This window comes from Actinoplanes sp. 13 (genome assembly GCF_056134165.1).
This window is the reverse complement of record NZ_JBVYOQ010000018.1, coordinates 1-113,756: the sequence shown is the minus strand read 5'-3', so window position 1 is coordinate 113,756 and position 113,756 is coordinate 1. Positions and strand designations below refer to the sequence as shown.

At 70.6% G+C, this 113,756-nt stretch carries 103 protein-coding genes and 2 tRNA genes (1 of these 105 running past the window's edge); 59 read left to right on the top strand and 46 right to left on the bottom strand.

Annotated features, from left to right (window positions below):
• From AC0NH5_RS29070 to AC0NH5_RS29005, 14 genes are all read left to right on the top strand, one after another.
• Positions 1–105, top strand: the 3' portion of a protein-coding gene (locus tag AC0NH5_RS29070) for an RNA polymerase sigma factor (protein WP_474409837.1). 489 nt of this gene lie to the left of the window's left edge; only the last 105 of its 594 coding nucleotides appear in the window; its start codon lies beyond the left edge, outside the window; its stop codon occupies positions 103–105.
• Positions 102–932 (top strand): zf-HC2 domain-containing protein, encoded by an 831-nt coding sequence (locus AC0NH5_RS29065; RefSeq protein ID WP_474409835.1) that lies wholly within the window; start codon positions 102–104, stop codon positions 930–932. Before AC0NH5_RS29070 ends, AC0NH5_RS29065 begins: the two co-directional genes overlap by 4 nt.
• On the top strand, positions 929–1,789 hold the full coding sequence (locus tag AC0NH5_RS29060; protein ID WP_474409834.1) for an ABC transporter ATP-binding protein: 861 nt from the start codon (positions 929–931) through the stop codon (positions 1,787–1,789). The genes AC0NH5_RS29065 and AC0NH5_RS29060 overlap by 4 nt, the downstream gene beginning before the upstream one ends.
• Positions 1,786–3,282: a hypothetical protein gene (locus AC0NH5_RS29055; protein WP_474409833.1), complete on the top strand. Its 1,497-nt coding sequence runs from the start codon at positions 1,786–1,788 to the stop codon at positions 3,280–3,282. The genes AC0NH5_RS29060 and AC0NH5_RS29055 overlap by 4 nt, the downstream gene beginning before the upstream one ends.
• A 56-nt stretch (positions 3,283–3,338) precedes the next feature.
• Positions 3,339–4,007, top strand: coding sequence for a hypothetical protein (locus AC0NH5_RS29050; RefSeq protein ID WP_474409831.1), 669 nt, complete (start codon positions 3,339–3,341; stop codon positions 4,005–4,007).
• 33 nt (positions 4,008–4,040) lie between these two features.
• On the top strand, positions 4,041–5,777 hold the full coding sequence (locus tag AC0NH5_RS29045) for an HSP90 family protein (RefSeq protein WP_474409829.1): 1,737 nt from the start codon (positions 4,041–4,043) through the stop codon (positions 5,775–5,777).
• On the top strand, positions 5,777–8,551 hold the full coding sequence (locus tag AC0NH5_RS29040; RefSeq protein ID WP_474409827.1) for a tetratricopeptide repeat protein: 2,775 nt from the start codon (positions 5,777–5,779) through the stop codon (positions 8,549–8,551). Before AC0NH5_RS29045 ends, AC0NH5_RS29040 begins: the two co-directional genes overlap by 1 nt.
• A 48-nt stretch (positions 8,552–8,599) precedes the next feature.
• Positions 8,600–9,205 (top strand): TetR/AcrR family transcriptional regulator, encoded by a 606-nt coding sequence (locus AC0NH5_RS29035; RefSeq protein ID WP_474409825.1) that lies wholly within the window; start codon positions 8,600–8,602, stop codon positions 9,203–9,205.
• 139 nt (positions 9,206–9,344) lie between these two features.
• Positions 9,345–10,679, top strand: a complete 1,335-nt coding sequence (locus tag AC0NH5_RS29030; protein ID WP_474409823.1) for an acetyl-CoA carboxylase biotin carboxylase subunit — start codon at positions 9,345–9,347, stop codon at positions 10,677–10,679.
• Positions 10,680–10,688: 9 nt separating this feature from the next.
• On the top strand, positions 10,689–11,594 hold the full coding sequence (locus tag AC0NH5_RS29025; RefSeq protein ID WP_474409821.1) for a hydroxymethylglutaryl-CoA lyase: 906 nt from the start codon (positions 10,689–10,691) through the stop codon (positions 11,592–11,594).
• Positions 11,595–11,879: 285 nt separating this feature from the next.
• Positions 11,880–12,845: a hypothetical protein gene (locus AC0NH5_RS29020; RefSeq protein WP_474409819.1), complete on the top strand. Its 966-nt coding sequence runs from the start codon at positions 11,880–11,882 to the stop codon at positions 12,843–12,845.
• A 294-nt stretch (positions 12,846–13,139) separates the two neighbouring features.
• Positions 13,140–14,447, top strand: a complete 1,308-nt coding sequence (locus tag AC0NH5_RS29015) for a chaplin family protein (RefSeq protein ID WP_474409817.1) — start codon at positions 13,140–13,142, stop codon at positions 14,445–14,447.
• Positions 14,448–14,658: 211 nt separating this feature from the next.
• Positions 14,659–16,188: an acyl-CoA carboxylase subunit beta gene (locus tag AC0NH5_RS29010; protein ID WP_474409815.1), complete on the top strand. Its 1,530-nt coding sequence runs from the start codon at positions 14,659–14,661 to the stop codon at positions 16,186–16,188.
• 11 nt (positions 16,189–16,199) lie between these two features.
• A complete protein-coding gene (locus AC0NH5_RS29005; protein WP_474409813.1) occupies positions 16,200–17,357 on the top strand; it encodes an acyl-CoA dehydrogenase family protein in 1,158 nt (385 codons plus the stop codon).
• A 60-nt stretch (positions 17,358–17,417) separates the two neighbouring features.
• Here the strand turns inward: AC0NH5_RS29005 and AC0NH5_RS29000 are convergent, their stop codons facing one another.
• Entirely contained in the window at positions 17,418–17,909 is a 492-nt protein-coding gene (locus AC0NH5_RS29000; protein WP_474409811.1) for a MarR family winged helix-turn-helix transcriptional regulator, read from the bottom strand.
• Positions 17,910–18,008: 99 nt separating this feature from the next.
• Between AC0NH5_RS29000 and AC0NH5_RS28995 the strand changes: the two genes are divergently transcribed.
• Together AC0NH5_RS28995 and AC0NH5_RS28990 are read left to right on the top strand one after the other, a co-directional pair.
• Positions 18,009–18,581 (top strand): YceI family protein, encoded by a 573-nt coding sequence (locus tag AC0NH5_RS28995; RefSeq protein WP_474409809.1) that lies wholly within the window; start codon positions 18,009–18,011, stop codon positions 18,579–18,581.
• A gap of 186 nt (positions 18,582–18,767) precedes the next feature.
• On the top strand, positions 18,768–20,246 hold the full coding sequence (locus AC0NH5_RS28990) for a glutamate-cysteine ligase family protein (RefSeq protein WP_474409807.1): 1,479 nt from the start codon (positions 18,768–18,770) through the stop codon (positions 20,244–20,246).
• 14 nt (positions 20,247–20,260) lie between these two features.
• On the opposite strand, the gene AC0NH5_RS28985 is transcribed toward AC0NH5_RS28990, so the two are convergent.
• Positions 20,261–21,493 carry a Hansenula MRAKII killer toxin-resistant protein 1 gene (locus AC0NH5_RS28985; protein ID WP_474409806.1) on the bottom strand — a complete coding sequence of 411 codons (1,233 nt, stop codon included), beginning with the start codon at positions 21,491–21,493 and terminating at the stop codon, positions 20,261–20,263.
• Positions 21,494–21,780: 287 nt separating this feature from the next.
• Between AC0NH5_RS28985 and AC0NH5_RS28980 the strand changes: the two genes are divergently transcribed.
• A complete protein-coding gene (locus AC0NH5_RS28980; protein WP_474409804.1) occupies positions 21,781–22,353 on the top strand; it encodes a PASTA domain-containing protein in 573 nt (190 codons plus the stop codon).
• Positions 22,354–22,364: 11 nt separating this feature from the next.
• Here AC0NH5_RS28980 and AC0NH5_RS28975 read toward each other — a convergent pair whose 3' ends face one another.
• A complete protein-coding gene (locus AC0NH5_RS28975; protein ID WP_474409802.1) occupies positions 22,365–22,667 on the bottom strand; it encodes a hypothetical protein in 303 nt (100 codons plus the stop codon).
• 393 nt (positions 22,668–23,060) lie between these two features.
• Here AC0NH5_RS28975 and AC0NH5_RS28970 point away from each other — a divergent pair, with 393 nt between their 5' ends.
• The 3 genes from AC0NH5_RS28970 (at position 23,061) to AC0NH5_RS28960 (ending at position 24,773) form a co-directional block, all read left to right on the top strand.
• Complete coding sequence (locus tag AC0NH5_RS28970; RefSeq protein ID WP_474409800.1) at positions 23,061–23,942, top strand: helix-turn-helix domain-containing protein; 882 nt, start codon at positions 23,061–23,063, stop codon at positions 23,940–23,942.
• Positions 23,912–24,130, top strand: coding sequence for a DUF397 domain-containing protein (locus AC0NH5_RS28965; RefSeq protein ID WP_474409914.1), 219 nt, complete (start codon positions 23,912–23,914; stop codon positions 24,128–24,130). The genes AC0NH5_RS28970 and AC0NH5_RS28965 overlap by 31 nt, the downstream gene beginning before the upstream one ends.
• Positions 24,131–24,326: 196 nt before the next feature.
• Complete coding sequence (locus AC0NH5_RS28960; protein WP_474409799.1) at positions 24,327–24,773, top strand: hypothetical protein; 447 nt, start codon at positions 24,327–24,329, stop codon at positions 24,771–24,773.
• On the opposite strand, the gene AC0NH5_RS28955 is transcribed toward AC0NH5_RS28960, so the two are convergent.
• From AC0NH5_RS28955 to AC0NH5_RS28945, 3 genes are all read right to left on the bottom strand, one after another.
• Positions 24,774–25,379 (bottom strand): hypothetical protein, encoded by a 606-nt coding sequence (locus AC0NH5_RS28955; protein WP_474409797.1) that lies wholly within the window; start codon positions 25,377–25,379, stop codon positions 24,774–24,776.
• Positions 25,380–25,473: 94 nt separating this feature from the next.
• Positions 25,474–26,292, bottom strand: coding sequence for a WecB/TagA/CpsF family glycosyltransferase (locus AC0NH5_RS28950; RefSeq protein ID WP_474409796.1), 819 nt, complete (start codon positions 26,290–26,292; stop codon positions 25,474–25,476).
• Between the two features lie 274 nt (positions 26,293–26,566).
• Positions 26,567–26,649 (bottom strand) — tRNA-Leu (locus AC0NH5_RS28945).
• Between the two features lie 230 nt (positions 26,650–26,879).
• On the opposite strand from AC0NH5_RS28945, the gene AC0NH5_RS28940 reads away from it, so the two are divergent.
• From AC0NH5_RS28940 to pknB, 7 genes are all read left to right on the top strand, one after another.
• The gene (locus tag AC0NH5_RS28940) at positions 26,880–27,668 is read left to right on the top strand and encodes an FhaA domain-containing protein (RefSeq protein WP_474409794.1); all 789 of its coding nucleotides are present in this window, start codon (positions 26,880–26,882) and stop codon (positions 27,666–27,668) included.
• Positions 27,669–27,673: 5 nt separating this feature from the next.
• Positions 27,674–28,156, top strand: a complete 483-nt coding sequence (locus AC0NH5_RS28935; RefSeq protein ID WP_474409792.1) for an FHA domain-containing protein FhaB/FipA — start codon at positions 27,674–27,676, stop codon at positions 28,154–28,156.
• Entirely contained in the window at positions 28,153–29,523 is a 1,371-nt protein-coding gene (locus tag AC0NH5_RS28930; RefSeq protein ID WP_474409790.1) for a PP2C family protein-serine/threonine phosphatase, read from the top strand. Before AC0NH5_RS28935 ends, AC0NH5_RS28930 begins: the two co-directional genes overlap by 4 nt.
• Before the next feature lie 76 nt (positions 29,524–29,599).
• The gene (locus tag AC0NH5_RS28925) at positions 29,600–31,057 is read left to right on the top strand and encodes an FtsW/RodA/SpoVE family cell cycle protein (RefSeq protein ID WP_474409913.1); all 1,458 of its coding nucleotides are present in this window, start codon (positions 29,600–29,602) and stop codon (positions 31,055–31,057) included.
• Positions 31,054–32,559, top strand: coding sequence for a peptidoglycan D,D-transpeptidase FtsI family protein (locus tag AC0NH5_RS28920; RefSeq protein ID WP_474409789.1), 1,506 nt, complete (start codon positions 31,054–31,056; stop codon positions 32,557–32,559). The genes AC0NH5_RS28925 and AC0NH5_RS28920 overlap by 4 nt, the downstream gene beginning before the upstream one ends.
• A gap of 1 nt (position 32,560) precedes the next feature.
• Positions 32,561–33,967, top strand: coding sequence for a serine/threonine-protein kinase (locus AC0NH5_RS28915; protein WP_474409787.1), 1,407 nt, complete (start codon positions 32,561–32,563; stop codon positions 33,965–33,967).
• Entirely contained in the window at positions 33,964–35,751 is a 1,788-nt protein-coding gene (gene pknB / locus AC0NH5_RS28910) for a Stk1 family PASTA domain-containing Ser/Thr kinase (protein ID WP_474409786.1), read from the top strand. The genes AC0NH5_RS28915 and pknB overlap by 4 nt, the downstream gene beginning before the upstream one ends.
• Before the next feature lie 53 nt (positions 35,752–35,804).
• Here the strand turns inward: pknB and AC0NH5_RS28905 are convergent, their stop codons facing one another.
• Genes AC0NH5_RS28905 through AC0NH5_RS28890 form a run of 4 tightly spaced genes read right to left on the bottom strand, consistent with a single transcriptional unit; the run spans position 35,805 to position 39,913 of the window.
• Positions 35,805–36,455: an aminodeoxychorismate/anthranilate synthase component II gene (locus AC0NH5_RS28905; protein WP_474409784.1), complete on the bottom strand. Its 651-nt coding sequence runs from the start codon at positions 36,453–36,455 to the stop codon at positions 35,805–35,807.
• Between the two features lie 4 nt (positions 36,456–36,459).
• A complete protein-coding gene (locus tag AC0NH5_RS28900) occupies positions 36,460–36,726 on the bottom strand; it encodes a hypothetical protein (protein WP_474409783.1) in 267 nt (88 codons plus the stop codon).
• Complete coding sequence (locus AC0NH5_RS28895) at positions 36,726–39,107, bottom strand: class E sortase (RefSeq protein WP_474409781.1); 2,382 nt, start codon at positions 39,105–39,107, stop codon at positions 36,726–36,728. Before AC0NH5_RS28895 ends, AC0NH5_RS28900 begins: the two co-directional genes overlap by 1 nt.
• Positions 39,107–39,913, bottom strand: coding sequence for a DUF881 domain-containing protein (locus AC0NH5_RS28890; RefSeq protein ID WP_474409779.1), 807 nt, complete (start codon positions 39,911–39,913; stop codon positions 39,107–39,109). Before AC0NH5_RS28890 ends, AC0NH5_RS28895 begins: the two co-directional genes overlap by 1 nt.
• Before the next feature lie 198 nt (positions 39,914–40,111).
• Between AC0NH5_RS28890 and AC0NH5_RS28885 the strand changes: the two genes are divergently transcribed.
• Positions 40,112–40,378 (top strand): cell division protein CrgA, encoded by a 267-nt coding sequence (locus AC0NH5_RS28885; protein WP_474409777.1) that lies wholly within the window; start codon positions 40,112–40,114, stop codon positions 40,376–40,378.
• 175 nt (positions 40,379–40,553) lie between these two features.
• On the top strand, positions 40,554–42,701 hold the full coding sequence (locus AC0NH5_RS28880; RefSeq protein ID WP_474409775.1) for a (Fe-S)-binding protein: 2,148 nt from the start codon (positions 40,554–40,556) through the stop codon (positions 42,699–42,701).
• A 50-nt stretch (positions 42,702–42,751) separates the two neighbouring features.
• On the opposite strand, the gene AC0NH5_RS28875 is transcribed toward AC0NH5_RS28880, so the two are convergent.
• Entirely contained in the window at positions 42,752–43,444 is a 693-nt protein-coding gene (locus tag AC0NH5_RS28875; protein ID WP_474409773.1) for a GOLPH3/VPS74 family protein, read from the bottom strand.
• Positions 43,445–43,530: 86 nt separating this feature from the next.
• Between AC0NH5_RS28875 and AC0NH5_RS28870 the strand changes: the two genes are divergently transcribed.
• From AC0NH5_RS28870 to AC0NH5_RS28860, 3 genes are all read left to right on the top strand, one after another.
• Positions 43,531–44,865 (top strand): hemolysin family protein, encoded by a 1,335-nt coding sequence (locus AC0NH5_RS28870; protein ID WP_474409771.1) that lies wholly within the window; start codon positions 43,531–43,533, stop codon positions 44,863–44,865.
• Complete coding sequence (locus AC0NH5_RS28865) at positions 44,858–45,898, top strand: hemolysin family protein (protein ID WP_474409769.1); 1,041 nt, start codon at positions 44,858–44,860, stop codon at positions 45,896–45,898. The genes AC0NH5_RS28870 and AC0NH5_RS28865 overlap by 8 nt, the downstream gene beginning before the upstream one ends.
• Positions 45,899–45,998: 100 nt before the next feature.
• Entirely contained in the window at positions 45,999–46,838 is an 840-nt protein-coding gene (locus tag AC0NH5_RS28860) for a LamG-like jellyroll fold domain-containing protein (RefSeq protein ID WP_474409768.1), read from the top strand.
• Positions 46,839–46,959: 121 nt separating this feature from the next.
• Here AC0NH5_RS28860 and AC0NH5_RS28855 read toward each other — a convergent pair whose 3' ends face one another.
• Both AC0NH5_RS28855 and AC0NH5_RS28850 read right to left on the bottom strand, forming a co-directional pair.
• Entirely contained in the window at positions 46,960–48,165 is a 1,206-nt protein-coding gene (locus AC0NH5_RS28855) for a helix-turn-helix domain-containing protein (RefSeq protein WP_474409766.1), read from the bottom strand.
• 55 nt (positions 48,166–48,220) lie between these two features.
• Complete coding sequence (locus AC0NH5_RS28850) at positions 48,221–48,373, bottom strand: hypothetical protein (protein WP_474409764.1); 153 nt, start codon at positions 48,371–48,373, stop codon at positions 48,221–48,223.
• A gap of 58 nt (positions 48,374–48,431) precedes the next feature.
• On the opposite strand from AC0NH5_RS28850, the gene AC0NH5_RS28845 reads away from it, so the two are divergent.
• Complete coding sequence (locus tag AC0NH5_RS28845) at positions 48,432–49,142, top strand: SDR family oxidoreductase (RefSeq protein WP_474409762.1); 711 nt, start codon at positions 48,432–48,434, stop codon at positions 49,140–49,142.
• A gap of 319 nt (positions 49,143–49,461) precedes the next feature.
• Positions 49,462–49,755 (top strand): hypothetical protein, encoded by a 294-nt coding sequence (locus AC0NH5_RS28840; protein ID WP_474409760.1) that lies wholly within the window; start codon positions 49,462–49,464, stop codon positions 49,753–49,755.
• Positions 49,756–50,081: 326 nt separating this feature from the next.
• Here the strand turns inward: AC0NH5_RS28840 and AC0NH5_RS28835 are convergent.
• Both AC0NH5_RS28835 and AC0NH5_RS28830 read right to left on the bottom strand, forming a co-directional pair.
• A tRNA-Gly gene (locus tag AC0NH5_RS28835) sits at positions 50,082–50,152 on the bottom strand.
• Positions 50,153–50,264: 112 nt separating this feature from the next.
• Entirely contained in the window at positions 50,265–50,771 is a 507-nt protein-coding gene (locus AC0NH5_RS28830) for a pyridoxamine 5'-phosphate oxidase family protein (RefSeq protein ID WP_474409758.1), read from the bottom strand.
• Between the two features lie 75 nt (positions 50,772–50,846).
• On the opposite strand from AC0NH5_RS28830, the gene dcd reads away from it, so the two are divergent.
• Positions 50,847–51,425, top strand: a complete 579-nt coding sequence (dcd, locus tag AC0NH5_RS28825; protein ID WP_474409756.1) for a dCTP deaminase — start codon at positions 50,847–50,849, stop codon at positions 51,423–51,425.
• Here dcd and AC0NH5_RS28820 read toward each other — a convergent pair.
• Positions 51,422–51,883: a YcxB family protein gene (locus AC0NH5_RS28820; protein WP_474409754.1), complete on the bottom strand. Its 462-nt coding sequence runs from the start codon at positions 51,881–51,883 to the stop codon at positions 51,422–51,424. The genes dcd and AC0NH5_RS28820 overlap by 4 nt on opposite strands.
• Before the next feature lie 116 nt (positions 51,884–51,999).
• On the opposite strand from AC0NH5_RS28820, the gene AC0NH5_RS28815 reads away from it, so the two are divergent.
• Positions 52,000–52,284 (top strand): YciI family protein, encoded by a 285-nt coding sequence (locus AC0NH5_RS28815; RefSeq protein WP_474409912.1) that lies wholly within the window; start codon positions 52,000–52,002, stop codon positions 52,282–52,284.
• A gap of 63 nt (positions 52,285–52,347) precedes the next feature.
• On the opposite strand, the gene AC0NH5_RS28810 is transcribed toward AC0NH5_RS28815, so the two are convergent.
• A complete protein-coding gene (locus AC0NH5_RS28810) occupies positions 52,348–52,884 on the bottom strand; it encodes a phosphoribosyltransferase (RefSeq protein ID WP_474409752.1) in 537 nt (178 codons plus the stop codon).
• Positions 52,885–53,008: 124 nt separating this feature from the next.
• On the opposite strand from AC0NH5_RS28810, the gene AC0NH5_RS28805 reads away from it, so the two are divergent.
• Positions 53,009–54,136 (top strand): PP2C family protein-serine/threonine phosphatase, encoded by a 1,128-nt coding sequence (locus AC0NH5_RS28805; RefSeq protein WP_474409750.1) that lies wholly within the window; start codon positions 53,009–53,011, stop codon positions 54,134–54,136.
• On the opposite strand, the gene AC0NH5_RS28800 is transcribed toward AC0NH5_RS28805, so the two are convergent.
• The gene (locus tag AC0NH5_RS28800; RefSeq protein WP_474409748.1) at positions 54,133–54,288 is read right to left on the bottom strand and encodes a hypothetical protein; all 156 of its coding nucleotides are present in this window, start codon (positions 54,286–54,288) and stop codon (positions 54,133–54,135) included. The two genes, AC0NH5_RS28805 and AC0NH5_RS28800, sit on opposite strands and share 4 nt — an antisense overlap.
• 285 nt (positions 54,289–54,573) lie before the next feature.
• Between AC0NH5_RS28800 and AC0NH5_RS28795 the strand changes: the two genes are divergently transcribed.
• Both AC0NH5_RS28795 and AC0NH5_RS28790 read left to right on the top strand, forming a co-directional pair.
• Positions 54,574–56,430, top strand: coding sequence for an acyl-CoA dehydrogenase (locus AC0NH5_RS28795; protein ID WP_474409746.1), 1,857 nt, complete (start codon positions 54,574–54,576; stop codon positions 56,428–56,430).
• Between the two features lie 221 nt (positions 56,431–56,651).
• Entirely contained in the window at positions 56,652–59,168 is a 2,517-nt protein-coding gene (locus tag AC0NH5_RS28790) for an Ig-like domain-containing protein (protein WP_474409744.1), read from the top strand.
• A 6-nt stretch (positions 59,169–59,174) separates the two neighbouring features.
• On the opposite strand, the gene AC0NH5_RS28785 is transcribed toward AC0NH5_RS28790, so the two are convergent.
• Positions 59,175–59,693, bottom strand: a complete 519-nt coding sequence (locus AC0NH5_RS28785) for a SixA phosphatase family protein (RefSeq protein WP_474409743.1) — start codon at positions 59,691–59,693, stop codon at positions 59,175–59,177.
• Between the two features lie 114 nt (positions 59,694–59,807).
• On the opposite strand from AC0NH5_RS28785, the gene AC0NH5_RS28780 reads away from it, so the two are divergent.
• Entirely contained in the window at positions 59,808–60,089 is a 282-nt protein-coding gene (locus AC0NH5_RS28780; RefSeq protein ID WP_474409741.1) for a DUF6458 family protein, read from the top strand.
• A gap of 313 nt (positions 60,090–60,402) precedes the next feature.
• Here the strand turns inward: AC0NH5_RS28780 and trhA are convergent, their stop codons facing one another.
• A complete protein-coding gene (gene trhA, locus AC0NH5_RS28775; RefSeq protein ID WP_474409740.1) occupies positions 60,403–61,077 on the bottom strand; it encodes a PAQR family membrane homeostasis protein TrhA in 675 nt (224 codons plus the stop codon).
• 76 nt (positions 61,078–61,153) lie between these two features.
• On the opposite strand from trhA, the gene AC0NH5_RS28770 reads away from it, so the two are divergent.
• Genes AC0NH5_RS28770 through AC0NH5_RS28760 form a run of 3 tightly spaced genes read left to right on the top strand, consistent with a single transcriptional unit; the run spans position 61,154 to position 63,334 of the window.
• Complete coding sequence (locus tag AC0NH5_RS28770; protein ID WP_474409739.1) at positions 61,154–61,759, top strand: 5-oxoprolinase subunit B family protein; 606 nt, start codon at positions 61,154–61,156, stop codon at positions 61,757–61,759.
• Entirely contained in the window at positions 61,756–62,586 is an 831-nt protein-coding gene (locus AC0NH5_RS28765; protein ID WP_474409738.1) for a 5-oxoprolinase subunit C family protein, read from the top strand. Before AC0NH5_RS28770 ends, AC0NH5_RS28765 begins: the two co-directional genes overlap by 4 nt.
• Positions 62,582–63,334, top strand: coding sequence for a LamB/YcsF family protein (locus AC0NH5_RS28760; RefSeq protein WP_474409911.1), 753 nt, complete (start codon positions 62,582–62,584; stop codon positions 63,332–63,334). The genes AC0NH5_RS28765 and AC0NH5_RS28760 overlap by 5 nt, the downstream gene beginning before the upstream one ends.
• Here AC0NH5_RS28760 and AC0NH5_RS28755 read toward each other — a convergent pair.
• The 7 genes from AC0NH5_RS28755 to pdhA all read right to left on the bottom strand — a co-directional run bounded on the left by AC0NH5_RS28755 (position 63,324) and on the right by pdhA (position 73,636).
• Entirely contained in the window at positions 63,324–63,737 is a 414-nt protein-coding gene (locus AC0NH5_RS28755; RefSeq protein ID WP_474409736.1) for a hypothetical protein, read from the bottom strand. The genes AC0NH5_RS28760 and AC0NH5_RS28755 overlap by 11 nt on opposite strands.
• A 178-nt stretch (positions 63,738–63,915) precedes the next feature.
• The gene (locus AC0NH5_RS28750; RefSeq protein WP_474409735.1) at positions 63,916–65,727 is read right to left on the bottom strand and encodes an NHL domain-containing thioredoxin family protein; all 1,812 of its coding nucleotides are present in this window, start codon (positions 65,725–65,727) and stop codon (positions 63,916–63,918) included.
• Positions 65,728–65,839: 112 nt separating this feature from the next.
• Entirely contained in the window at positions 65,840–69,343 is a 3,504-nt protein-coding gene (locus tag AC0NH5_RS28745; protein WP_474409734.1) for an LppU/SCO3897 family protein, read from the bottom strand.
• 348 nt (positions 69,344–69,691) lie between these two features.
• Positions 69,692–69,832 carry a hypothetical protein gene (locus AC0NH5_RS28740; protein ID WP_474409732.1) on the bottom strand — a complete coding sequence of 47 codons (141 nt, stop codon included), beginning with the start codon at positions 69,830–69,832 and terminating at the stop codon, positions 69,692–69,694.
• A gap of 200 nt (positions 69,833–70,032) precedes the next feature.
• Positions 70,033–71,502 (bottom strand): dihydrolipoamide acetyltransferase family protein, encoded by a 1,470-nt coding sequence (locus AC0NH5_RS28735; protein ID WP_474409731.1) that lies wholly within the window; start codon positions 71,500–71,502, stop codon positions 70,033–70,035.
• A 5-nt stretch (positions 71,503–71,507) separates the two neighbouring features.
• The gene (locus AC0NH5_RS28730; RefSeq protein WP_474409730.1) at positions 71,508–72,497 is read right to left on the bottom strand and encodes an alpha-ketoacid dehydrogenase subunit beta; all 990 of its coding nucleotides are present in this window, start codon (positions 72,495–72,497) and stop codon (positions 71,508–71,510) included.
• Positions 72,497–73,636, bottom strand: a complete 1,140-nt coding sequence (gene pdhA, locus AC0NH5_RS28725; protein WP_474409729.1) for a pyruvate dehydrogenase (acetyl-transferring) E1 component subunit alpha — start codon at positions 73,634–73,636, stop codon at positions 72,497–72,499. The genes AC0NH5_RS28730 and pdhA overlap by 1 nt, the downstream gene beginning before the upstream one ends.
• A 1,310-nt stretch (positions 73,637–74,946) precedes the next feature.
• Between pdhA and AC0NH5_RS28720 the strand changes: the two genes are divergently transcribed.
• Positions 74,947–75,204 carry a hypothetical protein gene (locus AC0NH5_RS28720; protein WP_474409728.1) on the top strand — a complete coding sequence of 86 codons (258 nt, stop codon included), beginning with the start codon at positions 74,947–74,949 and terminating at the stop codon, positions 75,202–75,204.
• 17 nt (positions 75,205–75,221) lie between these two features.
• Here the strand turns inward: AC0NH5_RS28720 and AC0NH5_RS28715 are convergent, their stop codons facing one another.
• Genes AC0NH5_RS28715 through AC0NH5_RS28705 form a run of 3 tightly spaced genes read right to left on the bottom strand, consistent with a single transcriptional unit; the run spans position 75,222 to position 79,999 of the window.
• The gene (locus tag AC0NH5_RS28715) at positions 75,222–76,421 is read right to left on the bottom strand and encodes a hypothetical protein (RefSeq protein WP_474409727.1); all 1,200 of its coding nucleotides are present in this window, start codon (positions 76,419–76,421) and stop codon (positions 75,222–75,224) included.
• A 33-nt stretch (positions 76,422–76,454) separates the two neighbouring features.
• The gene (locus AC0NH5_RS28710) at positions 76,455–78,134 is read right to left on the bottom strand and encodes a GTPase (protein WP_474409725.1); all 1,680 of its coding nucleotides are present in this window, start codon (positions 78,132–78,134) and stop codon (positions 76,455–76,457) included.
• Positions 78,131–79,999 carry an ABC transporter gene (locus tag AC0NH5_RS28705; RefSeq protein ID WP_474409724.1) on the bottom strand — a complete coding sequence of 623 codons (1,869 nt, stop codon included), beginning with the start codon at positions 79,997–79,999 and terminating at the stop codon, positions 78,131–78,133. The genes AC0NH5_RS28710 and AC0NH5_RS28705 overlap by 4 nt, the downstream gene beginning before the upstream one ends.
• Before the next feature lie 231 nt (positions 80,000–80,230).
• On the opposite strand from AC0NH5_RS28705, the gene dnaK reads away from it, so the two are divergent.
• The 4 genes from dnaK (at position 80,231) to AC0NH5_RS28685 (ending at position 84,445) form a co-directional block, all read left to right on the top strand.
• A complete protein-coding gene (dnaK, locus tag AC0NH5_RS28700) occupies positions 80,231–82,105 on the top strand; it encodes a molecular chaperone DnaK (RefSeq protein ID WP_474409723.1) in 1,875 nt (624 codons plus the stop codon).
• Positions 82,102–82,719 (top strand): nucleotide exchange factor GrpE, encoded by a 618-nt coding sequence (grpE, locus tag AC0NH5_RS28695; RefSeq protein WP_474409722.1) that lies wholly within the window; start codon positions 82,102–82,104, stop codon positions 82,717–82,719. Before dnaK ends, grpE begins: the two co-directional genes overlap by 4 nt.
• A gap of 71 nt (positions 82,720–82,790) precedes the next feature.
• Positions 82,791–83,981, top strand: a complete 1,191-nt coding sequence (gene dnaJ, locus AC0NH5_RS28690; RefSeq protein ID WP_474409720.1) for a molecular chaperone DnaJ — start codon at positions 82,791–82,793, stop codon at positions 83,979–83,981.
• Positions 83,982–84,001: 20 nt separating this feature from the next.
• On the top strand, positions 84,002–84,445 hold the full coding sequence (locus AC0NH5_RS28685; protein ID WP_474409718.1) for a heat shock protein transcriptional repressor HspR: 444 nt from the start codon (positions 84,002–84,004) through the stop codon (positions 84,443–84,445).
• Positions 84,446–84,509: 64 nt separating this feature from the next.
• Here AC0NH5_RS28685 and AC0NH5_RS28680 read toward each other — a convergent pair whose 3' ends face one another.
• The 4 genes from AC0NH5_RS28680 to AC0NH5_RS28665 all read right to left on the bottom strand — a co-directional run bounded on the left by AC0NH5_RS28680 (position 84,510) and on the right by AC0NH5_RS28665 (position 88,101).
• Positions 84,510–84,956, bottom strand: a complete 447-nt coding sequence (locus AC0NH5_RS28680; RefSeq protein WP_474409717.1) for a hypothetical protein — start codon at positions 84,954–84,956, stop codon at positions 84,510–84,512.
• Between the two features lie 187 nt (positions 84,957–85,143).
• A complete protein-coding gene (locus AC0NH5_RS28675; protein ID WP_474409910.1) occupies positions 85,144–86,289 on the bottom strand; it encodes a cation:proton antiporter in 1,146 nt (381 codons plus the stop codon).
• Positions 86,290–86,354: 65 nt separating this feature from the next.
• Positions 86,355–86,852, bottom strand: a complete 498-nt coding sequence (locus AC0NH5_RS28670) for a cation:proton antiporter regulatory subunit (RefSeq protein WP_474409716.1) — start codon at positions 86,850–86,852, stop codon at positions 86,355–86,357.
• Positions 86,853–86,901: 49 nt separating this feature from the next.
• Positions 86,902–88,101 carry a sugar efflux transporter gene (locus tag AC0NH5_RS28665; RefSeq protein WP_474409715.1) on the bottom strand — a complete coding sequence of 400 codons (1,200 nt, stop codon included), beginning with the start codon at positions 88,099–88,101 and terminating at the stop codon, positions 86,902–86,904.
• A 151-nt stretch (positions 88,102–88,252) separates the two neighbouring features.
• Here AC0NH5_RS28665 and clpB point away from each other — a divergent pair, with 151 nt between their 5' ends.
• Positions 88,253–90,838 (top strand): ATP-dependent chaperone ClpB, encoded by a 2,586-nt coding sequence (gene clpB, locus AC0NH5_RS28660; RefSeq protein WP_474409713.1) that lies wholly within the window; start codon positions 88,253–88,255, stop codon positions 90,836–90,838.
• A 48-nt stretch (positions 90,839–90,886) separates the two neighbouring features.
• Here the strand turns inward: clpB and AC0NH5_RS28655 are convergent, their stop codons facing one another.
• Positions 90,887–91,060 (bottom strand): hypothetical protein, encoded by a 174-nt coding sequence (locus tag AC0NH5_RS28655; RefSeq protein ID WP_474409712.1) that lies wholly within the window; start codon positions 91,058–91,060, stop codon positions 90,887–90,889.
• A 343-nt stretch (positions 91,061–91,403) separates the two neighbouring features.
• Between AC0NH5_RS28655 and AC0NH5_RS28650 the strand changes: the two genes are divergently transcribed.
• The 5 genes from AC0NH5_RS28650 (at position 91,404) to AC0NH5_RS28630 (ending at position 96,902) form a co-directional block, all read left to right on the top strand.
• On the top strand, positions 91,404–92,510 hold the full coding sequence (locus AC0NH5_RS28650; RefSeq protein WP_474409710.1) for a hypothetical protein: 1,107 nt from the start codon (positions 91,404–91,406) through the stop codon (positions 92,508–92,510).
• 102 nt (positions 92,511–92,612) lie between these two features.
• Positions 92,613–93,971, top strand: coding sequence for a hypothetical protein (locus AC0NH5_RS28645; protein WP_474409709.1), 1,359 nt, complete (start codon positions 92,613–92,615; stop codon positions 93,969–93,971).
• Positions 93,972–94,793: 822 nt separating this feature from the next.
• On the top strand, positions 94,794–95,171 hold the full coding sequence (locus AC0NH5_RS28640) for an ArsR/SmtB family transcription factor (protein ID WP_092549981.1): 378 nt from the start codon (positions 94,794–94,796) through the stop codon (positions 95,169–95,171).
• A gap of 80 nt (positions 95,172–95,251) precedes the next feature.
• Complete coding sequence (locus AC0NH5_RS28635; RefSeq protein ID WP_474409707.1) at positions 95,252–95,926, top strand: class II aldolase/adducin family protein; 675 nt, start codon at positions 95,252–95,254, stop codon at positions 95,924–95,926.
• A 202-nt stretch (positions 95,927–96,128) separates the two neighbouring features.
• Complete coding sequence (locus tag AC0NH5_RS28630; RefSeq protein WP_474409706.1) at positions 96,129–96,902, top strand: DedA family protein; 774 nt, start codon at positions 96,129–96,131, stop codon at positions 96,900–96,902.
• Positions 96,903–96,977: 75 nt separating this feature from the next.
• Here the strand turns inward: AC0NH5_RS28630 and AC0NH5_RS28625 are convergent, their stop codons facing one another.
• From AC0NH5_RS28625 to AC0NH5_RS28610, 4 genes are all read right to left on the bottom strand, one after another.
• On the bottom strand, positions 96,978–99,476 hold the full coding sequence (locus tag AC0NH5_RS28625; protein ID WP_474409705.1) for a polynucleotide kinase-phosphatase: 2,499 nt from the start codon (positions 99,474–99,476) through the stop codon (positions 96,978–96,980).
• A complete protein-coding gene (locus tag AC0NH5_RS28620; RefSeq protein WP_474409704.1) occupies positions 99,473–100,852 on the bottom strand; it encodes a 3' terminal RNA ribose 2'-O-methyltransferase Hen1 in 1,380 nt (459 codons plus the stop codon). The genes AC0NH5_RS28625 and AC0NH5_RS28620 overlap by 4 nt, the downstream gene beginning before the upstream one ends.
• Positions 100,853–100,969: 117 nt before the next feature.
• On the bottom strand, positions 100,970–101,155 hold the full coding sequence (locus tag AC0NH5_RS28615; RefSeq protein WP_474409703.1) for a hypothetical protein: 186 nt from the start codon (positions 101,153–101,155) through the stop codon (positions 100,970–100,972).
• A gap of 104 nt (positions 101,156–101,259) precedes the next feature.
• The gene (locus AC0NH5_RS28610) at positions 101,260–102,762 is read right to left on the bottom strand and encodes a hypothetical protein (protein WP_474409702.1); all 1,503 of its coding nucleotides are present in this window, start codon (positions 102,760–102,762) and stop codon (positions 101,260–101,262) included.
• A 157-nt stretch (positions 102,763–102,919) separates the two neighbouring features.
• On the opposite strand from AC0NH5_RS28610, the gene fbaA reads away from it, so the two are divergent.
• Positions 102,920–103,945: a class II fructose-bisphosphate aldolase gene (gene fbaA / locus AC0NH5_RS28605; protein WP_474409700.1), complete on the top strand. Its 1,026-nt coding sequence runs from the start codon at positions 102,920–102,922 to the stop codon at positions 103,943–103,945.
• Positions 103,946–104,049: 104 nt separating this feature from the next.
• Complete coding sequence (locus AC0NH5_RS28600) at positions 104,050–104,571, top strand: hypothetical protein (protein WP_474409699.1); 522 nt, start codon at positions 104,050–104,052, stop codon at positions 104,569–104,571.
• A gap of 24 nt (positions 104,572–104,595) precedes the next feature.
• On the opposite strand, the gene AC0NH5_RS28595 is transcribed toward AC0NH5_RS28600, so the two are convergent.
• Genes AC0NH5_RS28595 through AC0NH5_RS28580 form a run of 4 tightly spaced genes read right to left on the bottom strand, consistent with a single transcriptional unit; the run spans position 104,596 to position 106,678 of the window.
• The gene (locus tag AC0NH5_RS28595) at positions 104,596–104,781 is read right to left on the bottom strand and encodes a hypothetical protein (RefSeq protein WP_474409697.1); all 186 of its coding nucleotides are present in this window, start codon (positions 104,779–104,781) and stop codon (positions 104,596–104,598) included.
• Positions 104,782–104,829: 48 nt separating this feature from the next.
• Positions 104,830–105,090 carry a hypothetical protein gene (locus AC0NH5_RS28590; protein ID WP_474409696.1) on the bottom strand — a complete coding sequence of 87 codons (261 nt, stop codon included), beginning with the start codon at positions 105,088–105,090 and terminating at the stop codon, positions 104,830–104,832.
• Between the two features lie 36 nt (positions 105,091–105,126).
• Positions 105,127–105,462, bottom strand: coding sequence for a hypothetical protein (locus AC0NH5_RS28585; RefSeq protein ID WP_474409695.1), 336 nt, complete (start codon positions 105,460–105,462; stop codon positions 105,127–105,129).
• A 28-nt stretch (positions 105,463–105,490) separates the two neighbouring features.
• Positions 105,491–106,678, bottom strand: coding sequence for an LOG family protein (locus AC0NH5_RS28580; RefSeq protein WP_474409694.1), 1,188 nt, complete (start codon positions 106,676–106,678; stop codon positions 105,491–105,493).
• Positions 106,679–106,740: 62 nt separating this feature from the next.
• Between AC0NH5_RS28580 and AC0NH5_RS28575 the strand changes: the two genes are divergently transcribed.
• On the top strand, positions 106,741–107,730 hold the full coding sequence (locus AC0NH5_RS28575) for an ADP-ribosylglycohydrolase family protein (RefSeq protein WP_474409693.1): 990 nt from the start codon (positions 106,741–106,743) through the stop codon (positions 107,728–107,730).
• Positions 107,731–107,819: 89 nt separating this feature from the next.
• Positions 107,820–108,233 carry a DUF3151 domain-containing protein gene (locus AC0NH5_RS28570; RefSeq protein WP_474409692.1) on the top strand — a complete coding sequence of 138 codons (414 nt, stop codon included), beginning with the start codon at positions 107,820–107,822 and terminating at the stop codon, positions 108,231–108,233.
• A gap of 118 nt (positions 108,234–108,351) precedes the next feature.
• Here AC0NH5_RS28570 and AC0NH5_RS28565 read toward each other — a convergent pair whose 3' ends face one another.
• From AC0NH5_RS28565 to AC0NH5_RS28555, 3 genes are read right to left on the bottom strand one after another with little or no spacing between them, the layout of a single operon-like run.
• Positions 108,352–109,923 carry a MinD/ParA family ATP-binding protein gene (locus AC0NH5_RS28565; protein ID WP_474409690.1) on the bottom strand — a complete coding sequence of 524 codons (1,572 nt, stop codon included), beginning with the start codon at positions 109,921–109,923 and terminating at the stop codon, positions 108,352–108,354.
• Between the two features lie 44 nt (positions 109,924–109,967).
• Entirely contained in the window at positions 109,968–110,912 is a 945-nt protein-coding gene (locus AC0NH5_RS28560; protein ID WP_474409689.1) for a diacylglycerol kinase family protein, read from the bottom strand.
• A 1-nt stretch (position 110,913) separates the two neighbouring features.
• Positions 110,914–112,206 (bottom strand): adenylosuccinate synthase, encoded by a 1,293-nt coding sequence (locus AC0NH5_RS28555; RefSeq protein ID WP_474409688.1) that lies wholly within the window; start codon positions 112,204–112,206, stop codon positions 110,914–110,916.
• Between the two features lie 92 nt (positions 112,207–112,298).
• On the opposite strand from AC0NH5_RS28555, the gene purD reads away from it, so the two are divergent.
• Complete coding sequence (gene purD, locus AC0NH5_RS28550; protein WP_474409687.1) at positions 112,299–113,543, top strand: phosphoribosylamine--glycine ligase; 1,245 nt, start codon at positions 112,299–112,301, stop codon at positions 113,541–113,543.
• The last annotated feature ends 213 nt before the right edge of the window (positions 113,544–113,756 follow it).

Below are 113,756 nucleotides of genomic sequence, written 5' to 3'. Positions count from 1 at the left end.
GGTCTCACCGTGCGCGAGGCCGCGCGACTGGCCGGCATTCCGGAGGGCACCGCCAAGACCCGCCTCATGCGGGCGCGGACCAGGTTGAGGGAGCTGCTGGCATGACCGACTGGCACATCGATCCCACCCTCCAGCGACAGTACGAGCAGGGTGATCTCCCGCCCAGCCGGCTGATGGCCGTCGAGGCGCACATGCTCGGCTGCGGCCCGTGCCGCTCCCGGGTGCCGGTCGACATCACGTGGCTGACCGGCAACTGGGAGATCGTGTTCGACACGATCCATGCGCCACGAGTCGGCCCCGTCCAACGGCTGTTGATCCGGGCCGGCCTGCCCGAGCACCGGATCCGGCTGCTCGCCGCCACGCCGGCTCTGCGCTGGTCGTGGCTGGCCGCGACGGCTGCCGTGCTGGTCCTCGCGGTGGTCGCGGCCTGGCTCGGCGGCTCCGGGTCCGACATGGTGAGCGTGCCGTTCCTGACGCTCGCGCCGATCCTGCCGGTGATCGCCGTCGCGGGGGCCTACGGTCCGCCGGCCGATCCGATGCACGAGATCACCGGGACGACTCCGGCAGCCGGCCCCGCGCTGGTGCTCTGGCGGGCCGTGTCGGTGATCGCGGTGGCGGTGGCGATGGCGGCGGTCGCCGGGGTGCTGCTGCCCGGACCGGCCTGGCATGCGGCAGCGTGGCTGTTGCCCGCGCTCCTGCTCTGCACCGGCACGCTGGCGGTGGCCACCGTCCTCCCGCTCCCGGTTGCCGCGGGCGTGTTCGGAGGCCTCTGGCTCACCGGATTGTCTGGTGTCGCCCTGGCGCAGCGGGAGGTTCTCGTGCCGGTGGTGTTCGGGCCGGCCGCTCAGCTGAGCTATCTCACCGCGGCCGCGGTGGCCGCCGCGATTCTGATCCAGCGGCGCCGCCGCTTCGACCCGGGAGCCACTCGATGATCACTGTTACGGTTCATGGGCTGGGGAAACACTATGGCGCGACGACAGCGCTCGACTCCGTCGACCTGGAGATCCGGTCGGGGGTGACCGGGCTGCTCGGCCCGAACGGCGCGGGCAAGAGCACACTGCTGCGCTGCCTGGCCACCGCGCTCGCTCCGGACACCGGGTCGATCCGGATCAGTGGGTTCGACCCCGCGACGCCCCGTGAGCGCACCGAGGTGCGCCGCCGGATCGGCTACCTGCCGCAGAACCCGGGGCTCTATCCGAATTTCTCCGCCTACGACCTGCTCGATTACGTGGCGGTGCTCAAGGAGCTGACCGACGCGCGGCTGCGGCGGGCCGAGGTCCGCCGGGTGCTCGACGAGGTCGACCTCGCCGACCGGGCCAGGACGAAGGTGCGCAAGCTCTCCGGTGGCATGCGGCAGCGGCTCGGGCTCGCGCAGGCGCTGCTGGGTGACCCGGCGCTGGTGATCCTCGACGAGCCGACGGTCGGTCTCGACCCGGAGCAGCGGATGGGGTTCCGGGCGCTCGTCTCGCGGCTCGGCGAGCGGCGCACGGTGTTGCTCTCCACCCACCAGACGGAGGACGTCGGCGCACTGTGCGAACGGGTCGTGGTGATGAACGCCGGCCGGGTGGTTTTCGAGGGCGCGCCGCGTGACCTGGCGGCCGTGGCCGAGGGCCAGGTGTGGCTCTCCGAGAACGCCCCGGTCGGCAACACGGCGTATTGGCGCAATGCCGACGGGCTCTACCGGACGATCGGCCGCCGGCCGGACGGCGCCGAGGCGGCACGGCCGTCCATCGAGGACGGCTACCTGTTGTTGCTCGGCACTTCCGTGGCCCGCGAGGCAGTCCGATGACCGTCACGGCGGATCGGGTGGAGCGGCCGGCGCCGGCCGCCTCGGTCGCGACGAGGGCCCTGGCTCGGGCGGAGGCGCGGCGGTTGTGGCGCAGCCCGTTCTACCGCGGCGGCGTGCTGCTGACGATCGCGCTCACGGTCGCCTGGTCCTGGACCCGGATGCCGACGTGGGACACCTTCGCCCAGAGTTCCGGGATGGCCTCGCTGGTCCTGTCCGCCGCGATGCTGATCGCCACCCATCTGGCCGCGAGCCGTGACCATCGTGCGGGCGCCCAGGAGTGCACCATCACGATGCCGATCGGTCCGGCCCGGCGAGAACTGGCCCGGTTCGTGGCGGTGCCGATCGCGGCAGTGACCGGCGCGGTCAGCTGCCTGGTGGAGTTACTGCTGCTGGCGCCGACCTGGCCGGTGGGACGGTTCGACCCGTGGGCGGTCGCGGTCGTCGTGGTGATCCCGGCGATCGGCGCGGCCGTCGGATCCCTGGCCGGTGGCGTTCTGCCCGGTGTTGCCGTCGGCCCCCTCACCGTGGCGGCGCTCGCCGTGCTGATGTTTTCCCTGCTCGTCCTCCCGTCGTCGCCGAACGACCTGCCGACGGCCCTGTGGCCGGTGCCGGAGCCGCCGTGGGGCGTCGGCGCGGACCGTCCGACCGACTGGCACATGCTCTATCTGTGCGGGCTGCTCGTCATGGTCATCGGCGTGACGATGTGGCGGAGGCGGCCGGTGGTGGCGGCTCTGACAGTCGTGGTGGCGGTCGCGTTGTCGGCTCTCGCGGTGCAGCGCCAGGTCGAGGAGACGCCGTGGGAGATCCGTCTGGAGGACACCGTCGCCCTCACCGGCGTCGCTGTTCTCGACTGCCGGACCCATCATGAGGTGCGCTACTGCTCCTTGCCCCACTACGCGGGATGGACGACGTATTGGCGGGAGGCTGTGGAGCCGGTGGCCGACCGCCTCCCGGCCGGTGCGCGGCGCCCGGTGGTGCGGCAGCTCGCTGACATGGACGATCTGGAACCGATGACGCCGGGCCAGCCGGAGATCACCACGTCGACCGTCTGGGGACGGACCGGCCGATGGGCGGAGCAGTCACGGAAGAACATGACGAGCTACTACGCGGCTGCGGCCGTCGGGCTCGCCCGCCGGGACGCGGCGGTGACCGGCAGCTGTGACGGCGCCGGCCAGCACCGCACCGTGGCCGGGCTCTGGCTGATGGGCCAGGCCGGGCCGGCGGACGCCCACCGGCTTCTGCGGAGCGGCGATCTGCGGCTGCCGATGGTGCGGTACGGGGCGGCCGAGACGGAGGCCGCGCTCGCGCTGCTGGCGAGACCACGTGACGAGGTCACCCGTCATCTCGCCACGCACTGGGCAGACCTGCTCGACCCGGAGTCGACGGCGCTGGCCGGCCTCGGCGTGACCCTCACCCCGCCGCGGCTGGAGGCGGCGCCGGGCGCAGTGGTGGCCGGTGAAGGTCCGTCTCACGACGCCGGTGTCTGTCGATGAGTGACCTCCTGACAGGACACCCCCCGCGTGCGGTGTCATGGACCCTCCTGCGCGAAGTGTCACGAAACCTCTGGCGTGCGGTGTCGTGGTGGCCCTTGGCGGCCGCGGTGCCGCTGGCGGTGCTGGCCCAGGTCCCGGTGCTGTTGGCGGAGCCGCCGAACCGGGCGGCGCTGACCGGGGCGTGGCTGGCAGCCGGCGTGCTCGGGGCGGGGGCCGCGTTCGCACTTCCGGACGCCATGACGTCCACAGTGATCACTCCGGTGCCGCGGTGGATCCGTCAGTGGCTGCGGACCCTGCTGACGGTTCTGCCGGCGGCTCTCGTCTGGGCCCTGCTCCGGCTGGGAGTCGGGCAGATCGCTCAGCCCGCGGTCACCGGGTCCTGGTTCGTCGTCCTCCAGGCGGCGGTGTGCGGGTTGCTGCCGGTGGCCGGCGCTGCGATCGCAGCCCGGCACCGTGACGCCGCGACGGGTGCCCTGGCCGGGCCGGCCGTGCAGGGGGTCGTGCTGGTCGGCACACTTTTCTGCACCGGCCGGGCCTCCCCCTGGTCGGTGCCGGACGGCGACTGGACGGCGGCCCATCAGAGCTGGCTGATCGCGCTCGGCCTGGTGCTGGCCGCGCTGCTGCTCGCCAACCGGGAGACGCCCACCGTCCGGCCGGCGAAGCGAAATCGCGTGCGCACGGCAGATGTGACGCGGGACGGCGCGGCCATCGGCAAACCGACCTGATTTTGTCGGTGCCAACCGGTACCGTCCCGCACCGTGAGCAACACGTTCCAGGTCGACCTCCGGGGCATCGTCGATCTGCTCAGCCACCATCTGTACGCGAGCCCACGCGTCTACATCCGCGAGCTGCTGCAGAACGCCGTCGATGCGATCACCGCGGTCGGCCCGGAGCACACCGGCACCGTGGCGATCGTCACCGGCGACACGTTGCGGATCAGCGACAACGGGATCGGTCTCACCGAGGCCCAGGTGCACGAGCTGCTGGCCACCATCGGCCGCAGCTCGAAGCGTGACGAGCTCGGTTTCGCCCGGCACGAGTTCCTCGGCCAGTTCGGCATCGGGTTGCTCTCCTGCTTCATGGTCGCTGACGAGATCCGGGTGCACACCCGGCGGGAGGACGCGCCTCCGGTCCTGTGGACCGGTTTCTCCGACGGTCGTTACGAGGTGCGCCCCGGCCCGGAGCGCGAGCCCGGCACCACGGTCACCCTCCTGCCGCGCCGCGGCGCCGAGCACTTCCTGACCAGCCGGACCGTGACCGAGCTGGCCGGTCAGTACGGTTCGTTGCTCCCCGTCGAGGTCTCCGTCGACGGGCACGTCGTCACCGGTGGCGGCCTGCCGTGGGAGCTGCCCCAGCAGGCCCGGATGGCGTGGGCGGAGAGGACCCTCGGGTTCCGCCCGTTCGACGTGATCGACCTGAACGTGCCGGCGGCCGGGCTCACCGGCGCCGCGTTCATCCTGTCCACCCCGGTGAACCCGGCGAGCCGGGGCGGGCACCGGGTCTACCTGAAGCGGATGCTGCTGGCCGAGAGCGTCGAGGGCCTGCTGCCGGAGTGGGCGTTCTTCGCCCGGTGCGTGGTGGACAGCGCCGAGCTGCGTCCCACCGCGAGCCGGGAGTCGCTCTACGACGACGGCCAGCTCGCCGAGACCCGGGAGGCGATCGCCGACCAGATCCGGGGCTGGCTGGTGCGGCTGGCGGCCACCGACCCGCGCCGGCTCGGCGAGTTCCTGCGCGTGCACCACCTGGGCGTCAAGGCCCTGGCTCTGCATGACGACGAGATGTTGCGCCTGGTCGAGCAGTGGTACCCGATGCAGACCAACATGGGGGAGATCACGCTCGCCGAGTTCCGCGAGCGGTACGGAGTGTTGCGCTACGCCGCCACCGCCGACGAGTTCCGGCAGCTGGCCGCGGTCGCCGCGGCTCAGGACGTCGGCCTCATCAACGGTGGGTACGTCTATGACGCCGAGCTGATCGAACGGCTCGCGAAGACAGATCCGCAGGTCCGGGTGGAGCGCCTCGACCCGACCGACCTGACCACCCGGTTCCTCCCGCTGGACGCCGAGACCGAGCTGCGGCTGCGCCCGTTCCTGGCCGCGGCCCAGCGCCGGCTCGACCGGCTCGGCTGCGAGGTCGTGGTGCGGGCGTTCGACCCGGTCACCCTGCCCGCGCTCTATCTGGTCAGCCGGGCGGCCGCGTTCCACGACGACTTCACCGCAAGCCGCGACCAGGCCGACGATCTGTGGGGCGGTGTGCTCGACGCGCTGTCGCAGACCGTCCCGACCGACCGGCCGCAGCTCGTGCTCAACCACCGCAACCCCCTGGTCCGCCGGGTGGCCGCCCTCGGTGACGCGGAGCTGGCCGGCCTGGCCGTCGAGTCGCTGTACGGGCAGGCGCTGCTGCTCGGCCACCATCCGATCCGGCCGTCCGACGCGGCGCTGCTGACCACGTCGTTCCTCGGCCTGCTGGACCGCGCCGTTCCTGGGGAGGACGCCTGATGAAGACCGCTGACGAGCTTTGGGGATTGTTGTCCCAGGCGGAGGACCTGCCGTTCGGTGCGGCACAGATCGCCCTGGTCGAGCAGGTGCTCCGGCACGCCGACGCGACCGGCGACCCGCAGCTGGCCTTCTACAGCCGGCTGCTGGCCACGAACGCCTATGTCTACGGTGGCGAGCCGGTGAAGGCGTTCCCCACCTTCTCCTGGTGTGTCGCCGACTTCGACCGCAACCCCCAGCCGTACCACCAGCGCTGGATGCACAGCCTGCTCTGGCTCTTCAAGACGATGGTCAACTCGCTGACCGATTTCCCCGAGGTGCCGCTGGCCCGCACCAGCGCCGTCCTGGACGACATGGAGCGGCGGTACAGGGAGCACGGCCAGGGTCTGCAGGCCGTCTACAAGCACCGCTATCTGGTGGCCCGGCACGTCGGTCACCTGACGGAGGCGGAGGACTGGTTCGAGAAGTGGCAGTCCACGCCGCGTGACTCGCTCTCCGACTGCGCCGGGTGCGACCCGACCACCCTGCTCCGGCACCTGAGCGACAGCGAGCGTTACGACGAGGCCGTCGAGCGTGGGGTGGCGACGCTCGCCGAGGAGCTGAACTGTGCCGAGCAGCCGCAGGGCATCCTGAGCGAGTTGATGGTGCCTTACCTGCGGGTGGGGCGGCTCGACGACTCTGCCGACGCGCATCGCCGTGCCTATCTGATCGAGCGGAACAACCTCGCCGACCTGTGGGGCATCGCCGACCACATCCGGTTCTGTGCGCGGACCGGGAACGAGCACCGTGGTCTGGAGATCCTGCAGCGGCACATCGACTGGCTGGACCGGGCGCCGTCGCCGGCCTCGGCGATGCAGTTCGCGGCGGCCGGTGCCGCCCTGCTGGGCCGGGTCGCCGAGCTCGGGCACGGTGGCTCCCCGATCCGCCGTGCCGGACGCGATGACGTCACCGCCGCGGCGCTGGCCGAGGAACTCGCGACGGTGGCAACCGATCTGGCCGCCCGGTTCGACGAGCGCAACGGCACCGACCGGCAGAGCACGCTGATCAACGAGGTGCTGACCGAGAAGCCGTACGGTGTCGAGCTCAACCTCTCGGCCACCGCCCGGCGCCGTGCCCCCGTGGTGGTCAGCCCGGCCGTCCAGCCGGCGCCGGCGCCGATCGAGGTCCCGCAGGTCTCCGCCGCCGAGCTGCTCGACCTCGCCGACCAGCACTGGGAGGACGATCGGTACGACGCCATGTCCGCCGTCCTGGACGCTTTCGAAGCGCGGTTCGGCGAGCCCGAGGACGCGCTGCTCGCGGCGCGGCTCTGGCGAGCGCGTGGCCAGCGGCTGCGGGAGGGCGACGACCAGGTCGGCTGTGTCGCCGCGTGGGAGCGTGCGCTGGAGTTCTACGAGCAGGCCGGCGACATCGCCCAGGCGGTCAAGCTGCGGTCCCGGCTCGGCCTGGACCGGGTTTTCGCCGGGGCGCCGGCGGAGGGCCTGGCCGCGGTCGAGGCCGAGGTGGCCCATTTCGGCGAGCGGGGTGGTCCGCGCGACCGTGCCGCCGCGTGGATGCGGCTGTCCCGGATGTACGCGGCTCTGGACCGGCACGACGAGGCCAACGAGGCGATCGATCGGGCCGACCAGCACCTCGAGGTGGAGCCCGATGCGCGGCGGCGCGCCCACCACGCGATGGTGCGCGCTCAGGTCCGGGGTGCGGCACACCGGCACGAGGAGGCGTTGGAGGCTGCCCGCGGCGGGTGGGAGTTCTTCCGGGCGCACGGCCCGGCCCGGCTGAGCGCCTTCGCCGCGGCGGTGGTCGGCCAGCTCAGCGCGAATCCGGTGGAGGCGGTGACGGCTCTCGACGAGACGCTGGCCACCGGGGTGCCCGGTGCCGAGATGACCGCCCGGGTGCACCGGGCCCGCGCGTTGATGCAGCTGGACCGGGCTGCCGAGGCCGTCGACGATCTGGTCGAGGTGGTGGCGCTCTGCGCCGAGAGCGGGCTGGACGAGGGCGGTGTGTTCGCCCGGCAGGACCTCGCGCAGGCGTACCGCCTGTCCGGTCGGCTCACCGAGGCGGTCGAGGTGGCCGAGGAGGCGCTGCTGGGTTTCGAGCGGCTCGGCTTCGAGGAGCCGGCCAACGACACCCGGTTCCTGCTCGCCGCCGTTTACCGTGATCTCGACGACACCACCCGCGCGCTCGCCGTCTATCGCGACCTGCTCGAACGGCTGGCGGACAATCCAGCGGGCCGGGGGCAGATCGGTGAGCAGGCGGGTCAGCTTCTCTACGACCTGGATCGGGACAGCGAGGCCGCCCTGACCTTCCGGGCCGCCGCCGATGCGCTCCGTGAGTCCGGCGACCCGGTGGGCGAGCTGCGCCTGTTGCGCCGCCGGTTGATGGCCCACAACTACGCCGACGAGGTGGACGAGGCCGAGGAGGTCATCCGGCTGGCCGCCCAGCGGTACGCCGAGCTTCCCGCTGAGGCGGCCGATGAGCCGGAAGTGCGGTGGGGCAGGTCCATCTTCGCCTTCGAGGTCGGTAATCTGCTGATGCGCCGTGGCCGCTTCGGCGAGGCGGTGCCGCACTTGCGGGGCGCCCCGGAGCGGCTGCGGGAGATCGGCGCCGGCGACGACGCCGACCGGGTGGCGGGCATGCTCGCCGAGGCGCTGCTCCGGTCGGGTTCGGCCGGCGAGGCCCGGCAGATCCTGGAGGCGGTGCTGGCGGGCCGGGACCTGGAGTCCGCCGGGCTGGAGTGGGCCGCCGAGCTGTACGCGGAGGCTCGAGCCGCCGAAGATTAGGCTGAACGACCGTTAAGTGAGGGCTTGACATCGGGTTACAGTTGCCGAGTGACGACGGTTGAACAGCGGCATCGGACCACCCCGCCGGCGCCTCGGCGGCGGTCCCGCCGCGACGAGATCCTCGAGATCGCGGTGGGACTCTTCGCGTCCCGTGGTTACCACGGTGTGTCGATGGACGACATCGGCTCCGCCGCCGGCGTCACCGGCCCAGCCCTCTATCACCACTTCGCCGGCAAGGAGGCGATGCTGGTCGCCGCGCTGATCCCGGTCAGCGAGGGCCTGCTGGCCGGCGGTCAGGAACGGGTCGCCCGCCACCCTGACAAGGCCGAGGCGGCGCTGGCCGATCTGATCGACTTCCACGTGGACTTCGCCTTGGCGAACCCCGCGGTGATCGCCCTGCACCTGCACGAGCTGGACCGCCTTCCCGAGGAGCCGCGCCGGCAGATTCGCCGGCTCCAGCGGCTCTACGTCGAGGAGTGGGTCGCCGTGCTCTCCCGGGTGCGCCCCGAGCTGGAGGCTGCGGAGGCCCGGGTGCTGGCACACGCCGCGTTCGGCCTGATGAACTCGACGCCGTTCCTCGGCGGCGAGGTGGAACGCCGCCGCCGGGCGGACCTGTTGCGCGACGCCGCGATGCACGCGCTGACCGGCCACTAGAAAATAGGGACCCGGCCCGGCGCGGCGGCCGCTGCCGCACAACGACGACGACCCTCGCGCTCGGGCCGCACCATCGGCAGCGCCCGTTACGGACAGGAGACCCCTGCCGCGGGCGGAGGAACCGACAGAAGAGAGCGCCATGATCGAGTCGTTGCTCGTCGCCAACCGGGGTGAGATCGCCCGCCGGATCATCCGCACCGCGAAGCGGCTGGGGATCCGGACGATCGCCGTTCACTCCGAGGCTGACGCGGAGATGCCCAACGTCCGTGAGGCCGACGAGGCCGTCTGTGTCGGGCCGGCGAACCCCGCCCAGAGTTACCGCAACACCGAGGCGATCCTGGCGGCCGCGAAGTCGACCGGCGCCCAGGCCATCCACCCCGGCTACGGCTTTCTCAGCGAGAACGCCGACTTCGCCCGCGCGGTCGAGGCCAACGGCCTGGTCTGGGTCGGCCCCGGCGCCGACGCGATCACCGCGATGGGCGACAAGATCAATGCGCGCAACCTGATGGCCGCGGCCGGCGTGCCGGTCGCGCCGGGCACGCGGGAGCCGGCGGCAACGGCCGAGGCCGCCCTGGAGGCGGCTGCCGCGATCGGCTTCCCGGTCATGGTGAAGGCGGCGGCCGGCGGCGGCGGGATGGGCATGGCGGTGGCCACCGACGAGGCCACCCTGCGCACCGAGCACGAGAAGGTCCGCGCCTTCGCCGAGCGGATGTTCGGTGACGGGTCCGTGCTGATCGAGCGCTACTTTCCCCGGGTACGTCACGTCGAGGTGCAGATCCTCGGTCTCGCCGACGGCCGGGTGATCGCCCTCTCCGAGCGGGAGTGTTCGGTGCAGCGGCGCAACCAGAAGCTCGTCGAGGAGGCGCCGTCGCCGGCGGTCGGCCCCGAGCTGCGGGAACGTCTCCTGGCAGCAGCCGTGAAAGCTGGCGAAGCGGTTAATTACCGCAATGCGGGCACTGTGGAGTGTCTGCTCGACCCGGCCGCCGGTGAGTTCTTCTTCCTGGAGATGAACACCCGGCTTCAGGTGGAGCACCCGATCACCGAGATCATTCACGGCATCGACCTGGTCGAGCAGCAACTGCGGATCGCCTCCGGGCTGGCCCCCAATGTGGATCTCGCATCGGCCACCAGCGGTCACGCGATCGAGCTGCGGATCAACGCGGAGGACCCGAAGCGCTTCCTGCCCGGCCCCGGGAAGGTCGCGACCTGGGTCGAGCCGTCCGGCGAGGCGGTACGCGTCGACTCCGGTTATGCCGAGGGGACCACGGTCACCCCGTTCTACGACTCCCTGATGGCGAAGCTGATCATCTCCGGCTCCGATCGGGCGGAAGCGATCGCCCGGGCGCGTGCCGCGGTCGCCGGATTCCAGATCGCCGGCCCGAAGAACAACCTTCCGTTCTTCGCCGAGTTGCTGGAGAACCAGGAGTTCCTCTCCGGCGACTACGACACCGGCATCGTCTCCCGGATGCGGTGAGCGGACGACATGAGCGAACCGAAGAGCAGCGCACCCGTCAGTGCGGTCTCCATCCGCGAGGTGGCGCCCCGCGACGGCCTGCAGAACGAGGAGCCGATCCCGGCCGATGCGAAGGTGCAGCTGATCGACGCGCTGAGCCGGACCGGCGTGCGGCGCATCGAAGCCGTCTCGTTCGTGCACCCCAAGGCCATTCCGCAGATGGCCGACGCGGACGAGGTCTGGGCGCGGGCCTGGCACAACCCGGACGTGCGTTACTCGGCACTGATCCCCAACTCCCGTGGCGCCCAGCGGGCCATCGCGGCCGGTTTTCGGGAGATCGAGGTGGTGGTGTCGGCGAGCGACACCCACAACCGGCGCAATCTGAACCGGTCGACCGAGGAGTCGCTGGACGACATCGCCCAGCTGATCCCGCTGGTGCACGACGCGGGCGCGACACTCGAGGTGATCGTCGCGACCAGCTTCGGCTGCCCGTTCGAGGGTGACATCGATCCGGACCGGGTGGCCGGCATCGTGGCCCGGGTCCGCGCCGACGGCGCAGATCGCATCGCCTTCGGCGACACGACCGGCATGGGAACCCCGCGGCGGGTGCGTGACCTGCTCTCCGCGGTGCGCCCTGATCTCCTGCACTTCCACAACACCAGGGGTACGGGCCTGGCGAACATCCTCACCGCGCTGGAGCTCGGGGTGACCGAGTTCGACGCCAGCGCGGGTGGTCTGGGCGGGTGCCCGTACGCGCCGGGCGCCTCGGGGAACGTGGCCACCGAGGAGGTCGTGCACATGCTGCATGACATGGGGATCGATACCGGAATTGATCTCGATCAGCTGATCGAGGCGGCTGGACTGGCTGAACGCCTGGTCGGCCGATTCTTGCCATCGGGAGTCCTGCGCGCGGGTCCCCGAACGCGCACTGTGTGATTCTCGCCCCTCTTTCCTACGATCATTTTTCCGATTTGCCCGCGTGACTTTCGGATCGCTCCCGTCGTTACCAATACCGAGTGGCCAATATCGCCTGTTCCTGCCTCATAGGTGGCGAAGTAGGTGTATAAGCCACCGGTCGACAACAACGACGAGGGGTGAGTCATGGCGGGCTGGGAGGTCGAGCGCGAAGCGCGCACGGCGTGCCGCCTGTCGGTCGCCCATGGCGTCTCCCCGCTCATGCCGTCCCAAAGCCAGGGGACGGAGCGGCGACCGGAGCGCCGCGTGGGACGTACCGGTTCCCGGTGGGTCCTGCGTGCACTCGTCGTCGGTGGCCTGGCCGGGGCAGCGTGGCTGCTCACCGGCTCCGCCGCACACGCGGCCGACCACGAGCGCGAGCCGGAAGGCTCGCTGCTCGGGTCCGCGCTGCACAGTGTCGCGTCGGTGGCCGGCGACGAACCCCAGGTCGGCGAACTCCTGAAGGCGGCCGTCCAGCCGCTGGAGTCCACACCGAGAGCCCACCGGCGTCCCGCCGTGACGTCGATCCTCACGGCACCGGAACGGGTGCTGTCCGAGCCGGTGGAAGCGCTCGACAAGGTCGTGCACGACGGAACCGCGATCGACGCGGAACCCGTCGGCGCGGTCATGCGTACGGTGTCCGCCCTGCCGCGTACCAGCGACGGGACAGCGGACCACCGGGCCGGGACCGAGCCGGCGGCGACCGCCGCGGACGTCGTGACCGAGCCGGCGGCGGCCGTACCGGCCGATATCGTGCCGGTTGAAGCGCCGGTGGAAGCGCCGGTGCGGGTCACACCGGCTGCCGTCCCCGACGAGGTGACTCCCCGCAAGGGCACCGACCGCGCCCGGGTGGAGGCGCCGTCGGAACCGCTCGCCGAGGCGAGCGACAGCACCCGTGCCTCACGTGCCCCGATCGGCTCTCCCCGGGTCCGGCACGACGAGGCAGGCTCCAGGTCCCACGTTCATCGGCATGCTCCGGCCGCCCGGCCGGCAACGCCGGAGACGATCCGCGAGGACGAGCCCGGCGACCAGCCGGAACCGGTGCGGATGAACCTCGGGACAGTCAGCGGCATCCCGGCCGGTGGGCCGGGAGCGTCTCCGGAGGTCGGCTCGGCAGCCGTCCTACCGGCCCGGTCCGGGAACAGCGCGGTGGACCACCACCTGCGCCGGCCCGCGACCGATGTCGAGGTCCGGCGGCACGACGCCGAGGCCCCGACCGTCTCACCTGACTGAGTGAGGGCCCGACGGCCGAAGCCCCCTGGCCGTCGCTTCCCACCGGCGCTTCGGCACCGCGTCCGGGCCACGTGATTCCCCAACCGTTTGCGCACAAGCGGCGAATCCCGGGACCGCCGGAGAACATCACTTTCCACTGCTCGAAGCGCCGGCACATGGGCGCGGTCGACAGGCGGAGTCAGGGCCGGAGAAACGCGCCAGGGCACCGCTGCGCCCGAAAACGGATTCCGGAACCAATTCAATTTAATACGCGGAAATTATTGTGCTGACCATTGCGAAAGGCATCTCTTTCTCATGAAGAAGACGTGGGTCCGTAAGACTCTCAGCGTCGGCGTCCTGGCCGCCGGTGCTCTCCTGTTCGCCCCCGCCGCCGCCCAGGCCGACGAGATCGGCCAGCTGACCGCCGGCAACAGCGGCATCGGCACCGGGAACCAGATCTCCCTGCCGGTCACCGTGCCGGTCAACCTGGTCGGCAACTCGGCCGCCGTGGCCGGGTTCTCCCAGGCCCGGGGCGTCGGCAACAACGTCCTGCTGGAGCACGGCCGCGACGGTGGCGGCACCGACGTGGACCAGCTCAGCGCCGGCAACTCCGGCGTGCTGACCGGCAACCAGATCTCCGTTCCGATCACCGTGCCGGTGAACGTCTCCGGCAACTCGGCCGCCGTGCTCGGCAAGTCGACCGGTGTCGGCGTCGGCAACAACGTGCTCTTCCAGGAGAGTGCCCGTTCCGAGAGCGGCTTCCGGCACAACGACGGTCGCGACGGTGGCGTGAACAGCGTCGGCCAGATCGCCGCCGGCAACTCCGGGTTCCTGACCGGCAACCAGCTCTCGGTGCCGGTGACGGTTCCGATCAACGCCTGTGGCAACTCGCTCGCGCTGCTCGGCGCCAGCCAGGGCGTCGGCGTCTGCAACAACGTGGTCGGCGTGCCGAACAGCCGCAAGTCGGGCTGGAACCTGGAGAGCAAGAAGGGCAAGCACGCCGAGAACGGCTGCTGCGACAGCGACCGTGACCGCGGCCGGGGCACCCGGGTCGGCCAGCTCAGCGCCGGCAACCGCGGCTTCCTGACCGGCAACCAGATCTCGGCGCCGATCACCGTTCCGATCAACGCCTGCGGCAACTCGCTCGGCGCGCTGCTCGGCAGCTCGACCGCGGTCGGTTCCTGCAACAACGTCATCATGGACGGCGACACCGGCCGCAAGCAGATCCGCTGGATCAAGCCGGGCCACGGTAAGCCGATCTTCGGTGACGACGTCTGGGGCGACGACGGCGTCCGTGGCGACCACGGCCACCGGCCGTACCCGGGCCGTCCCGACGTCGACGACGACAAGGGCGGCTACGGTCCCGACGACGACGGTGACGTTCGTGGCGACAAGGGCTACAACGACACCAAGCCGGACGCGGTCGACAACGACGGTTACGGCGACACCAAGCCGGACGCGGTCGACAACGACGGTTACGGCGACACCAAGCCGGACAAGTACGGCACCAAGACCGGTGGCCGGGCGACCGAGAACTCCCCGGTCGGCGACCTGACCGAGCGTCTCGGCGGCGTCGGCAGCACCGACCTCGGTGGGCTCAACGTGCTCCAGGCCGTTCGCTGACCTGAGGCAACAGATCCGGGTCGCGCCGTCCTGGGCGTGACTCGCGCCGGGCCGCTGCGGCGCCGGTGACCGCCGGAGCTTCTCCACAGCGCCGGTAGCAGTGCAACGCCACGGGAGTCCTCGCCTTCGCGAGGACTCCCGTTCGGCGTTGCCGGGAGCCGTTCGGTGAGCTAGCCTAACGCTCGTTAAGGATAACGACCGTTAAGGACGGGTGGTCATGGACGGCGACGCACTGGCCGGAGTGCGCAAGCGTGTGCTGGCCGGCGGCGCCGAGCGGTACCACGCCGCGAACGCCGCCAAGGGCAAGCTCTTCGCCCGGGAACGGGTCGCGCTGCTGGTCGACGAGGGCTCCTTCGTCGAGGACGGGCTCTATGCCAACAGTCTGGCCGACGGGTTGCCCGCCGACGGCGTGATCACCGGAGTCGCCCGGATCGACGGCCGGGACGTCTGCGTGATGGCCAACGACTCCACGGTCAAGGCCGGCTCCTGGGGTGCACGCACGGTCGAAAAGATCATCAGGATCATCGAGCGGGCGTACCGGCAGGGTGTGCCGATGGTCTACCTGGTGGACTCGGCCGGCGCCCGGATCACCGACCAGGTCGACCTCTTCCCCGGCCCCCGCGGCGCCGGGAAGATTTTCCACAACCAGGTCAAGGCCTCCGGCTCGATCCCCCAGGTGTGCGCGCTGTTCGGGCCCTCAGCCGCGGGCGGGGCGTACATTCCGGCCTTCTGCGACGTGGTCGCCATGGTCGAGGGCAACGCCAGCATGTACCTCGGCTCCGACCGCATGGTCGAGATGGTCACCGGGGAGAAGACCACCCTCGAGGCGATGGGCGGCGCCCGGGTGCACTGCGCCGAGTCCGGCGTCGGCCACTTCCTGTGCAAGACCGAGCAGGACGCGCTCGACGTGGTCCGCACCTACCTGTCGTACCTGCCGGCCAACTGGACTGCGAACCCGCCTGCGGCGGCGAGCGCGGAGCCTGCCGGTGTCGATCTGGCCGCGCTGGTTCCGGCCAGCGAGCGGCAGGCCTTCGACATGCGGCGGTACGTGAAAGGTCTGGTGGACGAGGGCTCGTTCTTCGAGATCCACGCGCTGTGGGCGCGAGAGCTCACCGTGGGGTTCGCCCGCCTGAACGGCGAGGTGATCGGCGTGGTGGGCAACAACTCGATGTTCAAGGGCGGGGTGCTCTTCGTCGACTCCGCCGACAAGGCCACCCGCTTCGTCCAACTCTGTGATGCTTTCAATGTGCCGTTGCTCTTCCTGACCGACGTCCCCGGCTTCATGGTCGGCACGGCTGTGGAGAAGCAGGGCATCATCCGGCACGGCGCCAAGATGATTACCGCGATCTCCGAGGCGACCGTGCCGAAGATCTGTGTCGTGGTCCGCAAGGCGTACGGCGCCGGGCTGTACGCGATGGCCGGACCCGGGTTCGAGCCGGACGCCACGATCGCGCTGCCCACCGCGAAGATCGCGGTGATGGGCGCCGAAGCGGCCGTCAACGCGGTCTACGCCAACAAGATCGCGGCGATCGAGGATCCCGACGAGCGGGCCGCGTTCGTCGCCGGGCGCCGCGCGGAGTACGAGCGCGACATCGACATCATGCGCCTGGCCAGCGAACTCGTCGTGGACGCCGTGGTGGAACCGGGCGACCTGAGGGCCGAGCTGGTTCGGCGGTTCGCCGCGGCGCGCAACAAGGAACGTGCGTTCTCTCGGCGCCGGCACGGCGTCACGCCTGTATAGAAGGGATCGTCATGGTCGACTTCCGGCTCGGTGACGAGTACGAGGAGTTGCGCGCGAGCGTGCAGGACTTCGCCCGGGAACAGGTCGCTCCGGTGATCGCCGAGCATTACGAGAAGAAGACCTTCCCGTACGAGCTGGTGCGGCAGATGGGCAAGATGGGTCTGTTCGGTCTGCCGTTCCCGGAGGAGTACGGCGGCATGGGCGGCGACTACTTCGCGCTCTGCCTCGCGCTGGAGGAGCTGGCCAGGGTGGACAGTTCGGTGGCGGTCACGCTGGAGGCCGCCGTCTCGCTCGGCGCCATGCCGATCTACCGGTACGGCACGCCTGAGCAGCGCAACCAGTGGCTGCCTCGGTTGACCAGCGGCGAGGCGCTGGCCGGTTTCGGTCTGACCGAGCCGGGCACGGGTTCGGACGCGGCCGGCACCACCACCCGCGCGGTGCTCGACGAGGCGACCGGCGAATGGGTGATCAACGGGACGAAGGCGTTCATCACGAACTCGGGCACCGACATCACCTGCCTGGTCACCGTGATGGCGGTGACCGGGACGAACTCGGACGGGTCCAAGGAGCTGTCGACGATCATCGTGCCGTCCGGCACCCCAGGGTTCACGGTCGCCCCGCAGTACTCCAAGGTCGGCTGGTGTGCCTCGGACACTCACGAGCTGTCCTTCGACGACGTCCGTGTCCCGGCGGCCAACCTGCTCGGCGAGCGGGGCCGGGGTCTCGCCCAGTTCTTGCGGATCCTCGACGAGGGGCGGATCGCGATCGCGGCGCTCTCGGTCGGGCTGGCCCAGGGCTGCGTCGACGAGTCGGTGAAGTACGCGCAGCAGCGCACCGCGTTCGGCAAGGAGATCGGCCGGTACCAGGCCGTGCAGTTCATGATCGCGGACATGGATCTGCGGGCACACACCGCTCGGCTCGGTTATTACGACGCGGCCGCCCGGATGCTGGCCGGCGACGACTTCAAGCGTCACGCGGCGATCGCAAAGCTGCACGCCAGCAACGCCGCGATGGAGAACAGCCGGTACGCCACCCAGGTGCACGGCGGGTACGGCTTCATGAACGAGTCGGCGGTCGGCCGCTTCTATCGGGACGCCAAGATCCTGGAGATCGGCGAGGGTACTTCCGAGGTGCAGCGCATGCTGATCGCGCGTGGCCTCGGGCTCTAGCTCCACCCGTACACCAAGAAGGTTTTCGTTGTAATGCGGAAGACGGCCCGGCCGCGGCGATCAAGCCGGCAGGGCCGTCTCCGTCTCCGTGCTGCCCGCCACCGCGCACGGGTTGACCGTGTCGCGGATGGTTCGCAGCGAGGTCAGCAACTGGGACATCTGCTCCTCGGTGAGCAACCCCACATACCACCTCTGGACCAGCTCCAGGTGGCCCGGCAGCACCTCGGCGAGCCGGCTCCGGCCGGCGTCGGTGATCACCGCGTAGGAGCTGCGCCGGTCCGTCGAGCAGGCCTCGCGGCGCACCAGGCCACCACGTTCCATCCGGTCGACGACCCGGGTGACGCCGCTGGTGGAAAGCGTGGTCTGACCGGCCAGGTCGGTCATCCGCAGGCGCTGCCCGGGTGAGCGCGCCAGGCGCATCAGCACCTCGAACTCCACCGGGGAGACGCGGTGCTCCTCGAGCTGCGCGGTGAGCCGGTTCATCAATCCCGTGTAGGCCTCTGCGAGCAGGCCGATCGCGGTGAGGCGCGGGTCGTCCAGGTTCTCGGTCACGAGGTCAACACTAGCAGGCGCTTGACAGGAGGAATATTGCGGAGCATATAGTTGCTCCGTCAGACAAGCATCCCCAGAGGTTCGAGAGAAGGCAGTGTCATGACCGTCAGCACCCGTGAGTTCGAAGGCCTCCAGATCCCCGCCGCCGGCACCTACGAGCTGGACGCGGCGCACAAGCGGGTCGGCTTCGTGGTGAAGCACCTCATGGTCAGCAAGGTCCGCGGCCAGTTCGCCGAGGCGAGCGCCACGATCGTCGTCGGCGAGAGCCCGCTCGACACCGTGGTCACCGCGTCGATCAAGACCGCGAGCATCGAGACCGGCCAGGTCGACCGCGACAACCACCTGCGCACCGGCGACTTCTTCGAGGCTGAGAAGTACCCGACGATGGAGTACCGCAGCACCGGCGTGAAGTCGCACTCCGGCGCGGAGTTCGTTCTCTCCGGCGAGCTCACCATCAAGGACGTGACCCGGCCGGTCGAGCTGGTCGTCGAGTTCGAGGGCGCCACCACCAGTCCGTACGGGCAGCACCTCTTCGGTTTCAGCGCGCACACCGAGATCGACCGTGAGGACTGGGGCCTGACCTACAACATGGCCCTGGAGACCGGTGGCGTGATGATCGGCAAGAAGGTCAAGATCGAGATCGAGGGCGAGGCCATCCTGCAGCAGGGCTGATCATCGCCCGCAGGTCGAGCCGATCGCTGTCTGATCGTCCACAGTCGAGGCGCCTTCCGGATCTCCGGACGGCGCCTCGGCCATTTGGCGATCATCTCGCCGGGATGGCAGGCTAACCGAACGCAAGCGTTCGATCACAGAGCGGTGATCGACATTCGGTTCGTCCCTGGCTGTCCGGGAGGGCCCATGGGCAAGGATCTGGTGAACGCCGTCTTCTCGCCGCAGGACCGGGTCCGGTTTCGGCACAAGGTGCGGGACTGCCTGCATGTTCTCGGCCGGATGCTGGACGCGGGGGCGTTCGACCCGAGTGAGCGCACGACCGGGCTGGAGATCGAGATCAATCTGGTCGATGCGGACGCTGACCCGATCATGCGGAACGCCGAGATCCTCGACGCCCTGTGCGACGCGCGCTTTCAGCCGGAGCTCGGCAAGTTCAACATTGAGTTCAACGTGCCACCCCGGTCGATCGCCGGCGACGGGCTCGGGGAGTACGAACGGGACATCCTGGACGGTCTGCGCCGGGCGGCCGAATGTGCCCGCAAGGGCGAGAGCCGGCTCGCGCTGATCGGCATGCTGCCCACCCTCTCCCCCGGCCACCTGGTGCTGGACAACCTCTCCGGCGGTGAGCGCTTCAAAGCACTGAACGCTGAGATCATCGGTGCCCGTGGCGACGACTTCCGGATCGACATCCGCGGCGTCGAGCGGTACAGGGGCACCAGCGACTCGATCGCACCGGAGGCGGCCTGCACCAGCGTGCAGTTCCACCTGCAGATCGCGCCGGCCGACTTCGCCAGATATTGGAACGCCTCGCAGGCGCTTGCCGGGGTGCAGGTCGCGCTGGGCGCCAACGCGCCGTTCCTGCACGGCCGGCGACTCTGGGCGGAGACCCGGATCGTCTTCTTCGAACAGGCCACCGATCCACGTCCGGACGAATTCCGGGCGCAGGGCGTACGCCCGCGGGTGTGGTTCGGCGAACGGTGGATCGACTCGGTCTTCGACCTGTACGAGGAGAACGTCCAGTTCTTCCCGCCGCTGCTGCCGGAGCTGTTCGACGAGGATCCGGCGGCAGTCTGGGAGTCCGGCAAAACCCCGCGGCTGTACGAACTACGCCTGCACAACGGCACCGTCTACCGCTGGAACCGCCCGGTCTACGACGTCATTGACGGCCGCGCGCACCTGCGGGTGGAGAACCGGGTGCTCCCGTCCGGGCCGACGGTCATCGACATGGTCGCCAACGCCGCGTTCTATTTCGGGCTGGTCGCCGAACTGGCCGAGGAGGAGGACCCGATCTGGTCCCGGCTGGAGTTCGCCGCCGCGGCGGAGAACTTCCGCAACGGCGCCCGGGACGGCATCGACGCCGCGATGCACTGGCCGGGATCGGGCCGGGTGCCGGTCGCCGAGCTGGTCCTGGAGACGCTGCTGCCCCGCGCGTACGCCGGACTCGACCGGTTCGGGGTGCAGCCGGCACAGCGGGACCGGTTCCTCGGCATCATCGAGGGCCGGTGCCGGACCCGGCGCAACGGCGCCACCTGGCAGACCGACGCGGTGCGCACGGCCGAGCAGTGCCGGGGCGCCGACCGGTTCGCGGCGGTGCGGGAGATGACCCAGCGATATCTGGAGCTGCAGTGGCTCAACGAGCCGGTGCACACCTGGCCGGTGGAGTGACCCGGGGCCTGTCCCTAATTCTTCGGGTTGATCCGGGCGACGGTCGGGTTCGCCGGCGGCGGCGTGATCGTGTTGCCGGCCTTGCGTGGGGCGGGACGTTTGGCCGGCGACCGGGACGGGCGGGCCGCCTCGGCGATCTCCGGATCAGTGAGGCCGAGGAGGGAATCGCCGTCGTCGGCCTTCGGCTTCTCCGGCGCGGTGGCACTCTCCGGTGCGGCGGCCCGGCCGGTCACCTTGGCCGGAACCGCTGCCACCGGCTTCCCGCTGGGGGTGGTGGCGACTGGTTCGGTGGCGCCGGCCGGAACCGGAGCGGCCTGCTCGGGACCATCGTCGCCGGCGGCTTCCGCGCTGGGCAGGGCACCTGCCGACGCCCGCTCCTGCCGGTTCCGCCGGCCCTGCTCCAGGGTGACCGTCAGCGCCGACCCGCCCAGTCCGGCCAGGACGGCGTAGGGCGCGATCAGGTAAGCCGACTGCAAGGGACCCGCGGCCTCGGTCAGCTGCGGCGCCAGCATCAGGAACGAGAACGCCACCAGCAGCGGGCCGACTGCCCCGGAGACCGCGGTGCCCAGGCCGAGCCCGCCACGGCGGGCGGCGGGCCAGGCCGCGACCAGGCCGATCACGAACGCCGCGATCAGGGTCAGCATCGCGCTCGGCCAGTAGATGCCGCCGTATCGCACCGGGCTCGCCGACTCGGCGAACTGCCAGCTGGTCAGATAGGTCGCGAACTCCCGGCCGCTGGCCAGCTCGGCGACGACACCGGCGACGGCCAGGGCCCAGAGCCAGAGCGCGGTGCCGATCAGGTTGGCCGCCACCGGGGCCGACGAGACCGCCCAGAACGCGACGACCAGGCCGGCGAGGAGGCCGGCCAGGGCGTATCCACCGGCGACCAGCTGGGGGGAGAGCGTGTCCGTGCGTACCGCTGCTCTGGCCGGCAGCGCGATCAGCGCGACCGAGACCAGCGCGCCGAGCGCCGACGAGGCCGCCAGGAGGAACCGCCAGAGGGCGCGCCAGCGGCCCGGCGGGACGGGCCGCAGCCGACCGGCGATCACCGCGCCCAGCACCGTCGCGCTCGCCGTGATCCAGGTGGCCCAGCCGAGGCTGCCCAGCCAGACGCTTTCCGCCTCGGCGGCGGTGACCGGCCAGGTGATCACCCCGAGCCCGTAACCGAGGCCCAGCTGGGCGGCACCCGCACCAGCCGCGATTCCGGCCGCGACGCCGGCCTGCGTTGTCAAGCCCTTCTCGGCCATGCGGGGCACTGTACTTGTCACCGCCGATGTCTGGGAAATGGCTGGGACCTGCTTTCCGCGGCCGGAAACCCCATCTGGCCTCAAGATTCGATACGTTGGCCGGGCGACGACGCTGCAGCGGACTTGGGAAGCGGAAGGGGCCGGCGATGCCTGAGGAGCGGCCGCCAGATGAGGGAGACGGTGCGCCCCGCCCGGACGAGACGCGCCCGATGTCGCCCGCGGACGCCGCTGACCCACCCCTGATTCAGCCTTCCGGTGACCCCCGATCGGATGACCGGGACAAAGAGGTGTGGACCGGCCGGGCCGGCGTCCGCCCGCCGCCGCGCGGAGAAACCGTCCAGTACGAGGCCGACTGGGCCGATTTCGCACCGGCCGAGCAGCGTGAAGGACGGTGGTGGACGCCGATCGCGGTCGGCACCGCCGCGCTGGTGCTGCTCGGTCTGCTGGGCTTCGGCATCGCGGTGATCGTGCAGAACTCGGGCGGGGAGGCCGAGCCGCCCGCGCAGGCTCCGGTCACCACTCAAGCGACCACCCGGGAGACGACGGTGCCGGAGACCACAGCGCCGACCTCCGCCCCGGCAGTCACCACCGCGCCGACGACCGAGCCGGTGGACCGGGAGGTCAACGTGCCGGCGTTGCGGGGCATGCCCCTGGCCGACGCGAAGGCGGCGTTGGAGCGGAGCAACCTGACTTTCCGAGTGATTCGCCGGCCGAGCGACGCCGAGCCGGACACGGTGATCGACAGCGATCCGCCGGAAGGCCGGCTGGTGCCGTCGGACACCCGGATCACGCTGGTCGTGGCGGAGCCGAACGCGGCGGAGCCGGCGTCGTCATCGACGACAGCGCCCGGTGGAGACTGACAGCGGCCCGGTCAGCGGTGGGCGCGGACCGTCCGGGCCGGGATCGCTCCTGGCCGTGAGGCGGGCTGACGGCCGTTGCGGGCGCGCGGGTCGGGTGCCTTGCCGACCGGTCGCAGGCCGCTGACCTGGACGAAGATGGAGCGGCGTTCGACCGCGTCACCGGCCGAGTTCAGCTCGTAGCCGTCGAGCCACACCCAGCCCTCGTACGTCGGCCAGTCGTGAACCCGGATGACCCGGAAGAGCATCGGTGATGCGAATTGGACGCTGGCCGCCTTCGTCACGTGGATGACATCACCTGACCGAGGAAGAACCACGTCATCTCCTGCCCTGAGACTCGTGTGGGGTGGTAGCTATTGCGCTCTGTGACACAGATGCACCAGTCTGCCCGTCTGATGCATCTTTGCAAGCCTTCGAGAGTGCCAACCATCGAAGACGATTGCGGAACGTCACTATCGCCGACCCCGCCACCCAGTCCTGGGCGGCAGTCCACAACAGACTGCCAGTGGTTCGGCGCCCCGTGTCGGACGTCGTTTTGATCTATTGCGCCTGACTTGCCCTGCTCGCTCAAGAACATTAAGTGATGCAAGGCCTACGGAAAGATTGCACCACCAGTGTCGTCGATGCAAGTTGCATGTCAGCCTTCCGTGATTCTCCGTGATCATCCAATGTGCTTGAACGATCAAGAACCCGGCGGGGAGACTGATCAGGTGACTCGACGCCGCAGCCCCACCGTCCGTCGCCGCCGTCTCGGAGTGGAACTGCGCAGGCATCGTGAGGCGGCCGGCGTGACCATCGACATGGTGGCCGAACGGCTCGGCTGCTCACCGTCGAAGATATCGCGCATTGAAACCGGACATACCGGCGCAACTCCGGGCGATGTCCAGGACATGTTGGACATTTATCGCGTAGAGCCGCGAATCGCCGAAGAGCTGGTCCAAATTGCACGAGACGCACGCCAAAAGGGTTGGTGGCACCCGTTTTCCACCGTCCTGAACAGCGCATACGTGGGTCTGGAAGCCGAAGCGAGATCAATCCGCGCGTACGAGCAACAGGTCATTCCGGGCCTGTTGCAGAGCGAGGACTACGCAATGGCGCTCATCAGATCCGCCCGATGGGATGACACCGATCAGAGAAACGCGCAACGGGTCCGCGTCCGCATGGAACGGCAGTCGTTGTTGATTCAGGACGATCCAATCGATCTTTGGGTGGTGCTCGATGAAGCGGTGGTGAGCCGTCCGGTCGGTGGCGACGCGGTGATGCGCGACCAGCTACGGCAACTGGTCGATACCGCGCGGCTACCGAATGTGACTCTCCAGGTCCTGCCGTTCGCGATCGGCGCGCACGCGGGCATGGACGGCGCGTTTGCCATTCTCGACTTCCCCTCGGCCGGTGACCCTGCCGTGGTGTTCGCCGAGAACGCGGCGGGCGGGCTGTTCCTGGAGAAGGACGACGAACTCCGCAAGTACGTCACCGTCTTCGACACCATCCGGGCCTCGGCCCTGGATCCGGCGGAGTCCATCGACATGATCGAGTTGCTGATTGAGGAGCCATTGTGGAAATCAAGACGAAGGGTTTCCGGGTCGATCTGAACCATGCGCAGTGGTTCAAGAGCACTCGAAGCGGCCCGAACTGTGACAACTGCGTCGAGGTGGCGTTCGTCAACGAGGCGATCGCGGTGCGCGACTCCAAGAACCCCGCCGGGCCCGCGCTGATCTTCACGGCCGCGGAGTGGGACGCCTTCGTGGGCGGCGCCAAGGACGGCGAGTTCGATCTCTGAATAATGTCGGTACGGCCGGCCCGGCGCGCTGGACACCCGAGTCGGCCGTAGCTATTTGCCCGATTTTCCCGTCGCTGTGCGGGACTCGCCTCGTTGACATCTCTAGGTTCCGCCGCGTGACTCACGCGCCGGGATCCAGCGCGGACCGGACCGCGCTGACGGCCGGGACGATGACTGAACGAGGCAAGGCAGGAAGATGACGATTGGTTCCGAGAACCTCAGCAACGGTTCGTCGACCGCGCAGGACCGGTTCAGCGGTGGCGTGAGCGCGTACCGGCAGAACCGGCGGGACGCACTGACCGGGGAGACCGACGGCGAGCTGGTGTCGCGCACCGGCTCGGGGTTGCCGACCCGCTCACCGGGGCGGTCACACAGCATCGAGCCGACCAGCGCGCTGGACCGGGCGGCCAAGTTGCCCTCGCTCGACCTGCAGGGCTTGAACGAGCCGGTGTTCCCGTCCAGCTCCTGGTCGGAGAGCGGCTCACCGAGCGAGTCGATGGCCGACCACCCGCTGCTGCGGGGCCTGCTGCTCGAACTCCCCGCGCGCGGCACCCTGCCGACGTCGGACTGGCTGGACCGGTGGTTCGAGGCGGCACGCTCCATCCTGGAGCTTCTTTACGTGCAGGAAGCCAAGAAGCAGTAGTCAGCGCGCGTCGGCCGGGACCCGGGACCGGGTGCGGCCGAGCGGCGCCATCACCAGCGGGGCGAGGCGGCTGTGCCGCAGCGCCGCGCGCACGCCGATCGCCAGCACAGCGACAGCGACGACCGAGAGGGCGATGCCGGCGACGCCCGGCGTGCCACCCCCCGGCAGTTCGATCAGGCCCGCGGCGATCGGCAGTCCCACCAGGGCGGCCAGTCCGGTGATCTGCAGTGGCGCGGCCACCAGCGGGTGTGCGGCAGCGGCCCGCAGCGCCGGCGGCACCGGCGCGAGCGGTGCGGTCGCGAACGCGCCCGCACCGCGCCGCACCCAGGCCAGCCGGCGCACCGTGGCGGTGAGCACGATCAGGGCCGGCACGGCCGGCAGCAGCGCCGCACCCGGTGCCGCCGAGATGCCTGGCACCAGGCCGGCGATGAAGGGAACCGTGAGGAACACCGCGGCGCCCGCACCCACCAGAGCGGTGAGAAGGACGGCTCGGCGGCGCAGGTCGCGAGCCGTGCCCGCGGTGGGCAGTCCGTCGACCAGCAGCCCGGCGGCGAGCCAGACGGCGGCGAGGGTGCCGATCATGATGACGTCCACAGCGGTGTTCACATCGATAGCGTTCACCGATTCGCGCTTTCGCGAAACCGGGTTATGCCCCCACCCGGCACCCGTAGGGGTTCCTGAACGCTTGCTGAACGAGCTGCTACACCGCGAACGACTCCACCGGCGCGGTGGCCGGGATCGGCGGCGTCGCCTTCCACAGGCCGAGCTTCTGCGCGGTCAACCGGGCCAGGTACGCCGGGTTGAGCAGCACGTAACGCTTCCACAGGCGCTTCGGCTCCAGTCCGAGACGCCAGAGCCACTCCAGCGCGTACTTCTGCATCCACGCGGGCGGGTTCTTCAGCAGCCCCGCGTGGTAGTCGAACGCGGCGCCCACGGCGAGTAGCGGCATGTCCAGAAGCGGACGCATCGCATAGGTGAAGACCTCCTGCCGGGGGCAGCCCAGACCGACGAGCACGATCCGCGCCCCGGACGCCTTGATCCGCTCGGCGATCTCCCGCGGCTCACCCGGCGACGACGACCGGAACTTCGACGCCTCCACCCCGGCGATCTTCAGCGCGGGGAACATCCCCTGCAGTGCCGGCACGAGCCGGTCCAGCGTCGGCTGGGTGGACCCGTACAGATAGATCGGGAGACCTTCGGCGGCCGCCTGCTCCACGACCTTCAACGTCAGCGTCGGCCCGTAGACCCGATCGGCCAGCCCCGCACCGTGCAGCAGGTTCAACGCCCACCGGACCGGCTGCCCGTCCGGCGTCACCAGGTCGAAAGAGTTCAGCCGGGCGTTGTGCGCCGGATCCTGCACCCCGGTCATCACCCCGTGCACCGCGAGCGCCGTCACCGCGAACGGCCGCTGCTCCCGCGCCGCCTCCACGATCCGACGAGTCGCCGACGCATAGTCCGTGACATCAACAAGCACTCCGAGCACGTTGCGCTTGCCTTGGGCGACACCGGTGACCGACACGGACAACTCTCCAGCCCTAGACCGACAAAAAGTAAGGCGCGAGCATAGCGCCCCCCACCCGAGTGACGGTGACTTCTTCCACCCCCGGGAAGGACATCAGCCACCCGAACAGCCCGTACAACAACTGGGTTAAGAATCACCCACAGTGACCAGCCAGGCACCTTCCACCGCAGCCACCGCACCGTGGGGGGTTCGGGGGGCTCGGCCCCCCGATCAGCATGACGAGGGGCCCCGGTTCGCGCTTTCCGCGAACACGGAGCCCCTAGGCCGCTCGTGGGGATGGGGGGAGTTGAACCCCCACGTCCTTTCGGACACACGGACCTGAACCGTGCGCGTCTGCCATTCCGCCACATCCCCATGTGACTTGTCCCCTAGATCATATATCTGACCTCGGTGACCGAAGCGAGCCGGTCGAGCCTGCTTCGTGTAACTGGCTGCGACAGACTACGCTGTCGCACGTCACTAAGCGAGTTGATACCGCCCGCGACGCAGAGAAGATTAGCACGGCGTCGTAAGCGGTCATACGAGGGTCAGAAGTGCCGGCTGCTCTTGGGCTACAGATGCGCAAGCGGTCGCCGGATACCATCATGTCCTCGGAACCCGAGGAGGAGCCGGTGAGCGTGCTGCAGCGCTTTGAGAAGCGGTTGGAAGGCCTGGTCGAAGGGGCCTTCGCGAAGGTGTTCAAGGGTGTCGTGCACCCGGTGGAGATTCTGAATGCCATGCAGCGGGAGGCCGAGGCACACAAGGCCATCCTTGCCGGTGGCCGCACTCTCGTGCCTAACCGTTATGTGATCGACCTGTCGCCGTACGACCACAGCCGTCTGGCGCCCTACGCTGCTGCCTTGGCGCAGGAGCTCGCGCAGTCCCAGGCCGAGTTCATCGGCGAGCAGGCCTGGACCGTCTACGGCGACGTGATCGTCGAGATCGAGCGGGGCGACGGCCTGGACACGGGTATGTTCCGTGTCACTGCCGAGGTCTACACCGGTGGCGAGGTCGCCCCGGTTCAACAGCCGGCGTACGACGCCGGCCCGCAGTACTCGCCGTACGACCAGCAGGGCGGTTATCCGCCGCACGGCGGTCACGGCGGCGGTCCCCGCAACGTCGGTCTGGTCTCCGGTGACGGACGGACCTACCCGCTGCAGATGGGCTCGACCGTGATCGGCCGCGGCGACCAGGCGAACCTGCGCCTGCCGGACGTCGGCATCTCGCGCCGGCACGCCCGGCTGGACTACGACGGCAACCAGGTGGTGCTGACCGATCTGGGGTCGACCAACGGCACGATGGTCAACGGCCAGCGGGTCTCCGCCGTGGCACTCAACCCGGGCGACATGATCCAGCTCGGCACGACCACGCTCACCTTCCGAGTGGACGGCTAGCGACCTTGCCCGAATTCGTCCTCACCGTCGCCCGGTTCGGATTCCTGATCCTGCTGTGGATCTTCGTGTTCACGGTGGTCGGGGTGATCCGCCGGGATCTCTTCTCCGGCGTCCGGTCCAAGAGCATCGTTGCCAGCCCTCGGGGGGTGGGTGGTGCGGTGCTTCAGGGCCGGCCGGCGAAGGCGAAGCGCGGTAAGGCGGCGCGGCAGCTGGTCGTGACCGCCGGTCAGCTGGCCGGCACCCGGATCACTCTTGGTGAAGCTCCGATCACGATCGGTCGGGCCGAGGATTCGACGCTCGTTATCACCGACGACTTCGCGTCCGCCCGGCACGCCCGTCTGGTGCCGCGGGACGGCCAATGGTTCGTGGAGGACCTCGGCTCGACCAACGGCACCTATCTTGATCGCGGTAAGGTCTCCGGACCCACTCCCGTCCCCCTTGGCGTTCCGATCCGGATCGGGCGCACTTCTCTCGAGTTACGGCCATGACCCTGACCCTGCGCTATGCCGCTCAGAGCGACCGCGGTCTGATCCGAGACCTGAACCAGGACTCCGTCTACGCCGGGCCGCGGCTTCTTGCTGTCGCGGACGGCATGGGCGGCATGGCCGCCGGTGACGTCGCGTCCAACATCGTCATCGCCGCCATGGCGCCACTCGACGACGACGTCCCCGGTGACGCGATGGTCGACGCCCTGCGGCACGCCGTCGGGACGGCCAACCAGCAGCTGCGGGACACCGTCGACGCGAACCCGCAGCTCGAGGGGATGGGCACCACGCTGACCGCGGTGCTCTTCTCGGGCAGCAAGTTCGGCATGGTGCACATCGGCGACTCCCGGGCCTACCTTCTGCGCAACAACGAGTTCTCGCAGATCACCAAGGACGACACCTACGTCCAGATGCTGGTCGACGAGGGCCGGGTCAGTCCGGAGGAGGCCAGCAGCCACCCGCAGCGCTCGCTGCTCACCCGGGCGCTGGACGGGCGGGACATCGACCCGGAGTACTCCGTCCGCCAGGTGCTCAAGGGCGACCGTTACCTGATCTGCAGCGACGGCCTGTCCGGTGTGGTGAGCGCGGAGACGATCGCGCAGACCATGCGGGAGCTCACCGACCCGAAGGCGTGCGTCGAGCGGCTGGTGCAGCTCGCGCTGCGCGGCGGCGGGCCGGACAACATCACGGTGGTCATCGCGGACGCGATAGACGACATCGTCGAGCAGTCGCCGATCGTCGGCGGGGCGGCCTCGCTGGACCGGGGCAACACCACGGTCGCCGACAGCTCCACCCCGGCGGCCCGGGCGTCGGCGCTCAAGCAGCCGCCGCCGCGACCGGCCCAGCCGGAGCCCGCGAACGGGTATGAACCGGAGCCCGCGGGGCACCCGGTGCGGACCACGTTGCTGGTGCTCCTGCTGCTCGGGGTGCTCGGCGGTGGCCTTTGGGCGGGCTGGCAGTACACCCAGGACCAGTACTACGTGGGCGCCACCGAGGCCGGGCAGATCGCCATCTTCCGCGGCGTCCCGGGTGAGATCGCCGGGCTGGACCTGTCCACGGTGAGCGAGACCAGCGCGGTCCGGCTCGACGACCTGACCACCGTTGCTCAGGACCGCGTCAAGCAGGGCATCCAGGCCGACAACCAGGCCGACGCCAAGAACGTCCTCGCCGATCTGACCAGCGAGGAACCGTCGAACCCGAACCCGAACCTGAAGCCGGTCTGCGCACCGGCGGGAACCACGCCGTCCCCCGCCGCGTCGAACACTCCGGTGACGCCTGCTTCGGGCGCCCCGAGCCAGGGCGCGACCGCCCAACCGTCCGCGGGCGCGCAGACCGGTGGGGAGCCGGTCGCGTGCCGGACCGTCAACTGAGCACGGCCTACACGTCTGGGGATCTTTCTTGACCGCGCCCGCCGTACCGGCTCCGACGCCCGCCTCCACGGGCGAGATGTCGCGTATCCCGACGGGATGGAAGACACGCCGTAACGCCGAACTCGGCCTTCTCGGGTTCGCCATGCTGATCGTGCTGATGTTCAGCGCCACGGTGGAGCTGCACCAGTTCGAGTCGCTGCAACCCAACTTCTGGGTGCCGGCCGCGCTGCTCAGCCTGATCTTCCTGGGGCTGCACGTGGTGGTGCGGTTCGCCGCGCCCTTCTCCGACCCGGTGCTGCTGCCCGCGGTGGCCCTGCTCAACGGGATCGGCGTCGGTTTCCTGCGCCGTCTCGACCTGGCCCGGGCGATCGCTCAGGAGAAGCCGATCCCCGGCATCTTCGCCGACACCGGTGGACGGCAGCTGGCCTGGACGCTGCTCTCCCTGATCCTGGCCGCGGTGCTGCTCCTGGTGGTCCGGGACCACAAGATCGTCTCGCGGTACGCGTACACGCTGGGCCTTGCCGGCATCGTGCTGATGATGATCCCGGCGGTCCTGCCGGCCAGCATCTCCGAGGTGAACGGCGCGAAGCTGTGGATCCGGTTCGGCGGCGTCTCGATCCAGCCCGGTGAGTTCGCCAAGCTGGCCCTGGTCTCGTTCTTCGCGTACTACCTGGTCCGCAAGCGCGAGGTGCTGTCGCTGGCCAGCCACCGCTTCCTGGGCATCGACTTCCCGCGCGGCCGGGACCTGGGCCCGGTCATCACGGTGTGGCTGTTCAGCCTCCTGATCCTCGTCTTCGAGAAGGACCTCGGCACCGCCCTGCTCTACTTCGGGCTGTTCGTGGTGACCCTGTACGTCGCCACCGAGCGGGCCAGCTGGCTGATCATCGGTCTGCTGCTGTTCTTCGGCGGCGTCTACGTGGCGTACCTGCTGGGCGCCTCGGTGGGCGGTCCGTTCGCGAACTTCTACGACCGGGCCGAGGTCTGGCTCAACCCGTTCGACGAGGAGAACTACAACCGGATCGGCGGCAGTTATCAGCTGGTCCAGGGTCTGCTCGGGCTCGGCACGGGCGGCCTGTTCGGCAGCGGCCCGGGCGCCGGCTCACCGGGCGAGGTGCCCGAGGTGCGCACCGACTTCATCTTCGCCGGGCTCGGCGAGGAGATCGGCCTCTTCGGCCTCTCCGCCCTGCTGGTCCTCTACCTGCTGATCGTGGAGCGGGGCCTGCGCGCGGCGCTTGCGGTGCGCGACTCGTTCGGCAAGCTCGTCGCCGGCGGCCTGGCCTTCACGCTCGGCCTGCAGGTCTTCGTCATCCTCGGTGGCATCACCGGCCTCATCCCGCTGACCGGTCAGACCACCCCGTTCCTCTCCGCCGGTGGTTCCTCGCTGATGGCCAACTGGCTGCTGGTCGCGATGCTCCTGCGGATCTCGGACGCGGCCCGCCGCCCGGCAGCCGCCGGCGGCAGCCCGGACCGGGCCGGTCCCAAGAAGGCACCCACCCAGTTGCACGGCGCCATGACGGAGGTGATCAAGCCGTGAACGCACCCCTCCGCCGCTCCGGCGTGGTCCTCCTCGTCCTGTTCGGCCTGATCTTCGCCAACCTGAACTGGATCCAGGCGTACAAGGCCGACGAGTACCGCACCAACGTCCACAACGACCGCGTCATGATCGCCGAGTACGAGCGGCCGCGTGGCGTGATCGAGGTGAACGGCGAGGCGCTCGCCGAGAACAAGGAGACCAGCGACAGCCTGAAGTACCTGCGCGTCTATCCGCAGAAGGAGATCTACGCGCCGGTCCTCGGGTACAAACCGGTCGGTCTCGGCGCCGTCGGCATCGAGGCGACCGAGAACGACTTCCTCTCCGGTCAGAGCGACAAGCTTCTTGCCGACCGGATCAGCCAGATGTTCACCGGCGAGGAGACCACCGGCGGCAATGTGCTGCTCTCGCTGAACGCGCGGGCTCAGGAGGTCGCCTGGAAGCAGATGACCAACAACGAGCGCGGGGCGAAACGGGGTGCCGCGGTCGCCATCGATCCGCGGACCGGTGCCATCCAGGCGATGGTGTCGATGCCGAGCTTCAACCCGAACCCGCTGGTCACCCACGACCAGGCGGCCGCCAAGAAGGCGTACGACCAGCTGAACGGCGAGAAGGACCAGCCGCTGCTGAACCGCGCGGTGGCCGCGACGCAGCCGCCCGGCTCGGTGTTCAAGGTGATCGTCTCGGCTGCGGCCCTGCAGAACGGGTACGACCTGGACACCGAGATCGAGGCAGGCGCCGTCTATCGCGAAGGCGGCGCGACGATCCGCAACTCCGGCGAGGAGGTCTGCCCGAGCAGCCGGATCACCCTGAAGAACGCGTTGCGGACCAGCTGCAACACCGGTTTCTCCCGGCTCGGGGTGGCGCTCGGCGCGGACAAGGTCAAGCAGACCGCGCAGGCGTTCGGCTTCGAGGACGAGGCACTCAAGGTCGGCAACCTGGAGAGCGGCGACGGCCTGTCGGTCGCGGCCAGCCGGACGGGGAGCATCACGAACCCGGACGGCAGCGTCGACACCGCCGCGCTCGCCCAGTCCTCGCTCGGTCAGCGGGACGTCCGGATGACGCCGTTGCAGGGTGCGCTGATCGCCGCCACGGTGGCCAACGGCGGGGAGCAGCGACGTCCGTACTTCGTGCAGAAACTTCTCGGCCCGGACCGGCGGACCCTCTACACGGCCGAGCCGGAGACGCTGCGTTCGCCGATCAAGGCCGACGTCGCGGCGAAGCTCAAGGAGATGATGGTCAGTGTCGTCGAGGGCGGCACCGGCCGGAACGCGAACTTCGACGACGAGTTCGAGATCGGCGGCAAGACCGGCACGGCCCAGAACGCGGAGGGCGCGAACAACCACGGCTGGTTCATCGGCTTCGCGTTCAACGCCAAGGGTGAGGCGGTCTCCGCGGTGTGCGTCATGCTGGAGAACGTGCCCGGTAGCGGCAGCCCCAGCGCCGAGGCGGCCCGGATCGCCGGGCGAATCATGAAGGCCGCCGCGGGCCAGGGAGGGGACTGACATGATCCGCCCGGGGGTCACGCTCGGTGGGCGGTACCGCTTGGAGGAGCGGATCGCCGGCGGTGGCATGGGGGATGTCTGGCGCGGCACCGACGAGGTGCTGGGCCGGACGGTCGCTGTCAAGATCCTGCTGCCGGCGCTCCTCGACGAGCCCGGCTTCGCCGAGCGGTTCCGTGGCGAGGCGCGCACCATGGCCACCATCAACCACCCGGGCGTCGTGGACGTCTACGACTACGGCAGCGACCAGCAGATCGCCTTCCTCGTGATGGAGTACGTGGAGGGCGACGCGCTCTCCCGGACGCTGAGCCGGGTGGGCCGGCTGACGCCGGCGCGGACCATGGCGCTGGTCGCGCAGGCCGCCGACGCGCTCCAGGCGGCGCACGCCAACGGCATCGTGCACCGCGACGTCAAACCGGGCAACCTTCTGGTACGACCCAACGGCACCCTGGTCCTGACGGACTTCGGCATCGCCCGTTCCGCGCTCGTCGGGCAGCTCACCGTCGCCGGCGCAGTGCTCGGCACCGCCTCGTACATTTCTCCCGAGCAGGCCGCCGGCGACGTCGCCACCTCCGCCTCCGATGTGTACGCCCTCGGCGTGGTCGCCTATCAGTGCCTCTCCGGTCACCGGCCGTTCGACGGGGCCACCCCGATCGAGATCGCCATGAAGCACGTCCGGGAGACCCCGCGGCCGCTGCCCGGCGACATCCCGCCCGCCGTGCGCGCCATTGTGGAACGTGCCATGTCGAAGGACCCGGCGGCCCGATGGCCGAGCGCCTCGGCGATGGCGACGGTCGCCCGTCAGGCGGCGTCCTCGCTGACCACGGCGGCGCAGCAACCGGTGCCGCACGCCCAGCACCAGCCGAAACCGCACCAGCCGGCGCCTCAGCACCAGCCGCCGAAGCCGGCCCAGCAGCAGGCCCGGGCGGCGCACCCGACCAGCCCGGCCCCGGCCCGGCCGCAGTCCGGCGCCGCGGCCCGTGCCTCGGTGCCGCGCCCGGTCTCCGGCGCCCGCGGCGCGGCCTCCGTGCCCAGCTCGTCGCCGCCCAGTTCCTCGCCGCCCATGTCACCGGCATACCGACCACAGTCGGCACCGCCGGTGAACGCGTACCAACCACAGGTGGCGCCGGGTGCCAAACCGGAGAGTTCCTTCGGCCGTCAGGTCCTCGTGGTGCTGGCCGTCGTGCTGGCGCTGCTCGTCCTGCTCTGCGCCGGGGTCATCTCTTTCCTGTTACGACATGGCAACGGCGCCACCGCCGCAGGCATCACGCTGGGCTATCACAGCAGCTCTGCGGCTATCCTCCGCTCGGGCGTGGTCGCTGACCCAGTGTTGGTGGCGTCGTACCGTCTTACTAAGGCCGATGCCCAGCTCGGCTGGATCCGACCGAACGAAGGACGACAGACGTTATGACGGCGCAGGCCCGCCTGCTCGGTGGCAGGTACCAGGTCGGCGAGCTGCTCGGTTACGGCGGCATGGCCGAGGTGCATCGCGGACGCGACCTGCGCCTGGGCCGTGACGTGGCGATCAAGATGCTGCGCACCGACCTGGCCCGCGACGCCACGTTCCAGGAGCGGTTCCGGCGTGAGGCACAGAACTCCGCCGCCCTCAACCACCCGGCGATCGTCGCCGTCTACGACACCGGCGAAGAGATCTCGGCGACCGGCGAGAAGCTCCCGTTCATCGTGATGGAGTTCGTCAACGGGCGGACCCTCAAGGAAGTCCTGGCGCAGGAGCAGCGCATCCAGCCGCGCCGGGCGCTGGAGATGATCGCCGACATCTGCGCCGCGCTGGAGTTCAGTCACCGGCACGGGATCATCCACCGGGACATCAAGCCCGGCAACGTGATGATCACGCAGAACGGCCAGGTCAAGGTGATGGACTTCGGCATCGCCCGGGCCCTGGCCAGCGGCGCCACCACCATGACGCAGACCAGCGCGGTGATCGGCACGGCCCAATATCTGTCGCCCGAGCAGGCCCGCGGCGAGTCGGTCGACGCCCGCTCCGATGTGTACGCGGCCGGTTGTGTCCTGTTCGAGCTGGTCGTCGGCCACCCGCCGTTCGTCGGCGACAGCCCGGTCAGCGTGGCGTACCAGCACGTCCGTGAGGACCCGCGCACGCCGAGCACGATCAACCGCGAGGTCCCCGCGGACATCGACGCGATCGTGCTGAAAGCGCTCGCCAAGAACCCGCTCAATCGATACCAGAGCGCTCAGGAGATGCGTGCCGACGCCTTGCGCGCGGTCTCCGGCCGTCCGGTGATGGCCACCCCGGTGATGAGCCAGGCGGAGACCGTGGCGATGACCGGGCAGCAGTGGCAGCCGCAGGCCGCGACCACTCTGCAGCGGCCCGTCCCGGCGGGCGTCGGGCAGCCCGGCAAACCGGAGGGCAAGTCCTCCTGGGTGATGGCCGTGCTGGCCGGGCTCAGTTTCCTGGTGGTGGTCGTGCTCGGTGTCGCGCTGGCGTTGAGCAATCAGGACGACGATCCCGGCGACAACACCGCCGCCCCGACGACGATCCAGATGCCGAACCTGGTCGGGATGAACGTCGACGAGGTGCAGGCCGAGATCGCCGGCGCGAAGTTGACGAACGTGCAGGCGCAGGAGCCGCGGGTCGACAAGGACTGCAACAACACTGTCGACCGGCAGAGCCCGGAAGCCGGCACCGCGGTCGAGCCGAACCAGGCCGTCACCTACCGGATCTGCAACGCCCCCAAGCCGGTCGAGGTGCCCCGCGGGCTGGTCGGCGGCAACCAGGCCGCTGCCGAGACCGCGCTGCAGAGCATCGGTCTCGATCCGGTGATCCGCGAGGTCGCCTCCGACAAGCCCAAGGGCGAAGTGATCTCGGTCGAGAGCGCCGGCAAGAAGGTCGACCCGGGCACCGAGATCACGGTGCGGGTCTCCGACAACAGCCAGGTGATCGTGCCGGACGTGACCGGCAAGTCGCAGGAGGTCGCCGAGGCGCTGCTCGCGCAGGAGGGTCTCAACGTCGACGTCAAGACGGTGACCGAGGGCGGTGACCCCGGATCCGTCGCCTCCCAGGATCCCAAGGGCGGCAAGAAGGTCGAGAAGACCAGCACGGTGACGATCAACGTGGTGCAGGTCGACGCCGAGCCGGACCCGAGCGGATCACCGTCGGAGGACGGGACCGGCACGGGCACCGGGACCGGCATCATCGGCGGCACCGACCAGGGCTAGCCGGCAGGGCTCATCAAAAAGGCCGGGCGACCGGCCTTTTTTGATGTCCGGGCTCAGACGGTGGCGAACGCCGACCGGCGGCGGGCCTCAACCTCGGCGGCGAGCGCCGGGGCCTTGTCCAGCGCCGACGGCAGGCCGCACGAGGCCAGCCAGTTCGCCAGCATGGTGTGCCCGCCCTCGGTGAGCACCGACTCCGGGTGGAACTGCACACCCTCGATCGGCAGCTCGCGGTGCCGCATCGCCATCACCACGCCCGACTCGGTGCGCCCGGTCACCTCGATCTCGGCCGGCAGTGTCTCGGGCCGCACGGCGAGCGAGTGGTACCGGGTGGCGGTGAACGGATCCGGCAGCCCGGCCAGCACACCTTCGCCCTTGTGCTGCACGTCGGAGGTCTTGCCGTGCAGCAGCTCCGGGGCGCGGTCCACGGTGGCCCCGAACGCGGCGCCGATCGCCTGGTGGCCGAGGCAGACGCCGAACATCGGGATCTTCCCGGCGTACTCCTTGATCACGTCCATCATGATCCCGGCGCGGGTCGGTTCGCCGGGGCCGGGGGAGAGCAGGATGCCGGCCGCGCCGAACCCGGCCACGTCGGCGACCGAGATCTCGTCGTTGCGCCGGACCTCGCACTGCGCGCCGAGCTGGCCGAGGTACTGGACCAGGTTGAAAACGAACGAGTCGTAGTTGTCGATCACGAGAATGCGCACGTCATCACCTGCTGGGGCTGGGCTCGGACTGGTTGGTCTCGGTGCTGTACGGGATCTCGTCGGGCGCGCCCTCGTCGCCGGGAATGCCGGCATCCGAGTCGGTCTGCCCGGTGCCCGCCTCGACCTGCACGTCGTCGAACGGCAGCAGGGGCGTGGCCCACGGGAAGATCACGTACCAGAGCAGCGCGCCGACCGTGGAGACCAGCACGAGCGAGAGGGACACCTTGCTCCAGAGGTTGCCCGGGAGCTTGTGCCAGATCCATGCGTACATCAGTCCGCCTTGATCTCCGCCGGCATGCCGGCGTCGGCCACTGTCGGATCGCGCGGCACCGTCTGGACCAGCTCGGCGTGCACGATCAGCCGCTCGTAGTTGTTGAACTTCGGGTTGCAGGTGGTCAGTGTGAGCAGCGCCTTGGTCGGTTTCGCCTTCGGCCGGCCCGGCACCGGCGCGACCACCTCGACCTGGTGCGGCTTGACGATCTCGGACTTGTAGACCTGGTAGACGTACCAGTTGTCGCGCGTCTCCACGCCGATCACGTCGCCGTTCTTCATCTCGTCGAGCCGCCAGAAGATCTTCCGGACCCGGTGGCCGGCCACCGAGAAGTTGCCGATCTCACCGGGCTTCGCGGTCTCCGGGTAGTGACCAGGGGCGTACCGGATGTCGTCCGGCTGCACGCCGTTGACGACCACCCACTTCTTGTCGAACTTCGGGATGTAGAGGCGGCCGACCAGGCTGTCCTTGGGGGCCTTGGGCGCCTTGACGTTGCTGGAGGGCGGCGCCACCGTCGGGTCGGCCCAGGCCTGGTCCAGCTCCTGCGTCAGGTTGTCCTGCTCGGCGTCCACCTCGGCGGAGTTCCCGAAGACCTGATAGCCGGCGAACAGCAGCACCACCAGACCGAAGGTGATCATCACCTCGCCGGAGGCCCGGATGCCGGTGCGGATCCGGGAGCCCAGGGTCGGGCGGGTCAGCTCGGAGTAGACGCTCTTGTACCCCTCGTCGGTCTGCTCCGGCCGCAGCTTGACGACGCGTTCGCCGCGCTTCGGCTCGGGCGCCGCGGACTCGTCGTCCTTCGGCGCGGCATCCGGTCCGCCGGGACGGACGGCGGGGGTGGTGGCGGAGACGGAGGCGGCGCCGAGCGCCACATCGGGGCGGGCTGCGTCGCGGGCGGCCTGCGCGGCCCCGCCCGGCGGGAGTGGGGCGAGTTTGCCGGGCAGCGGGGATCCCGGCGGCAGGGCGGGGAGCAATCCGGTGGGAGCGTCGATGGTACGGATGACAGCAGTCGGACTGGGGTCCCGATTCGCCGGACCGCCGGGGACCGGGCCCGCGGGAATGCCGGGGGCCGGCGTGCCCACGAGATTGCCGGGGGCCGGCGTGCCCGCTGGGATGCCGGGAACAGGCGTGCCCAGAAGGTTGCCGGGAGCCACCGCTCCGGGGCTGCCGGGGGTGGCCGGCCACGGGATCGGCGCCGCAGGGGGAGCGGGCGGAGCAACTGGGTTCGCCGTGCCGGCCGGGTGCGGCCCGACGGGGTGCCCGGCCGGATTCCCCGCCGGGGCGGCCCAGGGGGCCGGCGCCGCGGCCGGGCTGCCCGCCCAGGGGTTCGGTGCCGCGGGCGGAGCCGGCGCGGTCCAGGGGCCGGGCGCCGCCGGAGGAGCCGGAGTCTCCCAGGCATTCGGTGGCGGGGCGGCTGCCGGCCGGCCCGGGCTGGCGGTCGGGAGCCAGGCCGTGGTGCTGCTGTCGGTGCGGTCCGGGGCGGCGGGCACCGGGCCGGACGCTGCGGGTGCAACGGGCACCGGACCGGACGCTGCGGGGGCGGCGGCGTTCCACCCGCGCGGCATGGCGGCGGGTGTGGCGGCCGCCTCCCAGCCGGATCCGCCGGCCGGCGCGCCGGCCGCTCCCGGATGGGCCGAGGTGCTGTGCCGCGTGGCGGTCGGCCAGGCCGGCGTCTCCTCGGGCGCACGCCGTCGTCCGCCGGGCGGCGAGGCCGGCCATCCGGCGCCGATCTGCGCGGTCGCCGGTGGAGCGGTGGCCGAACTGCCCTGCCAGCCGCCACCGCTGTGCGGGGCGACCGGCTCGGAGTGGGCGGCTGCGCCCCGCGGAGGCGCGGAGGTGTCCGGAGCTGCCCCCGAGCCGTTTTCGCCCGGCAGCGGCGCTCCTGCGGCGCCGGACGCGGGCATCCCGATCGAGCGGCGCCGGGCCGCAGCGGCAGCGGCGCTGATGTCGTCCAGGCCGAGCGCCGCCGGCGGCCGGCCCGACTGCGCGTCAGCGGTGAGGCCGAGCCCGGCCGTGGGTGCCGCGAGCGGGTGGACCGGTTGCGGGTCGGCGTTGGCGCTGAGCCCGGCCGTGGGTGCCGCGAGCGGGTGGACCGGTTGCGGGTCGGCGTTGGCGCTGAGCCCGGCCGTGGGTGCCACGAGCGGGTGAACCGGCTGCCGGCCGGCGCTGCCGCCGGATTGAGCCGGGGGCGTCACCAGCGGGCGGGCCGGTCGCGGGTCGACGTTGCCGCCCAGCCCGACCGGGGGTGCGAGCGGGCCACCCGGCACGCCGTCCGGGGAGGCGTCGGTGATCCGCGGGATGTAAGCGGTCTGCGCGTCGCCGTCGGGAGCGCGGTGGCGGCCTTTTCCAGGCGTGCCGGCGGGGTGCTCGGGAGGAACCATCACCGGGCAGCCTGCGCCGATCGGAGGTCGGTCGATCCGTCGTACGCCCGCACTGTCACGTTGTTCTCCACCTTTTCCGTGTAACCGAGCCCGAAGTCGGCGACGGCCTCCCGGAACTGCCTGACTCCCACTGACGACTCCAACGCTTGACGCATCGTTGTGGGTTCGCCGATCGCGGTGATCTTGAAGGGCGGTGAGAAGACCTGGCCGTGAAGGAGCAGCGTGTTGCCGACACAGCGTACCGCGCTCGTGGAGATCACCCGGATATCCATGATCGTCATAGCCTCCGCCCCACCGGCCCAGAGGGCGTTCACGACCGCCTGGACGTCGCCCTGGTGCACCACGAGATCGTCATTGTCCGGGGCGTTGTCGCCGAAATCCGTACCCCGTCGTGGTGAGTCGTTGAGAGTGACAGTCATGCCGGGACCGTGCAGCGCGGTGAAGCCGGCCGGCTCGCGCATCGCGTCCGCGTTGCGCCGGGCGGTGCCGACGGGTTCGTCGACCTCGGCCAGCCGGGCGGTCTCCTCGTCCACGTCGGCCAGCAGGCCGGCGGCGCGCCGCTCGCTGGCGGCGAGACGTTCTCGTTTCTCCGCGATCAGTTGCGCAAGCTGGGGGCGGCGGTCGTCGCGCAAGGCCGTACCGTCGGCGGTCGTCGCGGAGGTGGTGAACAGCAGGCCCGCCGCCAGGGCGATCAGCGGAACCCCCGCTGACCAGATCGATCTGCGCTGGTCACGCCGTGGCCGGAGGCCACGCGCGGCCCGGCGCAGCGCCAGCCGCCAGGAGGCTCCCCGGGCACCGTCCTCCACGTCGCCTCCCCCTTGAAAGACCACCGAGAACCCCTCCAAGACAGACGCCGAGGTATTTTCCTGCCCCGGCGGGTGCCTGTCTTCGCTTCGACTTGACTACGCTAGCTGTCGAACAGTATTCGCCACGGGCAGCATTCGGGGATCCCGGAGCCGCTCAGCGGTGGGTTGTTCACCACTTGTTGCCCTCAGGAGAGCACCGTGCCGAAGTCTCAGGTTCGCAAGAAGAAGGTCTACACCCCGCCGTCGGACATCAGCCCGGCGGTGAAGGCGGCCGCGTCCAGGAAGCCGAGTCCGGTCTGGTTGCCGGCCACCGCGGTGGCCCTGATCGTCATCGGCATCGCCTGGCTGGTCGTCTATTACCTCTCGTCCCAGCAGTGGCCGGTCGAGAGCTGGCAGTACTGGAACCTCGCGGTCGGCTTCGGCTGCATGGTGGCCTCGTTGGGCCTTCTTTCCCGCTGGCGTTGACGACCGCGTCCGCTGCCGCGGACGCGTGAGAATCATCGAAAGTGAGCGCACCCCCGTCCTGCGTGGGGTGCGCTTTCGCCTGAGTGCGCTCTCCTTGACCTGTGACGCGCGCTCGTCCATTACTCGTGGGTAACATGGGGCTGGCGCACCGCCGGACCGAGGAGGCACAACGCTGATGGGCATCGCGCAGATAGTCGCCACCGTCTTAGCGGCGGCGGTCACCGTGGTGGCCGTCTACCTGGCCGTCCGGGCCGTCATGACGATCACCGCGGTGATCCGTCAGGGGCAGCCGGAGCCGGCCCGGTTCACCGACCCGAAGACCCGGACCAGGACCATGCTGGTGGAGACCGTCGGTCACACCAGGATGTTCAAGTGGAGCGTCATCGGCGCGGCCCACTGGTTCGTGATGGTGTCGTTCGTCGTCCTCTCGCTGCTGGTGCTCGAGGCGTATTTCGAGGTCGTCGACCCGGACCTCGGCCTGCCGATCATCGGGCACTGGACGATCTTCGGCCTGGTCACCGAGTGGTTCGGCATCCTGGGCCTGATCGGCATCCTCTACCTGATCTACCGCCGGCAGCGGGACAAGCCGGGCAGCAAGAAGCGGAGCCGGTTCCTCGGCTCGACCATGTGGCAGGCGTACTTCGTCGAGGCCGTCATCGTCGGCGTGCTGATCTTCGGCTTCCTGATCCGCGGGTTCAAGGTCGCCACCGACCACTTCGAGTACCCGGTCTGGGCCACCCCGCTCAGCCACGCGGTCGGCTCGGTGCTGCCGGCCTGGGAGGACGGCGCCACCTGGGCCGCTCTCATCAAAATCTTCATCTCGATGGCGTGGCTGATCACCATCTCGCTGCACCCGACGATGGGCGTGGCCTGGCACCGCTTCCTGGCGTTCTTCAACATCTATTTCAAACGCAACCCGGAGAAGCCGGCCGGCTCCGGCCTGGGCGCATTGAAACCGATGATGAGCGAGGGCAAGCCGCTCGACTTCGAGGAGGCCGACCCGGAGAAGGACCAGTTCGGCGTCAACCAGGTCGAGCAGTTCACCTGGAAGGGCCTGCTCGACTTCTCCACCTGCACCGAGTGCGGCCGCTGCCAGTCGCAGTGCCCGGCGTGGAACACCGCGAAGCCACTGTCACCGAAACTGCTCGTGCTGTCGTTGCGCGACCACGCGTACGCCAAAGCTCCTTATCTCCTGGCCGGCGGTGGCAAGGACCTGATGGGTGAGGAGAAGGCCACCGAGGCCCAGCTCGCCCACATGGACGTCCTGGCGCTGGCGGAGGGCAACCGGCCGCTGATCGGTGGTGCCGAGGAGAACGGCATCATCGACCCGGACGTGCTCTGGTCCTGCACCACCTGCGGCGCCTGCGTCGAGCAGTGCCCGGTGGACATCGAGCACATCGACCACATCGTCGACATGCGCCGCTACCAGGTGCTGATCGAGTCGAGCTTCCCGTCCGAGGCCGGCGTGATGCTGCGCAACCTGGAGAACAAGGGCAACCCGTGGGGCGCGCCGCAGAACACCCGGGAGGACTGGACCAAGGGCCTCGACTTCGAGGTGCCCCGGGTCGGCGAGGTCGAGGACTTCGAGTACCTCTTCTGGGTCGGCTGCGCCGGCGCGTTCGAGGACCGGGCCAAGAAGACCACCCGGGCGGTGGCCACGCTGCTGCACGAGGCCGGGGTCAACTACGCGATCCTCGGCGAGGGCGAGACCTGCACCGGTGACCCGGCCCGCCGCATCGGCAACGAGTTCATCTTCCAGATGCTGGCCCAGCAGAACGTCGAGACGCTGACCGAGGCGCTCGGGGAGAACACGACCAAGAAGATCGTGGCGACCTGCCCGCATTGCTTCAACACCCTCGGCAACGAGTACGAGCAGCTCGGCCTGAAGGTCGAGGTGGTGCACCACACCCAGCTGCTTGCCCATCTCGTCAAGCAGGGCAAGCTCACGCCGGTCCAGCCGATCGAGGGCGACGTGACCTACCACGACCCCTGTTACCTGGGCCGGCACAACCGGGTCTTCGACGCGCCCCGCGAGGTGCTGGGAGAGTCCGCCAACCTGGTCGAGATGCCGCGCAACTCCGAGCGTTCCTTCTGCTGCGGCGCGGGCGGCGCCCGGATGTGGATGGAGGAGCGGATCGGCAAGCGGATCAACGTCGAGCGCACCGAGGAGGCCCTCGCGACCGGCGCGAAGACGATCGCCGTGGGCTGCCCGTTCTGCTACACGATGATCGGCGACGGGGTGACCGGCAAGGGCAAGCAGGAAGAGGTCGAGGTCGTGGACGTCGCGACCGTGCTGCTGCGGTCGCTCAAGCAGGACGTCTGAGTTTCGTCAGCCAGGTGGCCGGTCGCCCTCGCGACCGGCCACCGGCCTGCTCAGGACCCGCCGCCCCCGCCTCCGCCGTCGCCGCCACCCCCGCTGCCGTCGCCACCACCGGCGGCGATGACGACAACCATCGCGGCCTGCACGTCCTGGATCGTCCTGCGCACCGCGGCGGCCGCCCAGTCACCCTCGCTGATCTCCTTGAGCCGCGCCTTGAGCAGCTTGCGGTCCAGGTCGGGGAAGAGCTTGCGTTCCATCCCGGTGGCCGAGACCAGGGCACAGAGCGCACCGGTACGCGGCTCGACCGTCCCCTCGCGCTGGATGGCGGCCGCCATCCGCTGCCGGGCCTCGGCGCGCGGCACCGGCTCCGTCCCGTATGCCGACGGGAACCGGCTCCTCGGGAAGACGCCCAGCACCTTGCTCCGCTCCACCTGGAGCACCTCGGCCTCGACCAGCCGGTCCAGGGTCGCGGTGCGGATGCCCTTGGCGAACTTGCCCACCCAGTGTCCCGGCTTCCGCGGGCGGGGTTCGTCGCCGATCCTGGTCAGTGCCTCGTCCAGCACCGGATCACCGAGCGCCTGCGGGTCGAGCAGCACGACCTTTTCGTCCGCGATGTCGATCCGCTCGGTGAGCGCGAGCTCCATCAGAACCGCGCCACCCAGCGCGTTGTCGATCCGCGTCGTGTCGACGATCCGTGCCCCACGCTCGTCGTGCGCCAGGAGGGCGAACTCTTCCAGCAGGTTCATACCCTGACGGTAGAGCCACTCGTCATCGACACGGTTAGTGCCGACCGGCCCGGATCCGGCAGAATGATGGCCGAGGTGAAGCGATCATGGACGGCCTGTTCCTGACCGCGGTGCTCCCGCTGCTGGCTTTCGTGCTGCTCACGGGTGGCAACGCGTTCTTTGTGGCCGCCGAGTTCGGGCTGGTCACGGTCGACCGGGTGGAGATCGAGCAACGGGCGATCGGGGGTGACCGCCGCGCCCGGACGGTGCGTGACGCCCTGCAGGCCCTCTCGTTCCAGCTCTCGGGCGCGCAGCTGGGCATCACGGTCACCGCACTGCTCACCGGCTATCTGGCCGAGCCGGCGCTCTCCGAGCTGTTCACGCCGGTGGTCGAGCCGATCGCCGGACCGGCCACCGGGACCGTCACCCACGTGTGTGCGCTGGTCGTCGCCACCCTGCTGTCGATGCTCTTCGGCGAGCTGGTGCCGAAGAACGCCGCGCTGGCCCGGCCGATGCGAGTGGCGTTGCTCACCGCCGCGCCGCTGCGCGGGTTCTCCACCCTCTTCAAATGGCTGATCGCCGCGCTCAACGGGACCGCCAACTGGCTGGTCCGGCGCCTCGGCATCGAGCCGCAGGAGGAACTGGCCAGCGCCCGCTCGCCGGAGGAGCTGGGCCTTCTCGCGGCGATCAGCGCCCGGGCCGGCGCCCTGCCCACCGAGACCGCGACGCTGCTGCGCCGCACCATCCGCTTCGGCGAGAAACGGGCGGCCAAGGCGATGACCCCGCGCGTCGACGTGGTCGGCCTCAAAACCACCGCCAGCGTCGCGGACCTGATCACGGTGGCGCGGGAGACCGGGCACACCCGCTTCCCGGTGTACGAGAACACGCTCGACGTGGTGACCGGAGTGATCGGGGTGAACGAGGCGCTCGGGGTGCCGCCCGAGCGGCGGGCCGCGACCCGGGTCTCCACGCTCGCCCGCGAGCCGGTCTATGTGCCGGAGAGCCTCGGCCTCGACAAGGTGCTGGCCGCTCTGCGCGCCGCCGACGCCGACCTGGCCATCGTGGTCGACGAGTACGGCGGGACCGACGGTGTCGTGACGGTCGAGGACCTGATCGAGGAGCTGGTCGGTGAGATCGCCGACGAGCACGACACCGACCTGGACGAGACCGCCAGCCAGGAGCTGACCGCCCCCGGCGGCGAGAAGACCTTCCTGGTCGACGGCCTGCTGCGCGAGGACGAACTGCTCGAGCAGACCGCGTTCCAGCTGCCCGAGGGGCCGTACGAGACGCTGGCCGGCTTTCTGCTCGCCCGCCTCGGCCACATTCCAGTGGTCGGTGAGTCGCTCGAGGAGCACGGCTGGGAGTTCACCGTGATGGAGGTGGACCGGCACCGCATCGAGCAGGTCCGGGTGGTCGCTCCGCCGGAGACCGCCGATGACTGAGTTGCTGATGGTCGCGGTGCTGCTGGTCGGCAACGGGCTGTTCGTCGGCGGCGAGTTCGCCCTGATCGCGTCCCGGCGCACCGCCCTGGAGCCGCTCGCCGAGACCTCGCAGGCGGCCCGCTGGGCGCTCTCCGCGATGAGTCAGATCCCGCTGATGATCGCCGGCGCGCAGCTCGGCATCACGATCTGCACCCTGGTCCTCGGCGCGCTCGCCGAGCCCACCGTGGCGCACCTGCTGGAGGGCCCGTTCGCGGCCACCGGACTGCCGGAGAACGCGGTGCACCCGGTCGCGTTCGTGGTGGCGCTGGTGATCGTGACGTTCCTGCACACCGTGATCGGCGAGATGGTGCCGAAGAACATCACGCTGGCCGGCCCGGAGCGCTCGGCACTGTTCCTCGGCCCGTTCATGCTGGCGTTCTGCACCGCGACCAAGCCGCTGCTGACCGCCATGCGGTGGGCGTCCCGGCACATCCTCAAGCTGTGGAACATCGAGACCACCGACGCGGTGAAGACGGTGTTCACCGCCGAGGAGCTGGCCGGGATGGTCACGCAGGCGCGCAGCGAGGGACTGCTCGGCTCGGAGCAGTACGCCCGGATCCACGCCGCGCTCGGGCTCAACAACCGCACCGCCGCCGACACGCTGCTGCCCTGGTCCCGGGTGACGACGGTGGCCGCGGACGTCTCCCCGGCGACCCTGGAGGCGGTGGCCACCCGCAGCGGCCGCTCGCGCTTCCCGGTGGTCCAGCGGGACACCCGCCGGGTGCTGGGCTTCGTGCACATCAAGGACATCTTGGGGTACGCGGCGACGCAGCGCCGTCTGCCCATCCCGGCCGAGGTGATCCGGCCGCTCGCGGTGGTGGCCCCGGAGCGGAGCCTGGCCGACCTGCTGCTCACCATGCGCCGTGACCGGCTGCACATCGTGCTGGTCAGCGACGGGCGGCGGCCGCTCGGCGTGATCACTTTGGACGACGTGCTGCACGCCGTGGTCGGTGAACCCGCAGGGGCGGCGCAGGCGGTGACCCGGACGCGCTGATCCGTTCGGCTTCGGTGTTTCGGTCGAACACTTACGGGTGCATCCGGCAGGCCTCGGAGTTTCATTTGGGTCATCCCGTGGTAATCCGGACAATATCCCCATGCTTCCCACTCGGCGGCGCGCTGTCACCTTCGGCGCCCTGTCAGCAGCCCTCGCTCTGCTCCTGATCAGCCCGGCTCCCGCCGACGCGGTGCGCACCCCCTCCGCATCGAGCACCCCGCCGGCCGCGGGAGTGCTGAATCCGGTAGCCGCCTTCTCGGAGCCACCACCACCCGGCCGCATCCGGGTGGCAGTCGCACCGCTGACCGTCCGGTACACGTTCGACAACGGTGTGAGCCGCCCGATCGCGGACGTCACCGGGCGGCACCCGCTCCGGCCGCTGGGGCAGAACGGCGGGACGCTCCGGCTCGTACGACAGCGCGGCGGCCTCGCCGTCGCCTACCCGCACCGATGCACCCTGCCCCGCGAACGCGACTGCCCCCGCGCGATCCTCGAAGGCTTCCGCGACGACGACCTCAACCCCGGCCGCCGGCCGCTGCGGTACGGCGCCTCGATCCTGATGACCCACGGCGACCTCGCCGACGGCGCCAACGTGGTCCAGAAGGGATATTCGGTCGGCGGGGTGAGCCAGTTCAAGCTCCAGGTCGACCACCGGCTGGGCCATCCGAGCTGTGTCATCGCCGGGCAGCGGGCGCGCATCTACCGCGCCGAGCCGCTGATCGACGTCGCCGACGGCACCTGGCACGACCTCGAGTGCCGCCGCACGCCGAACCGTCTCACCATGGTCGTCGACGGGGTGCCGGGCGCCTCGGTGCCCGTCCCCCCGATGCTCTCGATCGCCAACGCCGAGCCGCTGCGGGTCGGCGGCAAGGGCCCCGGCGAACGAAACGACCAGTTCGCCGGCGCGATCGACGACGTCTTCATCAGCATCGGCGGGTGAAGCCGAGGCGAAGAGTCGCCGACCAGGCCGCCGGACCTCACGGCGAGCTCTCCCTCGTCATGACCGAGTTCGGTGACCGTGCTCCGGTCGTACCCCCGAAGAAGTTGGGGTGAAGCGACCGTCAGCCGACCTGCATCCGGGTGCAGAGGCCGCGCAGCGCCGTGCCCCCCGCCTGACGCCGGGAGCGGTCGAGCAGGACCCGGACCGTCTCCGCGATCTCGGCTGACGTGCGCACATGCTGCGGGGCGATGCGTTCCGCAGTGAGCAGGAAGCGGATCGCCTCCCGGTCCCGTCCGCCGATGCGGGTCAGGGCGCGGGCTGTGTCGGCGTAGTAGAAGACCTGCCGGACGCCGGCCGGGACAGCCGCCGGATCGGTGCGCCGGGCGATCTCCACGACGTGGAGGGGGTCACCGTCGTCGACCTCGATGCTCATCCGCCAGATGTCCACGTTGGTGGGGCCGAAGAACAGGCCCATCGTGTCCGTCTCCCCGGTGCTGCGGGCCAGCCCGGCGGCCTCGTCGAGCCAGGCCCGGCTGTCGTCGAGCCGCTGCCGGCTGCGGCTGGCCAGCGCGGCCACCAGATACAGCGAGCCGAGCACCTCCGGACCGCCGGGCCGGCCGAGGTGCCCGGTCAGGTCGTCCACGGCCCGCTCGGCGAGGGTCTGCCCCCGCTGGTACGAACCACAGGCGGTGGCCGCCCTGGACATCGCGTACGCCGCGTGCCCCCGCAGCACCGGGTCACCGGCCATCTCCGCCGCGTCCCGGCACCGCTGCGCGGCCAGCCAGGCGTCCGCCGGATGCCCGAGGTTGCGCAACACCGTGGAGGCGTTGGAAGTCGCGTCACAGAGCAGCCGCAGCGCCTCGTCATGATCCGGACCCGCCGTCTCGGTGTGCAGATCACGCAGCACCTCCGGCAGCACCCGGGCGGCGCCCGCATAATCACACGCCGCATAGAGCGTTTCGACCAGCGCAACGCTGTCCCGAAGGGCCGCCATCGACGGCGCCGGCCGATCCGACGGCTCGGTCAGATCGATGTCGACCAGCGCCTGGCGCAGCCCGAGCACACCGGCCCGGGCCGCCGCCGTCCCGCGATCGTGGGCGGGCACCTCGGTCCCCACCAGCTCACCCGGCCCGCACTCCAGCGCGCCCGCGATGTCGGCCAGCATGAACCGGTTGTCGGCCGCCTGCAGCCCCCGTTCGATCCGGCTCCAGGTGGCATGCGAGATCCCGGCCCTGCTGGCGGCGTAGCGGACACTCCACCCTCTGAGCAGCCGGCGGGCGCGGATTCGTTCCCCCACCGCCGGGTCGACGCTTCGTCGTGAGCTCATGGACCCGACCGTAGCGCCGCCACCACTGTCAGTGGTGCAACCTTGTACCAGCGCTTCAGTTGAATCCGTCCACGTTGCTCCGATGCCGCCAGAGCAACTGCCGCGCCTCCCTGGTGTCGAGCAGTTCGAGGCCGCGCTCGGCCTTCGCCCGCCAATCAGCCTGCTCGACGCCCCGGAACATCCGGCCACGCGTTTCCCTGACCCGCACAGTGACCCACCTCGCAATACTTGCCTCTGACACCAACGTGAGGTTCTAGCGTGGCGGCATGCAGATCAACGGCACGAAAGCCCTCGTAACAGGCGCCAACCGCGGGCTCGGCAAAGCCTTCGCCGAGGTCCTCCTCGCCCGCGGCGCCACCACCGTCTACGCCACCGCCCGCCGCCCCGAACGCATCAACATCCCCGGCGTCGTTCCCCTCCACCTGGACATCACCGACCAGGCTTCCATCGACGCCGCGGCGGCCGAGGTGGGCGACCTTGATCTCCTGGTCAACAACGCCGGCATCTCCACGGACGCGCCCCTGCTCGGGCCCTCCACGGACAACATCCGACGCGAGTTGGACACCAACTTCTGGGGTACCCTCAACGTCACCCGCGCCTTCGCCCCCAGACTTGCCGGCGGCGCCATTCTCAACGTGATCTCAGCGTTGAGCTGGTACGCCTTCGCGCCCGCCAGCAACGGCTACGCCGCCTCCAAAGCCGCGGAATGGTCTCTCACCAACGGCATCAGGCTCGAGCTGGCCGACCAGAAGACCCAGGTCACCGCCCTGGCCCTGGCCATCGCCGACACCGACATGATGGCCGCCTTCGACATCCCGAAGCTCCCACCGCACGAGGTGGTCGCCAAGGCCCTCGACGGCCTGGAAGCGGGCGAGCTCGAAGTGATCGCCGACAAGCCCACCGCCAACGTCAAGGCGTCGCTCTCCCGCGATCCCGCCCTCTTCTACGCCGACATCCCCGCCGCCCTCTTCGGCTGAGCCCACCTCCCGCGCAGACGGCCGAGCAGATCGCCGCGCCGTCGGGTCGCCGGCCCCCGACCGTGCCACTGTCGGCCTGCCTGGCAGCGGCGCTGGACGCAGATCTCGACATGGCGTTCCGCCCCCTCAACTCAGTGGCTGCTTGATCGAGGTCTGCGAAAGTCCAGGGGCCCCACCTCGCGCGGAAAGCGGCGGGACGTCGCGACTTCGCCGACCTCTCGAGCCGAGAATCAACCAGAGGTGCTTGATATCGGGGGATCGCGTCCGGCAGCGTACGTACTTCCGATCTCCGCAAGCTCGATCGTCAAGGAGGCGCTTGATGGGAGTTCATCACGCGGCCTGCAGGTTCAGTACCACCGTCATGACAACCGATGTCGCCGTGTTGCACATGCTTCGCGCGCTGTGCCAGCACTGCGAATCAGGCAAGTACAAGCAGATTGCCTGGGGCGGTACGGGAGAGGGCGACTGGCGAAAGAGCGGGCAGGAGGTGACCTTCCGGTTCACCCGACAAGCTGACCGGGATTTCTTCCTCAGCGAGGCACAACGGCTGTTGCCGAGGCACTGGCGTCTGGTCAAGACCAGCGATGTCGATCCGGCCACTCCTCGCCGATAGGGCATACAGCAGGAGGTGAGGTGCCGTTATGCCCCAGATAGACCACTCCTAACGTCACCCCAACCAATCGTCTTCAACTGGGCCACACTCCCGGTCGACGACGCCTGAGACTGACGAAGGAATCAGCTGAGCGCCGCAGCCCGGGAACCGGTGGGATCGGGAAGCGCCCCGGCGGGTCCTCCGCCGGAGGCGAACGACCGACGAACAGGCGTTCCCGGCGCGCGGGGACGAACCACCGCACCGTGGGGTCTGGGGGCTCGGCCCCCAGGCGGAGATGGCGAAGTCCCCACGTCCGCGCTCTTTGCGGACATGGGGACTTCGGGATGAGCGGGTGACGGGAATCGAACCCGCACTGTCAGCTTGGGAAGCTGATGTTCTGCCATTGAACTACACCCGCAAGCGGCCCCACTGTACCTGATTCCCCGGCCGCATGGCGGGACCGCCCCGCACCCCAAGCAACGACATCGTGCCGACCGACGGCCCGGCACGATGCCGCTACGTCTCCGCCCTCAGCTGGCGACCGCCAGCGCCGGCCTTAAGTTGCGCGGCGCCTGCCAAGTCTGCGCGTAGGCCGGCGTGAACGGACTCGCCGCCAGCGGAAGCGCCCCCGCCGGCCCGTGCCGGCGCAGCATCGCGGTCTCGACGGTCAGTTCGTAGAGCTGCCAGTCGACGTCGGGTGAGGCGTGCAGGGCGCCGGCCAGGCGGGTGACCGTGAGCGGGTCGCGGATCGGGACGGCGTGGCCGGTGATGCAGGCTTCGTCGTCGTTGTCCTCCGGCGGGTAGGCGTGCAACGCGTATCGCCCGTCGCGGTCGAGGTCGCGGCGTTTCGGGGAGTCGACGATGAAGCAGAAGAGGCTGTCGTCGGCGAAGACCGGGGAGACCGGGTGCACGCGGGGGCCGCCGTCGGCACGGATGGTCGCCAGGTAGCCCATGCCAGGACCGTACTGCTGGAGGAGCGCACGGATGCCGTCGGCGAGCAGCGGCTCGGCGGCAGCGAAATCGGACCAGGAAGCCATGTGGGCATTCTATCGAACATACGTTCGACACATCCACCGAACACGCCGATTCGGGCAGGTCGGTATGGTGTTCCGATGCTGCTCTCCGACCGTGACCTGGTCTCCGAGATCAAATCGGGGGACCTCTCGCTGGAGCCGTTCGAGCCGACGCTCATGCAGCCGTCCAGCATCGACGTGCGGCTGGACCGCTTCTTCCGGGTGTTCAACAACCACCTGTACACGCACATCGACCCGGCCGAGCAGCAGGATGAGCTGACCGCCGCGGTCGAGGTGGAGGACGGTCAGCCGTTCGTGTTGCATCCGGGCGAGTTCGTGCTCGCGTCGACGCTCGAAGTGATCACCCTTGGTCACGAGCTTGCCGCCCGCCTGGAGGGGAAGAGCAGTCTGGGCCGGCTCGGCCTGCTGACGCACTCCACCGCCGGCTTCATCGACCCGGGCTTCTCCGGCCACGTCACGCTGGAGCTCTCCAATGTGGCGAACCTGCCGATCAAGCTCTGGCCGGGGATGAAGATCGGCCAGCTGTGCATCTTCCGGCTGTCGAGCCCGGCCGAGCACCCGTACGGGTCTGCTGTCTACGGCTCGCGTTACCAGGGGCAGCGTGGGCCCACCGCCAGCCGCTCCTGGCAGAACTTCCGCACATGGGCGACCCGCTAGCGGCGGTGAACCGGTAACCCGCCCGCCGCCGCCAGCCCCAGCACCCGATCAATCTCGGTCGCGCTCAGGCCGGCGGTCGGCACCGGCAGGAACCGGGCACCGCCCAGCCGGAACAGCAGCTGCCCGGAGTGCTCCTCGACCGAGCGGAACGCGCGCCACGCGTACGAATGCCGGCTTTCCGTGCTGGAGCTGGCCAGACCCGCCGGGCTGATCTCGAACGTGGTCGTCCGGCCGGTCCGCAGCGTGCTGCGGGCCGTGTGGTTGATCAGCAGCATCGGCACCACCACGGCGAGCGCCACGCCCGCCAGCAATAGGGTGGCGCTGAACTCGCCGGTAGCCGCCATTGCCAGGATGGCCCAGCCGGTGAGCCGGGCGATCAGAACCGGTCGGCGCAGGCTGTGGCGGGTGGCGGCCGCGATCAGTGCCGGGTCGGGGGCCGCGGTGATCTGGATCTGCACCGCTGAAAGGTAGCTCCGATATCCGGCAAATCGTCATTACCCGGACGGTTCGACCGCGGTCGGCAACGATGAGGGCCCCATCACCCGATCGGTTCTACGATGGCGGCGTGTATCTCATGATTTCCACTTACCTGAAGCCGCTCGCCGAGGTCGACGAGGCGCGCGAGGATCATCTGGCCTTCGTCGCCGATCTGGAGCGGCGCGGCTTCTGCGTGACCGCGGGCCGCCAGGATCCCCCGAACGGCGGGGTTCTCCTGCTCGACGTGGACACCGAGGCCGAAGCGCAGGCGCTGATCGCCGAGGACCCTTACGTGCGGCGTGGCCTGGCCGCTTACACCCCGACCGGCTGGCACATCACCCGCGGCGCGCTCGCCGGTTACCAGCGGGTCCGTCCGGCCTGACGCACCTCGCAGCCCGTCACAATCAAGATCAAGGTCCGGCTTTCGTACGCGCGAACCACCCCGTCACAGGTCGGCGCCCGTGAGCAGCCCCTTGATGTTCAGTTCGGCGGACACCTCGGGCGGGCACTCGTCGACGATCACCGCCGCGCCCAGGTACCGGCTGCCGAACAGGTTCCGCAGACCCCGGGCCTGGGCGCCGGTCGCGGCCCAGTCGTCCACGACCAGCACCCGGTCGTCGTCCCCGACCAGCCGCTCGCGCACCCCGAGGTGCTGCACGTCGCCACGGTGATCCGCCGGCACCTCGGTCCAGATCATCGGCTCGGCGATCGGCCGGCGCGCCCCGGCCCGGTACGCCTCCACGAAACCCACGCCGAGCGCGCGGGCGACAAGCGGGCCGAGCAAAAATCCGGTCACTTCCGGTGCGACCACCACGGTGGGCCGGTCATCGCGGAAAAAGTCACTCAGCGCAGGGCCCAACCCGTCCAGGATCCTCGGCTCCCGCCACCAGCCGGAGCGGTCGCTGACCAGATATTCGCTGCTCGGGCCGGGGTTGGTCCACCGGAACTCGGAACGCAGAAGATCACGGAGATCGTTGGGCACGGGAACATCCTGTCACTGTGCCGCCGCCCTTCGTGGACCGACCGAACGAGCTGGGAATCAACCGGTGGACAGACTCGGCTCAGCCTAGGGGTCAAGTTGATGCCCGACATCTCGCCGATCGGGCATGCTGTTCGGCGGAACCATGGCTACCTTCACCCCGGGCCGCCGCCCGATGAGTCCAGGAAACCGCGCCGGACTCGGCGCGGCTGTCGTGCTGCTCGCTGTCTTGTCCGCCGTGGAACTCGCGAGCGGCCACCACGCCGCTTTCGTCGGGCTGCTGGCGACGGTGCCGTTCGTGGCCTCCGTCTTCGCGGTCTGGCAGCTGGTGCTGGGCGTCGGTGTGCTGACGACGGTGGTGGGGGCGGTCATCGTCGGCACCTCCGGCACGCCGGAGATGACCAGTCTGGTCAACGTGATGGGCATCGTGCTCGCCACCGGTGTGGCAGTTGCCGCGGCCACGATGCGGCAGCGGCAGGCCGACCGGATCGGCGAGCTGCTCCGCCTGGCCGCGGTCGCCCAGCAGGCGGTGCTGCGGCCGATCGGCCCGCAGGTGGGCGCGCTGGCGGTGGCCGGGCGGTACATTTCGGCGACCGCGGCGGCGGACATCGGCGGTGACCTCTACGAGGCGCTGAACACGCCGTACGGGGTGCGCATCATCATCGGTGACGTGCGCGGGAAGGGCCTGGACGCGGTCCGGCTCGCCAGCATCGTCCTGGGGTCGTACAGGCATGTGGCGTACGAGCGGGCCGACATCAAGTCGATTGTGGCGGACCTGGACCGGGCGGTGGCCCGCAGCGTCGGCGACGAGGATTTCGTGACCGCGGCCCTGGTCGAGGAGCGTGGCGGCACGCTGACCATCGTCAACTGTGGACATCCCGCTCCGCTGCTGTTGCGGCGGGGGCAGGTCATCCCGCTGGAGCCACCGGCCCCGGCCCCGCCGCTCGGCTTCATGCCCGAGGTCAAGGCCCGGGTGGAGCGCCTGGAGCCGGGGGACCGGCTGCTGCTGTTCACCGACGGCCTCGGTGAGGCGCGCCGGGAGGGCGAGTTCTTCCCCACCGCCGACCGCGCGTGGCGGCTGCTCGGCCACGGCACGGTCGGGGACGGGCTGGCCTCCCTGGAGACCGCGCTGCACGACTGGGTCTACGGCCGGCTCGAGGACGACATCGCCCTGGTGCTGCTGGAGTACGCCGGGCCGGATGGCAACGCTGCCGTTCCGGTGCCGAGCTGGGAGGTCGGGGCGGCCGGCAGTTAGGCCGCGGCGGTCTCGTCCGACTCGCTCGGAGCCGGGGAGACGGGCGCCGGAAGCGGCGGGGCCGGCTCGGGCTGACGGTGCCGGCCGACGTAATTGCGCGGCTGATCCGCCTGGCGCGGCTCGGGAATCAGGTTCTTGATCGTGGCGAACATGGCGTCCCCCTGATGCCTTCAACGAAACGTTCTTCGACGTCTATGGGGTGAAACGAACCACCCTGGCCCGCGATACGTCGATGGAGTGTCGAAATAGGCAAATGGCCGAACGGATGTCCCGGCGGCCACCTGATCGGAGTCGTTTGACCCACGAACCGACGGACAAGCGCCCCCTTGTCGGGTCGGTGATCCGGAAACCCCTCCCGGGTTGTCGGTACCTACCGATCAGTAATACAGTGGGGTTACTGACGGGTAACTCGCGTCCGGAGAGCGGGGCCAAGCACCATGACGCACTACAAGAGCAACCTTCGTGACCTCCAGTTCAACCTTTTCGAGGTCTTCGGAGCTGACAAGGCGTTCGGCCAGGCGCCGTTCGACGAGATCGACGCGGAGACTGCCCGCGACGTGCTCGCCGAGGTGAACCGGCTGGCCCGCGAGGATCTCGCGGCCAGCTACACCGACAGCGACCGCAACCCCCCGGTCTTCGACCCGGCGACGCACACCGCGCCGCTGCCGGAGTCCTTCAAGAAGTCCTACGAGACCTTCATGGCCTCCGAGTTCTGGCGGCTCGACCTGCCCAGCGAGCTGGGCGGCACGATGGCCCCGCGCACCCTGTGGTGGGCGATCGCCGAGCAGGTCCTCGGCGCCAACGCCCCGATCTGGATGTATTCCTCCGGGCCCTCCTTCGCCCACGTGGTGCACACCGAGGGCACCCCGGAGCAGAAGGAGTGGGCGAAGCTCTTCGTCGACAAGCAGTGGGGCTCGACGATGGTGCTCACCGAGCCGGACGCCGGCTCGGACGTGGGCGCCGGCCGCGCCCGCGCGATTCCGCAGCCGGACGGCTCGTGGCACATCGAGGGCGTCAAGCGCTTCATCACCTCGGGTGAGCACGACCTGAGCGACAACATCATCCACTACGTGCTGGCCCGGCCGGTCGGCGTCGAGGGCGTCGGCGGCCCGGGCACCAAGGGCCTGTCGCTGTTCATCGTGCCGAAGTACCACTTCGACGCGGAGACCGGCGAACTGGGCGAGCGCAACGGCGTCTACGCCACGAACGTCGAGCACAAGATGGGCCTCAAGGTCTCCAACACGTGCGAGATGACCTTCGGCGAGCACGGCACTCCGGCCAAGGGCTGGCTGCTGGGCGAGAAGCACGAGGGCATCCGGCAGATGTTCATGATCATTGAGTACGCCCGGATGATGGTCGGCACCAAGGCGATCGCCACCCTCTCCACCGGCTACCTCAACGCCCTGGAGTACGCGAAGAACCGCGTACAGGGCGCCGACCTGGTGCAGAACACCGACAAGGCCGCTCCGCGGGTGACCATCACCCACCACCCGGACGTACGCCGCTCGCTGCTGCTGCAGAAGGCGTACTCGGAGGCGCTGCGCGCACTGGTCATCTACACCGCCTCCTGGCAGGACAAGGTCGCCATCGCCACCGCCGCCGGTGACGAGAAGGCGGCGAAGGCCGCGAGCCGGATCAACGACCTGCTGCTGCCGCTGGTCAAGGGCGTCGGCTCGGAGCGGGCGTACGAGCTGCTCGGACACGAGTCGCTGCAGACCTTCGGCGGCTCGGGCTTCCTGCAGGACTACCCGCTGGAGCAGTACGTCCGGGACGCGAAGATCGACACTCTGTACGAGGGCACGACCGCGATCCAGAGCCTCGACCTGATCTTCCGGAAGATCGTCCGGGACAACGGCCGGGCGCTCGGCGCGGTGGCCGCCGAGATCCAGGGCTTCGTCGAGAGCGAGGCCGGCAACGGTCAGCTCAAGGAGGAGCGGCTGGCGCTCGGCAAGGCGCTCGGCGACATGCAGCAGATCCTCGGCACCACGCTCGGCCGGCTCCAGGCCGTGCAGGACGGCGAGCCCCGCGAGCTCTACAAGATCGGCCTGAGCTCGCGCCGGATCCTGCTGGCCCTCGGCGACGTCATCCTCGCGTGGCTGCTGCTGCGCCAGGCCGAGGTGGCGGTCAACGCCCTGAACGGCGAGGTGTCCGAGGTGGACAAGGCCTTCTACACCGGCAAGATCGCGGCGGCCTGCTTCTTCGCCCGCGAGATCCTGCCGCGCATCGGCTCCGACCGGCGCATCGTCGAGAACGCGACGCTGGACATCATGGATCTGCCCGAGGACGCGTTCTGATCCACAAGCTTTTCCCACTCTCCTGAAAAAGACGAGGGCCGGCGGACAACGGAGTCCGCCGGCCCTCGTCGTTTCCATCGCCGGGCCTGGTGTCGATCATGTCCGACCTAAAAGGAGGGTGTCTGCCTGTCGCACCCCTCCCCTAGCATGTTGGGCACATCAGTGATCTTCGCTACGGGGGGCGAATTTTGCGTACATTCTCTGTTGGTCTCGTCGCGGCCTTGGCGGCCGCGGGCCTGGCGTCACCGGCGGCCGCGGCCGCGGCGGCACCGGTCCAGATCGATGTCGGCCTGGCGCCCGGCGCCGATGCCGCGACGGTCGTCGCCGCGCTGGACCGGGCGGTGGTCGTCGACAGCGACCCGGTGCCGGGCCTGCCGGCCCTCACGATCGACGTGACCGCCACCGCGGCGGACGCGGCGATCGCCAGACTCAAGGGGACGGCCGGCGTCCGCTATGCGGAGCGGAGCGGCGAGGTGTTCGTCAACAGTGGCGGCGACGTCACCGCCGCCGACGAGCCCGTGAGCGAATATCTTGACCTCGACCCGGCCTGGACCTGGACGACCGGCAGTCCCGACCTCACTGTCGCGGTGGTCGACACCGGCGTCACCACCAATGCGGACCTGCCGTCGGGCCGCCTGACCGCGGGCTACGACTTCGTGGACGACGACGCCGACGCCTCCGACGGTGGTGACCACGGGACGCGTGTCGCCGGTGTGCTCGCGGGCGATCGGGACAACGGCGTCGGTGCTGCCGGGGTGTGCCCGGTGTGCCGCATCATGCCGGTGCGGGTGCTGCGCGAGACCCCGCCCGCCGGACAACCGGCCGGCACGACGGCCGACCTGGCCGCCGGCATCGTCTGGGCCGCCGACCACGGCGCCCGGATCATCAACGTCTCGGCCAGCACCTATCAGGCGAGCCGTCTGCTCGAAGAGGCGGTGCGGCACGCGGACACGAAAGGTTCGCTGGTCGTCGCGTCGTCCGGGCTGATCGTCACCAACCCGCGGCACAAGCCCACCTCGTTCTACCAGGTTTACCCGGCTGCTTTCGAGACGGTCCTGGCCGTCGATGCGACCGAGGGTTATGCGAAGAACGCCGAGGACAAGCGCTGGGTCGACGTGGAGGCGGATCCGTCGGCATACGCGCTCGGCCCGGACGGCACGAGGCGCTGGACCTACGGCACCTCGGTGTCGGCCGCCCTGGCCTCCGGGACTGCCGCGCTGGCCTTCGCCATGCGGCCCGACGCCACTCCGGCCCAGGTGCACAAGACGATGACGAGCACCGGCTATTACTCCGCCGACTACGAATGGAAGTCGCTGCGCGCACCCAAGATCAGCGCTGCCCGGGTCGTCGCGGCGCTCGGTGGCAAGGACGCGGTGCCGCCTGTGCTCAGCGCGACCGGGCTGACCGACGGCCAGCTGGTGCCGGCCCTGGGTGTCGCCATCGCGCCGGCCGTCACCGATGACCGCGGCATCGATCGGTACGAGGTGGTCATCGCCGGGCAGGCTCTCCCGGACAAGAAGGTGTTGCCGAGCAGGACCACGATGTGGCTCGTGCCCCCGGCCGGCGTCAACGGGCGGGTGCCGGTGACGATCCGCGCCTACGACTTCGGCGGCGGCGTCGACGAGGCGACCACCGAGATCGTGGCGGACACGAAGCATCCCACCGGGACGATCGTGTCGCCGGTCGCGGGTGAGATCGTGCACGGAGAGCGGGTCGAGGTGACCGTGTCGTCGCCGGACCCCGACGTGGTCAAGGTCAACGAGTACATCTACCCCGAGGATCCGTCGTTCACCAGGGTGCCGGGGACCGACCTGTGGAAGGGCAGCGTCACGCTGAACCGAGCGGGCTCGATGACCATCGAGCTGGCCGACGAGGCGGGCAACGAGACCCATCTGCGGCACGAGGTCCGCAACGACTACGAGCCGCCGGCCGGCGGCACGATCAGCCCGGCGGCCGGGGCGCGGGTGCGTGGCACGTTCACCAGCACCCTGACCGGGGTCACCGACCTGGGCGGAGTCGCCAAGGCCGAGCTGTGGGCCAACGACAAGTACGTCGGCGCCGACACCACCGCTCCCTACGCGTTCAGCGTCGCGAGCGGCCTCTCCACCGGGAACGTGCGCCTGTCCTGGAAGGTCACCGACAGGTTCGGGCAGGCAAGCACGCTGCCCGACAGGACGGTGGTGGTGGACGAGCAGGCACCTGCCGGTGGCACGATCAGCCCGGCCTACGCGACCCGGGTCCGGGGCTCCTTCACCAGCACGTTGTCCGGGGTCAGCGACCCGAGCGGCATCGCCAGGGCCGAGCTGTGGGCGAACGGGAAGTTCGTCGGCGCCGACACCACCGCGCCTTACGCGCTGTCAATCCGGACCGGGACGGCCAACGGCAACGTGCTGCTGACCTGGAAGGTCACCGACCGGCTCGGCTCCGCCCGGACCCTGCCGTCGCGGCTGGTCATCGCCGACAACAAGGCGCCCAGCCTGGCGATCACCACGGCGCCGAAGAACAAGGCGAAGGTCAAGGGCACGGTCAAGGTCGCGGTGAGGGCGTCGGACGCGAGCGGGATCGTGCGGGTCCAGCTGATCGTGAACGGCAAGGTCGTCGCCACCGACACCAAGGCCGGTTACCTGCTCAGCGTGAACACCAGGAAACAGAAGAAGACGATGAAGATCCAGATCCGGGCGTACGACAAGGTGGGCAACGTGGCGCACACCAGCACTCGCACCTGGTACCGGAAGTAGGAGCGTTCAGCCGCGGGCGGTGTGCTGCCTGATCAGTCGCATCGCCCCCGGCTGGGCCTCGGACCACGGCTTCTCGCTGACGTGCACGGCGAGGCCGGTGGTCTTCAGCTCGACGGTGACTCCGGTGAACTGATCGTCCGGGATCAACAAGGCGGACACTTCGGACACAGTCGGGTTGTGGCCGACGACCAGGATCGTCCGGACCGTCTCCGGCGCCGCCCGCACCAGGTCGAAAACCTCGGTCCGCCCACCGAAGTAAAGCCCGTCCTCGTAATGCACCTCGGCCGCCGACCGTGACGACTCGCCCTGGGCCAGAGCCATCGCCACGGCCTGCCAGGTCTGCCGGGTGCGCCTCGCCGACGAGCAGATCACCAGGTCGGGGCTGAGCTTCTCGTTGACGAGCCAGGCGCCGGCAGCGTCGGCATCGGAGTGACCCCGGTCGGTGAGCGCACGGTCGTAATCGACCATGTCGCCGGGGGTCTCCGCCTTGGCGTGGCGCAGCAGGATGAGCGTCCGCGTGGTCATGGCACCAGCTTGCCTGATTGGAATCCGGCACGTACGGGTAAACGGTCGATCGACGCATTCACCACGGTCGAGCGGGGTCGCCCGGCCGAGCGGACACCATTCGAGGAGGGTCCGATGGGCATCGGCGCAAGCATCTTCCTGCTCGCTCTAGGGGCGATCCTGGCGTTCGCCGTGGAGGCGGACATCAGTGGTCTCGACATCGGCGTGATCGGCTGGATCCTGATGATCGCCGGTCTCGCCGGGCTGGTCATCACGCTCTGGTTCTGGAACAGCCGCCGTCGCACGGTGGTCACCCGGCAGACCGGAGCGCCGGTTGCCGGTCCTGGCTACACGTCCGAGTACCGCGAGGTCCGTCGCGACGACGTTCCGCCGCCGCCTCCCCCGGCGTACCAATGATCAACGGGTTCGCCGCGGCAGCCTGAACTCCGTCGTTGCCGCGACGCCACCCCTGACCGCACGAACGAAAGCCCGGGCTCACGTAGCCCGGGCTTTTCGCTGCCCACTCCCGACCGTGGTGACTTGGGCCCCGCCCCGAACCGCAAGTCCCCACGCGCGGCCGGTGCCGGTTGAGTGTGTGAAGTTGGGGTGCGCTCCGAACCGCAAGTCCCCACACGCGGCCGGTGCCGGTTGAGTGTGTGAAGTTGGGGTGCGGAGCGAACCGCAAGTCCCCACGCAAGTGGGTGGGTGTGTGGTGGCTGGGCGGGTGGGGTTACGCGTACAGAGCGAAGTAGACAGCGATGTGGTGGCACATCGCGGCAACCAGCGTGCAGGCGTGGAAGAACTCGTGGTGCCCGAAAACGGTCGGCCACGGGTTGGGCCGGCGCAACGCGTAGAAGACCGCGCCGACCGTGTAGATCAGGCCGCCGGCGATCAGCAGCACCAGGCAGGTGACGCCGCCGTGCAGCACGTCCGGCAGGATCGCGACGGCGGCCCAGCCGAGCGCCACATAGAGCGGCGCACCCACCCAACGGGGCAGATGCGGCCAGATCATCTTGAGCGCGACGCCGCCGAGCGCGCCGCCCCAGACCAGGCTGAGCATCACCGTGGCCTTTCCGGGGTCCAGCAGCAGCACGCAGAACGGCGTGTAGGTGCCGGCGATGAAAATGAAGATCATCGAATGGTCCATCCGGCGCATGATCTGGTAGCCGCGTTCGCTCCAGACCCGCCGGTGGTAGAGGGCGCTCGTGCCGAACAACCCGCAGACCGTGACGCTGTAGATCAGGCAGCTCACGAACGGCGCGATGCCGGGCCGGCTGAACGCTATCGAACACAGCACGACGCCGCAGACGAGTGCGACGAAGAACGCGTACTGATGCAACCGGCCGCGCAGCCGCGGCTTACCGAGGTCGGCCGGCGTCATTCGAAACGGGGCTGAGGTCGTCACGACCCCTAGGTTACGGCACCGTAGGTTACCGGCAAGTAGTGATGCTGGATACGGCAGGTGGTCGGATGATTTCCTCATGAAGGTACGACGCGTGGGCGCCTCGGCGTTGCTGATCGAGTGTTCCGATTCTGATCGGGTCGAGGACTGGCGGGCCGAGCTCTGGCGACGCCGCGAGGCGGGTGAGCTGCGCGCCACCGAGATCGTGCCAGGAGCGCGAACGGTGCTGCTGGACGGCGTGGACCCGCGGATCGAGACGTTGCTGGCGGCCTGGGAGCCGACTCCGGGTGAGGCCCGCGCCGAGGGAGAGCTGGTGCGGATCCCGACCGTTTTCGATGGCGAAGACCTGGAGCCGGTGGCGGAGCTGTGGAAGGTTCACCCGGAGGAAGCCGTGCGCCGGCTCGTCGACACCACGCTGACCGTGGCGTTCTGCGGCTTTGCGCCCGGCTTCGCCTATCTGCGCGGTTTCCCCGACGCCTGGGCGGTGCCCCGGCTGACCGCGCCCCGGCCCCGGGTGCCGGCCGGCTCGGTCGCCTTGGCCGGCGGCTTCGCCGGCATCTATCCCACGGCCTCGCCGGGCGGCTGGCGGCTGGTCGGTCACACGACCACAGAGCTTTTCGATGTACGCCGAAAGCACCCCGCCCTGCTCTCCCCGGGGACTCGCGTCCAGTTGGTGGCGTCGTGATCACGGTGCTGCGGGCCGGCCCGCTGACCACCGTGCAGGACCTCGGCCGGCCGGGCTGGGCGCACCTCGGCGTCCCGCGTTCCGGCGCCCTCGACGCCCCGGCACTGCGCCGCGCCAACCGGCTGGTCGGCAACGCGCCGGACGCGGCCGGGCTGGAGACCACCCTGATGGGCTGCCGGCTCCGTTTCGAGGAGCCTGCCACGGTTGCCGTCACCGGGGCGGTGGCCGCGATCAAGCTGGACAAGGAGCCGGTGGACGGGCCGTTGCTGCGGGTCCCGGCGGGCGGGGTGCTGGACGTCGGGCGTGCCGTGCGCGGCGTGCGTTCTTATCTCGCGGTCGCCGGCGGGATCATGGTGGAGCCGGTGTTGGGCAGCCGCTCAACGGACACGCTCAGCGGGCTGGGACCGGACCGGCTCACCGACGGGATGACGCTGCCGATCGGAGCCCCGGGCGCCGCCCACACCACCGATCCCGATCAGCCTGACGTCCTGGACGGGGAGGTCGTGCTCGGGATCCGGCTCGGGCCGCGCGACGACTGGTTCGAGCCCACGGAGCTGTTCGATTCGGCGTACCAGATCAGCCCGATGAGCAACCGCGTCGGATGCCGGCTGGCCGGCACCGCCCTGAGCCGCACCCGGGCCGGCGAACTGCCCTCCGAAGGCGTGGTGCTCGGCGCGGTGCAGGTCCCGGCGGACGGCCGGCCGATCATCTTCCTCGCCGACCATCCCACCACCGGCGGTTACCCGGTGATCGGGGTGGTCGACGACGTCACACCGCTCGCGCAGGCCCGCCCGGGAGCTACGGTACGTTTCTGTGACCTCGATTGATCTGAACGCCGACCTGGGCGAGGGCTTCGGCACCTGGCGGCTCGGCGACGACGACGCCCTGCTCGACGTGGTGACTTCGGCGAACGTGGCGTGCGGCTTCCACGCCGGCGATCCGTCCACGATGCACCGGGTGTGCCGCTCCGCGGTGGCGAGGGGCGTCGCGATCGGGGCTCAGGTGGGATATCGCGATCTGGCCGGTTTCGGCCGGCGACGGATCGATTACGCCCGGGACGAGCTGCGGGACGACGTCCTCTATCAGATCGGCGCGCTCGAGGCGTTCTGCCGGGCGGCCGGCGACCGGGTTCGGTACGTGAAACCGCACGGCGCCCTCTACAACACGGCCGCTGTCGACCCGCTCCAGGCCGGGGCCGTGATCGACGCCGTGCTCGCCTGGAACCCGGCCCTGCCGGTGCTCTGCCAGCCCGGATCGGTGCTGGCCGCCCGGGCGTTCGAAGCCGGGCTGACCGTGGTCGGCGAGGGCTTCGCCGACCGCGGATATCTGCCGGACGGCCGGCTGGTGCCGCGGTCGTCCCCCGATGCGCTGGTCCATGAGCCCCGCCAGGTGGTGGACCGGGCCGTTCGGATGGCCGTCGGCGGCGAGGTGGTCGCCGCCGACGGCTCGGTGATTCCGTGCCCGGTCCGGTCGATCTGCCTGCACGGTGACACCCCCGGCGCGGTGGAGCTGGCCCGCGCCGTGCGGCAGGGTCTCGCGGGCGCCTCGCTGGAGGTCGGCCCGTTTACCCGGTAACGCCGACCCGATCGACCAATGTGACCGCCTGGACCGTGTAGTCCTTGTTGCCGAGCAGGACGTGGGTCTTCGGGTCGAAGATCCAGATGACCTGCGCCTTCTCGCCGGGACTGCTGGGCCACGCCACACCGGTGCCCTTCCGGCCGGCCGCGTCCTTGACGCCCTTCACCAGCTCGATGCCCTCCACCTCGGCGATCGACCGGTAGAGCGCGGCTCGCTGGTTCGGTCGCAGCCAGTACACGCTGGAGAGGGCCCACAGGTGCTTGCCGACGCCGTTGAGGCTGAACTTCGCGCCCCCCTCGCCTGGGTTCTGCCGTTGCAACCAGGCGAGGTCAGCGTGTCGCGCCGCGGCGGCGGTGACGTCGGCCGCCACCTGGTCGGCGTGGCAGACGACGTCCGGCACGGGCGGGACCGCCTGACGCAGCCGCAGCCGGCGGAAATGTGCGGTGCGTGCCGGTCGAACAACGCCGCGAAGTCCTGATGGATCAACGCGGCGTCGTCCGGTTCTCTGCTACGCATGAACCGTCCTTCCCGTCTTGCCCCGAGTGACATCTGTTATCCGTCGCTCGGGGCAGGAGGGTTCACGCGTTGGCGTCCATGCCCCGCAGGATCAGCGGCAGCCGGTCCGGGCCGGCGGCGTCGATCACGATCGGCACTCCCCAGTCCTGCCGGGTCAGGTGGCAGGCGCCGTACTCGGCGTCCACGTCGCAGGTGGCGGCCTGCGCCACGACCTGCAGCACGCCCTTCGGCACGTCCGGGTTGAGCACCAGGCGACGGGACAGCTCGGTCGTCACCCCGTCGCCCTCCAGCAACAGTTCGGCGGGCGAGGCCGACACGGTCAGCCGGAGCGGAGAGCCGAACTGGCTGTCCAGTTTCTGTCCCGGAGCCGGCGTGAAGATCACATCGAGGGTGACCTCGCCGGGAGCCAGGTGCGACGGCGGCCGTTCGGTCTTGTGCCGCTCGCCGGAGACCGTCTTCACCACGCCGGGGGCGAGCCGGGCCAGCCGATGCGCGGCCGACTCCACCACGAGCACCTGATTGTCGCTGGTGACGAGCACGTCACTGGGTTCGGCGAGACCGGAGTCCACGGTGGAGACCTCGTCGGCGGCGGGGTCGAAACGGCGGATCGCGCCGTTGTAGGTGTCGGCGACCAGGACCGAGCCGTCCGGCAGCGCGGCGACGCCGAGCGGATGCTGGAACAGCGCCTCGCCGGCCGGGCCGTCGACGTGCCCGAAGTCGAACAGACCCTGGCCGACCGCGGTGTGCAACACGTTCTCCTCGACGTAGCGCAGGGCCGAGGTCTCGCTGTCGGCGATCCAGAGCCGCTTGCCGTCGGGGCTGACCGAGAGGCCGGACGGCTGCGCCATCCACACGTCCGGCAGCGGACCGTCGCGGAGCGCCTCGACCGTGGTGCCGGCGTAGACACCGACCGTCCGCTTGATCGGGTCGAACCACCACAGCTGGTGGATACCGGCCATGGCGATGATCACCCGGTCGTCGTACCAGGCCAGGTCCCAGGGGGAGGAGAGGTCGGCGGCGAGCGCGTCGTGGGGGTGGCCGTCCACGGTGGAACGCCACGGCTTGCCGGAGCCGGCGACCAGGGTGACCTCGCCGGTCCCGGTGTTCAGCGCCCGGAGCTGGTGGTGCACGGTGTCGGCGATCACCACGTCGTACCCGGCGACCGCGGCCACCTCGGCGGGCAGCAGGACCAGGCCCTGCGGCTCGCTGAACGGCTCGCCACGGGTGTCGCCGCTCTCGCCACCCCCGATGCGGCGGATCAGGGTCTCGCCGTCCGCGGCGAGCTCGACGACGGAGTGCCGTGCCGAATCGGAGACGAGCAGGTTGCCGTTCGGCAGCTCGACGGCCTTGCCGGGGAAACGGAGCAGACCTTCCGGCGCGGGCGGCGGTACGTACGGCCCGTCGCCGCGGTGCAGGGTGCCGTCCGCCTCATGCTTGTCGATCAACTCGTCGATCAGGCGGGACAAGCCCTCGGCGTGACCCTCACCGGCCATCGAGGCGACCAGGTAACCGGTCGGGTCGACCACGGCCAGGGTGGGCCAGGCCTTCGCCGCGTACTGCTGCCAGAGGTGCATGTCGCCGTCGTCGACGACCGGGTGGTGCACGCCGTACCGCTCGACGGCGGCGGCCAGGGCCACCGGGTCGCGCTCGTGCTCGAACTTCGGCGAGTGCACCCCGATCACCACGAGCGCGTCGCCGTACTTCTCCTCCAACGGCCGCAGCTCGTCCAGAACGTGCAGGCAGTTGATGCAGCAGAAGGTCCAGAAATCCAGAACCAGGATCTTTCCGCGCAGATCGGCCAGGGTGAGGGCCTTACCGCCGGTGTTGAGCCAGCCGCGACCGGAGAGTTCGGGCGCACGCACGCGAGAGTTCATAGGCACATGGTGCCTCAGCCCCGCGGTCCCGCCTCAGCGGGACCGCGGCTGATTACCTGCATCTCAGACCGCTGTCGCAGGAGCGTCGGGTGCCGGCGTCAGGCGTTCGGCGTCAGGCGTTCGGCTTCAGGCAGAGAACCTCGGTGCTGTCGCCCTTGGGCACGACGATGTACGGCTGGGCGGGGTCCGCACACTGCTCCTTGGTCTTGGTGATGGAGACCACCTGATAGGTGCCCGACTCGGAGCACTCGGCCACCACCGGGGTGTCGCCGTCACGCTTGACGCACTGACCCTGGGAGACGCTGAACTCGCCGTCGCCGGAGATCAGGTAGACCAGGCCGAACACCAGGCCGAGCAGCAGCGTGGCGCCGAGCACGACGGCCAGGGTGACCGGCACGGTCCGCACGTTCACCTTTTCCGGCTTCGGCGGGTCGCTCGCCTTGAACTGGTTGAAGCTGCTCTGCTCGTCCGGCCCGGGCCAGCTGGTGGTGTCCTCCGGGCTGGGCGGCGTCACCGTGGCGTGCGCGGCGGGACTGTGCGGGTACACCCCGGAGGTGCCCATCCGCGGGTCCGGCTCACCGGGCATCGGCGGCAGAGCCGGGGCCGGGACGTACGGCGAGTTGCCGCGTCCCGCGACGTCGGTGGTGTGCTCGTTGTACTGGTCCGGGGCGTTGGCCGGCCCGGGCGGCGCGAACGGGTTGCCGGCCTGCGGAGGGGGGGCGAACGGGCTGCCGGCCTGCGGCGGCGGGCCGAACGGGTTGCCGGGCTGCGGCGACCCGAACTGGCTCGTCGGCGCGCCGAACGAGTTGTCCGGCTGGGCCGACCCGGGCGCGCCGTAGGTGTTGCCCGCGCCGTAGGTGTTCCCCGGCTGGGCCGGCGAGCCGAACGTGTTCCCCTGCTGGTCCGGCGAGCCGAACGTGTTTCCGTGCTGGTCGGGCGAGCCGGGTGCGCCGAACGGCGGTGGGCCGGAGTTCGGCGCCTGCGGGGAGCCGGGCATGGCGAACGGTGACGGCGAACCACCGGGCGTGGGGAACGGCGCGCCGCTGCCCGGAGCCTCCGGCGGGGTGACCCGCGCGCTCGCTGAGGCGCGGGCGGTGGCCCGCGCCGGGGACTGCGGTGCGACACCGGGCGTCTCGTTCGGGCTCAGCGCGGCAGCGATGCCGCCGCTGGGCTCCTCGTCCGGGCGGGCGCCGTACGCGGCGCCTGCCTCCGGACGGGCGCCTGCCTCGGGGCGGGCGCCGAACGGGTTGCCCGGTTCCGGGCGGGCGCCGAACGGATTGTTCGATTCGGGGCGCTGGCCGAAGGGGGTGTTCTCGTCGGGCCGGGAGCCGTACGTATTGCCGTCGTCGGCGCGGGGCGCGAACGGGTTGGGCTCATCCTCGCGCTGTGGCGCCGGCGTGCCGTAGGTGCCGCCGCCGGAGCGCTGCGGGAGGTTGGGGCCTCCGCTCGGCTCGTCGCCGGGCTGGTTGTCGCGTGGGGCGAACGAGTTCGGGCTGTCCGGGCCGGGCGCCGGGAAGGCGCCGTACTCGGCGCGGGACGCGAACGGGTTGTCGCCGGGCTGGTCCTGGCCACCACGCTGCGGCAGCTCGTCATCCCGCTGCGGCGATCCTGGGAAGCCACCCGAGGGCATGCCTGCGGGACCACCCGAGGACTGCGCCGGGAAGCCGCCGGACGATGAAGCCGGGAAGCCGCCCGAGGGCGAGGCCGGGAAGCCGCCCGACGGTGAGGCCGGGAAGCCGCCGGACGGGCCGGAGGTGGCCGGGTAGCCACCGGACGGGCTCGCGCTCTCGTCCGGGGTCTCGGTGTCGGCGGGCGGGGCCGAGGCGGGTCGCCCGTAGACACGGGCCTGCGGCGCGGCGGCCGGAGGCGGTGGCATCTCGGCGGCGTCGGCAGGGTTGACCCGGATGTTCGGCACGGAGGCGCTGGCGGTCACCGGGCGGGCCGAGCCGACCGCGGCGGGCCGCTCGTTGCCTGCGGGCCGTTCGTTGCCTGCGGGGGCGGGCCGCTCGTTCGCCTCGCGCGGCTGCGGGACCGAGGCGCCGGGCGTCGGCGACTGGGGCAGGATGCTGCCGCCGCTGCTGAGCGCGGCGCCGGGCACCCGCTGGGGAAACCCGGAAGCGGGCGCCGGCGACTCCGCGGCGGGCGCTTCGTGCTCGGCGGGGTTTCCGGGAGCCGGGTACGCCGGGTTGGTGAACGACTGCTGGCTGCGGATCGGCAGGTCCAGCCCGGGCGCGGCGCCGTCCGGGTCGGCGTCGGTGGGCGGGCCGGCCGGCGCACGCAGCGGGAATCCGCCGCTGTCGCCGCGTCGCGACGGGAACTTGTCAGCCGTGGGGCGCTGGGGCGTCTCGGCCGGCCGGGCGTCGTCCTGGAGCCAGCTGTTCTGTGCGGGACCAGCGGTGAAGCCGCCGGGCGACGAACCGGCGGAGGCCGGCCCCGCGCCGAAGCCGCTGTTGGCTGCGGGCCCGCCACCGAAGTTGCCGGGGCCGCCGGGTCCGGCGGGGAAGTTGGGGGCTCCGGGCCCGGCGGGGAAGCCGCTCGTGGATCCCGGTCCGGGGGTGAAGCCGCTGCCGGGCGATTCCGGAAGGTCCGAGAGGGAGGCGCCGGGAACGCGCACCGGCTGGTCGCCGAAGGCCGAGAACGGGGTGCCACCGCCACCGATGAGGTCGTCGGCGGGGTTGGTCGCGCCCGGCTTGCGGGTGGGCAGGGTGCCCGCGTTCTGGTCGGCCGGCGCGGGCCGGACGAACGGGTTCTCCGGCGCGGGCCGCTCGAACGGGTTCCCCGGAGCCGGCCGGGCGGAAGGGTTCTCCGGCGCGGTGGACTGCTGGACCGGCGGCGCGGCCTGTGCGGGTCGGCCGGGCGGCGGGAAGCCGGCGGAGCCGAACGGCGACGGGCTGTCCGAGGCGGCGGGGGGCTGCGGCGCGGCCTCGCCGGGCGGCGGCGCCCACGCGGACTGCGGTGCCTGCGGCCGGCCGGAAGCCGGGTCGGGCTCGAACGGCGAGGCCGGCCGGAACGGGTTGCCCTGCTGCGACGAGTCGCCCTGCTGGAACGGGGCGGCCTGCTGGAACGGGGCGGCCTGCTGGAACGGGGCGCCGGGGTTGCCCTGCTGGAACGGCGTGGCCGGCTGGAACGGGGCGGGCTGGTCAGTGCCGGCCGACGTGCCGGAGGCGACGCCGCCGTAGGGCGACGCGGATCCCGCGCCGGGCTGGGGGGCGGCGAACGGCGAGCCGGACGCGGGGTACGGCTGTGGCGCGTCGCCGGAGGGGGAAGGCGGGGCCGACCCGTAGGGCGAGGCGGTGTCCGATTTGCCGGGCGACACCGAACCGTAGGGTGACGCCTCCTCGGGCTGCGGCACGCGGGCCGCGCCGTACGGCGTGCCGGCGGGGCTGGGCCCGGCGCCGAACGTGGAGACGGCCGGGACGACGAACGGTGAGCCGCCGTTGGGCGTGCTCTGCGGAGGCGGCCCGTACGACTGGGGGGAGCCCTCGGCGCCGGGAGACGGAGCCGATGCGCGGCCCGAGATTCGCTGACCGTCGGGGTCGGGCGGGAAGTTGCCCGACGTGGGTCCGCCCGACGTGGCCTCGGCCGGCTTCCCGGCGTGGTGCCCCTCGGACGTCATACGCGCCTCCTCTGCGATGCGGCCGTGCCAGCTTTGCACGGACGCGACCCCGTCGGCGACCTTCCGCCGAAGGGGGCGTGCCAGCTGTCCGGCCTGGCCGTGCTCAGGACCTGCGGAAACTGCCGCTGAGTCCCTGGTCACCCGCCCCGACCGGCCGAGCCGGCTTGGGAACCGTGCCCAACCGTACCGGGCGGGCGCGGCAGCCGGAATCCCGGTGTACGCCCCGGAGGGACGAGTGCCCGATCTTGAAAGTGGTATTCGACACGAAACGGCCCGTCCGGGTGAACCGGACGGGCCGTCTGCTGTGCATGTGGCCCCGAAGGGCTGGTCCAGCTCGGTGCCGGACCCTCAGAGCGGCATCCGCCGCTGGGCGAAGATGGCGATCTCGTCGCGCATGGCCTGCGTGGGCGCCGTCTCGAAAGCCCGGTTGATGGCCCGGCTCTCGCGGCTGATCATCCGACGACGACGAATGCGGTCGATCATGCTCATGGCACTGCTCTCTCCCCCGGCTCGCGCCGGTCCTGCTGTGGCGGCGTCGCCGGCCCGCTGGTGGCGGGCCCCGTCGGCGCACGTCCCGGTCGATAGTCCGAGTATGCGCCGACGGGCCTAGCGGTGCCAAACTTTTAAGGGGTGAGCTCGGTCATGTGCCTAACGATCGAAGGTCGACTCGGCAGAGGGACTGACAATTCTTAAGTCCACGACAGCAGGGCCGCCTCCGGGTCCTCCAGGAACGTGCCGATGTCACGCAGGAACCGGGAGCCCAGCTCGCCATCGATGATCCGATGGTCGAAGGAGAGGCCCAGGGTGGTCACCTGCCGGATCTTGATCTTGCCCTTGTGCACCCAGGGGGTCGGCCGGATCGCGCCGAACGCCAGGATGGCCGACTCGCCCGGAGGCAGGATCGGTGTGCCGGTGTCGACTCCGAAGACGCCGACGTTGGTGATCGAAAGCGTGCCGCCGGACATGTCGGCCGGCGGAGTCTTGCCCGACTTCGCGGTCCGGACCAGCTCGTTCAGCGCCTCGGCCAGCTCCCGCAGACTGAGTCGTCCGGCGTCCTTGACGTTCGGGACGATCAGGCCGCGCTCGGTCGCCGCGGCGATGCCGAGGTTCACGTACTCCTTGACGACGATCTCGTTCGTCGCCCCGGACCACGTCGAGTTGACCATCGGGTGGCGCTTGACGGCCAGCAGCACCGCCTTCGCCACCAACAGCAACGGTGAGATCCGCACGTCGGCGAACTCCCGGCGGGCCTTCAGCTTGTCCAGCGCCTTCATCGAGCGGGTCACGTCCACGGTCAGGAACTCCGTGACGTGTGGCGCGGTGAAGGCGGAGGCGACCATGTTCTCGGCCGTCAGCTTCCGCACACCCTTCACCGGGATGCGCTGCTCACGCACTCCGTTGTCGGAACGAGCGGGCAGGGCCGGGTGGCCGGACGGAGCGGGCGCCGACGGGACGGCGATCGCCTGGTGCACGTCCTCCCGCGTCACCGAGCCCAGCGGGCCGGTGCCGACGACCGTGGTGAGATCGACGCCCAGGTCCCGGGCCAGCTTGCGGACCGGCGGCTTGGCGAGGACCGGCCCGGCCTTCGTGACCGCGGCAGCCGGCGCCGAGGACCTGGCCGGAACGGGTGCCGGCTGGGCTGCCACGGGGGCGGCCGTGGGCGGCGGGGCGACCGTGGGTTTCGCGGTAGCCGCCGCAGGCGGGGGCGGGGTGGCTGCCGCGGTGGAGTTGTTCGGCGTACCGATGCGGGGTCGTCGTTTGGCGCTGGTGGTCCGTGGGCCGTAACCGACCAGCACGGCTGTGCGCCCGCCGGGAGCCGGACCACCGATCATGCCGGGTTCGACCGGCTCCTCGGGCCCCGCCTTCCCCACCGCCGTGAGGGATTCCGTGGACGGCGGCAGGGGGCCGGCGCCCGGGTCGGTGTCGATCGTGAACAGCGGCTTGCCGACCTCGACGACCGTGCCGGCCTCGGCGTGGATGCCGGTGACCACACCGGCCCACTTCGCCGGCAGCTCGACCGCCGATTTGGCGGTCTCCACCTCGACGATGGGCTGGTTCAGCTCCACCGTGTCGCCGACCTTCACCAGCCAGGCCAGGACCTCGCCCTCGGTGAGACCCTCGGCCAGGTCCGGCAGGTTGAACACCTTGATCCGGGACATCGGCGTCACCAGCCGAACGCGCGGTCGACGGCGTCCAGCACCCGGTCGAGATCGGGGAGGTACTCCTCCTCGACACGGGCCGCCGGGTACGGGGTGTCGTAACCGGTCACCCGCAGCACCGGGGCCTCCAGGGAGTAGAAGCACTCCTCGGTCACCCGCGCCGCGATCTCCGCACCGAGGCCCAGGTTGCCCGGCGCCTCATGCACGATCACGGCCCGGCCGGTCCGCCGGACCGACGCGAAGACCGGGGCCAGGTCCAGCGGCGACAGCGTGCGCAGGTCGATGACCTCGAGCTCCCGGCCGTCCTCGGTGGCGGCCTGGGCGGCCTCCATCGCGGTGCGGACCATCGGGCCGTACGCCAGGACAGTCGCGTCCCGCCCCGGACGGACCACCCGGCTGGCGTGCAGGGGCTCCGCCGCGTCGAGCGGCGTCTCCAGATCCACCTCGCCCTTCTCGTGGTACCGCCGCTTCGGCTCGAAGAACACGATGGGGTCGTCCGAGGCGATCGCCTGGCGGATCATCGTGTACGCGTCCTGCGCCGAGCTGCACGCCACCACCTTGAGTCCGGCGGTGTGCGCGAAGTACGCCTCGGGGGACTCGGAGTGGTGCTCGACCGCGCCGATGCCGCCGCCGAACGGGATCCGGATGACCATCGGGATCCGCAGCCGGCCCTGCGAGCGATAGTGCATCTTGGCCACCTGCGACACGATCTGGTCGTACGCGGGGTAGACGAAGCCGTCGAACTGGATCTCACAGACCGGCCGGTACCCGCGGATGGCCAGGCCGACCGCGGTGCCGATGATGCCGGACTCGGCGAGCGGCGTGTCGATCACCCGGTTCTCGCCGAAGTCCTTCTGCAGGCCGTCGGTGATCCGGAAGACGCCGCCCAGCTTGCCGACGTCCTCGCCCATGATGACGACCTTCGGGTCGTCCTCGAGCGCGCGGCGCAGGCCACGGTTGAGTGCCTTGCCCAGGGTCAGGGTCTCGGTGGCCATCAGTGCGCGCTCCCCTCGAACGAGTCCAGGTACTTCGACATCTGCTCGCGCTGGGCGTCCAGATGCGGGGAGCCGTTGGGGTAGACGTTGTCGAACAGGCTCAGCGGTTTCGGGTCGGGCATCTCGAGCACCCGCTGGCGCAGGTTGAGGGCGACCTCGGTGGCCTCGGCGTCGACCTCGGCGAAGAACGACTCGTCGACCACGCCCTGCTTGCCGAGGAACGCGCGGAGCCGGGCGATCGGGTCCTTGGCCTTCCAGGACTCGACCTCGCTGGCGATCCGGTAACGCGTGGGGTCGTCGGTGGTGGTGTGCGCGCCCATCCGGTACGTGTAGGCCTCGACCAGGGTCGGGCCTTCGCCGTTGCGGGCCCGGTCCAGCGCGTGGCGGGTCACCGCGTACGACGCGAGGACGTCGTTGCCGTCCACCCGCACGCCGGGGAAGCCGAAGCCGGCGGCACGCTGGTACAGCGGGATCCGTGTCTGCCGCTCCAGCGGTTCGGAGATCGCGTACTGGTTGTTCTGGCAGAAGAAGACCATCGGGGCGTTGAAGACGGCCGACCAGATGAAGGCCTCGTTCACGTCGCCCTGCGAGGAGGCGCCGTCGCCGAAGTAGGCGATGACCGCCTCACCGTCGTCGCCACCGGTCTTGCCGTCCATGTTGACGCCCATCGCGTAGCCGGTCGCGTGCAGGGTCTGCGCGCCGATCACGATGGTGTACATGTTGACCTTGAACTCGTTCGGGTCCCAGGCGCCCTGGTCGACGCCGCGGAACAGGCCGAACGGCATGATCGGGTCGATGCCCCGGCAGTAGAGGACGCCGTGCTCCCGGTAGGTCGGGAAGGCCATGTCCTGCGGCCGCAGCGCGCGACCGGAACCGACCTGTGCGGCCTCCTGCCCGAGCAGGCTGGCCCAGATGCCCAGCTCGCCCTGCCGTTGCAGGGCGGTGGCCTCGGCGTCCAGGCGCCGGACGGTGACCATGTCGCGGTAGAGCCCGCGGTATTCCTCGTCGGTGAACTCGACGGAGTACGTCGTCCCGTCAGGGGTGGTGACGGAGTCGATGCGCTCCCCGTCGGGGGTCAGCAGTTGGACGAAGCCGCCGGCGGGTACATCTGTGCCGGCGTCGCTTCCGCCTTTCGCCATCCGTGTCTCCTGTTTCGTCTCTGCGCCCGCGGCGGGTGTCTCCCGGCCGCGCGGCTGAACCGCGGGGTCGGCCGCGCCTGACCGGGTGAGGCTGCTGCGCGGCGTGCTCCGGCATGCGGCGTGCGCCTGCCGGGACGGCCCGCCGTGGCCCCGCTGTAGGCGGAAGGCGACGGCGGCGGTGCCGTCGCCCCCATCCTGACAGAGGGAGTGAGCCCCGTTACAGACTGCGTAGATCACGAAATCGGATTTCTACCGGCGCATCGTTAAAGGTATTTGTCCGATTTAGTGCTTTTGTGAGCTCACTGTTGCACGAACAGGCCGGCCTTGCCGCTGCCGAATTGCTCATGCGTCGTTCACTCCTTCGACCGAGACGGATCCGGGTTGACGATTTCCTGGGGAGGAGTCGAGCGGTGCCGCACCTGCACGACGACGACGGCTACCCGCCGCCCCTCAAGGTGCTCCGGAAGCGTCTCAACGGTGTCTACCGGGAGGATCTGGGATTCTCCGGTCCTACCCGCCGTTATGTGCTGATGGTCGCGTTGCTGGTCGGGCTCGCTTCGGTGCCGACCCTGGCCGTGATCACCGCGGGATCGAACGAGATGTCGGGACGGCAGGGGCCGGGCGCGATGGATGTGCCGTTCCTGCCGCCGCCGGCTGTCGGGCCGGTGCGCCCCTCGCCCTCGGCGACTGCGTCGCCATCGGATCCGCCGCGGGCTGCCGAGCCTGATCCATCATCTGACGCGCCTTCCGGTGCGTCCGTTAATGATCAGCCAAGTGGTACGCGTTCAGCAGGCGTCCCCGGCCAATCGCGGCAGTCGGTCAGTGGATCGCCAAAAAGGGCAAAAAGGGCCGGTAGCGTATTGGTTGCCCCCGTTGTTCCGGATCGCCGCCGCAAGGTGGTACCGATCGATCGCGGGCGTCCCGATCGTCCCCGGGTCCCGGATCGCCCGCGGGTCCCGGATCGGCCCACGGTGCCGGATCGTCCCCGGGTCCCGGATCGGCCGGCGGTGCCGGATCGTCCGCGTGCGCCCGAGGCGCCGGTCGTCCCGGTGGTCCCTGTCGTCCCGGACCTTCCGGTCGTCCCGGAGGAGGATGACATCTCCCAGCCCGACGTGCCGGCCGACCTGCCGTCCATTCCGGATCTGCCCGACGTGCCGTCGGACCCGGGACCGCTCCATCGTGGAGCGCCGCATCCCGACGAGCCGCGACATCACCGGCATCGCCCCTGCGAGAAGGCCACCGTCGGAGAGGCCTGGTCGCGGCGCCGTGGCGATGTGTCCGCCCATCACCCACCAAGCCGGAGGTCAGCAGTGACCGAACGCCCGCAGAACATCCGAGCGGCCCGCATCCTGGAGCAGAGTCATGCCGGGGCGGGCGGCAACGTCCGCCGGTCGATGTCGCAGCCACGTCCGGAGGAGTCCCGCACCGGGAACCGGCCGTACCGCGGTCAGCATCGCGCCGAGCACACGAACCACTCCAGCGAGCACACCGCGGCCTGGCAGCGCAGCACCCGGGTGGGTCGTCATCACGCCGACCCGCAGGACGAGCACCACAGCAACCACCGCTGAGCAACCGCCCGCCGGGGTCACTCGTCGCGGTTGGCTTCGATCCAGGCGTCGATCGCGGCGGCGTCGTTCGGGTCGACGCCCTCGGCCAGCAGCTGCGCCACCGCCGCCGTGGCCGGGCTGCGGCGCTCGCCGGTGGCGTAGAGCCGGGCGAACTCCGGGATCAGTTCCTCCACCGCGGCCTCGGTCTCGGTCACGGCCTGCGCGGGCAGGGCACGGCGGCGAATCGCGTACGCCGACCAGGCGCGGACCACGCGCGGCAGCATCGCGGCGTCGTCCATGTCCAGGACGGCGCGCCGGTGCACCCAGTCCAGCAGGAACAGCCCGGCGACCGTCGGGCTCCATCGCAGCAGGTCGCCGCCGGGCAGGCTGAGCGCGTGGTCCACCAGCAGGCTCAGGCAGAAGTCGAGCGACGCGCTGTCGGCGGGCGAGGCCGAGGCGGCGGCGAGATCGAAGCGGGCCGCCTCCGGCGAGACGAGGAAGTCACGCAGCAGGTCGGCCGGATCGGGCTCGGCCAGCTCGTCCAGCGCGGGCGTGGTGAGCACCGGCAGCAGGGCCAGCCGTGCGGCGGCCAGCGCCCGGTCGGTCGCCAGCGAGCCGTCCGACGGCAGGTCGCCGAGCTCGTCGGTGAGCTCCAGGTGCCGGCCGACCTCGTCGCGCAGCCGCCCCGGGTCCTCGGCGCGGAACCAGATCAACTCGTCGCCGGCGCACATGGTGCGGACCTGGCCGAGCAGCTGCTCGGCCGAGGAGGCGATGAAGACGTCCTTGGTGATGCCGATGTTGTGGTCGACCAGGGCCACCACCGCGTGATCAGGCCCGCCGTCGGCGCCGTTCTCGTAGGCGAACGTGACCAGATAGGACGTCTGGTCGCCGTAGACGTCGCCGTACGCGAAGCAGCCGGTCGGCCGGACCCGGCCGAGCTGGGCGACCCAGGACGGCCCCCGCGCGTCGTGACCGACCTCGGCCGCACCCTCGGCGTCCGGGACGAGGGTCGCGAAGACGTCGCGGATCGTGGTGGCGGCCGGTGTCCGCTGCCGCGCGGTGGCGGTCAGGAACCGGCCCACGAAGTCGCGTACCGCCTCCGCCCGATCGTCGGTCGCGACCGAGTACACACTGCCGAGCAGCGCGGCGCCGAGCATCTCGGCGTCCAGGGCACAGCCCAGCTTGGTGACGTCGCGCGCGGCGTGCAGAACTGCGTCGTACGCGGTCGGGGCAGCCATGCCGCGAGCGTACGCCCGCGGCAGCCACCGGACCTACTCCGAGCGGACCACGCCGAGAGCTTCCCTCGCCTGGGCGTACGCGTTCAGCACGTCCCGAACCGGGGAAACCACGTATCCCCGCCCCACCTCGGTGACGGCCGACCGCAGGCGTTGCTCGGCACGTCGCCGGGCACGCCGGGCGCCCGCCTCGACGACCGGCTTGAGCAACAGCCAGAGCAGCACCCCGGCCAGCAGCCCGCCGAGGAGCAGCAGGGTCGGCAGCGGGACGGCGCCCACCTGGGGATTGTTGAGCTCGGGCAGGCCGAGGACGCGTAGCGCGTACCCCAGGATGAGCCAGCCGAGACCGACTGCCGCGGCGCCGAGCAGGCCCCACTGCAGGATCCCGACGGCCCGCCACCAGAACGGCCGGCGGTCCATCCCGAGGTCGGTCTTGGCGATCGCCCGGTCGAGGGCGTCCGGCAGGTCGTCGGCGCGGGAGCGGGCGGCCGTGGTGATCGCCGGCGCCCAGACGTCCGGGAGCGGCGCGGCGGCCCGGCTGGCCACCGCGCGCACCGAGATGCCCACCGCGGAGCGCTGGGCGGCGTCGGGCGCCGGAACAGAGGTCCGCGGCACGATGTCGGTGGAGACCGCGTCGGTCGCCGGTTTCTCGGCCAGGTGCAGCCGGCTCAGCGGGTCGGGCCGAAGCCGCCGCAGTCCGCGTACCAGCGGCCAGCCGGTCGCGGCCGCGGCCCGGTGCCGGTAGGAGCCGGCCGTGGCGTCGGCCACCGCGGGTACCCCGGCCGAGGCGGCGAGCGACTCGGACAGCTGGCGCACGGTGGCGCGGTCCACCTCGTCCTCGGCGGCCGGCGGACCGATCATGGCGGCCAGTTCTTCGCTGACCGTGTCCAGGTCGGCGGCGAGCCGGCGCAGCGCGGCCTGCCGGTCGGCGACCGTCTTCTCCAGCGCGCTCCGCAGGTCGCCGAGCATGCCGGGCTGTTTCGCCGAGGTGGCCAGGACCGGCGTGCCGGTCAGGCCGTCCTCCTCCAGCAGCCGGGTCAGGTCGCCGAGAACCACCTCGGTGTCGCCCGGTGAGAGCCGGTCGGCCTGGTTGAGCACCACGATCGTGACGCCGGCGTGCGCGCTGAACTGCGAGAGGTATGCCTGGTGCAGGATCCGGTCGCCGTACTTCTGCGGGTCGACCACCCAGACGATCTGGTCCACCAGCCCGAGCAGCCGGTCCACCTCGAGCCGGTGGGCCTGCTCGATCGAGTCGAAGTCGGGCAGATCGAGCAGGATGAGGCCGCGCAACGCCACCTCGTCGTCGCCGTCCAGCGCGCTCTCCCGGACGAACCGCTGCCGGGGCAGCACGCCGACCCAGTCGAGCAGCCGGTTGGCTGCCTCGAGCGGTCCCCAGACGCAGGCGTGCGCCGTGCCGGTGGTCGGCCGGCGCACCCCCACCTGGGAGAGCTTGAACCGGGCCAGCGCGTTGAACAGGCTCGACTTGCCGCTGCCGGTGCTGCCGGCGAGCGCCACGACGGTGTGTTCCAGCGACAGCTCGAGCCGGTTGCCGGCTCGCTCCACCAGCGTGTGCGCGGCCACCAGCTCGCTGTCCGGCAGGTACGGGTCGACGACCCGCAGGAACCGGGACAGCGCCTCGAGCCGCCGGGTGAGCTCACCGGCGTCCACCCGGTCCCGGCTGTCGATGTCGGACAGGCCCTTCTCCACCAGACTCATGACCCCGATCCGGTCAACGCGAGTTCCTTCCTGGCGCCCTCCACCTCGGCGGCGGCCTGGCGCATCAACCCGCCCGGCTCGACCTCGAGGCGAACGGCCGCGGTCCGCTCGGTGAACCGGGCAGCTTCGGCTTCGAACAGTTCGTCCATCCGGGCCAGCAACTCGGTGCGGGCCCGGGTGGCCAGAGTACGGATGGCCTGGTCGCCGAAGACAGCCTCCAGCACCTTCTGCGCGGCGACCGCGCTGCCCGCGCCGGCGGCGACCTCGAGCCCGGTCGGGATGAAGGCGGTCGCGGTGAAGACCGCGATCATCACGGCCAGCCCGGCGCCGTTCACCGCGTAGGCCGCGCCGCGGGCCACCGACCGCTTGTCCGCGGCCTCCCGGCGCACCAGGTCGAGCACCCACTGCTGCCAGTCCCGGACCAGCCGGTCGGCGCGTTCCGGCAGATCGGACGAGGCGCGTTGCAGCTCGGGCGCCAGCAGGGCGGCGCCGGCCGGGTGCGACTGCCAGGCCGCGTACGCCTGCTCGGCCGCGTCGGCGGCCACCCCGCGCAGCAACGTGACGAGCTGCGACTCCATGGCGATCTGGAGCTGGCGGCCCGGCGCCGGGCGGCCGCTGATCGCCGCGAACAACCGGTCCCGCAGGTGACCGACCCGCGACTCGAGGCTGCGCAGGAACTCGCCGGTGCCGATGAACTCCTGCCAGCGGGCCAGCACCTCACCGCGGAGCAGCCGGCCGTCCTGCAGGCCCTCCTCGATCGTGCGGCGCGCGTTGCGATAGGCCGCATCAACCCTTTCATCCAGATTGCGTACGGTCTGGAGTTGCTCGTCGGCAGCCTCGGCCAGCCCGGTCAGCGCGGGGGCGAGGGCGCCCAGGGCTCCGTCCAGCGTCTGCCGCACCACCGCGTCCCGGGCGCCCGCGTCGGCCGCCAGCTTGGCGAACCAGAGCCGCATCGGCCCGACCGCCGAGTCCGGCAGCAGGCCACGGTCGTCCAGCTCGGTCTCCGGGAGCACGAACAACGGCGCCGCGCCCAGGTCGTGTGCGGTGAGCATCTCGCCGAGGTGGGCGGCGATCTCGGCGGCGGCGTCGACCGGCACCCGGTCCAGCACCAGGGCGATCACGGTGCCGCGCAGGCGGGCCGTCTTCAGCAGCTCCCACGGGACGGCGTCGGCGTACCGCGCGGCGGTGGTGACGAAGAGCCAGAGGTCGGCGGCGGCCAGCAGCTGCGCCGCGAGCTGCCGGTTGTGGTCGACCACCGAGTCGACGTCGGGCGCGTCCAGCAGGGCCAGGCCGGGGCCGATGGTCGGCGTGGGCACCACCTGCAGCGCGTTCGCGTCGTTGCTGGGCTCGCCGGTCCGCACCAGGCCGGGCAGCAGGCCGCCCCGGCCGAACCAGCCCTGGTCGTCCGGGTGGGTCACCAGCACCGGGGACCGGGTGGTCGGGCGCAGCACGCCGGCGGTGCTCACCGCCGCCTGGACGAGGCTGTTCACCAGGGTCGACTTGCCGGCGCCGGTGGAGCCGCCGACGACCACCAGCAGCGGCGCGTCGAGCCGTGCCAGGCGGGGCAGCAGATAGTCGTTGAGCTGGGCGAGCAGGGCGGCGCCGACCTTGCGGGCCTCCTCCGCCGAAGGGAGCACCAGCGGGTACGACACGGCGCCGAGCGTGGCTCGTAACCGGCTCAGCGACGTGGCGAGGCGGCCCAGTGCGGGCGGCACCTCGCCGGGTCCGGGGCTGTTCTGCTGATTCACCGGACGGGTCCGGTCCATGCCCGTACGCTCTGATGCGCCACTGTTGTCTTTCTCATCCGGTGCGGCGGGGACGGCGGACAGGGCCGACGGACCGACCGCGTCTCCGTGCGTCGTCACGGGTAAAGCGTGCACGATCTATGCATCCAGGACAACGGGTCCCGGTATGCCGTGACCTGACAGGTATGTAGGTGATTCTTCACCACCTGTCTCAAGGGCTGACTTGCGCCCCTCAGGCTCAACTTCTTTTGGACGGCGTGCGCGCCCGTGGCATCATTGAGTCGGTTCCACTCAACCCTGAACGAACCAAGAGCCTGTTTCAGGCCGAGCCGGTAAGAAGCGAGGAACACCATGGCACGTGCGGTCGGCATCGACCTCGGCACCACGAACTCCTGCGTCAGCGTTCTGGAAGGAGGCGAGCCCACCGTCATCGCCAACGCGGAGGGCTCTCGGACGACTCCGTCGATCGTTGCCTTCGCCCGCAACGGGGAGGTGCTCGTCGGTGAGGTCGCCAAGCGGCAGGCGGTGACGAACCCGGACCGGACCATCCGTTCGGTCAAGCGTGAGGTCGGCACCAACTGGTCGATCGACATCGACGGTAAGAAGTACACGCCGCAGGAGATCTCCGCGCGTGTGCTGATGAAGCTCAAGCGGGACGCCGAGGCCTACCTCGGTGAGCAGATCGCGGACGCGGTCATCACCGTCCCGGCGTACTTCAACGACGCGCAGCGCCAGGCCACCAAGGAGGCCGGTGAGATCGCCGGTCTGAACGTCCTGCGCATCGTCAACGAGCCCACCGCGGCCGCCCTGGCGTACGGGCTGGACAAGGGCTCCAAGGAGCAGACCGTCCTGGTCTTCGACCTGGGCGGCGGCACCTTCGACGTCTCCCTGCTGGAGCTGGGCGACGGCGTCATCGAGGTGAAGTCCACCTCCGGTGACAACCACCTGGGCGGCGACGACTGGGACCAGCGGATCATCGACCACCTGGTCAAGACCTTCCGCGGCGAGCACGGCATCGACCTGTCCCAGGACAAGATGGCTCTGCAGCGTCTGCGTGAGGCCGCGGAGAAGGCGAAGATCGAGCTCTCCGCCGCCACCACCACCAGCATCAACCTGCCGTACATCACGGCCGGCGCGAACGGCCCGCTGCACCTGGACACCACGCTCAGCCGGTCCGAGTTCCAGCGCATGACGCAGGACCTGCTGGACCGCTGCAAGGGCCCGTTCGAGTCCGCGATCAAGGACGCCGACGTCAAGCTCTCCGACATCGACCACGTCATCCTGGTCGGCGGCTCGACCCGGATGCCGGCGGTGACCGAGCTGGTGCAGACCCTGATCGGCCGTGAGCCGAACAAGGGCGTGAACCCGGACGAGGTCGTCGCGGTCGGCGCCGCTCTGCAGGCCGGTGTGCTCAAGGGCGAGGTCAAGGACGTCCTGCTGCTCGATGTGACCCCGCTGTCGCTGGGCATCGAGACCAAGGGCGGCATCATGCACAAGCTGGTGGAGCGCAACACCACCATCCCGGCGCACCGCTCCGAGGTCTACACGACGGCGGACGACAACCAGCCCTCCGTGCTGATCCAGGTCTACCAGGGTGAGCGCGAGATGGCGGCGTACAACAAGAAGCTCGGCACCTTCGAGCTCAGCGGCATCGCGCCCGCGCCGCGCGGCGTGCCGCAGATCGAGGTCTCCTTCGACATCGACGCGAACGGCATCGTGCACGTGTCCGCCAAGGACCTGGGCACGGGCAAGGAGCAGAAGATGACGATCACCGGTGGCTCCGCGCTGCCGAAGGACGACATCGAGCGGATGATGCGCGACGCCCAGGACCACGCGGACGAGGACAAGAAGCGCCGCGAGGACGCGGAGACCCGCAACCTGGCCGAGCAGCTGCAGTGGCAGACCGAGAAGTTCCTCGCGGAGAGCGGCGACAAGCTCCCCGAGGACAGCAAGAACAAGATCGGCGAGGCGCTCGGCGAGCTGCGTGGCGCGCTGGGTGGCACCGACATCGAGAAGATCAAGTCGGCGCACGAGCGGCTGTCCCAGGTCTCCCAGGAGGCCGGTTCGCTGCTCTACTCGCAGGGTGAGACCCCGCAGGGCGCGCCCGGCGGCGCGGACGCCCCGGGTGGCGCGGGTCCCGCGGGCGGCGCGCCCAACGCCGGCCCGGCCGCCACCGGTGGCGACGACGTCGTGGACGCCGAGATCGTGGAGGACGACAAGAAGTGAGCGCCAAGGACGACGAGAACGACGGTCCGGCGACCGAGCGGGAAGTCATCCAGGGCGAGATCGATGAGATGGCCGCAGAGACACCCGCCGACGAGCCGGCGAAGGGAAAGCCGGGCGGGGCGCATCGCGCCCCGGACGAGCCGGACCAGGCTCCGGTGACCGAGGGGAAGTCGGGGCTCGGCGCCGAGCTGGCGGCTCTGCGCAACGAGCTCGAGGAGCGGACCCACGATCTCCAGCGGGTCACCGCGGAGTACGCGAACTACCGCAAGCGGGTGGATCGCGACCGGGGGGCGGCCGCCGAGCTGACCACCGGCAAGGTGCTCACCGGTCTGCTGCCGGTCCTGGACGACATCGACCGGGCCCGTGAGCACGGCGACCTGGTCGGGCCGTTCGCCTCGGTGGCCGAGCAGCTCACCGCGGTGACCGGCAAGCTCGGGCTGGTCGCGTTCGGGGAGAAGGGTGATCCGTTCGACCCGAACCGGCACGAGGCGGTCGCCCACCAGACGTCCGCCGACGTCTCGGAGCCGACCTGCGTCGAGGTGATGCGCCGTGGTTACACGCTGGGCGAGCGGCTGCTCCGCCCGGCGATGGTCGCGGTCGCCGACCCGGAGTGAAACACTTCCGTCCCGCCCGCCGGTTCGCCGGCGGGCGGGACCACACCCGCACCGTCGAGGAGGTGGACTGAATGAGCTCGAAGGACTGGCTCGAGAAGGACTTCTACGCTGTCCTCGGCGTGAACAAGGCCGCCTCTCCCGACGAGATCAAGAAGGCGTACCGGAAGCTGGCCCGGGACCTTCATCCCGACCGGAACCCGGGCAACAAGGAGGCGGAGGAGAAGTTCAAGGCCGCTTCCGAGGCGTACGACGTGCTGGCCGACGACAAGAAGCGCAAAGAGTACGACGAGATGCGCTCCCTGTTCGGCTCCGGCGCGTTCCGGCGCGGCGCCCGGACCGGTGGCGGCGCCCAGTTCGATCCCTCGGACCTGTTCGGCGGCTTCTCCGGCGCCGGCGGGGCGGGCGCCGACCGGCGGTTCGGCGGGAGCGGCTTCTCCGACATCTTCAGCTCGATCTTCTCCGGCGGCGGGGGACCGCCCGGCCCGGCGCGGCGCGGACCGCAGCGCGGCCGGGACGTGGAGACCGAGGTGACGCTCGACTTCTCCCAGGCCGTCCGGGGCACGACGCTGCCACTGACGTTGCGGACGCCGGGCGCCTGTGACACCTGCCGCGGGTCAGGCGCCAAGCCCGGTACCACCCCGCGGGCCTGTCCCAAGTGCCACGGCACCGGGCTGATCTCCAGCAACCAGGGCTCGTTCAGCTTCTCCGAGCCGTGCCGGGACTGCCAGGGCTCGGGCAGCATCGTGGACGAGAAGTGCCCGGAGTGCCGTGGCTCGGGCGGCATCACCAAGAGCCGCACGATCAACGTGCGGTTCCCGGCCGGTGTCGCCGACGGCCAGCGGATCCGGCTCAGCGGCCGGGGCGAGCCGGGCGACCGCGGCGGTCCGGCCGGCGATCTGTACGTGCAGGTCCGGGTCCGGGCGGACGATCTGTTCGGGCGCAGCGGCGATGATCTGACGCTGACAGTGCCGATCACCGTCGCGGAAGCCGTGCTCGGCACCGACCTGCGGGTGCCCACCCTGGACAACCCGGTGACGCTGCGCGTCCCGCCGGGCACCCCGAGCGGCCGCAAGCTGCGGGCCCGTGGCAAGGGCGTGGTCCGCAAGGAGGGCCAGGCGGGCGACCTGATCGTCACCGTCGAGGTGCAGATTCCGACCGGCGTCAGCGGCGAAGCACGGGACGCCCTGGAGAAGTTCGCGAAACTGACTCCGCCGCCGGCGCGGGAGCGGCTCGACGCGCGCCTGCGCCGGACCACTGGTTAGGGCCTATCGGGAGGTGGCACATGTATGAGGAGATGAGCATCTCTGTTGAACAGGCCTCCGACGCGAAGGTTTTGATCATCTCGGTGGCCGCCCGGCTCGCCGGCATGCACCCGCAGACCCTCCGCCAGTACGACCGGCTCGGGCTGGTGCAGCCCGGCCGGGCGGGCGGCGGTGGCCGGCGGTACAGCGAGCGGGACGTCGCGCTGCTCCGTGAGGTGCAGCGGCTCAGCCAGGACGACGGCGTCAACCTGGCCGGCATCAAGCGGATCATCGGGTTGGAGCAGCTCGTCGGCGACCTGCAGCAGCGGGTGGCCGAGCTGGAGCAGCAGATCGACCAGGCGTACTCGCGGATCGCCCAGCTCGAGGCGATGCGCAGCCCGTACGCCGGTCGGGACCTTGTGCGGCAGGAGAGCCACTCGACGGCGCTGGTGGTGTGGCGCCCGAGGCGTTCGCCCGACAGATAGCAGTAACGGCGGCCCCTCGAGGAGCCGCCGTTACTTCATGTAGTGACCGCCTGGATGCGGAGAGTCAGCGCCGGTTGAAGAGTCCGAGGCGCCGCGGGTGGCGGACCAGTCCGCCCTCCATCCAGTCGTGGTGATCGAAGAGCTCCGGCCGGGTCATCAGCACCCGGCAGTTGTGGGCCCAGATCTGCATCGGCTCGTCGCCGACCTCCTCGGCGCGCTCGACGAACTTCTTCAGCCGGCGCTTGCGCTGCCCGCTCGCGTTCTGTCGCACGCCGTCGGCGCCGTAGATGTACATGCAGTGCTGCGCGAACCGGCGGGCCGGGCACTGCCGGTCCATGGCCAGCTCGAACAGGGTGGGCCCGAGCACGTCGCCCGAGATCAGCAAGTCCCAGTCCTTCGGCATGGAGCTCAGTGGGACCGAATCGGGGTTGTAGGCCCAGGACTGAAGCTCGTCCGGGCGGGGATCCACGGGGTTGCCGAAACCGAGGAATGTCGCTTCTCGCACGCTCACGCCGCCGCCTCACTCAACCGTTCACTGCGCGCCACCGTCGGGTCGCCGTCGGTGGCAGTGTCGAACGTCCCAATACTCAGAGTCGTCGAGGCGCAACGGTAGCGCGCAACGTGTGTCAACGGAAGTGTCAAGGGCTCACATTCGGATACTGAGCGGTAACTTTGGGCTTTATCGATGGAGACGCAGGTCACTCCGCGGTCGGCAGGGGTTTCGCCATCTCGCGGGTGGCTGCCATCCGCCGGCGCACCCACTCCTTGAACCAGCGGTAATCGGGCAACCGTGCCAACATCGGACCGGTGACCACCGTGATCAACACGTAGGCCGTGGCGAGCGGCGCCAGCCGGGGATGCACCCCCACGGCCAGCCCGGCGATGACGATCGAGAACTCGCCCCTCGGCATGAGGGCGAGACCGGTGCGGAGCCGGCCGGGGAGGGCGATGCCGGCCCGGCGGGCCGCGAGATAACCGGTCGCCACCTTGGTCGCCATGGTCAGCACGGCCAGAGCGAACGCGGGCAACAGCACCGGCGGCATGTCCGCCGGATCCGTGGAGAGCCCGAAGAAGACGAAGAAGACCGCGGCGAACAGGTCCCGCAGCGGCGTGAGGATCTGTGTGGCGTGGTGCGCCACCGGGCCGGAGAGCGCGATGCCGACCAGGAAGGCGCCGACCGCCTCGGAGACCTTCAGCTCGCCGGCCACCCCGGCGATGAACAGCGTCATCCCGAGCACGCTCAGCAGCAGGGCCTCGGGATCCTTGACCGACATGAAACGGCTGATCTCACCGCCGTACCGGATCGCCACGACCAGCACCGCGATCACCGTGACCACCGCGACGCCCAGCGTGCTGAGCCCGGGGATCAGGCCGGTGCCGGCCAGCACCGCGGTCGTGACCGGCAGGTAGAAGGCCATCGCCAGGTCCTCGATCACCAGGACCGAGAGGATCACCGGCGTCTCCCGGTTACCCACCCGGCCCAGGTCGCCGAGCACCTTGGCGATGACACCGGACGAGGAGACCCAGGTGATGCCGGCCAGCACCAGCGCCGCCTGCCAGCCCCAGCCGAGCAGCAGCGCGAACGCCGCGCCGGGCAGCGCGTTGAGCAGCATGTCGATCAGCCCGGCCGGCGCCGCCGAGCGCATGTTGTCCACCAGCTCGTTGGCCGAGTACTCCAGGCCGAGCATGACCAGCAGCAGGATCACGCCGATCTGGGCGCCGATCTCGATGAACTCCTCGCTGGCCCGCAGCGGCACGATGCCGCCGCTGCCGAACGCGAGACCGGCCAGCAGGTAGAGCGGAATCGGGGAGAGACCGAAGCGCCGGCCCAGGCGACCGAGCATGCCGAGGCCGAACAGCAACGCGCCGATCTCGATGAGCAGGATCGTCGTGTGATGTTCCACGGCGCTCAGTCGTCGTCGTCGCCGGCCAGGATGGCGGTGACGCCCTCCAGGCCCTTGCGCGTCCCGACCGCCACCACGACGTCGTTCGCCTCGAACTTGAACTCCGGTCCGGGCGAAGCGATCACCTCGCGGTCCCGCAGCACCGCCACGATGGAGGCGCCGGTGCGGCTCCGGGTGCGCGTGTCGCCCAGCTTGCGGCCCACGAACGGGGAGCCGGCGGGCAGGGCGATCTGCTCGGTGAGCAGCCCGGCGGCCTGCTGTCGCAGACCGGCGAGCTGGCCGAGCATCAGCGACGCGCCGAGGACGTCGGCCAGGGCCTCGGCCTCGTCGTCGGTGAGCGGGATCGAGGCCAGGCTGGAATCGGGATCGTCGACGTCGTACAGCACCAGATCACGCCGGCCGTTGCGGTGTGAGACCACTCCGACCGTGCGACCCGACGAGGTCACCAGATCATGGCGGACGCCGATACCCGGCAACGAAGTCTGTTCCACCCGTACGCGCACGATCCCCACGTTAGCCCGCAGAGCGTCCGGTTCGTGCCGCGCGGGGGTATTACACCTGTTCAGCCGGAGATTTGTGATCGACTCCGGCGATCTTCGAGGCGCCCGGTGGCCGGAAGACCAGCAACAGGATCAGGCCCAGCACGCTCAGCCCCAGGTTCAGCCCGTACGCCAGCCGGAAGCCGAACTCCTGGGCGAGCCCGAAGAGCGGGGCCGCCAGGATCTGCCCGATCGGGAACGTGTTGCTGAACATCGTGCTGGCCCGGCCGGGATACCGGGGCATCAGATCCTGGAAGTAGGAGATGCCGAGGCCGGAGGCGGCCGCGATCAGGATGGCGTTCGGGACCTGGGCGGCCGCCAGCATCCACACCGACGTCGCCGACCAGACCAGACCCTGATAGACGACCCCGCAGACGGCGCCGACCAGGATGATCCGGCGTAGCGGGACCCGGGTGGAGAGCCAGCCGAAGCCGAGCATCAGCGGGATCTCCAGCGCCGCGCAGAGCCCCAGGATCAGGCCGGCGTCACCGACCGAGCCGTCCAGCTCGGTGCTCACGAACAGCGGCATCGCCTGGACGCTGAGCACCATCGAGGTCTGCAGCAGGGTGAAGCCGATCAGGATCGGATAGACCACCCACGGCGCACGGGTCGAGCCGGCCGGGCCCTCGCGGTGCGTGGCCGGCGCCTCCACCTCGGGCAGCCACCGGATCACGATCAGGGCGGCGAGCAGGTACATCACGGCCGCGGCGCTGTAGACGTAGCGGAAGTCCCCGGCCTCCAGGAGGAACGCGGCCAGCGTCGGGCCGCCGACCCAGGCGATCGAGAACACGGTGCGGAGCGTGCTGGTACCCATGGCGGCCCGTTGGGGGTCGTCGCTCTGCAGCACCTGTCGCGCGTACGCGAAAGATTGTGGGAAGAGCGACCCGGCGACTGCCGTGGCCGTCGCGGTCAGCGCGAGCAGCACCCAGTAATCGCGGATGAACGCGGTGAGCCCGGTGCCGGCGCAGCCGGCCAGCGCGGCGATGATCAGCAGCGTCCGCCGCATCGGCCGGCTGTCCGAGACGCGGCCGATGGCCCAGGACATCGCGACACCGGAGAGTGACGCGGTAACCAGGAAGAAGGTGACCTGCACGGGGCTCGCGCCGACCGCCGTGCTGAGGAACATGCCGAGGAACGGGCCGACCACTGCGGTGGCGATGCCGACGGTGAGGAACACCAGGCCGAGAGGCAGCAACCGGCGGGAAAGCGACACGACTCCTGACGTTACGGCTTCTTTCCAGTCGATGGCTCGCGCCGGTGGTAACCGTCACCGTGGCGCAGGGGTGTTGTGGGCGCGCTAAAGTTGAGCGGAAGCCGCTCAAGTCTGCCCACATAAGTCTGCCCGGTCGGATCCAGGGGAGCTGATGAACACCGAACGTTTGACCACCAAGAGCCGCGAAGTGATCACCGCCGCGGTCGCCGACGCGGGCCGTCGCGGACACGCCACGGTCGAGCCGTGGCACATGCTGCTGTCGCTGCTCGACACCGGGGGTTCGACAGCGACCGCGCTGTTGCGTGCGGTCGGCGCCAACCCGGCGGACATTCGCCGCGCCGCCGCTCGCGCGATCGAGCAACTGCCCTCGGCGCGGGGGGCCAGCACCGCCGAGCCCAGCCTCTCCCGTGAGTTCGTCAACGCCATCGGCTCGGCCGACCTGATCGCCAAGCCGCTCGGCGACGAATATGTGTCGACCGAGCACCTCCTGGCCGGCCTGGCACGGGTCGGCGGCGCGGTGAGTCTGACACTCAAGGACGCCGGCGCCACCGAGGAGGCGCTGGTCGCCGCGTTCCCGCAGGTCCGCGGCGGCGAGCGGCGGGTGACCAACGCCGACCCCGAACAGACCTACAAGTCGCTCGAGAAATACAGCGTCGACCTCACCGCGCTGGCCCGGGACGGCAAGATCGACCCGGTCGTCGGGCGGGACGCCGAGATCCGCCGAGTGGTGCAGGTGCTCTCCCGGCGGACCAAGAACAACCCGGTACTGATCGGCGAGCCGGGCGTCGGCAAGACGGCCATCGTCGAGGGCCTGGCCCAGCGGATCGTGGCCGGCGACGTGCCGGAGACGCTGCGCGACAAGAAGCTGGTCTCGCTCGACCTCGGCGCGATGGTCGCCGGCGCGCAGTACCGCGGCCAGTTCGAGGAGCGGCTGAAGAGCGTCCTCGAGGAGATCCGCGGCTCGAACGGACAGGTCGTCACGTTCCTCGACGAGCTGCACACGGTCGTCGGCGCCGGGCGCGGCGAGGGCTCGATGGACGCCGGCAACATGCTCAAGCCGATGCTGGCCCGGGGTGAGCTGCGCATGGTCGGCGCCACCACCCTGGACGAGTACCGCGAGCACATCGAGAAGGACCCGGCCCTGGAGCGGCGCTTCCAGCCGGTCGTGGTCGGCGAGCCGACCGTCGAGGACACCATCGGCATCCTGCGCGGCCTCAAGGGGCGGTACGAGGCGCATCACCGGGTGCAGATCACCGACGCCGCCCTGGTGGCGGCCGCCAGCCTGTCGGACCGCTACATCAGCGACCGGTTCCTGCCGGACAAGGCCATCGACCTGATCGACGAGGCCGCCTCCCGGCTGCGCATGGAGATCGACTCTCAGCCGGTCGAGCTGGACCAGCTGCAGCGCCAGGTCGACCGGATGCGGGTGGAACGGCTCGCGCTGGAGAAGGAGACCGACCCGGCCTCGGTGGCGCGGCTGGAACGCCTGATCGCCGACCTCGCCGACCGCGAGGAGGAACTGACCGCCCTCACCGACCGGTGGGAGCGTGAGCGCGGTGGCCTGAACCGGGTGGGTGAGCTGAAGCAGCGGCTCGACGAGGCGACCGCCGCGCAGGAGCGCGCGCAGCGCGACGGCGAGCTGCTCGAAGCCTCCCGGCTGCTCTACGAGGTGATTCCCGGACTGGAGAAGGAGATCCAGGCGGCGTCCGAGTCGGAGCAGGAGGACGCCGAGCCGCCGATGGTGAAGGAGGAGGTCGGCGCCGACGACATCGCCGAGGTCGTCTCCTCATGGACCGGCATCCCGGCCGGCCGGATGATGGAGGGCGAGACTGCCAAGCTGCTGCGGATCGAGGAGTCGCTCTCGGCCAAGGTGATCGGGCAGAGCGAGGCGGTCGCCGCCGTCGCCGGTGCGGTCCGCCGGGCCCGGGCCGGCATCGCCGACCCGGATCGGCCCACCGGCAGCTTCCTCTTCCTCGGCCCCACCGGTGTGGGCAAGACCGAGCTGGTCAAGGCCCTCGCCGGGTTCCTCTTCGACGACGAGCGCGCGATGGTGCGCATCGACATGAGCGAGTACGGGGAGAAGCACTCCGTCGCCCGCCTGGTCGGCGCGCCGCCCGGTTACGTGGGGTACGAGGAGGGTGGCCAGCTCACCGAGGCGGTGCGGCGCCGGCCGTACAGCGTGGTGCTGCTCGACGAGGTGGAGAAGGCCCACCCCGACGTGTTCGACCTGCTGCTCCAGGTGCTCGACGACGGCCGGCTCACCGACGGCCAGGGGCGCACGGTCGACTTCCGCAACGCCATCCTGGTGCTGACCTCGAACCTCGGCTCGGCGAACTCCGACTTCACGCTCACCGACGAGGAACGGCACGACGAGGTCCTGGCGGCGGTCCGGGCGCACTTCAAGCCGGAGTTCCTGAACCGGCTCGACGACATCGTGGTCTTCCACGCCCTCACGAAGCAGGACCTGACCGCGATCGTCGACATCCAGCTGGCCCGGCTGCGCAACCGGCTCGCCGAGCGGCGGCTGGCGCTGGAGGTCACGCCCGAGGCGGTGGACTGGCTGGGTGAGCACGGGTACGACCCGATCTACGGTGCCCGCCCGTTGCGCCGGCTGATCCAGTCGAGCATCGGCGACCTGATGGCGAAGGCGCTGCTGGCCGGCGAGATCCGCGACGGTGACACGGTCGTGGCCGAGCTCGGCCAGGCCAAGGACGGTCTGTCGGTCCGGCGCGGCTGAGCCCGGTGACACGAGAAGGGCCCCGGGGGTTTCCCCGGGGCCCTTCTCTCAGCGTGCTTGTTGATGCCGGTATGCCTGGGTCATCAACACGTCCGTGATGGCGTGCTCGCCCTCGTCGGACCAGATGCGGATGCCGTCGCGGTGCAACTGATATCGGACGTCTTTGAAGCGGGTCCGAGTGTCGTCATGGTGCACGATGGTCAGCGTGTCGGCGTGGGGCATGGGTGTCACCGGTCCTTGAGTCTGGGGCGGCCGCGGTGTGGTCACGCGGCCTGCCTAACGGGAAAGGTGCCTGTAGCCGGTCTGCCTCGGCCCCGAAGCTGTGTGTGCGGGGCGGGCGACTCGTGCGGGCACGGCGAACCACCGGAGGTCTCTGCTGCCGGGTGGACGCCACGGAATCGAAGTTTAGGGGGCTGGTCCTGCCGTGTCGCCCCCCGAACGAGCGACCCTTTGTGGTAGTTGGGACCATCGTCGCCTGATGTTGCCACATGGTCGCCGACCGTGAGGGGCGCTCGCGGGATATGGCGCTCGGCCGATACCGTAAGTGGATCTAGAGGAGGGCAGTGTGACCGTTCCCATATATTCCCCGCCGAACCCCGCACCGGTCTCGCGGCCGACCGCCGTGACCGCGTCGGTGATGCTGCTGTACGCCATCGCCGGGGCACAGGCGCTGATCGGGGTCGCGTTCCTGGCCACCCTCGGCTCGATCCAGGAGGCGTTCCGCAACTCCTACGGCGGCACCGAGTTCGACAGCGAGATGACGGCCTTCGTCACCGGGTTCCTGGTGGTGATCGCAGTGATCTACCTGCTCGTCGCGGGCGGCCTGGTGGTCCTGGCAATCTTCAACGGCCGTGGCAAGAACCCCGCCCGGATCGTCACCTGGGTGTTCGCCGGGATCGGGCTCTGCTGCAACACGCTGGCGGTCATCGACTCGGTGCCGGCGGCGGTCGGCAGCAGCGCGGGCGACGGCGGCGGCCCGAGCGACCGGCAGATCGAAGCCGATCTCGCGGCGAACCTGCCGGCCTGGTACGAACCGACGGTCGCACTGCTGGCACTGATCAGCATGGTGGCGCTGCTCGCGGTGATCATCATGTTGGCGCTGCCGTCGTCCAACGCGTACTTCCGCAAGCCGGTGATGTGGAACCCGCCGTACCCGGGCTACCCGCAGCCCGGTTACCCGCAGCCGGGACAGCCGGTCTATCCCGTCGGTCAGCCGGGTTACCCCGGCCAGCCTGGCCAGCCCGGCTACCCGGGTCAGCCGGGTCAGCAGCCGGGTTACCCGCCCGCTTACGGTCAGCCGTACCCGGGGCAGCCAGGTTCCCCGGTGGTGCCGCCGAGCGGCCCGGGAGCGGGCGCCTATCCGGGCGCGCCGGGGCCCGGGTCCCCGATCGTCCCGCCGAGCGCTCCCAACGCCGGACCGGGCGCCTATCCCGGTGCGCCGGGCCATCCCGGCGCTCCGGGCCACCTCGGCTCTCCCGAGCAGTACGGGCAGCCGGGACAGCCGGCGCCCGGCCTCCCGCCGTACCCGGGGCAGTCCGGCGCTCCTGGCTCCGTGCCGGACTCGCCGGAGCACCCCACCGATCACGGCCCGGCCAGCGACCCCTGGGCCGCCCCGCCCGCCGACCCGCCGTCGGGTGACCAGCAGCACCGCCCGCCGACCGACCCGGCCTGATCGACGACCACCGGACCGGGCTGCTCACAGGTGGCCCGGTCCGGCCACGTCACAGCCCCGTAAGCGGTAGGTTTTGGCCAGCCGAACCCGCGGGAGCCATCGATGTCGTACGCCGCTCAGCCACCTGTCACCGCGTCGCCCGCCGGCACCCGGCCGGCCGCTGTGACGACTGCCGTCGCCCTGCTCTGGACCATGGCGGTGACCGGCCTGGCGTACGCGATAGCCATGGTGGCGATCGCCCCGTCCACCGTCAGCCGGTTCCGTGACGCCACCGACGGCTCCGAGCAGGCCGTTTCGTTCATCGCGGTGATCTGGCTCGACGCCGCCGTGGCCGCGGCGCTGGCGATCCTCATCGTCGCGCTCTTCGTCGTGCTGGGTCTGGGGCTGCGGCGCGGCAGCCGGCTGGCCCGCGGGGTGACGCTCGGGGTGTGCGCCCTCGGCATCGTCGGCGGGCTGGCCTCCCTGATAACGCTCGGCGTGCAGCGGTCCGGGGAGGCGCTGGCGGGTTCCGTCGGCGAGGCGCTCGGCAACGCGTACCCGAACGGGTGGCTCGGCCTCAACGCGGCGGTGGCGGGTGCTCAGATCCTCGCTTACCTGCTGGTGGGTGCGCTGCTGTTGATAGCGCCGCGGCAGTTCTTCGGTGGCGTGGCGGCCGGCGCCCCGCAGGTTCCGGAGTCCGGCTCCGGTCCGTTCGGCGGCTTCGACCCAGCTTCGCCGTCCTCCGGGGCCGGCTGGCCCCCGGCGCAGCCTTCCGGCGCCGGCTCTCCGGGGCACGGTGGCGGCTTTCCGGGGCACGGCGCCGGCTTTCCGGGGCACGGCGCCGGCTTTCCGGGGCACGGTGGCGGCTTTCCCGGGTACGCGCCAGGCGCGGTGCCTCCTGGTGCCGCCTTCCCGGGGTACGCGCCGGTCCAGGCGCCCGGTTACGGGCCGGTCCCCGGCGGCTACCCCGTCCCCGGTGCCTACCCGCCGCCCGGAACCGGCGCCTACCCGCCGCCCGGGCATGGCGCCTACCCGCCGCCCGGATATGGCGCCCCGGCCGATTGGGGCCCGCCTCCGGCGCCGTTCCCTTACGGTCCGTCACCACAGAATGGCTACTCGTCCAGTTACTCTCCGTATGCTCCGCCGTCCGTAACCACCTCCCCGCCGACAGCGGCGGAGGGTGCGCCCGCGTCGGCGGAACCCGTCTCCGCCCCTATTCCTCAGGCGCAGTCGGAGGCCTCCGGCATACCGGCCACTTCGGAGCCGCAGCCGCCGATCGCTTCCTCTTCGGCAAACCTGAATGAGTCAAGCGTCACAACGCCGATAAGCAACCGGCCGGAGTGGACCGACGCCGAGCCCGAACTAAAGTCGTCCGAACCCGATCAGAGTTCATCTCCGGGGCCCGCCGACAAGCCGCCGGCCCGAGCAGAAGACGAGTTCTGGTCACGACCGTCCGACTCGGAGCCCCGCGGGGATCGCTAAGCCGGGCCCGTATCGACGACTGTGGGTCACTCGAACGGGTACGGTCCGTTTCTGTTGCCGTCACCCGATCGGCTGTCCGGATAGATCTAGATCGGCCGGACGGTGGGTGTTTTCGCCTCAACGGACAAACGTCTTAGGCGTCGTTCACAGGACCTTCACAGCGCGACCACCAGGTGATCCTGGGGTCTGCGCGGGTACCGTACCGACAGTAACGGCTTTGAGCTGCATCTATGGCACGGGCGAAAGGGCGAGATCCAGTAAACCTTGTTTACAGAAACCGGCAAAGCCATGGGTCAATAGTTCGGTTCCGCCCCGGCGGGGCGAAAGATTCCGGTTTCCTTCCAGCAAGTACGCTCGATGTCATGGAAGCACGGGACGACCTGCGTAAATTCATCACTGAATTGCCCGTCGCGCAGCGTGGCGTCGTGCTTTCATCGGGTCAAGAGCTGTTGGGTTCGGAGTGGGTCGTCAAATGATCGCGCAGTGTGGCGTGATGCTGTCGATGCGTTCCGTGCCGGGTCATCGTCCGCCTTCGGTGATCCGAAACAATCGACGAATTGACGATGTGGCCCGGCTCACTCCGGAGACGGGGATCGAGAGCTCGACACGGATAGGTAGCGACCAGATGGCGGCTGAGGCGTTGCAGGAGGCAGAGACCGCAGTCGGTGTCGGGGCGCCGGTTGGTCGAAGCAGGGTGCGGCGGGGGCTCCCGGGCCACCGCCTAGATCAACCGACCTGGCGATCGATGTCGGCCTTACGGCCTGAAAGTTAGCCGGTTCGTTCCTGCACACATGCAGGAGAATCGATGCAGTTGGTGGAAGGATGGAGATCGTGGGAACTGCGTTGGCGGAAATGACGATGCCTCAGATCTCGCCGCTTGCCGGCGAGCCTATTGAACGCGCTGACGCCGAGCGCCTGGCGGGAGTGCTGAAGGCGCTCGCCGACCCGGCCCGGCTGCGGCTGCTGAGCCTGATCCAGTCCGCTACGGACGGTGAGGCTTGTGTCTGCGACCTGACGGCTCCTTTGGGCCTCTCGCAGCCGACTGTGAGTCACCACCTCCGGATTCTGACGGAGGCCGGCTTGCTCGAGCGGGAGAAGCGGGGGGTGTGGGCGTACTACCGGCTGGTTCCGTCCGCCATCGCCACCATCGCCGACCTGCTCACCCCACCTCGTAAGCGGGCCACGAAGAAGGCGCGCTGAGAGGTTGGGCAACGCCTGGCGTCACCGAGTCGGGGGAGGAACGTGACGCCAGGCCGAGGAGCAGGCCAAAGGGGAGAACGGTGAACTACGTTCCCGGTGACCTGCGTGATCAGCTCGCGCACGTGGGTTATGACGTGGTCCAGGCCGGTCTCGTGTGCGGATCGGGCGGCAACCTGTCCGCCCGGATCCCGGACGAGGACGCCATCTGGATCACCGCGAGCGGCTCGTGGCTCGACCGGCTCAGCCGGAACACCTTCGCGGCGATCCGGCTCTCGGACGGCGAGCCCGCGACGGTGGGCGCCCTCCCGGCGCCGCGGATCGAGCCCACCAGTGAAATGGCGCTGCACCTGGCGCTCTACCGGGCCCGGCCGGACGTGAACGCCGTGGTCCATCTGCACCCGCAGACCGCACTGCTGCTCGACGCGCTCGGCGAGCACATCCGGATCGTCACCACGGACCACGCGTTCTATCTGCGCCGGGTCTCGACGGTGCCGTTCCGGCTGCCGGGCAGCACCGAGCTCGCCGCGCTCACCGCGGCGATGGCCGCCGACGGCACCGACTGCCTGGTGCTCAGTCAGCACGGCTGCGTGGTGATGGGCGACTCCGTGGAGATCGCCCACAAGCGGGCCCGCAATCTCGAGGAAGCGGCCGGGCTGACCTACCGGGCGCTGGCCGCGGGACGGCTGGAGAACCTCCGGGACTGCCCGGAGGAGTTCCTGGACCGGCTGCAGGGAGCCGGCGCCGTCCGCGTCTGACACAGGTCTGCGCACTCGAGCGGGCCGTCACGGCATTCCTCCTGCTGGACGTCGATGCCGGTCGGCCGTAACAGCCGGCCGGTACGTCCGTGGAGAGAGCCGGGCAACCACTCACAGCGAGTTGCTACCCGGTGCCCGTACCCTGGTGCGTCGAAGCGGCAGTGGCGACCGCCGCCGGGCAGTGCGAGGAGACGATTTCGGCATGGGTGGCATCACCGACTGGATCACCGAGTGGGTCTTCCGGCTCATCGACGCGATGGGCGCGGTCGGCGTCGGCCTCCTGCTGTTCCTGGAGACCGTGGTCCCGCCGATCCCGTCGGAGCTGATCCTGCCGCTGGCCGGCTTTCGGGCGCGCGACGGTGATCTGAACGTCTTCGCCGTCTGGACCACCGCCACGATCGGTGCCGTGGCCGGCGCGCTGGTCCTCTACTACCTCGGGGCATGGCTCGGTTACGACCGGCTGCACGCCCTCGCCGGCAAGCGCTGGTTCGTCCTCGCCACCCGCGCCGACGTCGAGCGGGGTTACGCCCTGTTCGAGAAGTACGGCACCTGGCTGGTCCTGGTGGCCCGCTGCATCCCGATCGTGCGGAGCCTGATCTCGCTGCCCGCCGGTGTGGCACGTATGTCGATCACGCAGTTCCTGCTCTACACCACCATCGGCAGCGGCATCTGGAACGCCGGTCTGGTCGGTTCCGGCTGGCTCCTGGCCGACAACTGGGAGCGCGTCGAGGGTTACCTCAGCCCGGTCAGCAAGATCGTGCTCGCGTTGGGCGTCGCCTTCGTGATCTTCCTGGTGGTACGCCGGATCCTGGCCCGCCGCCGGGCGCTGGCGGCGGGTGTGGACCCGGCCGAGGCGGACGTCGACGGCCGGCCGGCTCCCGACATCGACGGCCTGGGCGACCCCAACCACTACCCGACAGCCGCCGTGCGGCACCCGGCCCGCGGTGTGGCCCGGGTGCGGGACGACCAGCAGTAGGACCGTCAGGCCGCGTCAGGGGCCGCCTGCGTGGTGACTTCGGGTGCGCAGCGCACCCGAAGTCACCACACCGGCTCAGAGCCTCGGGTCGACCGGTTCGGACTCGGCGGCCAGGATGGCGAAGACGAGCTCGTGCACCCGCCAGGCCGGGGCGCCCTCGGCCAGCCGGTCCAGCGCCGCCAGCCCCAGGCCGTGCTCGCGCAGGGCGAGCGAGCGCTTGCGACCGAGGTTGCGCCCGCGCAGCCGGTCCAGCTGCTCCGGCCGGGTGTACTCGGGACCGTAGATGATCCGCAGGTACTCCCGGCCCCGGCACTTCACCCCGGGCTGCACGAGCCGGCCCTTGCCGTCGGTCGCGGCCAGCCCCACCCACGGCTTGACCACCATGCCCTCGCCGCCGGCCGCGGTCAGCGTCATCCACCATTCGGTGGCGGCGGCCTCCGCCGCCGGATCGGCGAGATCCACGATCATGCGGCGGGTGGGCGTGAACAGCTCGGTGTCCGTCGCGACCAGCCGGTCCGCGAGAGCCAGGTGCCAGTCATGGTCCTTCTCTTTCGCGTACGAGACTCCGGCGCCCGCGAGCACCGCGAACGGCGCCAGCGTGACACCGGTGAGTCCATCGGTCGGCTTGACGTAGGCCCGGTACGCCGCCGAGTACCCGTCGATCTCGGCCGACCGAAGCTCCAGCCGGTCGCGGAGCGCCCCGACGTCCAGCCCCCGGGCGCCGGCCTGCTCGAGCACCGCCAGCGCCGCCGGCAGCGCCGTCCGGCCGGCGGCACCCACGCCGGCGTAGTGGTCGCGGATCAGGGATCCGGCCTTCGCCGACCAGGGCAGCAGCTCGGCGTCGAGCAGCAGCCAGTCGGTGTCCAGCTCGGCGAGGATCGGTGCGGCCGCGGCCCGGACCCGGGCGAGCAACGGCTCGTCCAGCTCCGGCCCGAAGAACGGCCGGCCGGTCCGGGTCCAGATCGCGTCCCCGGCGCCGGAGGCGGAGATCCGCACCACGGCCCGGGAGCCCATGTGCTTCTCCTCGCACACCACCCGGTCCACCCCGGCGGCGCGCAGGTCGGCGAAGGCGGACGACGGGTGCTCCAGATATCCCTCCACTGTCGAGCTGCTGCACGGCGCCATCGTCGGCGGCAGCCACACCAGCGTCTCCGGGTCGACGGCGAACCGGCCCATGACCTCCAGGGCGGCCGCGGCGTTCTCGGCCGGGACGGTCGTCCGCCCGTACCCGTAGTCGATGTGACGACGGCCTGTCACGTCCGCGATGTCCAGGCCACCCTCGGGCCTGGCCGCAACCGTGACCAGGGGCCGCACCGGCGCGTAGTACTCCTTCGCCGCCGGCACCGAGACCAGCTCGCGGTCCGGCCAGCGCAGCGCCGTGAGCGCGCCGCCGAAGACGCAGCCGGTGTCCAGGCAGATCGTGTTGTTGATCCACTCCGGCACCGGGGTCGGCACATGGCCGTAGACGACCGCCGCCGAACCGCGGTAGTCCTTCGCCCACGGGTAACGGACCGGCAGGCCGTACTCGTCGGTCTCCCCGGTCGTCTCGCCGTAGAGCGCGAAGCTGCGCACCCGGCCGGAGGCCCGGCCGTGGTACGCCTCCTTGAGACCGGCATGCGCGACCACCAGCCTGCCGTCGTCGAGGACGTAGTGGCTGACCAGGCCCTCGATGAAGCCGCGGACCTCCTGCACGAACTCGTCCGGCTCCGCGGCGAGCTGCTCGAGCGTCTCCGGCAGGCCGTGGGTGAGCTGCACGTTGCGGCCGTTCAGCTTCCGGGCCAGCTTCTGCTCGTGGTTGCCGGGCACGCAGATCGCGTGTCCGCCCGCGACCATGCCCATCACCAGCCGCAACACACCCGGTGAATCCGGCCCGCGGTCGACCAGGTCGCCGACGAAGACGGCCTTGCGGCCCTCCGGGTGTACGGCGTCCACCGGCCGGCCCAGCTCGTCGCGGACCAGGGCCCAGCCGAGCTCGCCGAGCAGCACCTCCAGCTCCGCCCGGCAGCCGTGCACGTCACCGACGATGTCGAACGGCCCGCGCTCGTCCCGCCGGTCGTTGAACAGCTTCTCGTAGCGGATCCCGGCCGCCGCGATCTCCTCGGCGCCCCGCAGCACGTGGATCTTCCGAAAGCCCTCCCGGGACAGCTGCTTGAGCGAACGGCGCAGGTCACGGTGCATGCGGGTCAGCACCTGGCGGCCGAACGTCCGGTCGGCACGCGCCTGCGTGCGCTCCCACGCCAGCGCCTCCGGGACGTCCAGCACGATGGCGACCGGAAGGACGTCGTGCTCCCGGGCCACCTTCACCAGACCGGCGCGGGCGTGCGACTGCAGGTTGGTCGCGTCGACCACGGTGAGCCGGCCGGCCGCCAGACGCTTGGCCGCCACGTGATGAAGCACCTCGAAGGCGTCGCCGGACGCCGACTGGTCGTTCTCGTCGTCGGCGACCAGCCCCCGGAAGAAGTCCGAGGAGAGCACCTGGGTCGGCTTGAAGTTGTTCCGCGCGAACGTGGACTTGCCCGAGCCGGAGATGCCGACCAGCGCGACGAGCGCGAGTTCGGGAATGTCGAGGATCATGCGGTCACGTCCGTCCGGGCATCGTTGCGGAACAGGGCGAGCTGGGTGGGCGCGCCGGTGGTCTCGTCGGGATCGCCGACACCGCGGATCGTCACGGTGTAGCCGTACGTCTCGGCGATCCGGCCGGCCCAGGCGGCGAACTCGTCGCGGGTCCACTCGAACCGATGGTCCGAGTGCCGCATCCCGGTGAGCCCCTCGTAGTGCACGTTGTACTCGACGTTCGGCGTGGTCACCACGACGGCGGCCGGCTTCGCGTGGCCGAAGACCGCGGCCTCCAGCGCGGGCAGCCTCGGCAGGTCGAGGTGCTCGATCACCTCCATCAACACCGCGGCGTCGAAGCCGCGCAGCCGATCGTCGCGATAGGTGAGCGCGGTCTGGACCAGCCGGATCCGGTCCTTCTGCCGCTCCGGCAGCCGGTCCAGACGCAGCCGGCGTGCGGCCTGGTCGAGCGCCCGGCTGGAGACGTCGGCCCCGACGATCTCGGTGAACTGCCGGTCCTTGAGCAGCGCGGTGAGCAGTGCACCGCCACCACAGCCAAGGTCGAGCACCCGGGCGGCGTTCACCTCGGTGAGCGCGGCGATCACCGCGTCCCGCCGCCGGCCGGCGAGCGGCGCCTTCCGGGCCACCGGCAGCTCGGCGTCCTCCTCGGTGGCCGTCTCCCGGTCCGCGTCGGCGTCCAGCAGCTGCAGGGCGGTGGTGGTCAGCGACTTCTGGTGCGCCAGGTAGCGACGGGCGATCAGCACCTTCTCCGGGTGACCGGCGAGCCAGCCCTCACCCGAGCGCAGCAGCTTCTCGATCTCGTCCGGCGCGACCCAGTAGTGCTTGCCGTCGTCCAGCACCGGGAGCAGCACATAGAGGTGGTTGAGCGCGTCCGCGAGCCGCAGCGTGCCGGCCAGCCGCAGCTCGACGTAACGGCTGTCGCCCCCGATCTCCGGCTCCAGCGGGACCGGCGCGGCCGTCACCTGCCAGCCGAGCGGCGTGAACAGGCGGGTCACCAGGTCGAGGGTGCCGCGCAGCACCGGAACGTGGATCTCCAGCGGGATCGCGGTGGCGGCCAGCTCCGGCCGGTCCTTGGAGGCGCCGCGCAGCGCGCTGCGGAAGACCTTGGCGAGCGCGCCGGCCAGCAGGCTGGAGGCGGCGTACGGGCGATCGTTGACGTACTGGCTCAGCTCGAAGGCGTCCTTCTGCGCCCGCAGCAGCTGCGGATCGACGTCCAGCAGCAGAGCGGCGGTGCACCGCTCCTCGGTCGCCTCGGGATAGAGGACGTACGCCGTACCGGTGGGCACGGCGAAGGAATGCACCCGGTCAGGGTGCTTGACCAGCAGATATCCCAGGTCGGTCGCAGGCCGATGGGTGGTCGTCAGAGTGAGCAGCACCCGACGATGGTCCCAGCGCGGGGCGGAACGGGCGATCCATTTGCGGTCCCGGTGGCCGCGGGTGTGGCCACCGGGACCGACGATGCGGCCGGGTGCGGTGTAGCGCCGGGCTTCGGATCAGCGGTAGTCGTCGTCGAACTCGACGATCCGGTTCTGCTCCTGCGCGTCCCACTCGTTGGCCTCGGAGATGGCCGGAATCGTGTCCGCCTCGTCGTCCTGCCAGCTCGGCACCGCGGTCACCGACTGCTCGGCGGCGTCGACCTCGGGCGTCTCCAGGCCGATCTCGTGCGTCGGGTTGGTCATACCCGGCTCCCCTCCAGTGTGACCGGCTCGGGCTCCTGTCCATGGTGCGCGTTCCCCGCTCCTGATGCCGCACAAACCGGCACGAGCCGCCGGATCGCTCAGGTTCACCCGGCAACGCCCGGCCGTCGGCCGGTGACGAGCCGGCTGAGCCCGCCCGCGACCAGCAGCGAGAGCCCGAGTGCGGCCGCACCGCCGGCGCCCGTGATCGGCAGGCTCTCGGTGCCACCGGTGCCGATGACGACCAGCGGCGCGACGTCGTCGGCCCGGTCGGGGTCGGCCGGCGGCGGCAGACCCGGATCCACCGGGACTGTGTCGACCCGGCCGGCGCCACGCCCGGCCTTCGTCACCCGCAGCGTGATCTCGTGGAGGTGCCGCACCCCGGGCTCCAGGGCCGCGGTGGACCAGCATCGGAACACTCGATCGTGCATCTCGTGACAGGGGCCGGGCAACGACGCGACCCTGGTGTTGGCGGGGATGCGGACCGAGACGTCCAGCCGGTTGTTGACGTACAGATCGGGGTGCAGGCGACCCGGCCCCCGGTTGATCAGACCGATGCGCACGGTCGTCCGGTCGCTGACGTCAGCGGTGCTGGTGGCTCCCAGCGCGGCGACGTCGGCGTGCCGGCCACCGGTGACGTCGAGGACCACCTCGGTCCAGTTGTTCGCGTCATCCACATCGGCCTGCGGGCCGGCGGCCGTGACGACCTCGGTCAGGGTCAGCACGGGGCCGCTCCGTGGTGCGGGTTCAGCCGGGCCGGCGCCCAGAGCCGATCGCATGTCGGCCCATTCGGTGGCTGTCATCCAGTGCGCTGCGGCAAGCATCCGGCTGCCGGTGACCGAGTCGGCGGGTGGCCGGAACCCGAGCGGCCCGGAGAGGGCATAGGTGGCGCCCGGTGCGAGCGGCATGTCGAAGGCGCAGAGCAACCCGGCCTCGTCGGCGGAGCAGTTGCGGTAGGGAACCGGGGCGAGCAGCCGGCGGTCGGCGCCGAGGCGCAGCACCAGCCCCTCGACTGTGGTGGCGCCGGTGTTCCGTACCCGGAGATCGGCATTTGCGGTGCCGCCCGCCGGTGCGGAGATCGGGCCGGTCTCCACCGCCCGCAGATCGACCGCCTCGCCGACCCGGACGGTCGAGGTCACGGTCCGGGCCGCGCCGTCGAGGGTCGCGGTGATCCGGAGGGTGCCGGCCGCCCCGGTGCCGGCCCGGCTCGTCGGACTGATCGCCAGAGTGCCGATCGGCTGTGGCATCCGAGTGCTCAGGCTGCGTTCGTATTCGCAGGTGAATCGACCGGCACCGCCGGTGCAGGGCGAGTCGGGGTAGGCGGACGGCCCGGCGCCGCTGCCGGCGATGATGTAGCCGACCTCGGCGGGGGAGATCGACGCGAAACCTGCGACGCCGGAGTGGTCGACCGTGAAGCGGACGCGGTGGACGCCCGAGGCGGTGACCGTGGCCCAGATCGGGACAAGCTTCTGCTCGCCGCCCGGGGCCAAGGTGACCGTCTCCAGGTGCAGGCGCGGATCGGATGCGGCGTGGGCAGGGAGCTGGCCAGTACAGAGAGCGAACCCGGCAGCCGACACGGCGGCCGCGATCCGTCCCGGAAGTGCGGACATGCACCGAGGTTAAATGCCCTTTAAGTCCCCTGAGTCGGTTTCCTCGTCCGAATTTCGGGGCGATTTCCGCTACGCACCGCAACTGCGGAATACTGCCTGCTGGAGGACAGCGCGGTCCTGCCCTCTGCTTCCCGTTCCAAGAGCAAGGAGCGCACTGATGCCTATCGCTTCCCCCGAGGTCTACGCCGAGATGATCGATCGCGCCAAGGCCGGCGCGTTCGCCTACCCGGCGATCAACGTGACGTCCTCGCAGACCCTCAACGCGGCCCTGCAGGGCTTCGCGGAGGCCGGCAGCGACGGCATCATCCAGATCTCCACCGGTGGTGCCGAGTACGTGTCGGGCCCGACCATCAAGAACAAGGTGACCGGCGCCGTGGCGCTGGCCGAGTTCGCCACCGAGGTCGCGAAGCACTACCCGATCAATGTCGCGCTGCACACCGACCACTGCCCGAAGGACAAGCTGGACTCGTTCGTCCGCCCGCTGATCGAGGTCTCCAAGGAGCGGGTGGCCGCCGGCAAGGCGCCGCTGTTCCAGTCGCACATGTGGGACGGCTCGGCCGTGCCGCTGGAGGAGAACCTGCAGATCGCCGAGGAGCTGCTGGCCGCGACCGCCGCCGCCAAGATCATCCTGGAGATCGAGGTCGGCGTCGTCGGTGGCGAGGAGGACGGCGTCTCGGCCGCGATCGACGACAAGCTGTACTCCACGGTCGAGGACGGCCTGGCCACCGTTGCCGCCCTGGGCCTGGGCGAGAAGGGCCGCTACCTGACCGCCCTCACCTTCGGCAACGTGCACGGCGTCTACAAGCCGGGCAACGTCAAGCTCCGCCCGGAGATCCTCAAGGAGATCCAGGACGCGATCGGCGCGAAGTACGGCAAGGAGAAGCCGCTCGACCTGGTCTTCCACGGTGGCTCGGGCTCGCTCCTGTCGGAGATCCACGGCGCGCTGGACTTCGGCGTGGTGAAGATGAACATCGACACCGACACCCAGTACGCGTTCTCCCGCCCGGTCGCGGATCACTTCTTCCGCAACTACGACGGTGTGCTCAAGGTGGACGGCGAGGTCGGCAACAAGAAGGCGTACGACCCGCGCGCCTGGGGCAAGCTGGCCGAGAACGGTCTCGCCAAGCGCGTCGTCGAGGCTTGCGAGCACCTCCGCTCGACCGGAACCACTCTCTCGAAGTAATCAAACCGGCGACGGCCGGTCCCCGCACGAGGGGACCGGCCGTCGTTGTCTTGCGATGGCACGCGGCGACGTGGGTACCATCGTCCCGTCTTGATCTAGGGGCGGTGATTTTGCTCGGCATCGACGGTTGGAAGCCCGAGTGGCATCACGACGCCGAGACGCTCGCCGCCGCGCACCGGCACATGTTCGTCCGGCTGATCGGCCGCCGGCTTCGGTCCAGCTGGCTCATGTGGGACGTCGCCCAGCGCGGCTGGTTCGCCGACGGGCCGGTGATCCTCGACTTCGGACTGAACCGTGTCGAGATCACCCACCGCAAATTCGACGAGTGCGCGATCACCTGGGATCAGATCGACATGTCGGTGCCGATCGACTGGTACGAGCATTTCGACTGGCGGGCCGACCCGCACGCGGCGCTGCGCCGGGCTCGCGGCCGGCATCTGCGGGCCGTCAACATCATCGAGCGGACCACCTCGGCGGACTGGCGGCCCCGGGTCCTGCATGCGGTCGAGTTCCTCTTCGACGGGGCGCGGCTCGCCGTGTACAACGCGATGGACGAGAACGGGCTCACCGACGTGCCGGAGTCCGAGCTGCCACCCGTGCACTGGCGTCGCGTCCACGTCGCCTGAACCGCCGGCCGCCGTGGCCGACGCTCAAGGGCCACTCAGGTCGATACCGCCGGCGCCGCCCCCGGTGCTCCCGGTGTAGCGGGCGGGATTGTCGATGTGGGCCGTGTCCAGGTGGTGGCCGGCAGCCCCGCTGTTACCTCGGCGCATCCACCCGACCGCTGCGCCGAGGACCACCACGATGCCCATCAGGACCAGCAACGTTGTCAGCATGCCTGCAGTGTGCCTCCCGCCCGCCAATGCGGCGCCACCACCGTTCGGTCAGGAACCCCCGCCGCTACCGCCACCGGAGTCACCTCCGCCGCCCCAGCCTCCTCCGCCGTCCCAGCCGGAGCCGCCGCTGTCGGAGTAGTCGGCGCCGTTGCCGATCTCACCGGTTCCGATGAAAGGCGTCCCACCGATGAAGCCGGCGGAACCGTGGCGCCGCTGCTGGCGGGCCTCCCGGCTCGTCCGGCGCGCCGTGTGCACCATGAACCCGACCGCCAGCAGAAGACCCATCAGGAAGAGCGTCATCGTCAGCATGGCTGCAGTGTGAGTGACGCCCGCCACCACGATTGATCAGTCGCCGCCGCCGCCGCCGCCACCGCCGCCGCCGCTGTCGCCGCCGGACGAGCCGCCGCTGTCGCCGCCGGACGAGCCGCCGCTGTCGCCGCCGCCCCAGCCGCCCCAGCCGCCACTGCTGTCGTCGCTGTGCGAGGACGAGTCGCTGTCGCCCCCGTAGTAGGCCGACCCGCCGTCGTGCGACGACCGGGTCCGGCCGGAGCCGCGACCGGCGCCGGAGCCCCGCACGGCCTTACTGCGGCGCGACAGCTTGAAGATGATGATCGAGGCGAGCAGAGAGATGAAGAACAGCGCGCCGGCCAGGAAGCACGCGATGATGACCACGGTATCCATGAGCGCAGTGTGCGGCATGCCCGCCAGATCACCCTCGCAGGGCTGCCAGCGCCTCCTCCAGCGAGTCGGTGACCACGATCAGACCGGACTGGTCGCCGTGTGGTGAGCGGGCCAGCAGCGGCCCGAGCAGCTCCGCCACCGGCAGCGCCGACCAATGTTCGGCGCCGAGGAAGACGAAGGCACCGGACGGCCCGTCGGTGCGGTAGAAGGTCTTCGTCGCCGCCTGGAAGATCTCCTGGACGGTGCCGGCCCAGCCGGGCGCGAAGACGATGCCGCCACGGGACAGCCGCAGGATCGAGTCCTCGCGGACGGCGTTGGAGAAGTACTTGCCGATCTGGCCGGCGAACAGGTTGGCGGGCTCATGGCCGTACAGCCAGGTGGGTAAGGCCAGACCGCCGTGCTGCAACCGGCCAGCGAGGCTGGTGTCCGGCTGGGGGTAAGCGTCGCGCACGGCCAGGGCCGCCGCGGTGTACGGGTCGTGGTCACCGAAGTGCGGCGCCCCGGCCAGCAGGTCGATCGCGGCCGACAGCTCCGCACCGGAACGCGACGCGAAATACGCCCCCAGGTTCGCGGCCTCCATCACGCCCGGCCCGCCGCCGGTGACGACCAGCCGCCCGGCCGCGGCCAGCTCACGTGTCAGATCGGCCACCATCCGGTAGGCCGCCGAGCCACGCGGCTCCGCGTGCCCACCCATGATCCCGACCGGCCCTTCGTGCCCGTGCACCGCGGCCCACGCCGCCAGCGCCTTCCCCAGCGCGTTGTCGATCCCGGCGTCGTGCAGCCGCTGGGCGAGCGCCTCCCGGATGTTCGGCACCGCGCCGCCGTGCGCGACGAAATGGTGGTGGACCATGGTGTCGTACATCCCGGCGAACCCGTTGCCGGCGAACCCGTCCGCGAGGTCCTCGGGGGTGTAAAGGGCGGCCGGATGAGTCGGGTAGGGGCAGTCGTCGAACGGCGGGACCACGTGCGCGCCGCGACGGATCAGGTCGAGTTCCACGTCCGGGCTCGCGAACTCGCAGCCGACGAAGAGCGCGTTCCGGACGTCCACCCCGGCCAGATCCGGCGGGTCCCGATCCAGGCGCAGCCCCAGGACGGCAAGCCCGGACAGGGTGCGTTCGGCCAGGTGGACGTCGAGCTCGGCCCGTGACTCGATCTCGAACTCGGTCGCGTCGAACGGGGCGTCCCCGCCGAGCACTGGTTGCAGCGGATCCGGCATGCGTCCATCTTGCGTGGCACACGCCAACGAGGTTTTACCGCCCCGACATCTAGAGTGTTCGCATGCGTGCTGCGTCGGGATCGCTCTTCGGGTTGGCGTACGGGGACTCGCTGGGCAAGCCCACCGAATTCCGGCCGTACGCGGAGATCGTGGCGAGGTACGGCCCGGGCGGCCCACGCCGGCTGGAGGGCGAACCGGCCCTGGTCACCGACGACACCCAGATGGCGCTCGCGGTCGGTGAGGCGCTGCGCGAGGTCGGCACCCTCACCCCGGACGCGTTCGAGCCGGTGCTGCGGCGCCGGTTCGTGGAGTGGGCGGCCAGCCCGGAGAACGACCGGGCCCCCGGCATGACCTGCCTGCGGGCCTGCGCGGCACTCGCCGACGGCCGGCCGTGGACCCGGGCCACCCAGGCGGAGTCGAAAGGCTGCGGGGCGAACATGCGGGTCACCCCGGTCGGCCTGGTCCCCGGGCTGAGCGACGACCAGCGGGCCGGAGCGGCGCAACTGCAGGCCGGGCTGACACACGGGCATCCGACCGGACTGGCCGCGAGCGAGCTCACCGCGTACGCCTGCCGTTGGTTGATGGACGGCCTCCCGCCGGCCGACCTGCTCGCCGCCCTCCGCGAACGCTGCGACGAGCAGCGCAAGATCTATCGATCGGAGTGGCTGGGCACACTGTGGCAGCGCTCCGGCGCGGCCTCACCGGAAGACTTCATCGCGGTGGGCTGGGACGAGTGCGCGGCCGCGCTGGACCGGGTGGCGGAGGCGCTGGCCGCCGGCCGGTACGACGGCGACCCCTGCCTGGCGACCGGCGCCGGCTGGATCGCCGAGGAAGCCCTCGCCACCGCGCTCTACGTCTATCTGATCTCCCCGGACGAGCCGGTCGCCGTCCTCGGCCGCGGCGCGGCCTCCTCCGGCGACTCCGACTCCATCGCCTGCCTGGCGGGTGCCTTCGCCGGGGCTTCGCTCGGGCTGAGCGCGTGGCCGGCCGAATGGCAGACCCAGATCGAGTACGCGGATCGCCTGTTCCGCCTCGGCCGGGCCTGGGACTGACTGCCCGGAGTCAGCACGAGCCGCACGCCGGCTGGTGCAATTCGTACGCCGGTCGGAATGAACCACGGTCGGCCGGGTTGAATGAGGGCATGCAGAACCTCCTTCCCGAGCCCCCGGCAACCCTGTTGCCCGCCGACGTCGAGGCCGACAAGGCGCTGGCCGAGGCCACCACGGTCGAGGCCGTCAAGGCGGTCGCCGCCAACTACCCGGCGTACAGCGCGGTCTGGGCACCGCTGGCCACCGAAGCTCTCGCCGCCGGTGAGCCGGTCACCGCGTACGCGTACGCCCGCACCGGTTACCACCGTGGCCTGGACGCGCTGCGCCGCAACGGCTGGAAGGGTCACGGCCCGGTCCCGTGGGCGCACGAGCCGAACCGTGGCTTCCTGCGCTGCCTGCACGCCCTGGCGCTGGCGGCCGCGCAGATCGGCGAGGCCGACGAGGCCGCCCGGTGCAGCCAGTTCCTCCGGGACAGCGACCCGGCCGCCGCCGACGCCCTGACCTGACCCCGCGTGTGAAGTTGGGGTGCGTTCCGCACCCCAACTTCACACACACCCCGCGAGGCCGACTTGTGTGTGTGAAGTTCAGGTTCGAATCGAGCCTGAACTTCACACACACTGCGTTTCAGAGGCCTTCGGCGACGGCTGCCGCGATCTTGAGCCAGGCGTCCTTGGTGTTGCCGGAGAGCTCACCGAACCGGATCGGCTCACCCGAGTCGATCAACCTCTCGTACGGAGCGAGCAGCACCGCCCGGGTACGCGCGGCGAAGTGCTGCTCGATCGCCGGCAGGTCGATGTCCTTCCGGGTCGGCGGAATGGTCACCACGGTGACCGCCTCGCGCACCAGCCGCCGCCGTCCCGACTGCTCCAGGTGGTCGAGCATCCGGGCGGCCGGCTCCGCCGAGTCGTTCCGCGCCGACATGGTGATCACCAACTGGTCGGTGGCGTCCATGGCCGCCTGCCAGTTCTCCGCCCGGACGTTGTTACCGGTGTCCACGAAGATCAGCTTGTAGAACCGGCTCACCACGTCCCGGATCTCGGCGAACGCTCCCGCGGTCAGCATCTCGCCGGCGGTCGCCGACTCGTCCGAGGCGAGCACGTCGAACATGCCCTCGCCCTGTGCCCGCACATATTGCGAGAGGTCACCGACGCGGCCCTGCGCGCCCTGGAAGAGGTGCAGGTCGCGCATCATGTCGCGGACCGTGCGCGCGTGGAAGTCCTGCTGGGCCCGCATGCCCAGGGTGCCCTGGGTCTCGTTGTTGTCCCAGGCCAGGACGTAGCCACCGCGCTTCTGGCCGAAGGTCATGGCGAGCAGCAGCACGGCGACCGTCTTGCCGGCGCCGCCCTTCGGGTTGACGACCGTCACCTGGCGCAGGCCGCCGAAGTTGCGGCGGACCTTCTCGACGTCCTGTTTGTATTCCAGCTCGCGTTTGCCCGGGGCCAGCTTGACCAGGCCCAGGGTGCCCTTCTTGAGCATGGCCCGCGGACCCATGGTGGCGTTCTGCTGGGCGGGCCGGGCGAGCCGGCGGCGGGCGAACTCCTCGGCGGTCGGTGTGCCGTCCGCGATCCAGTCGAGCTCGTCGAACGGGTTGTCGGAGGGCGGCGGGGGGGGCTGCGGCTCGAAGGGCGCGGGCTGCGGCTCATAAATCGTCCCCGCCTCGAACTGCGGCTGCGGGACCGGCGGGGTGCTGAACTGCGGTTGCGGCACCGGGGGTGTGTCGTGCGGCTGCGGCACGGGGGGTGTGTCGAACCGGGGCTGTGGAACGGGCCGGTGAGCGGGCTCGACCGGCGGAGGCGTCACAGTCCCCGGAGGCAGCGTGGGCGGAGCGGGCGGGGACACCGGCTGCGACGGCCGGCGCAACGGCTGCGCCCACGGCGAGTCGGGCGGCAACTGCCCCTGCTCCACGACCGGCTGCTCGACCACCGGCCAGGCCTGCGTCGGCGCCTCGAAAGTCACACGCTGCGCGGGAAGCGGAGGCTGCTGCGGCGGCGCCGGAGGCAGGGGCGCCGCGGGCTGCTGCCCCGGCACGTGCACACCCGGCGGCAACCCCGCACTCCCCGGGGTGCGGAACACCCCGGGCTCCACCTGGACCACACCGGAAGGCGGAAGCGGAACGGGCCGGCCGTGCACCGGAGTCTCCTCCGGTTCGTCCTCGACCCAGAACGGTTCCACATCCCGAGCGGGTGTGTCCTCCACGGATCGGACCTCCCGGTAACCAGACATGTAGCCGAACACCCAACTTAGCCCGCGTACACCGCCCACGCGCCGGCCTCGGTCCACCAGCTTCGCTTACGGCTGGTGGAACCCGCCACACCGTCGTCGAGGAACTGCAACTCACCGTCGCGGGGCAGCACCGACACCGCGCGTCCCCGGGCCCGGCGCACCTCCACCCGTACCCGCGGGGCTTTGAAACGCTGTTTGACCACTACCGGGACCGCTACCGCGACCTCGACCCGGCCGTCGGTCGGATCCCCGTCGGCCAGCAGCCGCAGACCGTCGAACTCGGCGTACCCGCCGCCGTTGCCGACCACGCAGGCCAGCACGGCCTCCTCGCCGTCGGTGAGCAGCGCGTCGTCGACCTCGACCCGGCCGCGCCACGGCACCGCCTTGCCTTCGTTGTTCGCACCGCCGAGCAGCGCGCCGTCGAGGGTCACCGAGCCGCCGTCGTTGCGCAGCAGGTCGAGCCGACGCACGTGACCTGCCAGGACCGCCTTGGCGACCTCGGCCGGGGTGCGCGGCAGGCCCAGCTGGGCGGCCAGGTCGGTGCGGTTGCCCGGGTCGAGCGGCAGGATCGCCAGCGGGGGCAGGTCCGGCACCGTGCGGCCGGCGGCCAGGTCGCCGGGACGCTTGCTGGGCGCCGGGGCGTACCGGCGGACCAGCCGGCGCACGACGGCGCGTAGCTGGCCGTCGGTCGCCGTGGCCACCACCAGCCGCTGTCCGTCGCCGGCGGAGGGCCAGGTCAGGCCGTCCGCCCGGGCCGGCCCGTCGAACCGGGCCAGCACCGCGTCGATCTCGGAGTCCGAGCCGGCGACCACGGTCTCGACCCGTGCGCCGGCCTCTCGCAGCGCGTCGGCGCAGGCCAGCACGGGGGTACGCGGGGCGCAGGCGGTGTTGCAGCCCCCGCAGCCGGACCCGCAGGAGTCGCCCGACCCCTCGGCCAGGCTGAGGAGCACGACGTCGAACATCTCAGACGCCGCCGAGCACCGAGTGCCGCTCGATGACCGCCTCGCGGCCCGGGCCGACGCCGACGATCGAGATCCGCGCGCCGATCCGCTGCTCGACGAACTCGACGAAGTTCTGCGCCTCCTTGGGCAGGTCGTCGAAGTTGCGGCAGCCGGAGATGTCCTGCTTCCAGCCCGGCAGCGTCTCGAAGACCGGGGTGGCGTGGTGGAAGTCGGTCTGGTTGATCGGCATCTCGTCATGCCGGACGCCGTTCACCTCGTACGCCACGCAGACCGGGATCTCGTCGAGACCGTCGTAGTTGTCCAACTTGGTCATCGCGAAGTCGGTGACCCCGTTGATGCGCTGCGCGTAACGCCCGATGACCAGGTCGAGCCAGCCGATCCGGCGCGGGCGGCCGGTGGTGGTCCCGTACTCGTGGCCGACCTCGCGCAGGTAGTCGCCGACCTCGTCGTGCAGTTCGGTCGGGAACGGGCCCTCGCCCACGCGGGTGGTGAACGCCTTCAGCACCGCGACGACCCGGTCGATCCTGGTCGGTGGGATGCCGGCGCCGGTGCAGGCACCGGCGGAGATCGCGTTGGAGCTGGTCACGAACGGGTAGGTGCCGTGGTCCACGTCGAGCAGGGTGGCCTGGCCGGCCTCGCAGAGCACGACCTTGCCGGCGTCGATGGCCTGGGACAGTTCCAGAGCGGTGTCCGCCACGTACGGCCGGAGCCGCTCGACGTAGGAGAGCAGCTCCTGGACGACCTCCTCGGCCTTCACCGCGCTGCGGTTGTAGATCTTCGACAGCACCTGGTTCTTGAAGGCCAGTGCGGCGGTCACCTTCTGCCGCAGGATCGACTCGTCGAAGAGGTCCTGGACGCGGATGCCGATCCGGTTCATCTTGTCGGCGTACGTCGGGCCGATGCCGCGGCCGGTGGTGCCGATCCGCCGCGCTCCCAGGAACCGCTCGCTCACCTTGTCCAGCGACCGGTTGTAGGAGGCGATCACGTGGGCGTTCGCGCTGATCCGCAGGCGCGACGTGTCGATGCCACGGGCCTCCAGGCCGTCGATCTCCTGGAACAGCACGTTCAGGTCCACCACGACGCCGTTGCCGATCACCGGTACGACACCTGGGGAGAGGATTCCACTCGGCAGCAGGTGCAGTGCGTACTTCTCGCCGTCGATGACGACCGTGTGGCCCGCGTTGTTGCCGCCGTTGAACTTGACCACGTAGTCGAGCCGGTCTCCCAGCAGGTCCGTGGCTTTGCCCTTGCCCTCGTCGCCCCACTGGGCGCCGACCAAAACGATCACCGGCACTTCGGTAATGCCTTTCCCGAACGGGTCGTACCTGGAGGAGTCCGGGTACTGCCGAAGTTTACGCGACGTCCACCTCACTAAGATGGGCTGTCGTGCGCGTACTTCTGATCGGCTCTGGTGGGCGCGAGCACGCGCTTGCCGTCGGGCTTGCCGCCGACCCGTCCGTCGACTTCCTGGCCGCTGCGCCCGGCAACCCGGGCATCGCCCAGTTCGCCGAGCTGCACGATGTCAAGGTCACCGATCCCGCCGCGGTCGCGGCGCTCGCCGTCGAGCTGAGCGCCGACCTGGTGGTGATCGGTCCTGAGGCGCCACTGGTTGCCGGTGTCGCCGACGCGGTGCGGGCCAAGGGCATCGCCTGCTTCGGCCCGAGTTCGGCGGCCGCGCGGCTCGAGGGCTCCAAGACGTTCGCCAAGGAGGTCATGGCCGCCGCCGGTGTGCCGACCGCCCGCTCGTTCGCCTGCAGCGACATGGACGCGGTCCGTTCCGCGCTCGACGAGCTGGGCACGCCGTACGTGGTGAAGAACGACGGCCTGGCTGCCGGCAAGGGCGTCGTCGTCACCGACGATCTGGACGAGGCGCTGATCCACGCCGAGGCCTGTGGCACGGTGGTCATCGAGGAATACCTCGCCGGCCCCGAGGTCTCGCTCTTCGTCGTCACCGACGGCACCGCGGCCGCGCCGCTGATGCCGGCCCAGGACTTCAAGCGGCTGGGTGACGGCGACGAGGGCCCGAACACCGGCGGCATGGGCGCCTACGCCCCGCTGGACTGGGCGCCGGCCGATCTGGTCGAGCGGGTGCTGCGGGAGACCGTCGAGCCGACGCTGGCCGAGATGCGCAGGCGGGGCACCCCGTTCACCGGTCTGCTCTACGTCGGGCTCGCGCTCACCCCGGACGGCCCGAAGGTGATCGAGTTCAACGCCCGGTTCGGCGACCCGGAGACCCAGGTCGTGCTGGCGCTGCTGGACACGCCGCTGGCCGGTCTGCTGAACGCCGCGGCCACCGGCACGCTGGCCACGCACCCGCCGCTGGCCTGGAAGGACGGCTCCGCGGTCACCGTCGTGGTCGCCGGCCACAACTATCCGGGTGTGCCGCGGACCGGTGACGTCATCGAGGGCGCCGATCGGCCCGGTGTCATCCACGCGGGCACGGCGCGCAACGACGCCGGTGAGCTGATCTCCGCGGGCGGGCGCGTGCTCAGCGTGACCGCCACCGGCGCGGATCTTGCGCAGGCTCGCTCGGCCGCTTACGCCCTGGTCGACGGCGTGCGCCTGAAGGGTGCCCAATTCCGCCGGGACATCGCGCTGAAGGCCGTCGAGGGCAACATCAGGACCATTTAGTCGTACGACCTACCGAAGTCCCCACCCATCCGCCGCGACCTCCTGCCACTCCGGGCCGCACCGCGCCCGCCGGCCGGGTCGGCCCACGACCTGCGTGGGGGGGTTTGGGGGGGGGAGGAACCAAAAACCCACAAACAAGACCCCCCACCAGGAGGGGGGGTGGGGGGTTGGAAAGAGTTGGTGGGGGTTTGTGGAGAAGAAAAATTCCCCTTC

Excerpts from the sequence above, each read along its gene's own strand:
- AC0NH5_RS28865 (WP_474409769.1), top strand. The coding sequence starts at position 44,858 with ATGACTGAGTTGCTGATGGTCGCGGTGCTGCTGGTCGGCAACGGGCTG.
- AC0NH5_RS29060 (WP_474409834.1), top strand. The coding sequence starts at position 929 with ATGATCACTGTTACGGTTCATGGGCTGGGGAAACACTATGGCGCGACG.
- AC0NH5_RS28580 (WP_474409694.1), bottom strand. The coding sequence starts at position 106,678 with ATGCCGGATCCGCTGCAACCAGTGCTCGGCGGGGACGCCCCGTTCGAC.
- AC0NH5_RS28585 (WP_474409695.1), bottom strand. The coding sequence starts at position 105,462 with ATGGATACCGTGGTCATCATCGCGTGCTTCCTGGCCGGCGCGCTGTTC.
- AC0NH5_RS28870 (WP_474409771.1), top strand. The coding sequence starts at position 43,531 with ATGGACGGCCTGTTCCTGACCGCGGTGCTCCCGCTGCTGGCTTTCGTG.
- AC0NH5_RS28575 (WP_474409693.1), top strand. The coding sequence starts at position 106,741 with ATGCGTGCTGCGTCGGGATCGCTCTTCGGGTTGGCGTACGGGGACTCG.
- AC0NH5_RS28710 (WP_474409725.1), bottom strand. The coding sequence starts at position 78,134 with ATGAGTCTGGTGGAGAAGGGCCTGTCCGACATCGACAGCCGGGACCGG.
- AC0NH5_RS28985 (WP_474409806.1), bottom strand. The coding sequence starts at position 21,493 with ATGGCCGAGAAGGGCTTGACAACGCAGGCCGGCGTCGCGGCCGGAATC.
- AC0NH5_RS28625 (WP_474409705.1), bottom strand. The coding sequence starts at position 99,476 with ATGATCCTCGACATTCCCGAACTCGCGCTCGTCGCGCTGGTCGGCATC.
- AC0NH5_RS29030 (WP_474409823.1), top strand. The coding sequence starts at position 9,345 with ATGATCGAGTCGTTGCTCGTCGCCAACCGGGGTGAGATCGCCCGCCGG.
- AC0NH5_RS28745 (WP_474409734.1), bottom strand. The coding sequence starts at position 69,343 with ATGACGTCCGAGGGGCACCACGCCGGGAAGCCGGCCGAGGCCACGTCG.
- AC0NH5_RS28560 (WP_474409689.1), bottom strand. The coding sequence starts at position 110,912 with ATGTTCGACGTCGTGCTCCTCAGCCTGGCCGAGGGGTCGGGCGACTCC.
- AC0NH5_RS28990 (WP_474409807.1), top strand. The coding sequence starts at position 18,768 with ATGGGCAAGGATCTGGTGAACGCCGTCTTCTCGCCGCAGGACCGGGTC.
- AC0NH5_RS28730 (WP_474409730.1), bottom strand. The coding sequence starts at position 72,497 with ATGGCCACCGAGACCCTGACCCTGGGCAAGGCACTCAACCGTGGCCTG.
- AC0NH5_RS29005 (WP_474409813.1), top strand. The coding sequence starts at position 16,200 with ATGGTCGACTTCCGGCTCGGTGACGAGTACGAGGAGTTGCGCGCGAGC.
- AC0NH5_RS28900 (WP_474409783.1), bottom strand. The coding sequence starts at position 36,726 with ATGTACGCATGGATCTGGCACAAGCTCCCGGGCAACCTCTGGAGCAAG.
- AC0NH5_RS28645 (WP_474409709.1), top strand. The coding sequence starts at position 92,613 with ATGTCGTACGCCGCTCAGCCACCTGTCACCGCGTCGCCCGCCGGCACC.
- AC0NH5_RS29055 (WP_474409833.1), top strand. The coding sequence starts at position 1,786 with ATGACCGTCACGGCGGATCGGGTGGAGCGGCCGGCGCCGGCCGCCTCG.
- AC0NH5_RS28815 (WP_474409912.1), top strand. The coding sequence starts at position 52,000 with ATGATTTCCACTTACCTGAAGCCGCTCGCCGAGGTCGACGAGGCGCGC.
- AC0NH5_RS28925 (WP_474409913.1), top strand. The coding sequence starts at position 29,600 with ATGTCGCGTATCCCGACGGGATGGAAGACACGCCGTAACGCCGAACTC.
- AC0NH5_RS28940 (WP_474409794.1), top strand. The coding sequence starts at position 26,880 with ATGTCCTCGGAACCCGAGGAGGAGCCGGTGAGCGTGCTGCAGCGCTTT.
- AC0NH5_RS28740 (WP_474409732.1), bottom strand. The coding sequence starts at position 69,832 with ATGAGCATGATCGACCGCATTCGTCGTCGTCGGATGATCAGCCGCGAG.
- fbaA (WP_474409700.1), top strand. The coding sequence starts at position 102,920 with ATGCCTATCGCTTCCCCCGAGGTCTACGCCGAGATGATCGATCGCGCC.
- AC0NH5_RS28610 (WP_474409702.1), bottom strand. The coding sequence starts at position 102,762 with ATGTCCGCACTTCCGGGACGGATCGCGGCCGCCGTGTCGGCTGCCGGG.
- AC0NH5_RS28595 (WP_474409697.1), bottom strand. The coding sequence starts at position 104,781 with ATGCTGACAACGTTGCTGGTCCTGATGGGCATCGTGGTGGTCCTCGGC.
- AC0NH5_RS28875 (WP_474409773.1), bottom strand. The coding sequence starts at position 43,444 with ATGAACCTGCTGGAAGAGTTCGCCCTCCTGGCGCACGACGAGCGTGGG.
- AC0NH5_RS28590 (WP_474409696.1), bottom strand. The coding sequence starts at position 105,090 with ATGCTGACGATGACGCTCTTCCTGATGGGTCTTCTGCTGGCGGTCGGG.
- AC0NH5_RS28630 (WP_474409706.1), top strand. The coding sequence starts at position 96,129 with ATGGGTGGCATCACCGACTGGATCACCGAGTGGGTCTTCCGGCTCATC.
- pdhA (WP_474409729.1), bottom strand. The coding sequence starts at position 73,636 with ATGGCGAAAGGCGGAAGCGACGCCGGCACAGATGTACCCGCCGGCGGC.
- AC0NH5_RS28895 (WP_474409781.1), bottom strand. The coding sequence starts at position 39,107 with ATGGTTCCTCCCGAGCACCCCGCCGGCACGCCTGGAAAAGGCCGCCAC.
- AC0NH5_RS28675 (WP_474409910.1), bottom strand. The coding sequence starts at position 86,289 with ATGCTCGGTCGCCTGGGCCGGCGCTTCGGTCTCTCCCCGATTCCGCTC.
- dnaJ (WP_474409720.1), top strand. The coding sequence starts at position 82,791 with ATGAGCTCGAAGGACTGGCTCGAGAAGGACTTCTACGCTGTCCTCGGC.
- AC0NH5_RS28855 (WP_474409766.1), bottom strand. The coding sequence starts at position 48,165 with ATGAGCTCACGACGAAGCGTCGACCCGGCGGTGGGGGAACGAATCCGC.
- AC0NH5_RS28830 (WP_474409758.1), bottom strand. The coding sequence starts at position 50,771 with ATGGCTTCCTGGTCCGATTTCGCTGCCGCCGAGCCGCTGCTCGCCGAC.
- AC0NH5_RS29040 (WP_474409827.1), top strand. The coding sequence starts at position 5,777 with ATGAAGACCGCTGACGAGCTTTGGGGATTGTTGTCCCAGGCGGAGGAC.
- AC0NH5_RS28770 (WP_474409739.1), top strand. The coding sequence starts at position 61,154 with ATGAAGGTACGACGCGTGGGCGCCTCGGCGTTGCTGATCGAGTGTTCC.
- AC0NH5_RS28640 (WP_092549981.1), top strand. The coding sequence starts at position 94,794 with ATGGAGATCGTGGGAACTGCGTTGGCGGAAATGACGATGCCTCAGATC.
- AC0NH5_RS28915 (WP_474409787.1), top strand. The coding sequence starts at position 32,561 with ATGATCCGCCCGGGGGTCACGCTCGGTGGGCGGTACCGCTTGGAGGAG.
- AC0NH5_RS28800 (WP_474409748.1), bottom strand. The coding sequence starts at position 54,288 with ATGTTCGCCACGATCAAGAACCTGATTCCCGAGCCGCGCCAGGCGGAT.
- AC0NH5_RS28780 (WP_474409741.1), top strand. The coding sequence starts at position 59,808 with ATGGGCATCGGCGCAAGCATCTTCCTGCTCGCTCTAGGGGCGATCCTG.
- AC0NH5_RS28715 (WP_474409727.1), bottom strand. The coding sequence starts at position 76,421 with ATGGCTGCCCCGACCGCGTACGACGCAGTTCTGCACGCCGCGCGCGAC.
- AC0NH5_RS28860 (WP_474409768.1), top strand. The coding sequence starts at position 45,999 with ATGCTTCCCACTCGGCGGCGCGCTGTCACCTTCGGCGCCCTGTCAGCA.
- AC0NH5_RS28805 (WP_474409750.1), top strand. The coding sequence starts at position 53,009 with ATGCTGTTCGGCGGAACCATGGCTACCTTCACCCCGGGCCGCCGCCCG.
- AC0NH5_RS28845 (WP_474409762.1), top strand. The coding sequence starts at position 48,432 with ATGCAGATCAACGGCACGAAAGCCCTCGTAACAGGCGCCAACCGCGGG.
- AC0NH5_RS28785 (WP_474409743.1), bottom strand. The coding sequence starts at position 59,693 with ATGACCACGCGGACGCTCATCCTGCTGCGCCACGCCAAGGCGGAGACC.
- AC0NH5_RS28995 (WP_474409809.1), top strand. The coding sequence starts at position 18,009 with ATGACCGTCAGCACCCGTGAGTTCGAAGGCCTCCAGATCCCCGCCGCC.
- AC0NH5_RS28880 (WP_474409775.1), top strand. The coding sequence starts at position 40,554 with ATGGGCATCGCGCAGATAGTCGCCACCGTCTTAGCGGCGGCGGTCACC.
- dcd (WP_474409756.1), top strand. The coding sequence starts at position 50,847 with ATGCTGCTCTCCGACCGTGACCTGGTCTCCGAGATCAAATCGGGGGAC.
- AC0NH5_RS28750 (WP_474409735.1), bottom strand. The coding sequence starts at position 65,727 with ATGAACTCTCGCGTGCGTGCGCCCGAACTCTCCGGTCGCGGCTGGCTC.
- AC0NH5_RS29065 (WP_474409835.1), top strand. The coding sequence starts at position 102 with ATGACCGACTGGCACATCGATCCCACCCTCCAGCGACAGTACGAGCAG.
- AC0NH5_RS29015 (WP_474409817.1), top strand. The coding sequence starts at position 13,140 with ATGAAGAAGACGTGGGTCCGTAAGACTCTCAGCGTCGGCGTCCTGGCC.
- AC0NH5_RS29025 (WP_474409821.1), top strand. The coding sequence starts at position 10,689 with ATGAGCGAACCGAAGAGCAGCGCACCCGTCAGTGCGGTCTCCATCCGC.
- AC0NH5_RS28795 (WP_474409746.1), top strand. The coding sequence starts at position 54,574 with ATGACGCACTACAAGAGCAACCTTCGTGACCTCCAGTTCAACCTTTTC.
- AC0NH5_RS28735 (WP_474409731.1), bottom strand. The coding sequence starts at position 71,502 with ATGTCCCGGATCAAGGTGTTCAACCTGCCGGACCTGGCCGAGGGTCTC.
- AC0NH5_RS28840 (WP_474409760.1), top strand. The coding sequence starts at position 49,462 with ATGGGAGTTCATCACGCGGCCTGCAGGTTCAGTACCACCGTCATGACA.
- dnaK (WP_474409723.1), top strand. The coding sequence starts at position 80,231 with ATGGCACGTGCGGTCGGCATCGACCTCGGCACCACGAACTCCTGCGTC.
- AC0NH5_RS28655 (WP_474409712.1), bottom strand. The coding sequence starts at position 91,060 with ATGCCCCACGCCGACACGCTGACCATCGTGCACCATGACGACACTCGG.
- AC0NH5_RS28960 (WP_474409799.1), top strand. The coding sequence starts at position 24,327 with ATGACGATTGGTTCCGAGAACCTCAGCAACGGTTCGTCGACCGCGCAG.
- clpB (WP_474409713.1), top strand. The coding sequence starts at position 88,253 with ATGAACACCGAACGTTTGACCACCAAGAGCCGCGAAGTGATCACCGCC.
- AC0NH5_RS28615 (WP_474409703.1), bottom strand. The coding sequence starts at position 101,155 with ATGACCAACCCGACGCACGAGATCGGCCTGGAGACGCCCGAGGTCGAC.
- AC0NH5_RS28930 (WP_474409790.1), top strand. The coding sequence starts at position 28,153 with ATGACCCTGACCCTGCGCTATGCCGCTCAGAGCGACCGCGGTCTGATC.
- pknB (WP_474409786.1), top strand. The coding sequence starts at position 33,964 with ATGACGGCGCAGGCCCGCCTGCTCGGTGGCAGGTACCAGGTCGGCGAG.
- AC0NH5_RS28685 (WP_474409718.1), top strand. The coding sequence starts at position 84,002 with ATGTATGAGGAGATGAGCATCTCTGTTGAACAGGCCTCCGACGCGAAG.
- AC0NH5_RS28570 (WP_474409692.1), top strand. The coding sequence starts at position 107,820 with ATGCAGAACCTCCTTCCCGAGCCCCCGGCAACCCTGTTGCCCGCCGAC.